The organism is Burkholderia sp. BCC0397, assembly GCF_902832865.1.
GTDB lineage: Bacteria > Pseudomonadota > Gammaproteobacteria > Burkholderiales > Burkholderiaceae > Burkholderia.
On the sequence record NZ_CADFDL010000001.1, the window covers coordinates 1 to 113356 of the forward strand.

General features: G+C 65.7%; 105 protein-coding genes and 2 pseudogenes (1 of these 107 cut by a window edge). 56 read left to right on the top strand and 51 right to left on the bottom strand.

What is annotated here, in order from left to right; all coding sequences use genetic code 11:
- Window positions 1-264: 264 nt before the first annotated feature.
- On the bottom strand, window positions 265-2094 hold the full coding sequence (gene glmS, locus HWX03_RS00005; RefSeq protein WP_175869784.1) for a glutamine--fructose-6-phosphate transaminase (isomerizing): 1830 nt from the start codon (window positions 2092-2094) through the stop codon (window positions 265-267).
- 156 nt (window positions 2095-2250) lie between these two features.
- Here glmS and HWX03_RS00010 point away from each other — a divergent pair, with 156 nt between their 5' ends.
- Window positions 2251-2742, top strand: coding sequence for an Lrp/AsnC family transcriptional regulator (locus HWX03_RS00010; RefSeq protein WP_006479823.1), 492 nt, complete (start codon window positions 2251-2253; stop codon window positions 2740-2742).
- 29 nt (window positions 2743-2771) lie between these two features.
- Here the strand turns inward: HWX03_RS00010 and panB are convergent, their stop codons facing one another.
- Window positions 2772-3626, bottom strand: coding sequence for a 3-methyl-2-oxobutanoate hydroxymethyltransferase (gene panB, locus HWX03_RS00015; protein ID WP_175869785.1), 855 nt, complete (start codon window positions 3624-3626; stop codon window positions 2772-2774).
- Window positions 3627-3704: 78 nt separating this feature from the next.
- Here panB and HWX03_RS00020 point away from each other — a divergent pair, with 78 nt between their 5' ends.
- Window positions 3705-4523 (top strand): helix-turn-helix transcriptional regulator, encoded by an 819-nt coding sequence (locus HWX03_RS00020; RefSeq protein WP_175869786.1) that lies wholly within the window; start codon window positions 3705-3707, stop codon window positions 4521-4523.
- Window positions 4524-4536: 13 nt separating this feature from the next.
- On the opposite strand, the gene HWX03_RS00025 is transcribed toward HWX03_RS00020, so the two are convergent.
- Both HWX03_RS00025 and HWX03_RS00030 read right to left on the bottom strand, forming a co-directional pair.
- Window positions 4537-5070 (bottom strand): methylated-DNA--[protein]-cysteine S-methyltransferase, encoded by a 534-nt coding sequence (locus HWX03_RS00025; RefSeq protein ID WP_175869787.1) that lies wholly within the window; start codon window positions 5068-5070, stop codon window positions 4537-4539.
- Window positions 5067-6536, bottom strand: coding sequence for a DNA-3-methyladenine glycosylase 2 family protein (locus HWX03_RS00030; protein ID WP_175869788.1), 1470 nt, complete (start codon window positions 6534-6536; stop codon window positions 5067-5069). Before HWX03_RS00030 ends, HWX03_RS00025 begins: the two co-directional genes overlap by 4 nt.
- 321 nt (window positions 6537-6857) lie before the next feature.
- Here HWX03_RS00030 and HWX03_RS00035 point away from each other — a divergent pair, with 321 nt between their 5' ends.
- A complete protein-coding gene (locus tag HWX03_RS00035) occupies window positions 6858-8150 on the top strand; it encodes an MFS transporter (RefSeq protein ID WP_175869789.1) in 1293 nt (430 codons plus the stop codon).
- Between the two features lie 80 nt (window positions 8151-8230).
- Here HWX03_RS00035 and HWX03_RS00040 read toward each other — a convergent pair whose 3' ends face one another.
- Window positions 8231-9334, bottom strand: a complete 1104-nt coding sequence (locus HWX03_RS00040; protein ID WP_174431923.1) for a LacI family DNA-binding transcriptional regulator — start codon at window positions 9332-9334, stop codon at window positions 8231-8233.
- A gap of 70 nt (window positions 9335-9404) precedes the next feature.
- Here HWX03_RS00040 and HWX03_RS00045 point away from each other — a divergent pair, with 70 nt between their 5' ends.
- Window positions 9405-10241 carry an NAD(P)-dependent oxidoreductase gene (locus HWX03_RS00045; protein WP_175869790.1) on the top strand — a complete coding sequence of 279 codons (837 nt, stop codon included), beginning with the start codon at window positions 9405-9407 and terminating at the stop codon, window positions 10239-10241.
- Window positions 10242-10269: 28 nt separating this feature from the next.
- On the opposite strand, the gene HWX03_RS00050 is transcribed toward HWX03_RS00045, so the two are convergent.
- From HWX03_RS00050 to HWX03_RS00060, 3 genes are all read right to left on the bottom strand, one after another.
- A complete protein-coding gene (locus tag HWX03_RS00050) occupies window positions 10270-10590 on the bottom strand; it encodes a DUF1330 domain-containing protein (RefSeq protein ID WP_175869791.1) in 321 nt (106 codons plus the stop codon).
- 159 nt (window positions 10591-10749) lie between these two features.
- Window positions 10750-11445, bottom strand: coding sequence for a hypothetical protein (locus tag HWX03_RS00055; protein ID WP_175869792.1), 696 nt, complete (start codon window positions 11443-11445; stop codon window positions 10750-10752).
- A gap of 129 nt (window positions 11446-11574) precedes the next feature.
- The gene (locus HWX03_RS00060; RefSeq protein ID WP_175869793.1) at window positions 11575-12033 is read right to left on the bottom strand and encodes a MerR family transcriptional regulator; all 459 of its coding nucleotides are present in this window, start codon (window positions 12031-12033) and stop codon (window positions 11575-11577) included.
- A 76-nt stretch (window positions 12034-12109) separates the two neighbouring features.
- Between HWX03_RS00060 and HWX03_RS00065 the strand changes: the two genes are divergently transcribed.
- Entirely contained in the window at window positions 12110-13342 is a 1233-nt protein-coding gene (locus HWX03_RS00065) for an NADH:flavin oxidoreductase/NADH oxidase family protein (RefSeq protein WP_175869794.1), read from the top strand.
- A gap of 94 nt (window positions 13343-13436) precedes the next feature.
- On the opposite strand, the gene HWX03_RS00070 is transcribed toward HWX03_RS00065, so the two are convergent.
- From HWX03_RS00070 to HWX03_RS00085, 4 genes are all read right to left on the bottom strand, one after another.
- Complete coding sequence (locus HWX03_RS00070) at window positions 13437-15554, bottom strand: TonB-dependent receptor (RefSeq protein WP_175869795.1); 2118 nt, start codon at window positions 15552-15554, stop codon at window positions 13437-13439.
- Between the two features lie 41 nt (window positions 15555-15595).
- Complete coding sequence (locus HWX03_RS00075; protein WP_175869796.1) at window positions 15596-17074, bottom strand: PepSY domain-containing protein; 1479 nt, start codon at window positions 17072-17074, stop codon at window positions 15596-15598.
- 242 nt (window positions 17075-17316) lie between these two features.
- Window positions 17317-17802, bottom strand: coding sequence for a hypothetical protein (locus HWX03_RS00080; protein WP_175869797.1), 486 nt, complete (start codon window positions 17800-17802; stop codon window positions 17317-17319).
- A 166-nt stretch (window positions 17803-17968) separates the two neighbouring features.
- Window positions 17969-18292 (bottom strand): DNA-binding protein, encoded by a 324-nt coding sequence (locus tag HWX03_RS00085; RefSeq protein WP_174387265.1) that lies wholly within the window; start codon window positions 18290-18292, stop codon window positions 17969-17971.
- A gap of 591 nt (window positions 18293-18883) precedes the next feature.
- On the opposite strand from HWX03_RS00085, the pseudogene HWX03_RS00090 reads away from it, so the two are divergent.
- Both HWX03_RS00090 and HWX03_RS00095 read left to right on the top strand, forming a co-directional pair.
- Window positions 18884-19514 (top strand): annotated as a pseudogene (locus tag HWX03_RS00090) (LysE family translocator).
- 235 nt (window positions 19515-19749) lie between these two features.
- Window positions 19750-20793: a T6SS immunity protein Tli4 family protein gene (locus HWX03_RS00095; protein ID WP_175869798.1), complete on the top strand. Its 1044-nt coding sequence runs from the start codon at window positions 19750-19752 to the stop codon at window positions 20791-20793.
- Between the two features lie 87 nt (window positions 20794-20880).
- On the opposite strand, the gene HWX03_RS00100 is transcribed toward HWX03_RS00095, so the two are convergent.
- The gene (locus HWX03_RS00100) at window positions 20881-22509 is read right to left on the bottom strand and encodes an NADP-dependent glyceraldehyde-3-phosphate dehydrogenase (RefSeq protein WP_175869799.1); all 1629 of its coding nucleotides are present in this window, start codon (window positions 22507-22509) and stop codon (window positions 20881-20883) included.
- Window positions 22510-23441: 932 nt separating this feature from the next.
- Here HWX03_RS00100 and HWX03_RS00105 point away from each other — a divergent pair.
- Complete coding sequence (locus HWX03_RS00105) at window positions 23442-25571, top strand: TonB-dependent siderophore receptor (protein ID WP_175869800.1); 2130 nt, start codon at window positions 23442-23444, stop codon at window positions 25569-25571.
- 211 nt (window positions 25572-25782) lie between these two features.
- Here HWX03_RS00105 and HWX03_RS00110 read toward each other — a convergent pair whose 3' ends face one another.
- Complete coding sequence (locus HWX03_RS00110) at window positions 25783-26730, bottom strand: LysR family transcriptional regulator (protein ID WP_175869801.1); 948 nt, start codon at window positions 26728-26730, stop codon at window positions 25783-25785.
- A gap of 224 nt (window positions 26731-26954) precedes the next feature.
- Between HWX03_RS00110 and HWX03_RS00115 the strand changes: the two genes are divergently transcribed.
- On the top strand, window positions 26955-27983 hold the full coding sequence (locus HWX03_RS00115) for a DUF1338 domain-containing protein (protein WP_175869802.1): 1029 nt from the start codon (window positions 26955-26957) through the stop codon (window positions 27981-27983).
- A gap of 243 nt (window positions 27984-28226) precedes the next feature.
- Here the strand turns inward: HWX03_RS00115 and HWX03_RS00120 are convergent, their stop codons facing one another.
- From HWX03_RS00120 to HWX03_RS00135, 4 genes are all read right to left on the bottom strand, one after another.
- Window positions 28227-28424 carry a CsbD family protein gene (locus tag HWX03_RS00120; protein ID WP_175869803.1) on the bottom strand — a complete coding sequence of 66 codons (198 nt, stop codon included), beginning with the start codon at window positions 28422-28424 and terminating at the stop codon, window positions 28227-28229.
- A 53-nt stretch (window positions 28425-28477) separates the two neighbouring features.
- On the bottom strand, window positions 28478-28828 hold the full coding sequence (locus HWX03_RS00125; RefSeq protein WP_174387272.1) for a BON domain-containing protein: 351 nt from the start codon (window positions 28826-28828) through the stop codon (window positions 28478-28480).
- A gap of 78 nt (window positions 28829-28906) precedes the next feature.
- Window positions 28907-29071: a hypothetical protein gene (locus HWX03_RS00130; RefSeq protein WP_175818850.1), complete on the bottom strand. Its 165-nt coding sequence runs from the start codon at window positions 29069-29071 to the stop codon at window positions 28907-28909.
- A 415-nt stretch (window positions 29072-29486) separates the two neighbouring features.
- Complete coding sequence (locus HWX03_RS00135; RefSeq protein WP_175869804.1) at window positions 29487-30539, bottom strand: RNA-guided endonuclease TnpB family protein; 1053 nt, start codon at window positions 30537-30539, stop codon at window positions 29487-29489.
- Between the two features lie 92 nt (window positions 30540-30631).
- Here HWX03_RS00135 and HWX03_RS00140 point away from each other — a divergent pair, with 92 nt between their 5' ends.
- The 5 genes from HWX03_RS00140 to HWX03_RS00160 all read left to right on the top strand — a co-directional run bounded on the left by HWX03_RS00140 (window position 30632) and on the right by HWX03_RS00160 (window position 35795).
- Window positions 30632-32164: a helix-turn-helix transcriptional regulator gene (locus HWX03_RS00140; protein WP_175869805.1), complete on the top strand. Its 1533-nt coding sequence runs from the start codon at window positions 30632-30634 to the stop codon at window positions 32162-32164.
- A gap of 140 nt (window positions 32165-32304) precedes the next feature.
- Window positions 32305-32496, top strand: a complete 192-nt coding sequence (locus HWX03_RS00145) for a CsbD family protein (RefSeq protein WP_174387275.1) — start codon at window positions 32305-32307, stop codon at window positions 32494-32496.
- Between the two features lie 421 nt (window positions 32497-32917).
- Window positions 32918-34069 carry a branched-chain amino acid ABC transporter substrate-binding protein gene (locus HWX03_RS00150; protein ID WP_175869806.1) on the top strand — a complete coding sequence of 384 codons (1152 nt, stop codon included), beginning with the start codon at window positions 32918-32920 and terminating at the stop codon, window positions 34067-34069.
- Between the two features lie 153 nt (window positions 34070-34222).
- Window positions 34223-35395, top strand: a complete 1173-nt coding sequence (locus HWX03_RS00155; protein ID WP_027809733.1) for an FAD-binding oxidoreductase — start codon at window positions 34223-34225, stop codon at window positions 35393-35395.
- Window positions 35396-35498: 103 nt separating this feature from the next.
- On the top strand, window positions 35499-35795 hold the full coding sequence (locus HWX03_RS00160; RefSeq protein WP_244132543.1) for a hypothetical protein: 297 nt from the start codon (window positions 35499-35501) through the stop codon (window positions 35793-35795).
- Between the two features lie 168 nt (window positions 35796-35963).
- Here HWX03_RS00160 and HWX03_RS00165 read toward each other — a convergent pair whose 3' ends face one another.
- Window positions 35964-37145 carry a serine hydrolase domain-containing protein gene (locus HWX03_RS00165; RefSeq protein WP_175869807.1) on the bottom strand — a complete coding sequence of 394 codons (1182 nt, stop codon included), beginning with the start codon at window positions 37143-37145 and terminating at the stop codon, window positions 35964-35966.
- A 275-nt stretch (window positions 37146-37420) separates the two neighbouring features.
- Here HWX03_RS00165 and HWX03_RS00170 point away from each other — a divergent pair, with 275 nt between their 5' ends.
- From HWX03_RS00170 to HWX03_RS00185, 4 genes are all read left to right on the top strand, one after another.
- On the top strand, window positions 37421-38548 hold the full coding sequence (locus tag HWX03_RS00170) for an aminotransferase class V-fold PLP-dependent enzyme (RefSeq protein WP_175869808.1): 1128 nt from the start codon (window positions 37421-37423) through the stop codon (window positions 38546-38548).
- A 96-nt stretch (window positions 38549-38644) separates the two neighbouring features.
- Window positions 38645-39214 (top strand): YdeI/OmpD-associated family protein, encoded by a 570-nt coding sequence (locus HWX03_RS00175; RefSeq protein ID WP_175869809.1) that lies wholly within the window; start codon window positions 38645-38647, stop codon window positions 39212-39214.
- Window positions 39215-39554: 340 nt separating this feature from the next.
- A complete protein-coding gene (locus HWX03_RS00180) occupies window positions 39555-40652 on the top strand; it encodes a NucA/NucB deoxyribonuclease domain-containing protein (protein WP_244132544.1) in 1098 nt (365 codons plus the stop codon).
- Window positions 40653-40728: 76 nt separating this feature from the next.
- Window positions 40729-42753 carry an SMI1/KNR4 family protein gene (locus HWX03_RS00185; protein WP_175869810.1) on the top strand — a complete coding sequence of 675 codons (2025 nt, stop codon included), beginning with the start codon at window positions 40729-40731 and terminating at the stop codon, window positions 42751-42753.
- Between the two features lie 112 nt (window positions 42754-42865).
- Here HWX03_RS00185 and HWX03_RS00190 read toward each other — a convergent pair whose 3' ends face one another.
- A complete protein-coding gene (locus HWX03_RS00190; RefSeq protein WP_175869811.1) occupies window positions 42866-43441 on the bottom strand; it encodes a TetR/AcrR family transcriptional regulator in 576 nt (191 codons plus the stop codon).
- Window positions 43442-43588: 147 nt separating this feature from the next.
- On the opposite strand from HWX03_RS00190, the gene HWX03_RS00195 reads away from it, so the two are divergent.
- Complete coding sequence (locus tag HWX03_RS00195; protein ID WP_175869812.1) at window positions 43589-44281, top strand: glutathione S-transferase; 693 nt, start codon at window positions 43589-43591, stop codon at window positions 44279-44281.
- Between the two features lie 57 nt (window positions 44282-44338).
- Here the strand turns inward: HWX03_RS00195 and HWX03_RS00200 are convergent, their stop codons facing one another.
- Both HWX03_RS00200 and HWX03_RS00205 read right to left on the bottom strand, forming a co-directional pair.
- A complete protein-coding gene (locus HWX03_RS00200) occupies window positions 44339-44797 on the bottom strand; it encodes a GNAT family N-acetyltransferase (protein WP_175869813.1) in 459 nt (152 codons plus the stop codon).
- A gap of 327 nt (window positions 44798-45124) precedes the next feature.
- A complete protein-coding gene (locus HWX03_RS00205; protein WP_175869814.1) occupies window positions 45125-45829 on the bottom strand; it encodes a Crp/Fnr family transcriptional regulator in 705 nt (234 codons plus the stop codon).
- A 205-nt stretch (window positions 45830-46034) separates the two neighbouring features.
- On the opposite strand from HWX03_RS00205, the gene HWX03_RS00210 reads away from it, so the two are divergent.
- The 3 genes from HWX03_RS00210 (at window position 46035) to HWX03_RS00220 (ending at window position 48211) form a co-directional block, all read left to right on the top strand.
- Window positions 46035-46925, top strand: a complete 891-nt coding sequence (locus tag HWX03_RS00210; RefSeq protein WP_175869815.1) for a hypothetical protein — start codon at window positions 46035-46037, stop codon at window positions 46923-46925.
- A 234-nt stretch (window positions 46926-47159) separates the two neighbouring features.
- Entirely contained in the window at window positions 47160-47534 is a 375-nt protein-coding gene (locus tag HWX03_RS00215; protein WP_175869816.1) for a VOC family protein, read from the top strand.
- Complete coding sequence (locus HWX03_RS00220; RefSeq protein ID WP_175869817.1) at window positions 47534-48211, top strand: hypothetical protein; 678 nt, start codon at window positions 47534-47536, stop codon at window positions 48209-48211. The genes HWX03_RS00215 and HWX03_RS00220 overlap by 1 nt, the downstream gene beginning before the upstream one ends.
- A 4-nt stretch (window positions 48212-48215) precedes the next feature.
- Here the strand turns inward: HWX03_RS00220 and HWX03_RS00225 are convergent, their stop codons facing one another.
- Window positions 48216-49187, bottom strand: coding sequence for a LysR substrate-binding domain-containing protein (locus HWX03_RS00225; protein WP_174387290.1), 972 nt, complete (start codon window positions 49185-49187; stop codon window positions 48216-48218).
- A gap of 134 nt (window positions 49188-49321) precedes the next feature.
- Between HWX03_RS00225 and HWX03_RS00230 the strand changes: the two genes are divergently transcribed.
- Complete coding sequence (locus tag HWX03_RS00230) at window positions 49322-51622, top strand: NADP-dependent malic enzyme (protein ID WP_175869818.1); 2301 nt, start codon at window positions 49322-49324, stop codon at window positions 51620-51622.
- Between the two features lie 197 nt (window positions 51623-51819).
- On the opposite strand, the gene HWX03_RS00235 is transcribed toward HWX03_RS00230, so the two are convergent.
- From HWX03_RS00235 to HWX03_RS00255, 5 genes are all read right to left on the bottom strand, one after another.
- Entirely contained in the window at window positions 51820-52944 is a 1125-nt protein-coding gene (locus HWX03_RS00235; protein WP_175869819.1) for a hypothetical protein, read from the bottom strand.
- On the bottom strand, window positions 52941-53447 hold the full coding sequence (locus HWX03_RS00240) for a DUF4365 domain-containing protein (protein WP_175869820.1): 507 nt from the start codon (window positions 53445-53447) through the stop codon (window positions 52941-52943). Before HWX03_RS00240 ends, HWX03_RS00235 begins: the two co-directional genes overlap by 4 nt.
- Before the next feature lie 350 nt (window positions 53448-53797).
- Window positions 53798-54502 carry a hypothetical protein gene (locus HWX03_RS00245; protein ID WP_175869821.1) on the bottom strand — a complete coding sequence of 235 codons (705 nt, stop codon included), beginning with the start codon at window positions 54500-54502 and terminating at the stop codon, window positions 53798-53800.
- Window positions 54503-54517: 15 nt separating this feature from the next.
- Complete coding sequence (locus HWX03_RS00250; protein WP_175869822.1) at window positions 54518-54979, bottom strand: hypothetical protein; 462 nt, start codon at window positions 54977-54979, stop codon at window positions 54518-54520.
- A complete protein-coding gene (locus HWX03_RS00255) occupies window positions 54976-55857 on the bottom strand; it encodes a ParA family protein (protein WP_175869823.1) in 882 nt (293 codons plus the stop codon). The genes HWX03_RS00250 and HWX03_RS00255 overlap by 4 nt, the downstream gene beginning before the upstream one ends.
- Window positions 55858-56978: 1121 nt before the next feature.
- On the opposite strand from HWX03_RS00255, the gene HWX03_RS00260 reads away from it, so the two are divergent.
- From HWX03_RS00260 to HWX03_RS00270, 3 genes are all read left to right on the top strand, one after another.
- A complete protein-coding gene (locus HWX03_RS00260) occupies window positions 56979-58178 on the top strand; it encodes a PLP-dependent aminotransferase family protein (RefSeq protein WP_175869824.1) in 1200 nt (399 codons plus the stop codon).
- A 12-nt stretch (window positions 58179-58190) separates the two neighbouring features.
- Window positions 58191-58382 carry a hypothetical protein gene (locus HWX03_RS00265; protein WP_175869825.1) on the top strand — a complete coding sequence of 64 codons (192 nt, stop codon included), beginning with the start codon at window positions 58191-58193 and terminating at the stop codon, window positions 58380-58382.
- A 94-nt stretch (window positions 58383-58476) separates the two neighbouring features.
- Complete coding sequence (locus HWX03_RS00270) at window positions 58477-59064, top strand: pyridoxamine 5'-phosphate oxidase family protein (protein ID WP_175869826.1); 588 nt, start codon at window positions 58477-58479, stop codon at window positions 59062-59064.
- 25 nt (window positions 59065-59089) lie between these two features.
- On the opposite strand, the gene gcvA is transcribed toward HWX03_RS00270, so the two are convergent.
- Entirely contained in the window at window positions 59090-59980 is an 891-nt protein-coding gene (gene gcvA / locus HWX03_RS00275) for a transcriptional regulator GcvA (protein ID WP_175869827.1), read from the bottom strand.
- A gap of 134 nt (window positions 59981-60114) precedes the next feature.
- Between gcvA and HWX03_RS00280 the strand changes: the two genes are divergently transcribed.
- Entirely contained in the window at window positions 60115-60819 is a 705-nt protein-coding gene (locus HWX03_RS00280; protein WP_175869828.1) for an SDR family oxidoreductase, read from the top strand.
- Window positions 60820-61022: 203 nt separating this feature from the next.
- Window positions 61023-62300 (top strand): epoxide hydrolase, encoded by a 1278-nt coding sequence (locus tag HWX03_RS00285; protein ID WP_175869829.1) that lies wholly within the window; start codon window positions 61023-61025, stop codon window positions 62298-62300.
- Window positions 62301-62416: 116 nt separating this feature from the next.
- Here the strand turns inward: HWX03_RS00285 and HWX03_RS00290 are convergent, their stop codons facing one another.
- Complete coding sequence (locus HWX03_RS00290; protein WP_175869830.1) at window positions 62417-62812, bottom strand: hypothetical protein; 396 nt, start codon at window positions 62810-62812, stop codon at window positions 62417-62419.
- A 540-nt stretch (window positions 62813-63352) separates the two neighbouring features.
- On the opposite strand from HWX03_RS00290, the gene HWX03_RS00295 reads away from it, so the two are divergent.
- From HWX03_RS00295 to HWX03_RS00340, 10 genes are all read left to right on the top strand, one after another.
- Window positions 63353-64396: an alpha/beta hydrolase gene (locus HWX03_RS00295; protein ID WP_175818880.1), complete on the top strand. Its 1044-nt coding sequence runs from the start codon at window positions 63353-63355 to the stop codon at window positions 64394-64396.
- Window positions 64396-64938: a cytochrome P460 family protein gene (locus HWX03_RS00300; protein WP_175869831.1), complete on the top strand. Its 543-nt coding sequence runs from the start codon at window positions 64396-64398 to the stop codon at window positions 64936-64938. Before HWX03_RS00295 ends, HWX03_RS00300 begins: the two co-directional genes overlap by 1 nt.
- A 278-nt stretch (window positions 64939-65216) precedes the next feature.
- Window positions 65217-65564, top strand: a complete 348-nt coding sequence (locus tag HWX03_RS00305) for a DUF4148 domain-containing protein (protein ID WP_175869832.1) — start codon at window positions 65217-65219, stop codon at window positions 65562-65564.
- Window positions 65565-65648: 84 nt separating this feature from the next.
- On the top strand, window positions 65649-66440 hold the full coding sequence (locus HWX03_RS00310) for an alpha/beta hydrolase (RefSeq protein WP_175869833.1): 792 nt from the start codon (window positions 65649-65651) through the stop codon (window positions 66438-66440).
- Between the two features lie 76 nt (window positions 66441-66516).
- Window positions 66517-67917 carry an amidase family protein gene (locus HWX03_RS00315; protein ID WP_175869834.1) on the top strand — a complete coding sequence of 467 codons (1401 nt, stop codon included), beginning with the start codon at window positions 66517-66519 and terminating at the stop codon, window positions 67915-67917.
- A gap of 373 nt (window positions 67918-68290) precedes the next feature.
- Window positions 68291-68761: a rhodanese-like domain-containing protein gene (locus tag HWX03_RS00320; protein WP_175869835.1), complete on the top strand. Its 471-nt coding sequence runs from the start codon at window positions 68291-68293 to the stop codon at window positions 68759-68761.
- A 28-nt stretch (window positions 68762-68789) separates the two neighbouring features.
- On the top strand, window positions 68790-69731 hold the full coding sequence (gene epsC, locus HWX03_RS00325) for a serine O-acetyltransferase EpsC (RefSeq protein ID WP_175869836.1): 942 nt from the start codon (window positions 68790-68792) through the stop codon (window positions 69729-69731).
- A gap of 8 nt (window positions 69732-69739) precedes the next feature.
- Window positions 69740-69961, top strand: a complete 222-nt coding sequence (locus tag HWX03_RS00330; RefSeq protein ID WP_011356215.1) for a helix-turn-helix transcriptional regulator — start codon at window positions 69740-69742, stop codon at window positions 69959-69961.
- A 136-nt stretch (window positions 69962-70097) separates the two neighbouring features.
- Entirely contained in the window at window positions 70098-71030 is a 933-nt protein-coding gene (locus tag HWX03_RS00335) for a family 2A encapsulin nanocompartment shell protein (RefSeq protein WP_006479760.1), read from the top strand.
- On the top strand, window positions 71005-73005 hold the full coding sequence (locus HWX03_RS00340) for a family 2A encapsulin nanocompartment cargo protein cysteine desulfurase (RefSeq protein WP_175869837.1): 2001 nt from the start codon (window positions 71005-71007) through the stop codon (window positions 73003-73005). The genes HWX03_RS00335 and HWX03_RS00340 overlap by 26 nt, the downstream gene beginning before the upstream one ends.
- A 74-nt stretch (window positions 73006-73079) precedes the next feature.
- On the opposite strand, the gene HWX03_RS00345 is transcribed toward HWX03_RS00340, so the two are convergent.
- From HWX03_RS00345 to HWX03_RS00375, 7 genes are all read right to left on the bottom strand, one after another.
- A complete protein-coding gene (locus tag HWX03_RS00345; RefSeq protein WP_175869838.1) occupies window positions 73080-73964 on the bottom strand; it encodes an acetylglutamate kinase in 885 nt (294 codons plus the stop codon).
- A gap of 48 nt (window positions 73965-74012) precedes the next feature.
- Complete coding sequence (locus HWX03_RS00350) at window positions 74013-74534, bottom strand: PTS sugar transporter subunit IIA (RefSeq protein ID WP_175869839.1); 522 nt, start codon at window positions 74532-74534, stop codon at window positions 74013-74015.
- Window positions 74535-74666: 132 nt separating this feature from the next.
- Window positions 74667-74888, bottom strand: a complete 222-nt coding sequence (locus tag HWX03_RS00355) for a hypothetical protein (protein WP_175869840.1) — start codon at window positions 74886-74888, stop codon at window positions 74667-74669.
- A gap of 421 nt (window positions 74889-75309) precedes the next feature.
- Window positions 75310-76539 (bottom strand): hypothetical protein, encoded by a 1230-nt coding sequence (locus HWX03_RS00360; RefSeq protein ID WP_244132545.1) that lies wholly within the window; start codon window positions 76537-76539, stop codon window positions 75310-75312.
- A 228-nt stretch (window positions 76540-76767) separates the two neighbouring features.
- The gene (gene groL, locus HWX03_RS00365; protein ID WP_175869842.1) at window positions 76768-78408 is read right to left on the bottom strand and encodes a chaperonin GroEL; all 1641 of its coding nucleotides are present in this window, start codon (window positions 78406-78408) and stop codon (window positions 76768-76770) included.
- 12 nt (window positions 78409-78420) lie between these two features.
- Window positions 78421-78711: a co-chaperone GroES gene (gene groES / locus HWX03_RS00370; protein ID WP_048248265.1), complete on the bottom strand. Its 291-nt coding sequence runs from the start codon at window positions 78709-78711 to the stop codon at window positions 78421-78423.
- A gap of 194 nt (window positions 78712-78905) precedes the next feature.
- Window positions 78906-79925 carry an NAD(P)-dependent alcohol dehydrogenase gene (locus tag HWX03_RS00375; RefSeq protein WP_175869843.1) on the bottom strand — a complete coding sequence of 340 codons (1020 nt, stop codon included), beginning with the start codon at window positions 79923-79925 and terminating at the stop codon, window positions 78906-78908.
- Window positions 79926-80051: 126 nt separating this feature from the next.
- On the opposite strand from HWX03_RS00375, the gene HWX03_RS00380 reads away from it, so the two are divergent.
- The gene (locus HWX03_RS00380; protein WP_175869844.1) at window positions 80052-80981 is read left to right on the top strand and encodes a LysR substrate-binding domain-containing protein; all 930 of its coding nucleotides are present in this window, start codon (window positions 80052-80054) and stop codon (window positions 80979-80981) included.
- Window positions 80982-81104: 123 nt separating this feature from the next.
- On the opposite strand, the gene HWX03_RS00385 is transcribed toward HWX03_RS00380, so the two are convergent.
- Together HWX03_RS00385 and HWX03_RS00390 are read right to left on the bottom strand one after the other, a co-directional pair.
- Entirely contained in the window at window positions 81105-81308 is a 204-nt protein-coding gene (locus tag HWX03_RS00385) for a hypothetical protein (RefSeq protein ID WP_174387168.1), read from the bottom strand.
- The gene (locus HWX03_RS00390; protein WP_244132546.1) at window positions 81305-81898 is read right to left on the bottom strand and encodes a hypothetical protein; all 594 of its coding nucleotides are present in this window, start codon (window positions 81896-81898) and stop codon (window positions 81305-81307) included. The genes HWX03_RS00385 and HWX03_RS00390 overlap by 4 nt, the downstream gene beginning before the upstream one ends.
- A gap of 295 nt (window positions 81899-82193) precedes the next feature.
- On the opposite strand from HWX03_RS00390, the gene HWX03_RS00395 reads away from it, so the two are divergent.
- The 6 genes from HWX03_RS00395 (at window position 82194) to HWX03_RS00420 (ending at window position 88249) form a co-directional block, all read left to right on the top strand.
- The gene (locus HWX03_RS00395; RefSeq protein WP_175869845.1) at window positions 82194-82913 is read left to right on the top strand and encodes an SDR family oxidoreductase; all 720 of its coding nucleotides are present in this window, start codon (window positions 82194-82196) and stop codon (window positions 82911-82913) included.
- A 136-nt stretch (window positions 82914-83049) separates the two neighbouring features.
- On the top strand, window positions 83050-85008 hold the full coding sequence (locus HWX03_RS00400) for an arylsulfatase (RefSeq protein WP_175869846.1): 1959 nt from the start codon (window positions 83050-83052) through the stop codon (window positions 85006-85008).
- A gap of 16 nt (window positions 85009-85024) precedes the next feature.
- On the top strand, window positions 85025-86074 hold the full coding sequence (locus tag HWX03_RS00405; RefSeq protein ID WP_175869847.1) for a formylglycine-generating enzyme family protein: 1050 nt from the start codon (window positions 85025-85027) through the stop codon (window positions 86072-86074).
- On the top strand, window positions 86071-86883 hold the full coding sequence (locus HWX03_RS00410) for a MetQ/NlpA family lipoprotein (RefSeq protein WP_175869848.1): 813 nt from the start codon (window positions 86071-86073) through the stop codon (window positions 86881-86883). The genes HWX03_RS00405 and HWX03_RS00410 overlap by 4 nt, the downstream gene beginning before the upstream one ends.
- The gene (locus HWX03_RS00415; protein WP_175869849.1) at window positions 86877-87860 is read left to right on the top strand and encodes a YkgJ family cysteine cluster protein; all 984 of its coding nucleotides are present in this window, start codon (window positions 86877-86879) and stop codon (window positions 87858-87860) included. The genes HWX03_RS00410 and HWX03_RS00415 overlap by 7 nt, the downstream gene beginning before the upstream one ends.
- Window positions 87861-87922: 62 nt before the next feature.
- Window positions 87923-88249, top strand: coding sequence for an antibiotic biosynthesis monooxygenase (locus HWX03_RS00420; RefSeq protein ID WP_174429328.1), 327 nt, complete (start codon window positions 87923-87925; stop codon window positions 88247-88249).
- 10 nt (window positions 88250-88259) lie between these two features.
- Here the strand turns inward: HWX03_RS00420 and HWX03_RS00425 are convergent, their stop codons facing one another.
- Together HWX03_RS00425 and HWX03_RS00430 are read right to left on the bottom strand one after the other, a co-directional pair.
- Window positions 88260-89150, bottom strand: coding sequence for a hypothetical protein (locus tag HWX03_RS00425; protein WP_175869850.1), 891 nt, complete (start codon window positions 89148-89150; stop codon window positions 88260-88262).
- Between the two features lie 155 nt (window positions 89151-89305).
- Window positions 89306-90238 (bottom strand): LysR family transcriptional regulator, encoded by a 933-nt coding sequence (locus tag HWX03_RS00430; RefSeq protein WP_175818918.1) that lies wholly within the window; start codon window positions 90236-90238, stop codon window positions 89306-89308.
- A 206-nt stretch (window positions 90239-90444) separates the two neighbouring features.
- Between HWX03_RS00430 and HWX03_RS00435 the strand changes: the two genes are divergently transcribed.
- The 4 genes from HWX03_RS00435 (at window position 90445) to pdeR (ending at window position 98943) form a co-directional block, all read left to right on the top strand.
- Window positions 90445-91218 carry a putative hydro-lyase gene (locus HWX03_RS00435; RefSeq protein WP_175869851.1) on the top strand — a complete coding sequence of 258 codons (774 nt, stop codon included), beginning with the start codon at window positions 90445-90447 and terminating at the stop codon, window positions 91216-91218.
- A gap of 84 nt (window positions 91219-91302) precedes the next feature.
- Window positions 91303-92601, top strand: coding sequence for an MFS transporter (locus tag HWX03_RS00440; protein ID WP_174429324.1), 1299 nt, complete (start codon window positions 91303-91305; stop codon window positions 92599-92601).
- 125 nt (window positions 92602-92726) lie between these two features.
- Complete coding sequence (locus HWX03_RS00445) at window positions 92727-96365, top strand: hydantoinase B/oxoprolinase family protein (RefSeq protein ID WP_175869852.1); 3639 nt, start codon at window positions 92727-92729, stop codon at window positions 96363-96365.
- A gap of 574 nt (window positions 96366-96939) precedes the next feature.
- Window positions 96940-98943, top strand: a complete 2004-nt coding sequence (gene pdeR / locus HWX03_RS00450) for a cyclic di-GMP phosphodiesterase (protein ID WP_174429322.1) — start codon at window positions 96940-96942, stop codon at window positions 98941-98943.
- A 48-nt stretch (window positions 98944-98991) separates the two neighbouring features.
- Here pdeR and HWX03_RS00455 read toward each other — a convergent pair whose 3' ends face one another.
- Window positions 98992-99855, bottom strand: a complete 864-nt coding sequence (locus HWX03_RS00455; RefSeq protein ID WP_175869853.1) for a crotonase/enoyl-CoA hydratase family protein — start codon at window positions 99853-99855, stop codon at window positions 98992-98994.
- A gap of 446 nt (window positions 99856-100301) precedes the next feature.
- Between HWX03_RS00455 and HWX03_RS00460 the strand changes: the two are divergent.
- Window positions 100302-101950: pseudogene (locus HWX03_RS00460) on the top strand (amino acid transporter).
- A 136-nt stretch (window positions 101951-102086) separates the two neighbouring features.
- On the opposite strand, the gene HWX03_RS00465 reads toward HWX03_RS00460, so the two are convergent.
- Together HWX03_RS00465 and HWX03_RS00470 are read right to left on the bottom strand one after the other, a co-directional pair.
- Window positions 102087-102245 carry a hypothetical protein gene (locus tag HWX03_RS00465; RefSeq protein ID WP_174429243.1) on the bottom strand — a complete coding sequence of 53 codons (159 nt, stop codon included), beginning with the start codon at window positions 102243-102245 and terminating at the stop codon, window positions 102087-102089.
- A 189-nt stretch (window positions 102246-102434) separates the two neighbouring features.
- Window positions 102435-102623 carry a hypothetical protein gene (locus HWX03_RS00470; RefSeq protein WP_069250820.1) on the bottom strand — a complete coding sequence of 63 codons (189 nt, stop codon included), beginning with the start codon at window positions 102621-102623 and terminating at the stop codon, window positions 102435-102437.
- A gap of 223 nt (window positions 102624-102846) precedes the next feature.
- On the opposite strand from HWX03_RS00470, the gene HWX03_RS00475 reads away from it, so the two are divergent.
- A complete protein-coding gene (locus HWX03_RS00475; RefSeq protein ID WP_244132547.1) occupies window positions 102847-104769 on the top strand; it encodes a DUF3857 domain-containing protein in 1923 nt (640 codons plus the stop codon).
- A 35-nt stretch (window positions 104770-104804) separates the two neighbouring features.
- The gene (locus HWX03_RS00480) at window positions 104805-105002 is read left to right on the top strand and encodes a hypothetical protein (protein ID WP_175869781.1); all 198 of its coding nucleotides are present in this window, start codon (window positions 104805-104807) and stop codon (window positions 105000-105002) included.
- A 45-nt stretch (window positions 105003-105047) separates the two neighbouring features.
- On the opposite strand, the gene HWX03_RS00485 is transcribed toward HWX03_RS00480, so the two are convergent.
- Window positions 105048-106052 carry an AraC family transcriptional regulator gene (locus HWX03_RS00485; protein ID WP_175869855.1) on the bottom strand — a complete coding sequence of 335 codons (1005 nt, stop codon included), beginning with the start codon at window positions 106050-106052 and terminating at the stop codon, window positions 105048-105050.
- Between the two features lie 117 nt (window positions 106053-106169).
- Between HWX03_RS00485 and HWX03_RS00490 the strand changes: the two genes are divergently transcribed.
- Window positions 106170-107372: an MFS transporter gene (locus HWX03_RS00490; RefSeq protein WP_175869856.1), complete on the top strand. Its 1203-nt coding sequence runs from the start codon at window positions 106170-106172 to the stop codon at window positions 107370-107372.
- Between the two features lie 49 nt (window positions 107373-107421).
- Here the strand turns inward: HWX03_RS00490 and HWX03_RS00495 are convergent, their stop codons facing one another.
- Window positions 107422-108300, bottom strand: coding sequence for an aldo/keto reductase family oxidoreductase (locus HWX03_RS00495; RefSeq protein WP_175869857.1), 879 nt, complete (start codon window positions 108298-108300; stop codon window positions 107422-107424).
- Window positions 108301-108400: 100 nt separating this feature from the next.
- Between HWX03_RS00495 and HWX03_RS00500 the strand changes: the two genes are divergently transcribed.
- Window positions 108401-109300, top strand: a complete 900-nt coding sequence (locus HWX03_RS00500; RefSeq protein WP_175869858.1) for a LysR family transcriptional regulator — start codon at window positions 108401-108403, stop codon at window positions 109298-109300.
- 7 nt (window positions 109301-109307) lie between these two features.
- On the opposite strand, the gene HWX03_RS00505 is transcribed toward HWX03_RS00500, so the two are convergent.
- From HWX03_RS00505 to HWX03_RS00515, 3 genes are all read right to left on the bottom strand, one after another.
- Window positions 109308-109826 (bottom strand): carboxymuconolactone decarboxylase family protein, encoded by a 519-nt coding sequence (locus HWX03_RS00505; protein ID WP_175869859.1) that lies wholly within the window; start codon window positions 109824-109826, stop codon window positions 109308-109310.
- A gap of 133 nt (window positions 109827-109959) precedes the next feature.
- Window positions 109960-110721: an isocitrate lyase/phosphoenolpyruvate mutase family protein gene (locus HWX03_RS00510; protein WP_175869860.1), complete on the bottom strand. Its 762-nt coding sequence runs from the start codon at window positions 110719-110721 to the stop codon at window positions 109960-109962.
- Window positions 110722-110866: 145 nt separating this feature from the next.
- On the bottom strand, window positions 110867-111334 hold the full coding sequence (locus HWX03_RS00515) for a MarR family transcriptional regulator (RefSeq protein ID WP_174388899.1): 468 nt from the start codon (window positions 111332-111334) through the stop codon (window positions 110867-110869).
- Between the two features lie 81 nt (window positions 111335-111415).
- Between HWX03_RS00515 and HWX03_RS00520 the strand changes: the two genes are divergently transcribed.
- Window positions 111416-111784, top strand: a complete 369-nt coding sequence (locus HWX03_RS00520) for a YciI family protein (RefSeq protein ID WP_174388900.1) — start codon at window positions 111416-111418, stop codon at window positions 111782-111784.
- Between the two features lie 97 nt (window positions 111785-111881).
- Window positions 111882-112499, top strand: coding sequence for a glutathione S-transferase family protein (locus HWX03_RS00525; protein ID WP_175869861.1), 618 nt, complete (start codon window positions 111882-111884; stop codon window positions 112497-112499).
- Between the two features lie 54 nt (window positions 112500-112553).
- Here the strand turns inward: HWX03_RS00525 and HWX03_RS00530 are convergent, their stop codons facing one another.
- The gene (locus HWX03_RS00530; protein WP_175869862.1) at window positions 112554-113276 is read right to left on the bottom strand and encodes an HAD-IA family hydrolase; all 723 of its coding nucleotides are present in this window, start codon (window positions 113274-113276) and stop codon (window positions 112554-112556) included.
- Window positions 113277-113300: 24 nt separating this feature from the next.
- Window positions 113301-113356 carry the final stretch of an ornithine cyclodeaminase family protein gene (locus HWX03_RS00535; protein ID WP_175869863.1) on the bottom strand. 916 nt of this gene lie beyond the right edge of the window, so only the last 56 of its 972 coding nucleotides appear in the window; the start codon falls outside the window, past its right edge; the stop codon is at window positions 113301-113303.

The following is a 113356-nucleotide window of genomic DNA, read 5'->3' on the forward strand; positions in this document are numbered from 1 at the left end:
TCGCGACGCTGCCTGCGATCAAATCGGCAGCATGATTGCCTCGGACGTTCCACTTAAAAATCTCAGAAAACTGTCCGAATGAGCGAGGCCACCTCTCAACAACCACAAATTTTCTAAGAGTTCTCGGTGGTCTGGAAGAGCGTCCCGCGCGTTACGGGGCGGGCCTGTCCGGCAAAATCGCCCCCCCCTTCGGAACGCTTCTATTTGGAGCTACGGGACGTTTTCATTTTTGGCGAACAGGTGATAAGGGGGAAATGATCCCCCTCACTCCACCGTCACCGACTTAGCCAGATTCCTAGGCTTATCAATATCCGTCCCCCTTGCCAGCGCAGCGTGATACGCCAGCAACTGCATCGGCACCGTATGCAAGATCGGCGACAACGGCCCGTAGTACTCATTCAGCCGAATCACCTCGATTCCCTCACTCGGCACCAACCCACAGTCCACATCCGCGAACACGAACAGCCGCCCATTCCGCGCACTGACCTCATGCATGTTCGACCTGAGCTTCTCGAGCAGCATGTCATTCGGCGCAACCGCGATCACCGGCATTTCATTGCTGACGAGCGCCAGCGGCCCATGCTTCAACTCCCCCGCCGGATAAGCCTCAGCATGAATATAAGAAATCTCCTTCATCTTCAGCGCGCCTTCCAGCGCGATCGGATAATGCATCCCGCGCCCGAGAAACAGCATGTTGTCGCGTCGCGCGAGCAACTCCGACCACGCCATGATCTGCGGTTCCAGCGCGAGCACCTTCGACATCGCATCGGGCAGATGCCGCAGCGCGCGCAGATGTTCCTTTTCTTCATCGTCACTCAACCGCCCGCGCACCTGCGCCAGTGACAGCGTCAACAGGAACAGCGCAACGAGCTGCGTCGTAAACGCCTTCGTCGAAGCCACGCCGATCTCGATCCCCGCGCGCGTCACGAACTGCAGCGCACATTCGCGCATCAGCGCGCTCGTCGCGACGTTGCAAATCGCCAGCGTGTGCATCATCCCGCTGCGTTTCGCGACATGCACGGCCCCGAGCACATCGGCCGTCTCGCCGCTCTGCGACACGGCAACCACCAACGTGCGCGGATTCGGCACACTGTCGCGATAACGAAACTCGCTGGCAATCTCGACGCTGGCCGGCAGCTTCGCGATGCTTTCGATCCAGTATTTCGCGGTCAGCGCCGCGTGATAGCTGCCGCCGCACGCGAGCAGCAGCACCGAATCGACGTCATTGAACACGCGCCACGCGCCGTCGCCGAACAGCTCCGGCATGATCGACGAAACGTCGAGCAGCGTATCGGCCACGGCCTGCGGCTGCTCGAAGATCTCCTTCTGCATGTAGTAGCGATACGATCCGAGATCGGCCGCGCCGCTATGCGCGGCGACGCGATGCACCGCGCGCTCGACGCGCTGGCCGTTCGCATCGACGATCCAGTAGCGATGCAGTTGAATGTCGGCGACGTCGCCGTTCTCCAGGTGGGCAATGCGATCGGTGATGCCGGACAGCGCAATCGCGTCGGACGCCAGAAAATTCTCGCCTTCGCCGACCCCGACCACGAGCGGCATCCCGTCGCGCGCGCCGACGATCCGGTGCGGCTCGTCGCGGCACATCACCGCGATCGCATAGCTGCCGCGCAGTCGCGCGACCGCTCGCCGTACCGCATCGAACAGGTCGCCGTCGTACAGATGGTCGATCAGGTGTGCGATTGCCTCGCTGTCGGTCTGGCTCGCGAACACATAGCCGTGCGCCTGCAGTTCCGCGCGCAACTGATCGCAGTTCTCGATGATCCCGTTGTGCGACAGCGCGATGCGTGCGTTGGCGTCGCTCGGCGAGAAGTGCGGATGTGCGTTGAGCGTGACGGGCGCGCCATGCGTGGCCCAGCGCGTATGCGCGATGCCCGTGTAACCGGACAACGCCTGCCCGGCGATCTCGCGCTGCAGGTTCGCGACCCGATCGACGCTGCGGGCGCGCGCCAGCGCGCGGTCGCGGTAGACCACGACGCCGCACGAGTCGTAGCCGCGGTATTCGAGCCGCTTCAGGCCGTCGACCAGGTTCGGCAGGATGTCCCGCTGGGCAACCGCCCCGACAATTCCACACATATCGCGCTCCGTAAATGTCCTGTCTGGATCAGTGAGAGCGATGGTAGAACCAGCGAAATGGAATTAAATTTCAAAAAATGACAACAAGTGAAATGAACAGTAGATCGGCTATCATGTTGAAATTAAATTTCACCTTCTAACCGGAAGGAGTGGCCGATGGCCGGCATCACCCTCGACGATCTCGACCTGCGCATCCTCGCGATCCTGCAGGACGACGCGTCGGTGTCCAACCTGCAACTGGCCGAGCGCGCGCTGTCGTCGCCGCCCACCTGCATGCGTCGCGTGCGGCGGCTGACGGAGGCCGGCGTGATCCGCCGGCAGGTCGCGGTGCTCGACCCGGTCGCGATCGGCACGGCCGTTACCGCGCTGATCGAGATCAGCCTCGACCGGCAGACGGCCGAAGACTACGACGCGTTCGAAGCGTACGTGTGCGCGGAGCCGGCCGTCACGCAGTGCTATCGCGTGTCGCCTGGGCCCGATTTCGTCGTGATCGCCGATCTGGCCGATGTCGCCGAATACGACGAATTCGCGCGGCGGCTCTTCACCGGCGCGTCGAACGTCCGCAACGTGCGGACGTTTTTCTCGACGCATCGCGCGAAATTCGAAGCGAACGCGCGGGTCGCGCATGCGATGCGCAAGCGCACGTAGCGTAAGGTGACCGCGCCGTTCGTCCGGCATCACGCAGCAGCGGCCGCGTCCGCCAGTTGCAGCGGCTTGCCGTATCCGAAGCAATGCGCGGGCTCCGGAAATACGCGCTGCCGCACGTCGTGCGCGTACTGGCGGATCGCGTCGCGCATCACCGCATTCGCATCCGCATAGCGCTTCACGAAGCGCGGCGTGTACGCATCGAACGCGCCGATCATGTCCTCGGTCACGAGCACCTGTCCGTCGCACGCGGGCGATGCGCCGATACCGATCGTCGGGATCGTCAGCGTTTCGGTCAGGTGGCGCGCGAGCGCTTCGGCAGTGCCTTCGATGACGACGCTGAATGCGCCGGCCCGCTCGGCCGCGCACGCGGCGTCGAACACTTGCGCGGCCGAATGCGGATCCATGCCCTGCGCGCGGAAGCCGCCCGTCGCGTTGGCCTGCTGCGGCATGAGGCCGACATGCGCCATCACCGGAATGCCGCGATCGCTCAGGAAGCGGATCGTGTCGGTCATCTCGCAGCCACCTTCGAGTTTCACGGCCTGCGCGCCGGTTTCGGCGAGCAGCCGCGCGGCGGAGCGATAGGCTTGCGCGGGCGATTCCTGGAACGTGGAGAACGGCAGGTCGACGACGACGCACGCCTGCGCGGCGCCGCGCACGACGGCCGCCCCGTGTGCAATCATCATGTCGAGCGTGACGCGCAGCGTGTCGGGCATCCCGTACAGCACCATGCCGACGGAGTCGCCGACGATGATCACGTCGGCCACGTCGTCGACGAGTTTCGCCATCGGTGCGGAATACGCGGTCAGCGACACGAGGCTGCCGATGCCTTTGGTCGAGCGGATCGCGGTGACGGTCTTGCGGGTGATGCGGGTATGAGCGCTCATGTGCGGAAGCCGTGTGAAAAAGGGAGCCGCCACGGTAGCATCGCGCTCGTTCGCGCAATGACCTTCGGAGGACGTTTTATGCTGCTGGCGGGACAACCCGGCGACCCTTACGCGGTGCCGCCGATGGCGCGCCTGCCGAGGCCGCTGTACGTGCGCGCATTCGGCATTCCCGGCAACGTGAGCGTCGACGCGCACAGTCATCCGTGGGCCCAGCTGATGTATGCGACGAGCGGCGTGCTCGAGGTGTCGACGCCATCGGGCCGGCACCTGTTGCCGCCGCACTACGCGATGTGGATTCCGTCGCACGTGCCGCATGCGGTATCGACGCGCGATTGCGTCGCGTTCCACAGCCTGTATCTCGATGCAGCGATCGCGCGCAGCGACGCGAACGACGACTGCACGATTCTCTGCATGACGCCGCTACTGCGCGAACTGGTGATCGCGACCGGCGAATTGCCGGTGGACTACGACGAGGCGGGGCCGGACGGTGCGCTCGTGTGCCTGCTCGCGGACCGGATCGCCCGCATGCAGCCGGCGCCGCTCACGGTGCCGCTGCCGCGCGATCCGCGCCTGCTGAAAATCGCGCGTGCGTTGCATGCCGCGCCGGGCGATCCGCGCAGTCTCGACGAATGGGGTCATCAGGTCGGCGCGACGCGGCGCACGCTGTCGCGGCTGTTCCGGCAGGACACGGGGCTGTCGTTCACCGAATGGCGGCAGGCCGTGCGGCTGCTCGCGTCGCTGCCGCTGCTCGATGCGGGCGAACCGATCGGCACGGTGGCCGCGCGACTCGGTTACGACTCGACGTCGTCCTTCATTGCGCTGTTCCAGGCGAAATTCCGCGTGACGCCCGGCGCGTATGCGAAGCGTGAAGCACGCCGGCCGGTGTTGAGCGCGTGACGCGCATCCCCCATCAGAACGCGAGGGTTTGCTGCATCGGATGACGGGCACCGCGTGAGCGTTCCGCGCCTTCGAGCGACAGCAGCGCGCGTTTGCGCTCGATGCCGCCCGCATAACCGGTCAGGCTGCCCGATGCGCCGACCACGCGATGGCACGGCACGATGATCGATACCGGATTGCGGCCGACCGCGCCGCCCACGGCGCGCGCGCCGCTCATCGGCAGTCCGACGCGTTCGGTGATGTCGCCGTACGACACGAGTTCGCCGAACGGAATCGCGAGCAGTTCCTTCCATACCCGTCGCTGAAACTCGGTGCCGCGCAAGTGGATCGGCACCGAGAACGTGTCGCGCGCGCCGGTGAAGTACTCGGCGATTTCTTCCGCGACCCGGCGTGCAACCGGCGACCTGGCGAGTGCGTCCGCGTCGTGCACGACCGCAAGCGGCGGGAAGTATTTCTGGCCGACGAAGTACAGGCCGGTCAGCACATCGTCCTCGATGCGCACGGCGATGTCGCCCAGCGGGCTCGGAATCAGGTGAGCGGGAGTCATCGCAACACATCTCCATGAAGGCGCCACACATGCAGTGCGGCATACGCGCGCCACGGCGCCCAGCGCGCCGCGTGCGGCGCAGAGGACGGCAGGCGCGCGGGTTCGGTGCGGGCGGGCAGCCACGCGTCGTCAGCGGGGAACGCATTTGGCCACGCCATCGCACGCATCGCGACGTACTGCACCGCGCGTTCGTCGAAGCCGGGCATTGCGCGCAACGCGGCGAGCGTCGCGTCGAGCGGCGCCATCGGTTCGAGCGCGAGCGTGCCGTCGTCGACGGCGCGGGCGAGGGACACGATCGCGCGTGCCGTGTCGCGATCGATGCCGATCGCCTCGAGGGCCGAAGGCGGCAGTGCAGCCAGCGTTGCGGCGCAGGGTAGCGCGTGCGTGAGGCACGGCGGCGCGCCGTCGACCGACGTGCCGAAGCGTTCCGCGAGGCGCGCGAGCAACGGCGTATCCGCCTGCGCTGCCGCAAGCTGCTCGCCCACGATTGCACGGATCGCGATCTCGAGACCGTCGAACGCGCCGGGCACGCGCAGGCCCGGCGAGCCGTTCGCGAGATCGCCGAGATGCGCATCGATCACGTCGGGGCGGCTGTCGAGATCGAACAGCCGGCGCACGCGTGCGAGCACGGCCGGCACGACCGGCGTCAGCGCGGGCGACACGGTGACGGCCAGCGCGAAGCGCTGCGGCACGTGCGCGACGGACAGCCAGCCGGCCACGCGGCCGCCGTCGTTTCGATTCGGCAGTTCGACGATGCGCGCATAACCCTGCGCGTCGATCCGCTCGACGCCGTCGATCTGCCGCTGCGCGAGAAAACGCATCAGGTCGGCCCACGCGAACGGCGGCCGGTACGGCAGCGGGAAGGTCATGTCGCCGTCGGCCGATGTGCCGGCGCCTTTGCGCAGCCGCAACGGATTGAGGCCGTAGCGCTGCCGGAACAGGTCGTTGAAGCGCCGCACGCTGCCGAACCCGGCCGTCGACGCGACGACGGCCACCGGCAGCGCGGTATCGGTCAGCAGCCGCTTGGCCATCAGCAGCCGCTGCGTCTGCGCGAACTCGACCGGCGACACGCCGAACTGCGCGCCGAAGATCCGCCGCAGATGGCGTTCGGTCACGCCGACGCGCCGTGCGAGCGCATCGACGGAATGCGCGTTCAGGAAACCGTCGTCGATCAGCGTCGCGGCCGCGTCGGCGAGATTGCCGGACAGGTCGAGCAGCCCGTGGCCGGGCGCGAGCTCGGGGCGGCAGCGCATGCAGGGCCGGAAGCCGGCTTTCTCGGCGGCCGCGGCGGTCGGGTAGTAGCTGCAGTTTTGCGCCTTCGGCGGCTTCACCGGGCAGACGGGGCGGCAGTACACGCCGGTCGTCGCGACGCCGACGAAGAACCAGCCGTCGAAGCGGCGGTTCCGCGAAAGCAGGGCGTCGTAGCAGGTGTCGGGATCGAGGCGCATGCGACGACTGTAAACCATCCTCGCGGTCGATTCTGGCTGGAATCGGACATGTGTCTCGCCGGCGGCGCGCCTGCCGCACCGCAGCGGGAAAATCGGGGAAAAACGGTTAATGCCACTCTGCGAAACAGTCGTCTCTTTTGCCGTGACTAATTTGAGATGACTCATCGAAATCCCCGACTGACACGGCACCGGCAGACGCCCTATCCTTTGAAAAACGTTTTCCAGATGGGTTGGTGAAAGGGCCAGTGCGTGAGCGCGCGGGCCGTTCGCCCCGGCGCCGGTCGCCGGTCAACGAACTTCGTGCGGCGCGACGGGCGCGACCGCGCATCGGAGACATTCATGCCCACTGCCGTCGTCGGCGCCGTGCGCGCGGCCGCCAGCCGCTACCGCTGGACCGTCTGTGCACTGCTGTTTTTCGCGACCGTCATCAACTACATGGATCGGCAGATCCTCGGCCTGCTCGCGCCGATGCTCCAGCACGACATCGGCTGGACGCAGGTGCAGTACGGCCGCATCGTGATGGCGTTTTCGGCGTTCTATGCGCTGGGCCTGCTCGGCTTCGGGCGCATCGTCGACTGGCTCGGCACGCGCGTGTCGTACGCGGTGGCGATGCTGGTGTGGAGCATCGCCGCGATGCTGCACGCGGCGGTCGGCTCGGTGATGGGCTTCGCGGCTGTGCGCGCACTGCTCGGCGTCGGCGAGGGCGGCAACTTCCCGGCCGCGATCAAGACGACGGCCGAATGGTTCCCGCGCCGCGAACGTGCGCTCGCCACCGGCATCTTCAACTCGGGCGCGAACATCGGCGCGGTGTTCGCGCCGGCGATCATCCCGGCGATCGCGGTGGCCTACGGCTGGCGCGCGGCGTTCGTGATCATCGGCGCGATCGGCATCGTGTGGCTCGCGGTGTGGCTGGTGATGTATCGCACGGCCGACACGCGCGCACTCGCCGCGGAATACGACGAGCCGCGCGACGAAGCCGAAGCGCTCGACGCGGCGAACGCGAACGCCGGCGCGCCGCGCTGGGGCGAACTGATCCGCAAGCGCGAGACGTGGGCGTTCCTGGTCGGCAAGTTCCTGACCGATCCGGTGTGGTGGTTCTACCTGTTCTGGCTGCCGAAGTGGCTCAACGAGTCGCGCGGGATGGACATGCAGCACATCGGCTTGCCGCTCGTCTGCATCTATGCGCTGACGACGGTCGGCAGCATCGGCGGCGGCTGGCTGTCGTCGATGCTGCTGCGCGCCGGCTGGAGCGTGAACCGTGCGCGCAAGACGGCGATGCTGATCTGCGCATGCTGCGTGCTGCCGATCGCGTTCGTGTCGCAGGTGCAGAGCCTGTGGATCGCAGTACTGATCGTCGGGCTCGCCGCGGCCGCGCACCAGGGCTGGTCGGCGAACCTGTTCACGACCGCGTCCGACCTGTTCCCGCGCCGCGCGGTCGCGTCGGTGGTCGGCATCGGCGGGATGGCCGGCTCGATCGGTGGCGTGCTGTTCTCGGAAGTGATCGGCCAGGTGCTGCAGCGCACCGGCCACTACTGGGTGCTGTTCGCGATCGGCGCGTCGGCCTACCTGATCGCGCTGGCCGTGATGCACGTGCTCACGCCGAAGATGAAGCCTGCGAAACTCGACGCGTGATCGCGTCCTTGCATACGAACGCGCCGCCCGAGGGCGGCGCTTCTTTTTTGTGTTCGGGGAAGTGACGCGTCGCGACTGCGTCAGCCGGCCGAGGCCGTCGACGCGCGCATGATCAGCCGCGGCTCGAACGTCGAATAGCTCGCGTCGGTGCGCCCGGCGAGCGCGTCGATCAGCTTCTGCATCGCGAGTTCGCCCATGTTCTCGCTCTGGATGTCGACGGTCGTCAGCGCGGGCGCCGCGTATGCGCCGTACGGCACGTTGTCGATGCCGGCGACGGACACGTCCTGCGGCAGCCGGAAGCCGAGCGACGCGGCTTCCTTCATGAAGCCCAGCGCGATCAGGTCGTTGTAGCAGATCACGGCCTGCGGGCGCTGCGGCCCGAGCATCACGCGCGAGCACGCGCGCTCGCCGGCTTCGGCGGTCGGCGCGTGCGCATCGTGCACGTCGAGCGTGAGCCCCGCTTCGGCGAGGCAGTCGCGCGCGCCCTGGATCCGTTCGTCGTTCACGCGCGCGGTCCCGAAGCCGAGATACGCGATGCGCGTGTGGCCGAGGTTGAGCAGGTGGCGCGCAAGCATGTAGGTCGACAGCCGGTTGTCGATGCCGACGCTCGGAATCGGCAGGCCGGGGCTGCGACGCAGCAGCACGAGCGGCTTGTTGAGGTCGAGCATCCAGCCGGCTTCCTCGTCGGGCATCCGCGTGCTGACGATCAACCCGTCGACGCGCTGCGCGAGCGCCTCGATCAGCGAGCGTTCGCGCGCCTGGCTCTCCTCGGTGTCGACGAGCAGCAGCGTGTAGTCGTGTTGCAGCGCGACGCGGTTCGCACCTTTCACCACGTTCGTGAAGTGCGGGTTGCTGATGTCGAGGATCACGAGGCCGATGGTGCGCGTGCGGCCGGTGATCATCGAACGCGCGAGCGGGTTCGAACGGTAGCCGAGCCGCTCGATGGCCTCCTTCAGCCGAGCCTCGACGGTCGGCGAGAAGCGCTGCGTGCCGTTCACGTACTTCGATACCGTCGCGACCGACACGCCGGCTTCCGCGGCCACGTCGCGGATCGTCGAGGAAACTTTTTTCATCGGAAGGGTAACGTTTTCGTTCGATAACGCCGGATTGTGGCAGAAAAAGCCGGCGCGCAGACAGCCGTCGATATCGGGAAAGTGCGGATGGCTGCGAGCAGGTTCGACCATTGACGTTCGGCGCCGCGTCCGCGTATAGTTGGAAAACGTTTTCCGATTTGGGTAGATTCAAGGAGATTCGATGAACGCCTCATCCACCGCCGCGCGCAAACCGTTCGGCCGCCTGCTGCTGACGGGCGCGGCCGGCAACCTCGGCCGCCAGTTGCGCGGCGCGCTGGCCGACTGGGCCGACGTCGTGCGCGTCAGCGACATCGCGGCGCTGGACGACGCGGCCGCGCATGAAGAAATCCGCGTGGTCGACCTGGCCGACCGGCCGGCCGTGATGCAGCTCGTCGACGGCGTGGACGCGATCGTCCACCTCGGCGGCATTTCGGTCGATGCGCCGTTCGACGATCTGGTCGGCGCGAACATCACCGGCACGTACAACCTGTACGAAGCCGCGCGCAAGCACGGCGTGAAGCGCGTCGTGTTCGCGAGCTCGAACCATGCGATCGGTTTCCATCCGGTCACCGAAGTGCTCGACGCCGATTCCCCGCTGCGCCCCGACAGCCTGTACGGCGTGACGAAGTGCTTCGGCGAATCGCTGTCGCGCTACTACTTCGACCGCTTCGGGATCGAGACGGTATGCCTGCGGATCGGCTCGTCGTTCGAGGTGCCGAAGAACCCGCGCATGCTCGTCACGTTCCTCAGCTATCGCGACTTCATCGAGCTCGTGCGCTGCTCGCTGCTGACGAACCGCGTCGGGCACGCGATCGTCTACGGCGCGTCGGACAACCCGGTGAAGTGGTGGGACAACACGAAGGCCGGCTTCCTCGGCTTCCGCCCGCGCGACAGCTCCGAGCAGTTCGCCGGGCTGTTCCCGGTGACGGCGCCGACCGCCGAGTACGACGATCCCGCGCAGCGGTTCCAGGGTGGCGGGTTCGTTGTGGGCGAGCCGATGGAGCGCAACGCGTCGTAAGCGTCGCCGGCGTCGCCTGCATCAAGCCTCAGCGCAGAATGTCGGTCGCCTTGTGCCGCTCGTCGACGCCGTCGATCAGGATCAACGGGCCGCTCGCGTGCCGTGCGCGCAGCGGCTGGATCTGCCGGTACGCAGCCGATTCGTACCACGCGCGCGCCGTGTCGAGATCGGGAAACGCGATCGCGATCAGGTCGCCGCGCCACACGCCTTCGCGCACTTCCGGCCGCGCGCCGTGAATCACGAAATGGCCGTTGTACGGCGCGAGCGTGCCGTCGATGCGTTCGAGGTATTCGACGATGTCGTCGCACATTTCGACGTCGTGCAGGTGGGCGATGGCGTAGGCGGTCATGGCGGGCTCCTTGGCGTGATGCGGTGCGTGAGTCGATGGAGCCATGATCGCGGCGCGGGCGGCGCGCGTCGATTACCTGCGACGTAAGCAAATCGGGACAATCGTGCCGTATCGCACTTCAGCGACGACCGGCGCGCACCGTCGCTGGCCGTATTGCCATCAATGCTTGCGGCAAGCCGGATCACTTTCGCGCCGTTCCGCCGAATCGCACCAGTAACCCGGTCGCCACGCTTCGAATGTGACGGGCTTGGCCGCATTGGCGCGCGTGACGCGCACCGGGTCGGCCGTCAGCGCATCGCCGTCCTGCTCATAGTTGAATCGCCAGTTCCGGAACACTTCGCGGTGGAACACCCATGTGCGATGCGCAGCCTCGTAGCGAAAGGTCACACGGTCGCGCCAGTGGTTATGGCCGGCGAATACGCCTTGCTCGATCGTGAACGTGCGAGGCTCGACCGTGAGCGCATGGTCGGCGACGCCATCGAGATACGGGTCGTCCATGCCGCCTTCGTCGGCTTTCATGATCACGGTATCGTTGCGCGCGGCCAGCCGGTAGCGCCCGTCCTTGCCCTGCAGGAAAATCATCAGCGGACGCGGCGATGCGTTGCGCATCGAGTCGTCGGGGCGGTGCGCAACGACGACATAACCGTTGCGCGTGCTGTCGGTCAACTGCCCGGACGCGGCATCCATCGCTTCGTAGCCGGCCGGAAGCTGCGCGACGATGTCGTCCGGCAGATCGGGTGTGTCCGGGCAAGCGAACGATGCAGGCGTGTCGGCGCACGTCCTGGCGAAGGCGCCCGCGATGCCGAATGTCAGCAGCGCGGCGACGAGACATCCTTTGATGCGGGGGATCGTCATGCGGATAGGGTCATGAGATTGCGCCACGGCAGCCGACGCATAGGCGTCGACCCGTCTCGCCACGGCGCGAATGGATGGATAGATGGATGGCGCAGCGCAATCCCGCCGCGCAATCCCCCAATGCATCGATCACGCACGCTTGCGCGCCGGCCGTACGACGGGCGTCGCCTCCAGCGGCTCGCTGGCCTGTTCGCACAGCCGGTCGAGCATCCGTTGCGCGGCGCCCGCGCAATCCTCGCCCGCCGGCTTGTTCTCGATCTCGTCGATCAGCGTTTCCAGATGCTGCCGGTTCTGCGCGAGACGCCGTTCGAGCAGCGCGATTTCGTCGACCTTGTGCCGCAGTGCGGCCAGCAGTTCGTCGTGCGGCCATGCGCCGAGATCCGGCGGCAGCACCGCGCGGATCTCGTCGAGCGAGAAGCCCGCGCACTGCGCGCGGTCGATGATCGCGAGCCGCGTCAACGCTTCCGGCCCGTATTCCCGATAGCCGTTCGCCTGCCGGCGGGCCGGTTCGAGCAGGCCGCTCGCTTCGTAGAAGCGGATGCGCGACGCCGCGAGGCCGCTCGCCTTCGCCAGTTCGCCGATTTTCATGATGGGCTCCAAAAGGGCTTGACCTTAAAGTTGACTTTAAAGTTATCGTTGGCCATCGTCAATCGAGGATGTCCCCATGAATCTGTTTGCGCCCCTCACACTGCCCAACGGGGCGGTGATTCCGAACCGTCTGGCCAAGGCCGCGATGGAAGAAAACATGGCCGATGCGGACCACGCGCCATCCGATGCGTTGCTGCGCCTGTATCAGGCGTGGGCCGACGGTCAGGCCGGCCTGATCCTGACCGGCAACGTGATGGTGGACGGCCGTGCGATGACGGGGCCGAACGGCGTCGTGCTCGAAAGCGACGCGCATCTCGACCGTTTCCGCCGCTGGGCGCAGATCGCCCGCTCGGGCGGCGCGCACGTGTGGATGCAGATCAATCATCCGGGGCGCCAGATGCAGGCGGCGCTCGGCCAGACGACGCTCGCGCCGTCGGCCGTGCCGCTCGCGCTCGGCGCGCTGTCGAAGCAGTTTCCGGTGCCGAAGGAGATGACGGCAGCCGATATCGCCGACGTGCAGCAGCGCTTCGTGCGCGCCGCGCAGCTCGCGGAGCAAAGCGGCTTCACCGGCGTGCAGGTGCACGCGGCGCACGGCTATCTGCTGAGCCAGTTCCTGTCGCCGCTGACGAACCGCCGGCAGGATCAATGGGGCGGCAGCATCGAGCATCGCGCGCGCCTGCTGCTCGATATCGTGAAGGCGGTGCGCGCGGCGGTGTCGTCGGCATTCGTCGTCGCGGTGAAACTGAACTCGGCCGATTTCCAGCGCGGCGGTTTCAGCGCGGACGACGCGAAGCGGGTGGTCGAACTGCTGAATCCGCTCGGCGTCGATCTCGTCGAACTGTCGGGCGGCAGCTATGAAGTGCCGGCGATGCAGGGCGAGGCGCGCGACGGCCGCACGCTCGCGCGCGAAGCGTATTTCCTCGAATTCGCGCGCGACATCACCGCCGTCGCCCGGATGCCGCTGATGGTCACGGGTGGGATCCGGCGTCGTGCGGTGGCCGAGCAGGTGGTGAACAGCGGCGTGGCGATGGTCGGCATCGCGACCGCACTGTCGATCGACCCGAACCTGCCGCGCGACTGGCGCGCCGGCAAGGACAGCGCACCGGTGCTGCAGCCGATCCGCTGGAAGAACAAGGTGCTGGGCGCGCTGGCGAACATGGCCGTCGTCAAGTTCCAGCTCACGCGGCTCAGCGAAGGGCGCCGCACGCACCCACGGGTGTCGCCGCTGCGCGCGCTGGTGGGTCAGCAACTCGCCACGCAGTGCCAGACGCGGCGCTACCGGAAATGGATGGCCGGCCCGCGTGCGTGACGGGCCGTTTCGGGTTGGCAGCGGCGCAGCCGGAGACTGACCGACCCGCCGCCGCGCACGCGACGGCGGGCCCGTGGCGTGGCGGCGCGCCGCATCAGAACCGGTAGTTCGCCAGCACCTCGAACCGCCGGTCGTTGCCGAGCAGATACTGCGTCTCGTTGTAGTACGCGGACTGCACGTAGCGGCGGTTGAATACGTTGTACGCGCGGGCGGTGATCGTCGTGTCCTTGCGCGGCTTCCACGCGAGGCCGAGGTCGACTGTCGTGTACGACGGCATCACGAGCTGGTTCGCGGTATCGGCGAACCGCTTGCCGACGTACTTGACGCCCGCGATGCCCGTCCAGTCCGGCGCGAAGCGCCAGCTCACCCACAGGTTCGCGAGCCGTTGCGGCACCGATACCGGCACGTTGCCCGCGCGCGACACGGTCGTGCCGCCGGACGACTGCTGGAAATCGTCGTATTTCGCGCGCAGGATCGACACGTTCGCATCGACGCGCCAGTCCTTCGCGATCTCCGCGCCGACCGTCGCCTCCAGCCCGCGCGACGACTGCTGGCCGACCTGGATCGACTGGTTCGGGTTCACCGGGTCGGCCGTCAGGAGGTCGCGCTTCACGATCCGGTACGCGGCGAGCGTCCATTCGGCCTTGCCGTCGAGGAACGACTGCTTCACGCCGATCTCGATCTGCCGGCCGGTCGCGAGCGTGAAGTTCGCCTTCGATGCATTCAGCGACAGCAGCGAGCTGACCGGATCGGCCGCGACCGAATACTGGCCGTACACGGCGAGACCGGGCCGCACGTCGTACACGGTGCCGATGCGCCAGCCGGTGTTCGCGAACACCTTCGTGAACGCGCCGCCGTTCACGAGATCGTCGCGGTTCACGCTCGCATGGTCGTAGCGCAGCCCGCCGATCACCGACCAGCGCGACGTGATCTCGAGCCGGTTCTCCGCGAACAGCGCGTACTGGTTCGACTGGCTGCGGTACTTCGGATACGTGCCGGCCGTATTGATGAAACTGCCCGGGTCGAAGTTGAACGGATCGACCGTCGACGTGCCCGAATACGGCGAATTGTTGTCGTGCTGGAACGTCGTGTGGTTGAACTCGAAGCCCGCTGAAAACGTGTTGCGCATCCCGAGCAGCGCGCTGCCGACGGTGGCCGTCGTCACGTTGCCGTACTGTTCCTGGTCGTGAAAGATCTCGGTGTAGCTGCTGCGCCGGACTCGCGCGCTCGACGGCAGGTACGTGTAGTACTCCGCATCCTTCCAGTGACGATTGCTCTTCATCCGGTACAGCGTGCTCGTCACGTTCAGGCTGTCGCTCGGCTGCCAGTTCGCCGATACGGTGGCCCAGCTGTCGCGGAACGCGATGTCGGCATCGCCGACGTTGTAGTTCTTCTTGTCGAGCGCGCGATCGCGCGCCCCGTTGACGAGCGGCACGCCGAAATACTGCATCGGATGCATGAAGCCCTGCGCGTACGATGCCGTGACGGACAGGTCGGGCGTCACGTCGTAGCGCAGCGCGCCGGAGACCGACAGGTTGCGCGAATCGCCGCGATCGACCCAGTTCGACGCGCGGTTGCCGCTGATGTCGAAGTGGTACGACAGCGTGTCGTTGATCGCGCCGCCGCTGCCGAACGCGGCGCGCGCCGTGCCCTCGGTGCCGCCGCCGACCTGTAGCTCGTTGCGGATCGGCGTGCGCGCCGGCTTCTTCGGGACGATGTTGACCACGCCGCCGATCGCGCCTTCGCCGTAGATCACCGAAGCGGGGCCGCGCAGCACGTCGATATGGTCGACCGACCACGTGTCGAACGGGAACGTGACGCCGATCGCGCCGTACGGGCGCACGCCGTCATAGAGCTGCGTGACCGACGACGCGCCGACGAAGCCGCGCGCGGCGAGCTCCGAGTTGCCGTTGCCGGGATGCGGCGACGCGCTGATGCCGGCGGCGCGGCTCACTGCGTCGATGATCGAACTGTCGCCGCGGGTGTCGAGTGTCGCGCGGCTGATCTGCTCGACGCTCGCGGGCGTTTCGAGCGACGACAGCCCGAGATGGCTGCCCGTGTCGAGCGGTTGCGTCAGCGCGGGCGCCTTCTGCGCGTCGACGCGAATCGGTGCGAGCGTGGCGCCGGTGCCGTCGACGCCGCTTTCCTGTGCCTGTCCGGCCGGCGAGAGCGCCGCGAGCACGGCAGCGGGCAGCATCAATCTGAACTTCATTGTTGCGGTTTCCTTCGAATGGGGGGAAGCGCTTGCGTCGATCACGCCGCGGCGCGCGCCGCGCGGCCGAACAGCAGCCGGTCGATCAACCAGACCGCGACGATGGTCAGCCCCATCAACGGGAACACGATGCCGAGCAGCACGAGCCCGGCGATCCAGCCGCGCATCGGCGGCGCGCCGCGTTCGCGCGACGGTGCGCCCAGCGTCCCGGCCGGGCGGCGCTTCCACCACATCACGGTGCCCGTGACGGCCATCGCGGCCAGCCCCAGCGACAGCACCGCGCAAATGATCTGGTTCGCGAGCCCGAAATAACGGCCCATGTGCAGCGACGTGCCGTACGACACCGCTTGCGATACCGCGCCGTAGTCGTCATAGCGGATGTCCTTCAGGACCGCGCCGCTGTACTGGTCGATGTAGATCGTGCGTTCGGCCTTCGGGTCGGCCGGGAAGTACGACGCGGTGAACACGCCGTCCGCGCCGGACGGCAGCGCGAGCGTGTAGCCGCTCGTCACGCCGAGCCCGGCGACGATCGCGATCGCGCGGGCCAGCGGCAGCGGCGCGGGCGTCGGCGTGGACTGCGCCGACGGCGAATGCGGCACGGGCACGTTGCCGACCGCCCACGGCGTTTGCGGCAACGGCAGGTCGTCCATCACCATCCCCGGCATCGATTCGCCGGAATCGTGATGATGGCCGGACGGTGCGGCGGCCGGCGCACGCGCAGTCTCGGGCGTCGCTGCGGCGCCCGGGCGCGTCGAGCGCACCGGCGCGCCGCCCCACGCGCCTTCCGGCGCGCCGAGGTTCACGGTCGCGGCGAGCGCCTTGAAGTTCTTGCCCCACGAGCCCGACCACGGCAGCCCGGTCAGGATGAACGCGACCGTGCCGGCCGCGAGCCAGATGCCGGCCGTCGCGTGAATGCTTTTCCACAGCGGCCGGCCGCGCAGCGACAGGTCGGGCCGCAGTGCGCGCCCGACGCGCGCCGTACCGCGCGGCCACCACAGCGCGATGCCGGTGCCGATCATCACGAAGGTCCAGCAGGCGGCGAGCTCCATCAGCCACTCGCCGGTCTTGCCGAGCAGCAGCTTGCGATGCAGCATCCGGTCGACCTGCATGAAGCGGTTCTCGACGCTCAGCGTGCCGAGCACGCGGCCGTCGTACGGGTTCACGTACACGCTCTCGCGGCTGCCGTCGCGCAGCCGGAAACCATACTCGGCGCTGCGGTCAGGCGCGGTGGAGACTTGCACGGAAACCGGCGTTGCGCCGGCCGGCATCGCGGTGCGGGCGCGGGCGAGCAGCGCGTCGGCATCGAGCCGCGGCGTCGCGCGCGGTTCGACGATCAGCCGGTGCGGATACAGCAGCGGCTCGATCTGCGGCTGGAAGCAGTAGAGCGTGCCCGTGATCGCGAGGATCACGAGGAACGGCATCACGAACAGGCCGGCATAGAAGTGCCAGCGCCAGAGCGTCCGGTAACCGGCGCTGGCGGAACGGGCGGGCGAGACGGCCCGATCGACGGTGGTCGACATGGTGTGAGCTCCTCAAGTTCGTCGAGCGGCGAGGCCGGCGCGGGCCGGCTGCCGTCAACGTGCGTCGCACCCGCGTGCGTGCATCGGCGAAACAGGCGGCGCGGCAGGCTGCGCAAACGGTGCGCAAGGCGGCGTCGCCCGCGCGAAGCGGGCATGCGGGTGAACGCGTGAATCAGGTCGGATGAAACGAACGGCGTGAACGCGCATGCACATCGACGTGCATGCGCCACAGGGCGGAACGTTCAGCAGAACCGAGGAGGAGCGCGGGAAGGCGGGCGATCGTCGAATATCGATCGCACGAAAGGAAGACTGTCGACGTGAACGCGGAAGCGCCGCGGCGCGGCCGCGGGAAACAGCAGCACCAGCAGCACGAACGATGCGAGCGCGGTGAACAGCGCGGCGCCGAATGCGCACAGGCTGTCGCCGTTGCCGGAGGATGCCGTCTTGTCGGCGTGCGCGTCATGCTTGAGCGCGTCGACGAGCGCGCGCGCATCGTTGGCCGGCGTGATCGGCGCGCTCGCGTCGAAGCGGGCGGCCAGTGCGGCGCCCGTGATGATCAGCGGACCTTGGCCCGAACACAGCACCACCGAGCCCGCATCCGGACCGTCCGGATCGAGCATCACGGCGCCCGACATCAGCGCGCGGGACAGCAGCGTCACGAGGAGGAACCCCCACAGCAACTGTCGCGCGACGCCTGGCCGGAGCAGGAAGCGGCGAAGTGCGTTCATGGCGCGCGATTGTACCTCCGTTTGCGCGGACGGGCAGGCAGGCCGTGCGTGTGCGGGGTGGGTCAGGTCAGGCGGAAGCGGGGGAGGTTATCCGACATTCGCGCGCATCGCGAATGACCGCCGTTGCCGCGACGGCCGTGCGCGGCCCCCGATCCGTTGCGCCGGCTCACACCGGATACGCATCGTCGACCTTCAGGTTCGCGAGCCGGAACAGCGTGCGCAGCGTCTGCGGATGAATGTCGCGGTGCGCGGCGAGCGACGTCAGCATGAAGTCGAGCACCTTCGCGTAGCGAAGCAGCACGAGGCAGCGCGCGAGATCGGGCGTGCGGCTGCGCATGTCTTCGGCGAGCGTGACCATGTGCGTCGACAGCGTGCGCGCCATCTCGAGTTCCATCTGCTGTTTTTCGGTCCAGTCGGGCAGCGGCTGTTCGAGCACCTTGGCGAGGAAGAGCTGGAACGACGAATCGGACGAGTTGGGCTGCGCATCCATGGAGAGCCTCGTTGCGTGTGCATATCGTACGGGCGGATCCGTGGAGCGCCCGAGGGTGAATTCATGTCCGCGCGGTACCGCGCGCGGCTTCTGCCCGAACCGAATGCAGATTCCGTACCAGCGCCGCCGGACGATTGTTGAGCATTGTTGAGCCGCGATCCGGCATCGGTCGGCGAGTCCCGTCGGCACTGGATCGCGCAGGCGGCCGAGGAGGGTGTCTACGGGCGGGAGGTGGGCGGCGTCGGGCGCCCGATCCGGCGCGACGACGCGAAATGCTTCACGGATGTAACGTAACGCGGGCATCCGGCGCATTGCGCGCGTGTGCCGGCGAACGGCCGGAACGGCGCGTGCGGTGTGGTTCGGCCACGCCCGCCGTGCGTTCGCCGACGGGAAACGGCTGCATGGAGCGCACGCTGCCGCGTCGCGCGAACCGGCGGCGCATGCGCCGGTTGTTTCAAAACAGAGACGGTCCGGCGAGCGACGATCGGTTGCATGGCCACGCAACTGGCCCAGCGAATTGCCGCGCAATTGTCCATGGGCAGACGGCGCGGGTTTGCCAACAATCTCCCGATCATCCCCGCGAGGTTCGACTTGAGCGTCCACGCCTTTCTCCGCCAACCTGCTGCTTGCCTACACCGCCTATTTCATCGGCACGGCCAGCCCCGGGCCGAGCAATCTCGCGATCATGTCGGTCGCCGCGAACCAGGGCCGCAAGGCGGCGCTCGCGTTCGCGCTCGGCGTGATTTCAGGGTCGATGTTCTGGGCGACGGTGGCGGCGCTCGGCGTCTCGGCTGCGCTGCTCGCGTGGTCGAAGCTGCTGGTCGCGATCAAAGTGTTCGGCGGGCTGTACCTGCTGTGGCTCGCGTTCAAGTCGGGGCGCACGGCGCTGTCGGGCCCGCCGCCGGCAGCGGCGAACGCGGCGCGCGAGCAGCGGCTGTCGCGCTTCTACGTGCGCGGCGCGACGCTGCACCTAACCAATCCGAAGGCGATTCTCGTGTGGGTGTCGATCGTCGCGTTGTCGTCGAACGGCGCGGGCGGGGCGCACGGCGCGGTCGTGCCGGGCTGCCTCGCGATCGGCTGCGTGGTGTTCGGCGGCTATGCGCTGGTGTTCTCGATGGACGGTGCGCGCCGGCTGTACGTGCGCGGCCGTCGCGCGATGGAAGCGTGCCTGGCCGTCGTGTTCGGCGTGGCGGGGATTCGGCTGCTGGTGACGAACGTGTGAGGTATCGCGCGCCGAAACTGCATTGGCTGCGAGAGGCGGTCAACCGGGCAAGGGTCGCGCCGACGACGGCATCACGCGTGGCCGTCGCGACCGTCGTGGCCGAAGTGCCGGTTGACGTGCAGGCATCGGAGCCTCGCACAGCCACACTGTTGCGCGATCCCGGGCAACGGCGAATGCCGCGTATTTCCGGATACAGTGTGGCGCAGGCCATGAAGAATGCACGAGGTGCCGGAAGATGCCGATGATTCATTTCTTGCGCTTGTTCTGGGTGCTGGCGGGACTGTTGGCCTGCTCTTCGGTGTTTTCCGCCGATCCGGCGACCGGCAATCCGCTGCTGTCCAAAGTACGTCCTTGGTGTATCGGCCGCCTGGTGTTCGATCGGCCCGTTTCGAGCGAGATCTCGAATCAGCGTTACGCGTACCGCGGGGAGACACTGCTCACGACGCACGATGTGCCGCCGGACGCCTACCGTGCCGCAGTCGCCGCTCGCGAGCAGGAGATGCGTACCAGGCCGCGCTTGAATCCGGTCGAGATGGATTGGAAGACGCGTCACGTCTGGCTGGAAAAGGCCTTTTCCCCCGTGCCGAATTCGCGTGTTTTCGTCTTCAACGAAGCGGCGGCGAAATCCGTCACATTGCCGTTCGATACTGAAGGCTATCTGTACTCGAACCGCACGCTCGTCCGCACGACGGGCAGCATCGGCGCCGATGCGCTGGATCGTGCCGAAAGCATCTATGACGACACGTTCCGGCGCGTCCGGTTTCGCGACAACTGGGTCGTTCCGACCGAACCGGGTTTCTGCTTCGACGGCGGGATCGTCACCGGATCGTCGGCCTACCCCGAGGAAGTCAGGCAATCGTTCGCGTTGATGCCGGGCCGACCGGCGCTGCTCGTGATCCAGTTGCGCAATGCCGTCGACGATGATCGGCAGCCGCCGCTCAGCCGTGCGCTGCCCGCGTTGCGGGCGACATTGGACCGCCTGCCCGGAAGCTATCGCATCCTGCGCCAGGGAAAACGGTCGATTGCCGGCATGGATGCCGAGGAAGTGCTGTTCGAGCTGCAGGACGGCGCCGTCACGGCTTATCGCTTCTACCTGCTCGCGCCGGGCAATGCCGCCACGCTCGCGCAACCGTATACCGCGATCGAGATGCTGCTGGGCGTGGCCGCGCGGAACGACCTGCCACCGGCTCAGGCGACCTCGCCGGTCGATGAGACGGGCGCGCTGCAGGCATGGGACACGCTGCTGAACGGCCTGCGCGCGCGACCGGGCGCGATCTGACCGGAGGCGGGCGACGGGGTACGCGTTCGACCGGATGCCCCGCCGCACCGACGTGCGACGGAGGCGCCGGCATCGATCAAGCCGGCTTCAGAAAATGAAGCCCGTATTGATGAACTTCGAGTGGTGATCCGACACGATCGAGTCGAGCAGCTGCTTGCTGCTGTCGGTCTGCTTCGCCGCGACCATCGAGCGGATCGAGAACGCGCGCAGCGCGTCGCTCACCGACAGCGTGCCCTCGGCCGAATCCTTGCGCCCCGCGAACGGAAACACGTCGGGCCCGCGCTGGCACTGGCAGTTGATGTTGACGCGGCACACCTGGTTCACGAGCGGATCGACGAGCGCGCCGATCTGCGCCGGATCGGAACCGAAGATGCTGACCTGCTGGCCGTGCTCCGACGTCGTCACGTAGTCGAGCGCGGTTTCCACGTCGTCGAACGGCGTGACCGGAATGATCGGCCCGAACTGTTCCTCGCGATACAGCTTCATCCCTTCGGACACCGGATATACGACGGCCGGGTAGAACAGCGTCTTGCTGAATTCGCCGCCCGAATGATTGACGACCTGCGCACCCTTCGCCTTCGCGTCGTCGATCGCATCCGTCATGTACGCGGTGCGATGCATGCCGGGCAGCGGCGTGATGCTGACGCCTTTTTCCCACGGCATGCCGATCTTCAGCTGTTCGAGCGCGGCGGTGAAGCGCTTCAGGAATTCGTCGACGATCGAGCGATGCACGAGCAGCATCTTCAGTGCGGTACAGCGCTGGCCGTTGAACGACAGCGCGCCGAGCAGGCACTCCTTCACGGTGAGGTCGAGATCGGCATCGGGCAGCACGATCGCCGCGTTCTTCGCGTCGAGGCCGAGGATCGCGCGCAGCCGGTGCGACTTCGGGTGCTGCTTCTTCAGGTGATCGGCCACCTTGCTCGAGCCGATCAGCGCGAGCACGTTGATCTTGCCCGATGCGAGCATGTGCGGCACGACCACCGCGCCCGGCGCGTAGATCGTGTTGATCACGCCTTTCGGGAATGCGTCGCGGAACGCCTCGAGCAGCGGCTCGAACAGCAGCGTGCCGTACTGCGGCGGCTTGAACACCACGGTGTTGCCCATCAGCAGCGCGGGGATCAGCGTCGCGAAGGTTTCGTTCAACGGATAGTTGTACGGGCCCATGCACAGCACGACGCCGAGCGGCGTGCGGCGGATCTGGCCGATCGTGCCTTCCGCGATCACGAAGCGCGAGTTCGCGTTGTCGAGCTCCTTCAGCGCGTCGATCGTCTGCGTCATGTACGTGACGGTGCGGTCGAACTCCTTCTGCGAATCGGCGAGGCTCTTGCCGATTTCCCACATGATCAGGTTCACGACGAGTTCGCGCTGCGCGACCATCCGCTTGATGAAGTCCTGCATGCACGCGATGCGCTGCTCGACCTTCATCGTCGGCCACTCGCCGCGGCCGGCGTCGTACGCGCGAACCGCGGCGTCGAGCGCCGCATCGCTTTCCGTTTCGCCCATCACCGGGTAGCTGCCGATCTCGACCTGCTCGACGCTGCCGTCCGCCTGCCGCACGCACACGGGCGACAGCACGGTCTTGGTCGTGCCGTCCCACGGTCGCAATTCGCCGTCGACGAGCGACACGCGCTGGTGAATCGGCGAAGCCAGCCGGAATTCGGCGGGGATGTCCTGTAAGGCGGGAAACAGATGCTGCAGGGAGGCGGAATCGGGCATGACGGTCTCGTTTGACGGGGTGTCCGGGAAGGACGGGTGATGCGAATCCTGAGCTGAATGATCCTCGATCCTGAATCGGCATCATGACGCGCACGCGGCGGCGCGTCACGCGCGAACATGGCCGATTCAACGAATGGAACCAGTTCCATTTAAAAGGAACGCCGCAATGAATGCAACATGGGTCGAATCGCGTCGTCATTACCGTAAGCATTTGGAAAGAATGTTTCCGAATCGCCGGTATAACAGCCTGGGTGCAACCGCAAACGTTTTACTTCGGCCGAATTGAGCGGATAATGGCTCGACGCGGTGAGGAAAAAAATGCAGTGAACCTGAGAGCAGACGTAGTGAAGAACAGAAGAAGATCCGCCGCGCTGCCGATACGAGGTCGGCTGCCCGGAGCGCCGGGCCGGAGTTGCCCGGTCCGGCGCGCACCGGACCGTTGAATCCGTCCCGTCTGCTTGCCCGGTCCTTCGTGATCCTCCCCAGTTCCTCCGTCGCCCTATCCCGATTCCCGCCTTTTACCGATCGTTGCCGCATCAGGCGACCGATTCAACGCTTTCGTTTCCATTACGAATCAAGCCGCTCAATGGCCTGAAACAGAAAGGTATTCGTCAGGAATACAGAGCGCCATGCGCGTTCACGTTGCGGGCAGGCGACACGTTGAAAATTAATTAAAAACACGAATCATTCTCGTTTATTATTTCGCCGCATTACGAGCCGTGACGAGGCGTCACGGCTTTTTTCGTGCCGGTTGCGCCGGCCGGCATCGATCCGCGCCGGCCGTTCGCCCGCCGGCCTGCGCGACGGGGCGATCCTCCACGCGCGTCGTCGTCTTCACGAAAAAGGGCTTCGCCGGCCGATTCGCCGCGTGACAGGCGCGCGGGCCGGCGTGCGCTCGTTCGCCGTTTTCTTCACCACCTTCTACGTTCACGATGAAACTCAACACGAGCGCGTGCCATGCGCTTCTGATCGCCACGTCGCTGGCCGGCGCCCGCACTTCGTTTGCGCAGGCGGCCGACGCCGCGGCGACCCTGCCCGCGATTTCCGTCAACGCGGCCGCCGAGCATGCGTCGTACGACGGCGGCCATTCGCGTGCGGCGACCAAGACCGACATGTCGCTGATGGACGTGCCGCAGACCGTGAACGTCGTGCCGCATGCGGTGATCGAGGATCAGAACGCGACGTCGCTGCAGGACGCGTTGCGCAACGTGCCGGGCGTCGGCTTCTCGGTCGGCGACGGCCAGCGCGACCAGATCACGATCCGCGGCTTCAACAGCATCACGGATCAATACGTCGACGGCATTCGCGACGATGCGCTGTACTACCGCGACCTGTCGAACGTCGATCGCGTGGAGGTGCTGAAGGGGCCGGCGGCCGTGCTGTACGGGCGCGGCTCGGCGGGCGGCATCGTGAATCGCGTGCTGAAGCGGCCGCAGGCGAACCCGGTGAACGACGTGGGCGTGACGCTCGGCACGCGCGGCGAGCGGCGCGGCGAATTCGACCTCGGCTGGAACGCGAACGACGCGGCGCGCTTTCGCATGACCGGCGCGGCCGAGAATTCGAACAGCTTCCGCGACCAGTTCCAGCTCAACCGGCAGGCGATCGCGCCGTCCGCGCAGTTCAAGCTCGACCGCGACACGGTGCTGAACGTCGAATTCGACTACCTGCACGACCGCCGCACGTCCGACCAGGGCCTGCCCGCGTATCGCGGCCGGCCGGTCGACGTGCCGATCAACACGTACTACGGGTCGGCCGACGGGGTGAACAGTTCGTACAACGACGTCTCCGCGAAAAGCGCGACGGTGTCGCTCGATCACCGCTTCAACGATTCGCTGTCGTTCCACGGCGCGATCCGCGCGTACGACTTCTCGCTCGAGCGGAAGAACTACGTGACGTACGAGCCGATCAAGACCGCCGCGCATCCGGTCGTCACGCTCGACCAGTCGACGCGCCAGCGCACCGATCACGGCATCGACGGGCTGTTCGAACTCACGCAGAAGACGTCGCTGTTCGGCATGCGCCACGAGCTGCTGTACGGGCTGGAGCTGTCGCAGCAGCAGAAGTTCGACACGATCTACAGCGTGTCGAAGGTCGCGACCTACGATCTCTTCAATCCGCGGCCGGTCGTCCTGCCCGGCGTGCCGGCCGGCACGCGTGCGAAGACGAACGCGTCGACCGTCGTCGGGCTCGCGGGCGTCTACGCGCAGGACCTGATTTCGCTGACCGAACACTGGAAGGTGCTCGCCGGCCTGCGCTTCGACTACCTGAACCAGATCCGCCACGACTACACGTCGTCGAACGTCAATCTCGACCGCACCGATCATGCGTGGAGCCCGCGCGTCGGCCTGATCTACGAACCGCTCGACTGGCTCACGCTGTACGGGTCGTTCAGCCAGTCGTTCTCGCCGCTGGCCGACACGCTGATCAGTTCCGGCGCGTTCTCGAACGGCGCCGCGCTCGCGCCGCAGAAGACCACCGCGTATGAAGTCGGCTCGCGCTTCGACCTCGGCGGCAAGGCGACGGCCAGCGTCGCGCTGTTCGACATGCGCCAGACCAACCAGCAGATCGGCGACCCGGCGAATCCCGGCTATGCGCTGCCGATCGGCACGCAGCACGTGCGCGGGATGGAGCTTGGCTTCACCGGCGAGATCGCGCCGAAGTGGTCGGTGTATGCCGGTTACGCGTACCTGAACGGCACGGTGGACGGTTCCGCGCAATCGACGGCGGCCGGCCTCGCGGTGTCGAGCAACACGCCGGGGCTGATGCCGCGCCACAGCGCGAACCTGTGGCTCAAGCGCGAGCTGCCGTACGGCTTCTATGCGGCGGCCGGCATGCAGTTCCAGTCGGCGCGCTACACGTCGGCGAGCGATCTCGTCACGCTGCCGTCGTTCACGGTGTTCAACCTGGGCGCAGGCTATCGCAGCAAGAAGGTCGACGTGACGCTCACGCTCGACAACCTGTTCAATCGCCGCTACTTCATCGCCGCGCACGGCAACGCGGACCTGTACAACATGCCCGGCGATCCGCGCACGCTGACCGCCACGGTGAAGTGGCACATGTGACGCACACGGTGCGCGACAATGCGGGTCTTCGTCACGATGACCCGCACCTGACTGCCCATGATTCGTCCCGCGATTGATGTATCGACCATGACCAGCCGCGCCTGCGCGCTGCTTTTATCGTTGCTGGCGTGCGGCCCGGTCGTTTCAGCCGACGTGCCGGCGCGGCACGCATGCAACGCCACCGCGCGATGACGCCGGCGCGACGGCGCCGTTACTTGACGTCTTCGTCGTCTTCCTCAGCGGCGTCGTGCGCGTCGCGCTCCGGCGCCGCATACGCGCTCGCCTGTTCGAGCAGCCAACTGCGGAACGATTCCAGCGGCTTGCTGTGGCTGAACTCGGTCGGATACACGAGGTAGTACGCCGAATCGCCGACGGTTGCCGCATCGCACGGCACGACGAGCCCGAGCTGCTGCAACTGTTCCTCGACGAAGAACTTCGGCACGAGCGCGACACCGAGCCCGGCCGCGGCCGCGCTGATCAGCATCGTATGCAGTTCGTAGCGCACGCCCTGCATCGTGCGGATGTCCTCCACGCCGTGCGTCTCGAACCACTGCGCCCACGCGCCGGGGCGCGTCGTCGAGTGCAGCAGCGGATAGGCGAGCAGATCCTCGACGCGCTCGACCGGCCCCTTGAGCAGCGCCGGCGAGCAGATCGGCACGACTTCCTCGCCGAACAGGTAATCGGACGACGTGCCGGGCCAGGTCGGCTTGCCGTAGTGGATCGCGGCTTCGAAATGCGTGTCCTCGAACGAGAACAGGTCGGTGCGGCTGCCCATGTTCACGCGCACGTCGGGCGTGCGGTCGTAGAAGCTCTTGATGCGCGGGATCAGCCAGTGCGACGCGAAGGTCGGCAGCACCGCGAGTTCCAGGTAACCGCCGCCGCTGCCGTGCGCGATGATCGACAGCGTGTCGCGGTCGAGCGTTTCCAGCGCGCGCCGCACCTGCGTGCCGTACAGCTTGCCTGCCCGCGTCAGCACGACGCGCTGCTTCACGCGCGCGAACAGTCGCACGCCGAGGCTCGCCTCCAGCGTCGCGATCTGCCGCGACACCGCGCTTTCGGTCAGGAACAGCTCCTTGGCCGCGTGCGTGAAGCTCTCGTGGCGGGCGGCGGCTTCGAAAGCCACGAGCGCGCCCATGTTGGGGATCTTGAATTTGCGCATGATGCTCGATTTTTCTGACGAATGGACCCGCACGGCGCCGGGTGAAGCGCCGGCGAAGAACGGCTGATAATTCCAAAAACTCATCACGTATCAATTTAATCTCGCTTTACGCCCCGCTGCAACCCTTTGAATAATGCTTCCCGTGCAAGGTCAGGCGCCCGCTGGGCGGCCGGCCGACGAGTGGCCGGCACGTTTGCCGGCGGGCCCCCGAAACGAGAATCCAGATGCGCAATCCGAATATCGACAGCTTGCTGACGAAGCTGCTGGGACAGGCGAAGACCGACGCCCTGTTCTCGACCCTGAACATGCCGGCCATCCTCGAAGAATGGGAAGACGGCATCGTGACGCGCGCGGAAATCGCGCAGGCGATGAACATGGCGCTGTTCGAGGGGCTGCTCGAGCGTTCGGCGAACGGCCGCGCGTACACGGCCGACGCGATCGAAAGCGGCGGCTCGGTCTATTTCGACCACGGCGCGCTGCGCACGGTGCGCTGGCCGCACACCGGCGCGCTGCCGCCGGGCGAGGCGGCGTTCACGCGCATCCTGCGTCCGCTCGGCTTCCGCCTGAACGGTCGTTACCCGCTCGACAAGCTCGGCATGACCGGCCGCGCGTATGCGCATGAAGACGCGCCGGACGAAATCGCGCAGTTCTTCGTCAGCGAACTGCATCCGGAGCGCTTCTCGAAGGAATTCCAGCAGGCCGTGACGAACGTCGTCAGCTCGTCGCGCGACCCGCTGTCGCCGGCGGCCGTCGCGCTGCTGTGGGAAGTCGAGCGCGAAGGCTGGCTGTCGCTGGAAGCCGCGCACGCGCTGTTGCCGGAAATCGTCGGCGCGTTCGCGCGCCAGCACGATCTGCCGAACGAGCTCGACTATGAAACGCTGCTGATGGAGTCGGCGGAAATGGCGTGGATCGCGACCGAGGGCAACGCGTTCAATCACGCGACCGACCGCGTCGCCGACGTGTTCAAGCTGTCCGACGACGAGAAAGCGAAGGGCCGGCCGATGAAGCCGGAAGTCGAACGTTCGCGCTCGGGCCGCGTGTTCCAGACGGCCTATCGCGCAGATACCGTCGAGCGCGAGTTTCGCACCCGCGACGGCGGCACAGTGAAGCGCAACGTGCCCGGTTCGTTCTATGAATTCATCACGCGCAAGCGCACGTTCGACCAGGCGTCGCGTCGCTGGGTGACCGACCTGCGCTTCGACGCGGGCAACGCGCAAGGCATCTTCAAGATGACGGCGAACGCGGCGAAGTAAGCGCGACGCATCGCGCGGCGCGTACAAAAGCAGATGGGCCGGCGGCTGGTTTCAGCCGCCGGCACGTTTTCGTTCGTTGACGGGGCGTTGCGTGCGTCAGGAGAGGTGCGTGACCAGATAAAACAGCACCAGCAGCCCGATCGGTACGCCGAGCAGCCATGCGATCAGATATTTGCCCATGTCGTTGTCCTCCTCGTGGCCGCGACGCAGCGCGCGTCGCGGTGGGGTGAGACGACTGGCGCGTTACAGCTCGCGGTCGAATTCCTTCAACTGTTTCTCGGCTTCGTCGCGGGCGATCCCGTAACGCTCCTGAATCTTGCCGGCCAGATAATCGCGATTGCCTTCCGCGACCGCGAGATCGTCGTCGGTCAGCTTGCCCCACTTGGCCTTCAGCTTGCCGGTGATTTGCTTCCACTGGCCCTTGATCTTGTCCTCGTTCATGGTGTGCTCCTTTGGTAAGGGGAGAAAAGTGCGGCGCTCGGCCGCGGGATAGCTCAGGCCTTCGCCTTCAAGCCGGATGCGTCGACGTGCTTCACGCCCTTGATCGAGCGTGTCACGGCGATGGCCTTCTTGACGGCGGTCTTCGTCGGCAGCACGCCCGTGAGCGTGACGACGCCGTCCACCGTCTTCACGCTGATGTCGGTGCTCTTCACGCCCTCGGTGGTCGCGAGCTCACCCTTCACCTTGGTGGTGATCCATGTGTCGGTGACAGGCTGGTTCGATTCGGTTGCCATGCCGCTGTCGGTCGACGAAGCCTGGGCGTGCGCGTTCGTGAGCGGGGCAGCGGAAAGCAGGAAGGCCGCGCTGACGGCGAGCAGCGTCGAAAGGTGCGAGGTCTTGTTCATTGATGTTCTCCTTCGATTGGCGGGGTGAATCACTCAGTGGGTGAGCACGGCTCGTTCCCGTGCGTGCATTTCCGGGCCTTAGCGGGCGATCGGCGTGTCGTAGCCGGGCTCGCGCGGCGGCATGTCCGGGCGCGGCACGTCGGGTGGCCGCGGCACCGGCGGGTCGGTGCCGGGCGCCGGTTCGGGCGGATGGTCCGGGGGCGGTTCGGGCCGCGTCGGATCGGGTGTCTGATGCAATTTCATCCGGGTGTCCTCCCTTTGCGGTATGAAAGGGCAGCGCATGAGCGCCGATGCAGTACCAGCGTACCGACGCGAACGCGAGCGGACATCGCGCAAATTCACCTGATTGGCTAGTGCGTTTGCACCGGGGACGGAACGCACGGGCGGGCACGCCACGTGCACCATGACCCGGGCAACGCGGCGCGATGGGCGCGCGGGCCGCGCTGCGCCGTTCGGCGGGGCACCGCACGAAACGCGGGCGGCGTACGAATGTACTATTTGAGATAGTGCATCCGCGCCTGTCGCGCCGTTGCGCGGCACGCGATCATCGCCGCACGCGCCGGGCGGGGCATGCCACTGCAACGGGCGCTCGGCCGGCGCTCATGTTGACCGCTCATGTTGACGACAGGGACAACGATTCGTTGACGTCCTCGTCCGCCTAAAGGCGGAGGATTCCCACACCTGGCGATGCACGTCCGCATCGGAGAATATTCAGCGCAGCGTTGGTATCACGATCATGCACGACACCACAGCCGTCGCAGGCCCACTCTCTTACTCGCAGTCCCGCGATACCTTTCGGCCGCGTCGTGCTGTCTTTCGACCCGCACGACGAACAGGACTGGGTCGAACCGCTTTCGTCGACTTCCTCGAACGTGGCCCCGTGCGCGATCGCTTTGTAGCGGAGCTTGTTCCGGAAGGACGACCAGGATGCGTCGTAGACGCTTTTCGCCATCCTGGTTCTGGCAAGTTTGACGGCAGATACGTTGCCAACCGCGATGTAATCGAAACGCCGCACCAGATCGAGCGCGAGCTTATGCTGGAAATCGGCACGGGCATTCGCCACCGTGGCATGCAGCTTCGCGATATGTCGCTTGTGCTTTCGCGCCCGCTGCGCTTTCGCCAGCTTTTCCGCCGCTCGTCGACCGAACTGGTCATTGGGCAGCTTCTCGCCGGTCGAAAGTGTGGCGAAGTCTTTCAGGCCGAGATCGATGCCAACACCGGAACGGACCGGGCGGGCCTGCACATCGGGCATCTCGATCACGATGTTGAGAAACCAGTTGCCGCGTGCATCCTGCGCGAAGTTGGTCCCGTCCTTGATCTTGCCTTCGGGAAGCGGCCGGCTGTTGAACACGCGAAAGGTGTTGCCGGCGAAACGAAACGCATCGCCCTCGCGCTTCAGGTCACGCCCCTTCAGCGGCACCCAGCCCAGCGATTTCCTGCCGCGATAGCGCAGGTAGGGTCGACGGTGCTGACTGCGCGACTTCGCATATTGCTCGCACGTCGCGTTGACCGTGCCGGAGTGAATACCGAGTTCCTTGCTGCTGCCGGTCGTCAGCACGTTCAGATCGAAACCCGTCGGCCACTTCTTGCTCCACTTGAGCGCGTGCTTCTGCGTGTCGTTGCAGAAGTTCCAGACGTAGTTCACCGCACGGCTCTGCTTGTTGAGCAGCCCGTTGAGCGACTTCACCCGGTAGCGGTAGACAAGGATCATGCAGGTGATCCTAACCCGTGGAAGAAGCTGTCTGTCAACGGCACGCCTTTCCTTCCCGCCATCAATGACGGGGTTTCTCGGAGCAAATTCTGATGAACGAACAAGTAGACGAACAGGCGCTCAAGTCGCATACCGACCGGCGTCAACTGCACCAGATCATCGCCGGGCTCACCGAGGGCGTGATCCTGATCGAACCCGACCAGCGGATCGTCTGGGCGAACGAGGCCGCGCTCGCGATGCACGGCGTGACCGAGTTGAAGGCGCTCGGCGCGGACGTCACCGAATACCGCGAGCGATTCCGGCTGCGCTACCGGAACAACCATCCGGTGCGCGACGGCCACTATCCGATGGATCGCGTGATCGCCGGCGAGGAGTTCAGCGACGTGACGGTCGAAGTCGAATCGGCCGCCGACGAGACGGTGAGCTGGGTTCACCGCATCCGCAGCCTGGTGCTGACGAACGCGGCCGGCGCACCCGACTGCCTCGCGCTCGTGCTGCACGACGCGACCGAATGGGCGAGCGCCGAGGAACGCTTCGAGCGGACCTTCAACGCGAATCCGGCGCCGGCCGTGATCTGCCGGCTCGACGACTTGCGCTACGTGAAGGTCAACCAGGGCTTTCTCGACATGACGGGCCACGCGCGCGACGACGTGCTCGGCCGCTCGGTGTACGAGATCGACGTGCTCGAACAGGCCGAGCGGCGCGAGCTGGCGATCGAGCGGCTCGGCGAAGGCGCGACGATCCCGCAGATGGAGGCCGTGCTTAAACTTGCCGACGGCAGCACCAAGGCGGTGGTCGTCGCCGGGCAGCCGATCGACATGAACGGCGAGGCGTGCATGCTGTTCACGTTCATGGATCTCGAGCCGCGCAAGCAGGCCGAGCGCGCGCTGATGCAAAGCGAGGAACGCTTCGCGACGGCCTTCCGGATGGCGCCGGTCGCGACTGCGATCGTCACGGCCGAGCGCTTCGAGCTGCTCGACGTGAACGATGCGTTTGCCGCGATGACGGGCCACGCGCAAGGCGACCTGCTCGGCAAGTCCGCCGACGAGATCGGGCTGTGGGCCGAGCGCGGCGTGTGGCCGCGCATCGAAGGCCGGCTCGCGCGCGACGGCCACGTGCGCAATGCGGACGTGCAGATCCGCACGCGCGACGGCGACGTACGCGATTGCGTCGTGTCGGCCGACCCTGTCGCGATTCACGGGCGCGACTGCCTGCTCGTCGCGCTGCTCGACATCAGCGACCGCAAGCGCACGGAGATGGAGCTCGTCTATGCGATCGAGACCGCGATGCAGGATGCGTCGTGGTTCAGCCGCACGCTGATCGAGAAGCTCGCGAACGTGCGGCGCGCGAATGCGCCGGATGCGGGCGCGCAGCTGTCCGACCTGACCGCGCGCGAGCGCGACGTGTTCGACCTGCTGTGCCACGGCCTGGCCGACAAGGAGATCGCCGGCCGCCTCGGGCTGGCGCCGAACACCGTGCGCAATCACGTCGCGACGATCTACGCGAAGCTCGACGTGCACAGCCGCGGCGAGGCGATCGTCTGGGCGCGCGAGCGCGGGATCGTCGGCGCGGCCGAAACGAACGGCGCGCGCGGCGACAAGGGCGGCGCGAAGGGCAAGGACTGACCGCGGCGGTACGAATGCACCATGCCGATTGGTGCATCCGCATCTGCCGCCCGCGGCGCCCGCTTGCGATCCTGTCCACTCGGCGGTGCCGCGCAGGCCGCTGCATTGCCGGCTTTCCTCAACCATCGCAGGAGAAGACCATGGACAGGAATCGCATCGAGGGCAAGCTCAAGCAGGTCAAGGGTTCGGTCAAGGAAGCACTCGGCAAGGTGACGGGCGACCGCGAGACCGAAGCGGAAGGCGTGGCCGAACAGCAGGCCGGCAAGCTTCAGGAGAAGGCCGGCGAGGCGGCCGATGCGGTGCGCAAGCATACGGGCACTGATCGGCACTGACCGATGACGCGGCCCCCCGTGGGCGTCGCGAAGGCCGGCCGGACGGCGTCGCAACGATGATGCGTTGCCGGCATGACCACGGCCGGCCTTTACCCAGCGGCGCGGCCGCCATTCCCCACGGAAGACCTCCATCCACGGCCCACCGTCGTACGGGCCGCGGATCGGCCATGACCACGGAACTTGATGACAAATCCTCACAACATAGTTCCGATATTTCGTTTGCTGCACGGGTATTGGCTACCCACAATCCCTTCACCTCTTTCGCGATGAAAGGTTCTTCGGAGACGGAACCGCGGTGAGCGTCCGGCCGGATCGGTGCGTTGCATGCGCCCTCCGCACGGAAAGGCATCACCGGCGCGCAGGAGGTTGCCGACGCGTGCCCATCGCGCGTTGCATCCCGATCCCCAGAAGAAGGACTGCCATGACGTTTCGCATTCGCTCGCTTTCCGGCGTTGCACTGACCGCCGCGCTTCTCGCGTTCCAGACGGGCGCGGCCCATGCGCAGGAGACGATCGTCAAGGTCGGCGTGGCCGGCCCGCTGACGGGCGGCGGCGCCGCGTACGGCAAGGACATCGAGAACGGCGTGCGCATGGCGGTCGACGAAGCGAATGCCGCGCGTACGACCGTCGGCGGCAAGCCGGTGAAATTCGTGATCGCGTCGCAGGACGACCAGAGCGATCCGCGCACCGGCGTGCAGGCCGCGCAGCAGCTCGCCGATGCGCAGGTGGCCGTTGTGATCGGCCACTTCAATTCAGGCACGACGCTGCCCGCGTCGAAGATCTACGCGAAGGCCGGCATTCCGATGATCACGCCGTCGGCGACCAATCCCGACATCACGCGCGCCGGGCTCGACACCGTATACCGCGTGATCGCGACCGACACGCAGAACGCCGGCAACGCCGGTGCGTACGCCGCGAGCGTGACGAAGGCGAAGCGCATCGCGATCATCGACGATCGCACCGCGTTCGGCCAGGGCGAAGCCGACGAATTCGAGAAGGCCGTGCAGGCGAACGGCGGCACGATCGTCGCGCGCGAATTCACGAACGACAAGGCCGTCGACTTCAGCGCGCAGCTCACGAAGATCAAGAGCACGAACGCCGATCTCGTGTTCTTCGGCGGCCTCGACGCGCAGGCCGCGATGCTCGTGAAGCGCATGCGCCAGCTCGGCATCCGCGCGCAGTTTCTCGCGGGCGGCGGCGTGATGAACGCGAACTTCATCAGGCTGGCCGGCAATGCGGCCGAAGGCGCATCGGTGTGGGAATACGGGCAGCCGCTGTCGCGTCTCGCGAAGGGCAAGCTGTTCGAAACGAAATTCAAGCAGAAGTACGGCGTCGACATGCTCGCGTATGCGCCGTTCGCGTACGACGCGACGTGGATCGCGATCAACGCGATGCAGAAGGCGAACTCGACGAAGCCGGCTGATTTCAACGGCGCGCTGAAGGGCACGCGCTACGACGGCATCACGGGCACGGTCGCGTTCACGAACACGGGCGACCTGAAGAACCCGAGCTCGACGCTGTATGAAGTGAAGAACGCCGCGTGGCAGCCCGTCACGACGAAATCGGCGGACTGAACGCAACACGCGCGGGCGGGCTTTCGCGGCGATGCCGGACGTGCTGAAATAGCCGAAGCGATCGTCGAGGAAGCCTGCCCGCGCGACGCCGCGTGCGACGCGGCACGAATCACCTACAGGCGCTGAGCCTTTTACGTGCAACCGGAGTCAGTTGTGAGTTCTCAAGTCGTCATCGTCGGCGGTGGTGTGATCGGCAGCTCGATCGCCTATTTCCTGCGTGCTACCGATCCCACGGTCGCCGTGACCGTCATCGAACGCGATCCCACCTATGCAAGATCGTCGTCGGCGCTGTCGGCCGCGTCGATTCGCCAGCAATTCTCCACGCCGCTGTCGATCGAGATGTCGCTGTTCGGCATCGACTTCCTGCGCACGATCGGCGAGCGGCTCGAAGTGGACGGCAACCGGCCGTCGATCGATCTGCACGAAGGCGGTTACCTGTTTCTCGCCACGCCGGCCGGCGACGCGACGCTGCGCGAGAACCATGCGCTGCAGACACGCCTCGGCGCCGATATCCGGCTGATGGACGGCGACGCGCTGCGCGCGAAGTTTCCGTGGCTGAACGTCGACGATCTCGTGTCGGGCGCGTACGGCGTGAGCGGCGAAGGCTGGTTCGACGGCTACGGGCTCGTGCAGGCGCTGCGCAAGAAGGCGCAGGCGCTCGGCGCGCGCTACGTGCCGGCCGACGTGAAGGACGTCGTGCGCGACGGCCGCAGGATCACGCATGTCGTGACGGGCGACGGCGAGCGCTACGCATGCGACACGCTCGTCAACGCGGCCGGTGCATGGACGCGCACGCTGTCGTCGATGATGGGCATCGACATTCCCGTGTATGCGCGGCGCCGCAGCATCTTCAACGTATCGTCGCCGGCGAAGCTTGCCGATTGCCCGCTGCTGATCGATCCGACCGGTGTGTATTTCCGGCCGGAAGGGCGCACGTATATCTGCGGCACGTCGCCGAGCCCGGATCGCGACCCGGACGACCTGCCGCTCGACGAAGTCGACCACGACCTGTTCGACGACGTGATCTGGCCGACGCTCGCGCATCGCGTGCCGGAATTCGAGGCGCTGCGCGTCGAGAATTGCTGGTCCGGTTACTACGAGTACAACGTGTTCGATCACAACGCGATCATCGGCTACCACCCCGAACTCGACAACGTCGTGTTCGCGAACGGCTACAGCGGCCACGGGCTGCAGCAAGGGCCGGCGACGGGGCGGGGCGTCAGCGAACTCATTCTGGGCGGGCGTTACGACACGCTCGACCTGTCGTCGCTCGGCTGGGCGCGCGTGCTCGAAAACCGGCCGATCGTCGAAAAGAACGTCGTGTAGTGCGGCGTGACCGCCCGCTATGGGGTGGGCGGGATTCTCCTTGTGTCTCAAACCCGTTGGCCCGACTTAGTCGGGCCTTTTTTCATTGTCGGCGTGCCGCACCGTGCTCGAAGTCGTCGATGCCGGAATGTGGCAACATCGCGGAGGTTTTTACACACGATCTCTACTTGAGCAACGGGGGCTTGCCGGGATGAGCGACATCGCTATCGATATACCGTGGCCGGTCATGATGCTGATTTTGGGCACCAGCTATTGGCCGTTGTGGCTGCTTGTCGGAGCAGGGTCGATGTATTTCGGTGTGACGCGTCTGCGCGGGATCGGGCGTGTTGTCTGTATGGTCGTTGCGGTCTTGTTCATCGTTTATACCGGCTTGGCCTTGTACGCGATCCTTGCCAGGTAGGGAAAACGTCGGCGACGGATTGCGATAACGATGCGGTCAGCCGGAAGTGGCGTTACGGCGATTCAGGGATGTCACGACACGTCATTCGCGATGCTGGACGCGAGGACGTGATCGATCTGCGCGGAACGATACTGGCCCGGCTTTGCCGGGCCTTTTCCATTCCGCGCGCTACCGCACGCCATAAATCGCGTCGCGCAGATCGAGCGTGTACTGCCCGTTCATCCCTTCGTAGAGCGTGTTCGACAGCGACACGACGGTGAGCCCGCGGGCGCGATCGACGAACCATGAATGACCGTAGACGCCGCCCCAGCGCCAGGTGCCGACGGATTCCGGCGATGCGGCCGCCTGCGGGTCGTGCAGCACCGAGAAGCCGATACCGAAGCCCGCGCCGGGCAGGTCCGGCAATTCGAAATCGCCGGTCTGTACGCGGCCCATCTCGTCGACCAGCTCGGCCGGCAGGATCGCGCCGCCACCTGCGCGCAGCGTGTCCAGCACCGTCAGCACGTCGCCGGCGGTGCCGACCATTCCGGCGCCGCCTGACGGGAACGCTTGTGCATTCAGCGCGCGCGACGGCGAGTACGTGACGCCGACGAACCCGTCGACGATGGGCACCGTCTCGTTCTCCGCGAGCCGGTGCGGCTGCGGCGTGTCGTTCACGTACGGCGTGGCGAGCCGCGCGGGATCGCGTGCGACGAAGCCCGTGTCGCGCGCACCGAGCGGGCGCAGCACGAGCGCGTCGATCGCATCGGCGAGCGGCACGTCGCAGACGGCCTCGATCAGTGCGCCGATGACGTCGATCGACAGCGAATAGTTCCAGCTGGTGCCCGGCGCGAACAGCAGCGGCACGCTCGCGATCCGGCGCAGGTTTTCGGCGAGCGTGATCGATGCACCATCGAGCCCGTCGGAGACACCCGCACGTGCATAGGGGCCGTTCGCGTCGGTTTCGTTGAAGCGATAGTCGAGGCCGGCGGTATGCACGAGCAACTGCCGCACCGTGATCGTCGGCACGCGGCCGTCGGGCAGCGCCGGACGGAACGCGGGCAGCCAGCGCGTGATGTCTTCGTCGAGCGACAGCTTGCGTTGCGCGACGAGCGCCATCGCGGCCGCCGAGACGATCGGCTTCGTCACCGATGCGAGCCGGAACAGCGTGTCCTCGCGCATCGGCGTACGGGATTCGCGGTCCGCGAACCCGGCTGCGCGGCGATAGACGAGTTCGCCGTCGCGGGCGACGAGGACGACCGCGCCGACGAGACGCTGCGTGTCGAGCTGGCGGGACAGGACCGCGTCGATGCGCTCGGCGAGCGCCGGATCGGTTGACGACTGCAGTGACGATGCGGGAGAGGAGATCATCGAAGTTTCCGTCGTGAAGGGTCTGGTCGACATGTTATGAGGCTGTTGCCGCACGCGTCGTTAACCCTTACACCGAACAGGGCGATGTGCGCGGCACGGCCGGCGTCGACGAATACCGAGCCCGGCAGCAGACAAAATATGCGCCAACCGGCCGGCGGCGTTCGCTAGAATCTGCTTTCGTCGAGGAAATGACGCATTTGCATGGTGCAGAGCAGTATCGAATCGAAGACGCTGCTTGTCCTGATTCCATCGTTCATCTTTCACCGGAGGCGAGCATGCCAGGTTTACTTCCCGATGTTGACCGCGAGGGGCTCCTCGAATATTCGGTGGTGTACACCGATCGCTCGGTCAACCATATGTCGCAGCGCTTCCAGGGCGTCATGCGCGACATCTCCGCCACGCTGAAAAAAGTCTACAACGCGAAGTCGGTCGCGATCGTCCCGGGCAGCGGGACGTTCGGCATGGAAGCCGTGGCGCGACAGTTCGCGACGAACAAGAAGTGCCTCGTGATCCGCAACGGCTGGTTCAGCTTCCGCTGGTCGCAGATTTTCGACATGGGCAGCATTCCGTCCGAAACGACGGTGCTGAAGGCGCGCCCGGTCGAAGCGGGCAGGCAGGCCGCCTACGCGCCGGCGCCGATCGACGAAGTAGTCGCCGCGATCCAGAAAAACAAGCCCGATCTCGTGTTTGCGCCGCACGTCGAAACCGCGTCCGGGATCATGCTGCCGGATGCATACCTGCGGGCGGTGGCCGATGCCGTGCATGCGGTCGGCGGTATGTTCGTGCTGGATTGCATCGCGTCCGGCACCGTGTGGGTCGACATGCAGGCGAGCGGCGTCGATATCCTGATCAGCGCGCCGCAAAAGGGCTGGAGTGCATCGCCGTGTTGCGCGATGGTCATGTTGAGCCCGCTCGCGCGCGAGCGCATCGATTCGACGACCAGCACCAGCTTCGCGTGCGATCTGCGCAAGTGGCTGCAGATCATGGAAGCGTACGAGGGCGGCGGGTTCGCGTATCACGCGACGATGCCCACCGACAGCCTCACGACGCTGCGCGACGTGATGAAGGAAACCGACGCGTACGGGTTCGACAAGGTGAAGGCGGAACAGCTCGAACTCGGCGAGCGCATTCGTGCGCTGCTGACGGAGAAGGGGTTCAGGAGCGTGGCCGCGAAGGGGTTCGAGGCGCCGGGTGTCGTGGTCAGTTATACGGACGATGACGGTATTCGCACCGGGAAGAAGTTCGCCGATGTCGGTTTGCAGATCGCGGCGGGTGTGCCGTTGCAATGCGACGAGCCGGAGGATTTCAAGACGTTCCGGCTCGGGTTGTTCGGTCTCGACAAACTGCATGATGTCGATGGCGCGGTGAAGCGGTTCGCCGATGCGTTGAACCGGATTCTTTGAGGCGGTTGTGCGGAATGGAGTGCTCCGGTGGTCGCCGCTCGTTCGTTGAGTGGCGACTTCTGAGTCGTTGAAAACGCAACCATTCGGGATCGTGACATGACCGAAGGCGCTCTAACGTTTGCCAGTCAGACTGAATGGGAGAGCTGGTTGGGGCAGAACGGCGGCACGTCGACCGGAGCATGGCTGCGGCTCGCGAAAAGAGGCGCGGGGCAGCGAACCGTCAGCTATGAAGAGGCGGTGGAAAGCGCCCTCTGCCACGGCTGGATCGATGGCCAAAAGAAGGCCGAGAGCGAGCAATACTGGTTACAACGCTTTACCCCGCGTTCGGCGAAAAGCATCTGGTCCAAACTCAACAAGGACAAGGCCGAAGCGCTGATCGCCGCAGGCAGAATGTGCCCGGCGGGCATGGGCGAAATCGAGAAGGCAAGGAAGGACGGCCGCTGGGAGGCAGCTTATACGTCGGCCAGCAACTCGACCGTGCCGGATGACCTGCAGGCGGCTCTGGACGCCAATCCAAAAGCCGCGAAGTTTTTTGCAACGCTGAACAGCCGTAATCGCTATGCGATCCTGTTTCGGATACAGAACGCGAAGAAGCCGGAAACACGGGCGCGCAAAATCGCGGAATTCATCGACATGCTGAAGCGGGGCGAGACTTTTCATCCGTAGGGCTGTGCTGCCGGCGGCATGCCGGAAGAACCGCTCGTGACCGGGAACAGCTGAACGCGGACAGCTACCGCACCCAGTGACGAAGGCGTTCAATTTTTCGGCGCGCCGAGATCAGTTGCGTCGTAGTGACGGAATTGGCTTCATTGGCACGGTGTGGCCAATTCAGGTTGTGCGATTTTATGAGTGACTTTATTTATAAAAATAAAACGATCGAGATATAGTTGATCGTTGATTTACATCTACCTGACGAAGTTGACAGTTGCATTTCATTTAAATGTTAATTTAAATTGATTTGCAGATAAATCGGTAATTTCGATTAATGAAATAATCAGGAGGGGATGTGATTCATCGAATGCTGTTTGCCGGCGCGATTGTGCTTACAACGGCGATGCCTGCCCATGCGGAAAGCGCCACGGACGTTTCTCCCATCTGCACGACAGTCCGGACCGAACCAACCCGGGACTCGCTATTGAGCCGAAGCAGTTATTGCCAGAAAACGGTCCCGCTCGAATATGTCGCGAAGGACGATCAAAACAATGAAATCGGGCGAGTGGCTATCGACGCCTACGCGTATTCCGACAATCCATCGAATCAGCTCGCATGGCCATTGAAGTTCCGATTTCGCACACGCATCATTTCCGGCAATCCGGGCGGCCTGATGATCAAGCCCGTCGTCGAATGCGGTTCGGATTGCACGGTTGCACCCAATGCCGGTGTACCGCTTGCCCTCGGTGGACTGTCCAACGAGATATCGGTGATGGTCACGCCGAACATGGGATCCAGTAACCCGCTCAGGTTCAGTCCGACCCTCGAGTATCGGGTCGCGAAGTCGGGAGACTCGTTCGAGAACGGGGCAAGCGTGAGTCCGTACGCGGGTGTGGGTTATATTCCCGACATTCGATGCGACGTCGCGCTCGTCAAGAGCAACTCGCAAGGATGCGTCTACGCGGACGCACCGGCGGTTCTCCGTACCATCGTCGCCACGAATCCCGACGTCGACGAATCGGCAATCCATATTCGCGAGGCGCAGGCGGCCGGGCGCCCCGGCAAGTTCGTGCCGAAGGGTGACGGCACGATTTTTCCTGATACCTGGGAGTCCAGGCCGCTGACACGCACGCGCGACGCAACGCTTCGGCGGGACAATCGGGATGCATCCAAGAAGCAATGCGTCGCGAAATACGGCTCGGTTAACGGCCAGTGCACGTTCACCGGTGATCCGGACGAAACGCCGACCGATTGCGATTGCGACGAGTATCCGTTTGCGTCGACCGAGCAGGGTGCATCAAGTGACCCGGAAGTATCGGTCAAACGTATCGATGCCAGCGATAATCGACGCGCGGGCGCTTTTCTCGGCAATTTCTATTTGAACCAGCGCGTGCTCGACCAAGAGAAATTCTACGTCGATGTCGGGTCTCAGCAGCCTGCGGCAAAACGTTGAGCCGCTGGGGAGGAAAACCGTACCGTTGCCGCGGTTCGTGCGTATCTTCGGACCGCGGCATGAAAACATTCACCACATGAGCGATCACCAGAACGTCCCTTCCTGGCTTAACCAGCCCTATGAACGCTGTCGCCGCGTCGTGCCGGGCGCGATGCAATCCGAGACAGTGCCGATCGAGGATGCGCTGGCGCGCGTGACAGCGGCCGATGTTTTCGCAACGGAGAATGTCCCGCCCGTTCCGCTCGCTGCGGTCGAAGGCTATGCATTGCGCGCATCCGATACCGTACATGCGACGCATCGTGCACCGGTCGAGCTCGATTTCGAGTTCAGTCGGCGCGCACTGGCTTCGCCAGCGGGCAGTCCGGCGGCTCGCGCAATCGGCGCGCAGTGTGCGGTCGATGTCCCTCCGTATTTCCCGCTGCCGGAAAACGCCGACACCGTCGTCCCGAAAGGCGATCTTGAAATTACGCATCGCGGCGCTCGGTCTTTCCTGCTGCTGCACGCGCCGGTATCCGCCGGCCAATACGTGGTCGCTTCCGGCAGCGAGTATCGACAAGGCAGCCTGCTCCTGCCCAAGGGCAGCCGGATAACGACCGAATGGCAGATCGCGCTGACAGCGGCTGGCGTCCGCGACATCGAGGTGACGAAACGGCCACGCATCGGCGTGGTGATCGTCGGGTATGAGCAGTGCGCTCCCGGCGTCGCTCGCGAGCGGTGGCAGCGGCCCGACACGAGCGGACCGTATATCCGTGCGGTGCTGCAGCGCTGGGGATACACGGTGTCGTCGGTCGAGTACATCGAGCCTCCGGACATGACACTGCCGTCGCTCGAAGTGCAACAGAACGAGTACGCATTCAAGAAGAAGCTCGCCGAGCTCGCGCAACGTTACGACCTGATCGTCGGAGCCGGATTGCCTGCCACGCCGCCCTTCCGGGACATCGGACTGAATGCGCAACGGGTCTATTCGCAAGACGACGCGACCGTCGAGATCAAACAAACGCCGGCCGATCGTTTCAACTTCGGACGCAGCGACGATCGCTCGCCGCCGAAGAAAACCACGCTTCTGTTCAGGCGGCCCGACGGTACGCAGAGCGGGATGACGGTCCTGACCAGCTACGATCAGGCCACGCTGATCAATCTGCCGGGCCACACGAGCGCAGTGGCGATGCTGATGCACGCGATCATGCCGCGTGTGCTCGATTTGCTCGAGCACGCTGCAACACCGGGGCCGCATTGGGAAACCGGGATCGTCGATCACAGTGTCGAGCGCGATGCTAGGCTGAACGCGATGCGATGGGGCAATCTGCATCGTGGCGTCGATGGCAACCTGGTCATCCGCCTGCTGCCATCCGAAGGCGACGGGTTGATCGGCGGCGTCGTTCGTGCCGATGTGCTCGTCGCGATCCCGGCTGCGGAATATCCGATGGCGGCAGGTTCGCCCGTGCTGTTCCTGCGTCTCGATCGCGACCTTTCCAGCGAGCCGCCGCGCCAGGTGGCGCCGACATCTGCCGAGGCAGCCTCACAATCGCCGCCGGCCGTCGAAACCCGCACGACAACCGTCGATATCGACGACGCACGCGCCATCGACCTTCGCGAAACATGGCAACGGCTCGACGCAGCATTCGCCGCCGATGCGTCGCGCTTGCCTGGCGGACTCAACGGACCCGCGTCCGACGACGACATCGCTGCCTTGCAGGTCGCGCTGGGTACGACGCCGCCTGACGCACTCGTCGACAGTCTGCGCATTCACGATGGACAGGCGGCGTTGGGCGATGCGTTTTCTGGAAGCGATGCGCTGCTGAGCGCCCGCGAGATCCTCGCGCAATGGCGCATCTGGAAAGGTCTCGTGGACGCCGGCGATTTTGACGGCATGACATCGGAACCGGATCCCGGCATCGCCGACGACTGGTACAACCTGAAGTGGATTCCGTTTACGCATGACGGAAGCGGTAATCACTTGTGTATCGACCTCGATCCCGCTGAAGGCGGTGTCGCAGGCCAGGTGATTCGTGTCTGGCATGACGATGCGCGGCGCGAGCGTATCGCGGGGAGTTTCCAGGCGTGGCTTGCCGGCATCGCCTCGGCGCGACGATCAAGCTGAGCACTCGTCGAGCATGCAGTGCAGTGGGTTTCTGACGGGGTGGGTCGCGCGGTTGAACATCGCGCGTTCGCGAAGGTTCGACGTCGTTTGAAGCTGCGTCACCGTTGCACTGCTACGCCGGCAAAAGCCCCGCTTTCCGATAATTGTCGATCAGCGCGTCATAGAGCGAGAGATCGGCGCGACTCCGCGCGATGAGCTGAGCGCCGGCGATGGCGGCGAAGATTGCCCGCGCCCGCTGTTTGCTCTCCCGAGCGCTGACCACCGCCGCTGCGGACAGAACCTTGCTGAGCCACGCCACGTTTACGTCGGCGAAGGCCAGGACTTCTTTCATCACGACTTCCGGCAGATCGTCGGTTTCGGCGGCCATGAAGCTGCACAGGCACAGACGGTTGCCGGTCTCGAGCGCCTTGCGGAAGGTGTCCGGATAGCGACGCAGGCAGTCCAGCGGATCGCGCGATCCGGCCAGCATGTCGTCCAGCGCCACCGCGGAATCCTCCCAATAACGCCTCGCTACCGCGGCGCCGAGATCGGCCTTGCTGTCGAAGTGGTGGTAGATGCTCGCGGCCTTGATGCCCACCTCGTTGGCGAGATCCCGATAATTCAACCCGCCGTAGCCGTGCGTCTGCGCGAGCCTCGTGGCGGCTGCCAGGATTTTCTCTCTCGAGTTCGAACTCGCGTCGTTCGTCACCGCTTCAGCCTCCGCGCGCAGGAAATGGATGTTGACACCCCGGATTGTACCTTATATGGTTAAACTAACAAACGTTAGGTAGATTCGTGCGGCGACGTATTTTTACGTCGTCCGATCCAGTGCAACCGACTACGGAGCGCCCCTGCAATGACTTCCAGTAACGCCGATTTCGACACAGCCCGACTGCCCATGATGAAGATCCACGATTTCCCGACAGGGCCCTATCCGACACGCGTGCGCATTGCGCTGGCCGAAAAGGGGCTGCAATCGCGCGTCCAGTTCGTGATGGTCGATCTTTACAAGGGCGAGCATAAAAAGCCCGAGTTCCTCGCCGGCAAGAATTACTCGGGTACGTTGCCGGTGCTGGAGCTCGATGATGGAACCTGTATCGCCGAGTGCACGGCCATTACCGAGTACCTCGACGCGCTCGATGGCGTACCTACGCTCACCGGCAGCACGCCGCGCGAAAAGGGCATCATCCACATGATGAGCAAGCGCGCCGAGCTGGAGTTGCTCGACGCGATCAGCGTTTATTTCCATCACGGCACGCCGGGGCTGGGCCCGGACGTCGAGACGTATCAAAACCCGGAGTGGGGGTTTCGTCAACGCGACAAGGCGCTGAGGGGCATGCGCTACTTCGATTCCGTTCTGCAACGGCAACCGTATGTTGCGGGCGAGACGTTCTCGATGGCCGACATCACCGTCATCGGTGGTCTGATCTTTGCGATGCTCGTGAAGCTGCCGGTGCCTGAGGAATGCGAAGCGCTTCGAGCCTGGTACGCGAGAATGCTGGAGCGTGAGAGCGTCAGGAACCAGCCGGTGTTTGCGATGCTGAGCTGAGCTGGCCCTGCGTCGGTCGATAACGGGGCGGATGGGACGAGCGAACGGATGGCTGCGCTATCGCGTCAAGCGATACAAAACATCGGGACAACCCTCCTGGTTTCTGCTTCCGTCGCTATACGCAATGGCAACGAACCCGTGCTGCTCGTAAAACGCAGCAGCATCGTGGTTCATTTGGAACGTATGGAGCTGGAGCGTACCGTCCGTTTGCGACTTCACCGACTCCAGCAGGGCAGTGCCGATCCCTCGCCGTTTGAATTCGGGGCACACGTACAACTGCTCGAGCCATGTCACGCCGTCAGTAACAGCGTGTGCGGCCATGCCGATGATGAGGCCATCGTTCACGGCAACGGTAACGTTGCCCGACGGAACAAGCATGTTGGCAACCCAATCGCGGACGGCCGCTTCGGCGTGCGCGAGTGGCGCATAGGATGCCAGCGTGTCGCGCGACCGAAGATAGACGTCGGCCACCGCCGCAGCATCGGCCATAGTCGCGCGACGCAAGATCAGGGGCATGGTTCGGCCACTCCGAAGTCATCAAGGAATGCTCGACGATAGCAGCATGGCATCGAACTTCCAAGGTCGCGCGGAATGCTGCTGAAGGGGGCTGAAATCGGCAAGTCCGCGCGATATATCGAGTTTGCAGCACGGACAATTGGCGCAACTTCCGGCCAGTTTCTGCCGCCCTCGGCCATGAAGAGACGCTCGGTATCGATCCGCAAGCGACTGGTATGAGATATCTGACGGACGCTCTGGCCGAGCAAGCCCTGGCGCGCTTTCGTCGTTCACGGTCCGCGGTAACGCACTGAGACCCGCCCAGTCCGGGCATCCGGACTGGGCGCTTCAACGACCTGGATCTTCGACACTGGCAGCATGCAGGCGATCAAAATCGAGAATAACGATCTCCCCGAATCTCAGCGCGACGATACCCTGACTCTCGAGGTTCCTGAGCAACTGGTTTGTCGTCTGCCGTGTCAGCGAAACCATTGAAGCCAAGGTGTCTTGCGAAAGCTTGATGCTACTCCGTTCGGCATCGATTCCGCCGTAGCCGCCAGCGATCAGCAATAAGCGACTTGCCAGTCGCTGAGCGGCGGGCAACAGTATCATGGCTTCGTTGTTCTCGAAGGAGATCCGGATTTTTTGCGCCATCAACACGCCAAAATTCCGCCAGTAAGCAGGGTGAGCTTCAAGCAGGCTTTCCAACGCGGGGCCCGGTACGTGAAGCACGAGAGTCTTACTGATTGCTGACGCATCGTGCGGGCGGGGCAACCCGTCGAACATCGAGATTTCGCCGATCCAGGCGGTCGGCCCAAGTACCGCGAGCAGCGCCTCTTTTCCATCCGCTCCGACTGTGCCGAGCGACAATGCACCGTCGAGAACCGCGTAAAGGCCGAACGACTGTTCGCCGCGCCGGTAAAGCTGTTGCCCCTTCTTTAATCGGAGCAGGTCAGCGTGCGCGACGAGATAGTCCTGAAGCTCGACCGGCAAGTTCTTGAACCACGGTGTTACCGCAAGTTGTGGCCTGTAGCGTTGTACATCGGGATTCATCTGGCGCCAATCTGTCGGGTAGCTGATAGATATTAGCCGGTTTTGACGACATGATTGGGGCTCATGTCTGACGGCACCGGGAGATCATCGCGGGCGTCGGCCCTGTTCGAGCGGCAAGAGTGGCACGTGGCGGCAATGGCAAAATGCCAGCGCCTGAAGCGCCATGCGAGCCGAACAAATGACTTCCTTTACAAGGTGCGCAGTCGTGGAACATAAACATATTTCCGGTCTTGTCGATGTCATCAAGGTGGATCGGCCTGCCGACATCCTTCAAATCGCACGTGACGGCACGCTTGACCGCGCGTTTGGATCCGGCAAGCCATTGCTCAACAGTCTGTTGGTCCGACGCATACTCAAGGTGCTGTCTCACAAAGGCCGTCGATTCCCGACGATGAGTGCGAGAAAGGCTCCTGGACGCGAGACTCAACAGGACGCGTTATGGCAGAAACTTAATGCTGTCGCACCGGATATCCGTGCGGCCCCCGCCGACCTGGAGCCATTGGCAGTGTGGGTCCGCGACACGAACACCGGCGTTGCAGTCGGGCCGCTCGTGCAGCAGGTCATAGGCCGTTTATTCAACCCCACCTTTGAAGCTGGCGAGGCCACGTGGGCCGCCGCGCAAGTGATTGCTGCGTCGCTTGCGCCGGGGAATGCGCTGCGTAAGCTGACCTGGCAAGTGACCGGCAAGGTGACGCGCGCCAAGGCATTACTCGCTTCGATGGTCGGTGGAGACCTTGCAGGCGTCCACGCGGTCAGCGTAGCAATACATAATGTCGTAAAAGGCCTGGATCAAATGCGTGTTCTTTACCTCGACGCCTCGATGCGGCAGACACTCACGCCCGAGATGACCAGCCGTCGCTGTCTGTTCGCCCCGGGCGTGGTCCTTCGTCAAGCGACATCGAGTGGAACGGTAGGTGGCTGCCCCTACGCTGCGGGTACGCTTCTGTTGTTGGAGCTGGAGAAGGCTCGGCAGGCAAGCGGTGACGAATCGATGATTTTTCTTGCCGACACGTGGAGTCGCTGCCCGGCCGAGCAATGGGTGCCGGCGATGCTGGAAGGCGTATGGAGGCGAGCCACAAGCGCTCACGGACAATAGGCGCCGCATCGTTTGCACCGTAGCCGGTGTGTACACGTTGAACAAGCACATCGGCAGCCGAGACATTCTCGTGGCCATCCGGCCGTTGGTCTTCGTGAAGAACAAGGTCTACGATGCGAGCGCCCGCTCAGGGTCGTTTTGAGCCGGTAACGGACCACCACCGCATGTGGCAACATTGCGGTCATCGCTACATCACATCAGCGCGCTGACTGATGCATCCTTCGGAGGGAACTCATGTTCGACCACGTCAAATTCGGCGTCAGCGACTACGCCGCCAGCAAGGCGTTTTTCCTCAAGGCACTTGAACCGCTGGGTGCCGAAATTGTCGGGGAAGGCGAGCCGTCGTACGGGATCGAGATCGGACTGCCCAGCAAGTCTTCGCTGTGTTTGTTCCCGACCGACGAGAAGCTGGCGCCTCTCCACATCGCGTTCGCGGCCGACACGCGGCAGCAAGTCGATGCGTTCCATCGTGCGGCGCTGGAGGCCGGAGCGAAAGACAATGGCGCACCGGGGCTGCGGCTGCATTATCACGCGAACTACTACGCGGCGTTCGTCATTGGGCCGGATGGACACAATATCGAGGTGGTGTGTCATCGGGCGGAGGGGTAATGCGCTGGATCGGTAAAACGCTCGCGGCGATCGCAAGCATTGCGTTCGTCGGCATCGCCTGCGTTCAAGCAGCGCCCCGCGAAACTGCATTCCCGCGCTTCACCCAGACGGAAGGCAAGCTCGACAGCGACGGGCTTCCGCTGTCCGGCGTGAAGCTCTGCGTGCTTCCCGACCGTGCGCCGTGCTTCGAGATGCCGCCGGCGCCGCTTCCCCATTCTTCGAAAGAGTGGTACCAGTTCGGTCTGAATCCACGGTCCGAGCGGTTGCCGATTGCGTCGGGTGGCTCGTGGGTGTTCTTCTCCGGGATGTTCTCGGGTGGCGGCAGCGGGATGCTGGAGCGTGTGGCCGTGCTGCGGGTCGGCGCGAACGGCAAGATCGAGAACCTGATGCCGAAAGTCACCCAGACGGAAATGGCCGACCGCGCGATGTGGAACTTGCCGGAGGTGTCGCCGTATCCGCTGTTTGTCCGGGCGGACGCTGAGTGGCAAGAGGGCGAAGTTCATTTCGACAAGCACTTCTTCGAAGTCGACGCATGGGTGTTCGATCCCGCCGCCAATCAATACGCGAAGCGCTTTGCTTACCGCACGAGCAAACGCTACGACAGAGGCGAGGGCGGGGACCACGTGCTGAGCGCCGAACGTCCGGAGATTCTGCGCCGCCTCGCCGCCGGCAAGTAGCGCCTTATCGCTGCGCGTCCCCGTAAGTCTCCTTGCACACCTCGCGTAGCGCGTCGACGAGCAGATCGCGCGCGGGCGACTGCGAATCGGCGGAGCGCGTGAACAGCGCAATCGGCGGCAACGTCCACACCAGCGAATAAGGCACGATCGCCACGCCGGCGATCCGCACCAGTTCTTCCGCGATATCGGCCGGCACGATCGACACGGCCTCGTCGCTCGACGCGATCATTTCGCCGATCAGCTTCGACGAGTAGCTTTCGACGATCGGCACGGGCGGTGCGATGCCGGCCGACAGGAACAGGTCGGTCACCTGTTCGCGCATCGGCGTATGCGGCGCGCCGAGAATCCAGTCGAGCGCGTGCAACTTGTGCCAGTCCAGCGGCGTGCGGGCGAGCTTGGCGGCAAGACGCCGGCTCGCGATCATGCGTGGCTGCTGCTGGTACAGCACTTCAAACGAAACCTGCCCCAGATCGATCGCCGACGACGCGCGCCCGATCACGATGTCGACGCTGTGATCCCGGAGTTGCAGCAGCAACTGGTCGCTGGTGCCTTCGTGAATCGTCACGGTCAGGCGCCGCTCCATGCGCGCTTGCAGCCGCTTCAGCGCGGCCGACAGCATCTGGCCGGAGATGAACGGAATCACGCCGATGTGCAGATGGGCCGCATGCCCGGCGGCGACGGCCTCCATCTCGCGGGCGAGGTGGTCCAGATCCTTGATCATCGCCTTCGCCCGTTCGAGCACGACCGCGCCGAGCGCGGTGGGCCGCATGCCGCGCGACGAGCGCTCGAACAGCGGCGTGCCGAACATGCTCTCCAGCTCGGACAGCGCGTTCGTCACGGCCGGCTGGCTGCTCGCCATGTGCTCGGCGACACGCGTCAGCGACCCGTGCTGCTGGATCTGCAGCAACAGCACCAGATGCCGGATCTTCAGACGCGCGCCGAGCCGCCTGACCACGTCGTTTGCATCGAAATTCATTGACTGGTCATGCATTAATCAGGAAAAAGTGATGGACCGATATTAAAACAGAATCATCACGTTATGGTGGATCCCTAGAATCCCCTTCATGGATCGCGCCGGGACTGGCCTGGCGCCCACGCCGGGACCCAAACATGAAACAAACAGAGACACAGCAGCAGGCCGCGTTCGACTATCACGAGTTTCCGACCCCCGGGAAAATCTCGGTCGTGGCGAGCAAGCCGCTGGTGACCCAGCGCGATCTGGCGCTGGCCTATACGCCCGGCGTGGCGAGCGTGTGCGAGTCGATCGCCGCCGATCCGCTGCAGGCGCACCGCTTCACGAGCCGCGGCAACCTCGTGGGCGTGATCACGAACGGCACCGCGGTGCTCGGCCTCGGCAACATCGGCCCGCTCGCGTCGAAGCCGGTGATGGAGGGCAAGGCCGTCCTGTTCAAGAAGTTCGCCGGGATCGACGTGTTCGATATCGAGATCAACGAGACCGACCCGGACAAGCTGGTCGACATCATTGCCGGCCTCGAACCCACGTTCGGCGGCATCAACCTCGAGGACATCAAGGCGCCGGAATGCTTCACCGTCGAGCAGAAGCTGCGCGAACGCATGAAGATTCCCGTCTTCCACGACGATCAGCACGGCACGGCCATTACCGTTTCCGCCGCGTTCATCAACGGGCTGAAGGTCGTCGGGAAGTCCATCAAGGAGGTGAAGGTCGTGACGTCGGGCGCCGGTGCGGCCGCGCTGGCGTGCCTGGACCTGCTGGTCGACCTCGGGCTGCCGGTGGAAAACGTCTGGGTGACCGATATCGAAGGCGTCGTCTATCGCGGCCGTACCACGCTGATGGACCCGGCCAAGTCGCGTTTCGCGCAGGAAACCGATGCGCGCAAGCTCGCCGAAGTGATCGGCGGCGCGGATGTGTTCCTGGGGCTGTCGGTCGGCGGCATCCTTACGGCGGAAATGCTGAAGGAAATGGCGGCGCGTCCGCTGATTCTCGCGCTGGCCAACCCGACGCCGGAAATTTTCCCGGAACTGGCGCACGAGACGCGCGACGATGTCGTGATCGCGACGGGCCGCTCGGACTACCCGAACCAGGTCAACAACGTGCTGTGCTTCCCGTACATTTTCCGGGGCGCGCTGGACGTGGGCGCGACGACGATCACGCGTGAGATGGAGATCGCCGCGGTGCACGCGATCGCGGGGCTGGCCGAGGAAGAGCAGAACGAAGTCGTCGCGGCGGCCTACGGTGCGTACGACGTGTCGTTCGGCGCGCAATACCTGATTCCGAAGCCGTTCGACCCGCGCCTGATCGTGCGGATCGCGCCGGCCGTGGCGAAGGCGGCGATGGAAGGCGGCGTGGCGACGCGCCCGCTCGCGAATCTCGATGCGTACGTCGAGCAGTTGCAGCAATTCGTCTATCACTCGGGCGCATTCATGAAGCCGCTGTTCGCAACCGCGCGCCAGCTCGTGCGTGACGGCGGCAAGGCGCGGATCGTGTTCACCGAAGGCGAGGACGAGCGTGTGCTGCGTGCGGTGCAGGTGATCGTCGACGAGAAGCTTGCGCGGCCGATTCTGGTCGGGCGTCCGGAGGTGCTGCTTGCGCGCATCGAGCGGTTCGGCCTGCGTTTGCGACTTGGTCAGGACGTCGAAGTGACCAATCCGGAATATGACGAGCGTTTCCCGCAGTACTGGACGAAGTATTGGGAACTGCGCTGCCGCGACGGTATTTCGAAGGAAATGGCGCGCGTGGAAATGCGCCGCCGCCTGACGCTGATCGGCGCGATGATGGTACAGCTCGGCGACGCGGACGGGATGATTTGCGGGACGGTGGGCGAGTATCACAATCACCTGCGGTTCGTGGACGAAGTGATCGGCAAGAAGCCCGGTGCGTCGACCTACGCGGCGATGAACATCCTGTTGCTCGATCAGCGGACGGTCGCGCTGGTGGATACGCACGTGAACGACAACCCGGATGCGGAGCAGATCGCGGAATTCACGATCGCGGCGGCACGGCAGATGGAATGGCTCAACTTGACGCCGAAAGTCGCGCTGCTGTCGCGGTCGAATTTCGGGTCGGGGAGTGCGGCTTCAGGCGTGAAGATGCGCCGGGCGCTGGAGATCGTGCGGGAACAGGCGCCGGATATCGAGGCGGACGGCGAGATGCATGGCGACTGTGCGCTCGATGAAGGGCTGCGGGCGAAGCTGCTGCCGATGTCGCCGTTGAAGGGGGCGGCGAATTTGCTGGTTTGTCCGAATGTCGACGCCGGTAACATCGCGTACAACCTGCTCAAGACCGAGGCGGGGAGTAACGTGGCGGTGGGGCCTTTCCTGTTGGGCGTGAATGCTCCCGTGAACATTCTTACTTCCAGCGCGACCGTGCGGCGGATCGTGAATATGGCTGCTTTGACTGTGATTGAAGCGAATCGGGGTGTGGCAGGCTGATTGATTGGTTGTTGCGGGGCGGCCGAGGCCGCCTCTCGTTCGTCGGCACCGGGTCAGAAAGTGATCGTTCGTTTCATATGGAGTATTTTCGGATTGAATACCGGGATCCAAATCGCGCGGTATTCCGGTATGAACACTCAATGGCGGAAAAGCAGGTGCTGAATGAGGTTCACAGGTGCACGCATATTGGTGCTGACCTAGAGAAGGTCCCAGATTTCGATGACGCCAAAGTTCTTCGGGTTCAACAACTGAGCAGATTTGCTCTTGATGTGTACGTCACCATCAACGCGAACCATCTTTGAGTTATCGTGAGCCACGACGGCCTGATGATAATCGTCGCCCGCTAGTTCTACTTGCACCTTTCGTTCGACGTCACCAACGGTTGAGTCGATAGTGACCGTGCCCGACGTTTCGTCCTTCGGTCTGCTCAGCTTTGTGATATATCCAGTCAGTCTGCGATTGGAAAGGACGTAGTCGCCCTTGTAGTAGCTCGTTGCTTTTTCCAACACTTCAACGTGCTTGTCATCGAAAACAAACTTTGCCGGCCTAGATTCGAACAGTGGGCTTGGCGCCGCCGTCACTGTGACCTCAAAAGTCCGGTTGCGCTTTTCACCGCTAAAGCCGAGCAGCGCGTCGCACATGTTGGAACTTACACCTGCGAGAATAGCCGCATCAAATGAGCCCAGATCACCATTCTCTTCGTAGGTGACAGTCGCATTTTCTAGAGCGCTGAGGCTGGTGACGAGGTTCGATGTGATTGCTTGTGCGAGTGGCATCGTTGCAGTCATCTCTGGTCCAACGGCACCCGCCTCTACTGGAGCGATAACGTTGACGACGTAGCTGCCAACCTCAGTTTGTCCAAGCAACAGTGTCTCAAGGTATTCCTTTGCCTCTTTTGGAGCACCTCGGGTGAATTGCTTTCGCTTCGCATATAGTGACTGTGCTGCCGCAGACAAAAGGTCCTTAGCCTTGGCGATCAGGAGGACGCCGTCGTTGATCGGGATTGTTCCATCGTTTGTATCGTCATGTACTACGCGAATAGTGATGACGTTTGCGAGCAGGCGTCTGACTTCGCTTAAGACGTCAGAAATCGCGCGTCCCTCAAAGGACGCTATCGATGCGAGGGCGTCGCCCATTCGCTGCCAATAGTCCTTGATGTACGCGAGCGGCAGGATGACCTCGGCGTCTTCATTGTCCTGTCGGTGCCAGATTGTTGCTACGTTGCGAATTTTCCCGTCTTCGAACCACTGCTTGTGTTCCAGGTATGCCCTCAGCTGATCAGTGGACACCTGAAGGTCGCGGCGGCGATCAGAGTTAGTCATAGCCACTCCCCATCGCTAGCACGGTCCATCATCGCCTTTAGAGTGCCAGTCGTCAGCCGCTGATGCAACGGGATTGAGACAGTCACCGTGTTCGTATTGTCGGTTGGCTCGTAGTCACGCAGCGATAGCCAGTAGCAGTTTTTGTGAAGCTCGATATGTTCATCGTTGTGCCCGATCCAGTGTTCAACGTCTTCGGGTACAAGGAGCACCGCAAGATAGCGTGGGGAGGCGAAGTCTGCGCCTCGGAGGTCGTCGTAATTCTTGCGAGGGAGCGGGAACCTGATCACTTCGCCGTCTAGATCCACAAGGTTCTGAGAAGTGCACTTGAGCTGAAACTCGATTTGAGGACTGCGGACGAGGTGTCCATGGTATCCCTTGCTTTTGAAAGCAACATCAATACTGTCGTCGTCAACGGATGAAGAGGTGCGATTCAGCCCTGCGTGTGCGGCGAGAGCGCACACATAGGCATAGTTGAACTCCTCTTTCTGCTTCTGCGGGTCCATACGTCCGCTGCCACTCCCCTTGGTCGCGTCGTGCTACACATCGGAATCGTGTGCATTAGTCTTTCGAAGAAACATACGGTACCACGGTTGCCGCACTATGTGAGGACGTATGTGCCCTGAGAGTGCTCGCTGGCGGGCGTGGGTGATCTAATTGCGGGAGGACTTATGAAAGTCTTGACCTTTATCTCGCGACTCGACACGTGCTTTTAAGAGTTTCGGGTCGTGGATAGGAATGCCGTGTAGTTCGTTAGGGCCACCGTGTCGATAGGGAGGTATTTGGTGCGTCAATCAGATTGCTTGATTTGGATGACTTGTGTTTTGTGATCGAGGGGTTTTGAAATGAAAAAGGATCAGTGCCTATCTAATTTCATCATCGTCTTATGTTCTCCGGACATACCAGTCACGAGTAGCTTTTTTGCTGTGGGGGAGAAGTCATCCCAATGTTCCGTCCCGATAGTTAGCAGAAAAAGGTCATGTACTATTTTCTCTGCATCGCAAAATTTTTCTAAAAATGACTTTAATGTCGCTGGGCTTGGCTTCGTCTCAGCAAGGGTCGCGTGTTCGATCCAAATGCCGGGGACCTGACCATGAACAATTGCTGATATTGAGCTGTACCATTTTTCGATGCGAGTTAATAATCCAAATTTTTCTTGCAAATCCCGAAAGCTCGGAGTGTGAATCTTATGATATGCCAAAATCTCTGATTTTGAAATGTGGTAGCTGTCTTCGCGTATCAGGGATGAGAGCTCTGCGTGGTGTGATCGAAAATACGTATAGTAAAGGGCATTTTCGACAATGCTACGTATGGAACTTGCGGCTGCCTTGTAGATTGCTAGGCTGGCCGTCGCGACAGCATGATGTGCAGATATTTGCATTGCTCGCACAAAGGTAAGTGCTGGATTTCCGCGGTCGACATTCTCAAGTTGCTTTGACCAAATTGCTAAGCGATAGCAGGCATTATCTATTTGCTTGATGGTGGCGTCGTTTGTCAAGAATGCGGATACGTTTCCATTCCAGTCAACCGATTTTAGCGCGTCTGAGAGCTCCTTGGTCAATTTTCATATCTCCATTTATCGTTGTTCGATGCCTTTTAGATACATGTCGGGTTCTATCTTTTCGCTTAGGTTATTTAATAGTGAGCTGATTTTTGCGCTGCTAGAATTCTCGAATGCGCGGAGTAGAATTTCTTTTGCCGAGAGGCGATTTAGTGTTGCGGCCGAAGCGTTAAGAGGCGTTTGCTTCTGAATTATTGAGATGAGCTCCTTTTTTGAGAGTCCGCGCCGATTTACTGCTTCCAGGGCTGATATAAGCCAGCTGGGATCTTTCGGCGCCGTCGCCGATGTTTTATGTGGAGAGGTCGTTCCAATAATATCTAGGTGATCTTTTAGTAGGCGGCCGAGATCATATGAAAAATCCTGATCTCTGGTGATATTTTCGGAGATCAAATACAGATCTCGAGAGGATAATCCGGATGCAAGTAATGCGCCAATCATGCGTCTCATGATTTCTTGGCGATTGGCTTCATTTTTCATTTTATTACCTCAACTCGAGACAGGAATTCTTTTGTTACGCTGTAGAGATTGTGCCATGCTTGTGAGCTGTATGGTTTCTTGTTACTCCAGACGAATCCATTTCCGCCATCTAGTTCATTGAATGCTCCGTAGCGTTTTGGTGTATTATTCAGGCAGTATTCAGAATATTTTTTGTCTGACCTTATTTGCTGCTCTTCGTTTGAAATCCCTGTTCTGCCTGTTAAATTGAAGAGGATGTGAGGTTTTGGTCCGTTTGCTCCTTGCTTTTTGGCTTCGATAAAAGTCATCATTAATCCGATCCCGCGAACTGCGTAACGTTGCGGTACCACTGGAATCAAGACGTGGTCTGAGTTTCTGAGTGATGTTTTTGTGAAAACCGATCCGGCTGGATGGCAATCTATAATTATAAGATCATACTCTTTTCGGCACTCTGATATAAATTTTGAGAATCGTTCTTCTATGGGTTTGATGCTGCTATTGGCTTGACCTAATGCAACATACATTAGGTCAAGGGTTGATGGAACTAGGTCCAGCTTTGACCCATTCTGAAATGTGAGAACTCTGGTTCTTACATCTTCAAGTTTTGGTGGGGTTTCGTTCCCTGGTACCTGTAAATGATACGGGTTTAGGTTGATGTCATCGTCAACAAGGACTGATAGGATTGTTTTATTTTTCTGCTCTAATTCGAAGTAGGTTTTTGGGAAAAGCAGGGCTTGGGATAAATTGAATTGAGGATCGTAGTCTATCAGTAATACTTTGCGCGGCTTTGTTTCGGGATTGCCAAAACGCACAGCTGCGGCTGTTGCCCCGAGATGCATTGAGGCGGTCGTCTTGCCTACGCCACCTTTCATGTTCATTACTGTCACGACTACACCCATGTCTTCCCCCGGTTTTCGTAATTTTTTACTGATCTAGCGACAGATGCATCGTATACGGCCCGAGCAAGAAGTGTCTAGTTTGATGTATTTGGCGACGATGGAGCGCCGCCTTTGCGATATTCCTATACCCTTCGGCCGCCGGCCCCGTAAATTTCCATTTCTGAGATGCGGTGCGACTACACTCGTCATGAAGCCACGCTTCTCACCGTCGGTAGTTGAACCCAGGCCCCTCCGCACCGATGGCCGAAAAGCTTCTTGCCCAACAAGACACTGCGAAAGGGAGAAGGAAGGGGAAACCCGAGGCAACAAAGAAGCGCGGACCGCATGGGCGGCAACCCATACGGCCTCTGACCACCACCAACTCATACGAGGAGTTGAGAATGGCTGAGGCCAATAGTAAGTCACGTCGCAGGAAGAACAAACCGGTCAACATGAAAGAGACGTTTGAGCTGGTCCTGCGCAACTACCTGGATCCTCCCAAGCGTGGCTGGCCGTAACTGCCCTGGATCAAGACAATCGATATCAATTTCAAGATCTTCGGATTCAAGCCGGGCGAGCGCGTGTACTTCAGAGTCAGCCACGTCGACCGCTCGATCACGATCACGCCGGGCTATAGGCAGTTGGCGTTGCGGGAGCAGCCGTACCACTCGATCTTGACCGGGGACCGTCGCCGCTATAACGCCTGCTAGGGCTGTTTGATACGGCTCTAGTGAGTGGAATGCAGGCGTTTACAGAAAGTGGCTGACCGCTAGGGCGATACCTCCCCGGCCGTTGGCCGAATGCCGCGACTCAGACCTATAGCGACCTTCAACAACTGTCACTGCCGCAAGGCCCGTGAGGCCGAGCCTCATCCGGCGAAACAACCACCCGAACAAACGCCCGAACAAACGCCCGTTCGACAAACCGCCCCCGAACCCCGCATCCCCCACGCACCGCCAACACCCGCCCCAACCGCAACGTAATGACCAAACCGCAAGACCTAGTGCATAGATATCGTTTGCCGAGCTCTTAATGACTATCGACAATCGTGGCTCGAATTCACCGCCGCGGCGCCAGAAGCGCCTTGGCGGCCGGCACTCGACGGCTATCCCGGCCGTCCGCGCCCACCCGCTCACGACGACATGTACGCGTTCACGCCCTCATTCCAAAATCCTGCCGGCTCGCCGATCCGCGAGTTGTTCAAGTACCTGTCCGAACCGGGCATGATTTCCTTCGCGGGTGGTTATCCGGCCAGCGACCTGTTCGACGTCGACGGCCTGAATGCGGCCGCCGAACGCGCGTACGCGCAGCCCGTCCGCTGCCTGCAATACGGCCCGACCGACGGCCTCGCCGAACTGAAGCAGCAACTGATCGCGCTGATGGCGCGTCGCGGCGTCGCGTGCACGCCGGCCGAACTGCTCGTCACGACCGGTTCGCAGCAAGGTCTCGACCTGCTGCTGCGCGTGATGGTGTCGCCCGGCGACGTCGTGCTGACCGAACAACCGGCGTACCCGGCCACGCTGCAGGCGATGCGTTTGCAACAGGCGCGCATCGTGACGATCCCCGTCGATGGCGAAGGGCTCGACGTCGATCGTCTCGGCGAACAACTCGCGTCCGGCGCGATCGCGCAGCCGAAGCTGCTCTACACGGTCCCGACTTTCGCGAACCCGACGGGCGCGACGCTCACGCGTGAACGCCGGCTGAAGCTGCTGCGTCTCGCGGTGCAATACCGTTTCCTGATCGTCGAGGACGATCCGTACGGCGACCTGCGTTTCGCGGGCGAAGCCGTGCCGTCGATACTCGCGCTGGCCGGCGAAGTGGACGGTGCACGCGACTGGCTCGTGCATTTCGCGAGCCTGTCGAAGATCGTCGCGCCGGGGTTGCGCGTGGGCTGGACGATCGCGCCGGCCGAAATCGCGCGGCGCTGCGTGATCGCGAAGCAGACGGTCGATCTGTGCAGCGCGCCGTGGACGCAGGCCACCGCTGCCGAATATCTGGCGGACGGTGCGCTCGAACGCCATCTGCCGCGCATCACGGCCGCGTACCGGCGCAAATGCGACGCGATGTGCGACGCACTGCGCGACGGGTTCGGCGATGCAATCGAATTCCATCGTCCCGAAGGCGGGATGTTCGTGTGGGCGCGAATCGGCGCGGTGCCGTCGGACGTGCTGCTGCAACAGGCGATCGCCAACAAGATCGTGTTCGTGCCCGGCAAGGCGTTCTTCGCGGACAACGTCGACGCAGCGTCGCTGCGCCTGTCGTTCGCCGCGCCGGACGTCGATGCGATCCGGGAAGGCGTCGCGCGCCTCGTGCGCGCGTATGGGGCGGCGCGGGCCGCGTGAGGAGACATCGACATGACGATCACCGTCAACGAAATGGCATCGATGGGCGCAGCGTCGAGCGCCGGCGACAAGCGGCCGGCGAAGCATCGCTCGTCGCAGATCAGCGCCGGGCCGCAGTATGTGGCCGACGTGCTCGGTCGCTTCGGCGCGGAGCCGGCGACCGATGCCGACGATGCGGCGCCGGTCGTGCTCGGCTACAACTGAGCGGCGCACGGGCGGCGGCGCATCGCATGCGAGCCGTCGCCGACACAAACGGTTAAGCTTGCTCGATCGAAACACCGACGATCGCCGCCGCCTCATGTCCGACTCGACCTCCGAATCGCTCGCGCAAACCTACGACCGCCTGTGGTCCGGCCTCGAATCCGGCGTCAGCGTGCAGCGCTCGCCGTTCACGATGTTGCAGGCGGCGACGCTCGGCCTCGATGGCGCGCCGAAGGTTCGGACGATCGTGTTGCGCCAGGTGAATCGCACCGAGCGCGTGCTGTCGTTTCATACCGATGCACGTTCGGCGAAGGTTGCGGAGTTGCGTCGCGATCCGCGTATCTCGATCGTCGCCAACGATCTCGACGCGCTCGTGCAGATTCGCGCGGAAGGCGTTGCGTCGATCTGCGAAGACGAAGCGCAACGGCGGGCGATCTGGGCATCGAGCCGTCCGCATACGCTGCTGCTGTATCGCGCGCCGTTGCCGCCCGGCACGCCGGTCGCGTCGCCTGAAGCCGCGCATATCGACAGCGCTGCACCCCCCGCCGACGGCTACGAAAACTTCTGCCTGATCCGCATGACGGTCGCGCGCATCGACTGGCTCGAACTCGCGCGCGCCGGCCATCGTCGAGCGGTATTCGATCTGACCGAAAGCGGCTACGAAGCCCGCTGGATCGCGCCCTGACGCTGGCCAAGCGCGCTCACGCCATTCAAGGTCGCCCGTCCGACGCGGCCCGGATCATCCACTCGCGCATCACCACGATCGCATCGTCGTCGCGGCGCTCGGCCGGATACACGAGATAAAACCCCATCGACAGCGGAAACGCGAAGTCGAACGGCTTGCACAGCCGTCCGGCGGCGATGTCGCGCTCGACGAGCGGCTCGGTCGCGAGCGCGATGCCCTGGCCGGCGACGGCCGCATCGATCGCGAGCGACGTCTGGTTGAAGCGCAGCCCCTTGTGCGGATCGATGTCGACCGGTTCGGGCATCGCAGCGAGGAACTCGGGCCACAGGTCGTGCGCGTCGTGCAGCAGCACCTGGCCAGCGAGCGCACGCGGCGAAGCCGGCGCGGTCAGCACCGAAGGGCTGCACACCGCATACACGTCGAGCGGGAACAGCGCGTGGGTGGCGAGATGCTTGCCGAACGGCGGCTTGCCGTAGCGGATCGCGAGATCGACGCCGTCGTGGCGGAACGTCGCGATGTGCGGGTCGGCGATCACGCGCACGTCGTAGTCGGGGTGCGCATCGGTGAACTGCGCGAGCCGCGGGATCAGCCACTTCGATGCGAACGACGGCGTCGTGCTGATCGTCAGCGCCGCGCGCCGTTTCACGAGCTTGTCGGTCGCGTCGGCGATCGCGTGCAGTGCGCGCTGCACGTCGGAGAAATACGCGGCGCCGTCGTGCGTGAGCGCGAGGCCGCGCGGCAGGCGCTCGAACAGCTTCAGGCCGAGCACGTCTTCGAGGTGGCGCACCTGCTGCGCGACGGCGCCCTGCGTGACGCCGATCTCGTCGGCGGCGGCGCGGAAATTGAGGTGCCGCGCGGATACTTCGAACGCACGAAGCGCATTCAGCGGCGGCAGGCGGGAAGGGCGTGGCGGCATCGTCAGGCTGTAGAAAAACTATCGGCTGGCGGCAGAAATACTGGTTCGACAGTCGGAATCGATGCGCCTACATTACCACCATGGCGCGCCGAATGGCGGCTGCGCGGCGGCAGAATCGGAGCGAGGAGCGGATCGTGACTGTAGAAAAAGTGGTGTTGATCACGGCGGCGGGCAAGGGCATGGGCGCGGCGATCGCGCGCGAACTGGCGGCGACGGGCTATCGCGTCGCGCTGATGTCGCCGTCGGGCAGCGCGGTGGCGCTCGGCGAGGAATTGGGCGGCTTCGGCATCAAGGGCTCGGTGACGGAAGAAGCCGATATCGACAAGCTCGTGCAGGAAACAGTCGCGCGCTACGGCCGGATCGACGCGGTCGTGAACAATACCGGCCATCCGCCGAAGGGCGAGCTGCTGGCGATCACCGACGACAACTGGCACGCGGGGCTCGACCTGATCCTGCTGAACGTGGTGCGCGTGATGCGCCGCGTGACGCCGATCTTCCAGAAGCAGGGCGGCGGCACGGTAGTGAACATCTCGAGCTTCGCGGCGGACGCGCCCGAGCAGCCGATGCCCGTGTCGTCGGCGTTGCGCGCGGCGCTGAGCGCATGGACACGCCTGTACGCGGAACGCTATGCGGCCGAGAACATCCGGATGAACGCGGTGCTGCCGGGCTTCATCGACAGCTGGCCGGAAACGCCGGAGATCGTCGCACGCATTCCGGCCGGCCGCTTCGGCAAGACCGGCGAGATCGCGAAGACGGTCGCGTTCCTGCTGTCGGACGGCGCGGGCTACATCACCGGGCAGAACATTCGCGTCGATGGCGCGATCGTGAAGGCGCTCTGAGCGTCACACGGGCGAGCGGCCGCGCAAGCGTGTTCGCTCGCCGCGCAGCAGCTACAAACGCGTACAAATCAGACAAATTCGCGATACATCAGACCTTTCAAATGGGCGACGCCGCGTGACGAGGGCGCGCCGGATTGAAAGCCTGGGCGCGATCCCGCGTGCGGCATGTTCACTTTCCACTTCACGAAAGGAGATGCCGAACGATGTCTTCCACACCGTTTTCCCCAATGCGTCGCCACCTACTGGCCACTTCCGTGGCCGCCGGGGTCTCGGCGATGCTGCCCACCGGGCTGCATGCCGCCACCGGCGCGAGCGGCATACGCCCGTTCACCGCGCATATTCCCGATGAAGCCGTGGCCGACCTGCGCCGCCGCATTGCCGCGACGCGCTGGCCGGGCCGCGAGACCGTCGCCGACGAATCGCAGGGCGTGCGGCTCGCGCGCATGCAGGCGCTGCTGGGCTACTGGGGCACCGACTACGACTGGCGCAAGGGCGAGGCGCGCCTGAACGGTTTCCCGATGTTCATCACCGAAATCGACGGGCTCGACATTCATTTCATTCACGTGCGGTCGCGGCACGAGAACGCAATGCCGATGATCATGACGCACGGCTGGCCCGGTTCGATCTTCGAGCTGCTGAAGGCGATCGGCCCGCTGACCGATCCGACCGCGCACGGCGCGAGCGCGGACGATGCATTCCACGTCGTCGTGCCGTCGCTGCCGGGCTTCGGTTTCTCGGGCCGGCCGACGAAGACCGGCTGGGGTTCCGACCACATCGCGCGAGCGTGGGGCGAACTGATGGCGCGGCTCGGCTATACGCGCTTCGTGTCGCAGGGCGGCGACTGCGGCTCGGTGATCTCGCATCGAATGGCGATGCAGCGCGTGCAGGGCCTGGCCGGGATTCACGTGAACATGCCGGCGACGGTGCCGCCGGATATCGCGACGCTGCTCGCGACCGATGCGCCCGCGCCGGCTTCGCTGTCGCCGAAGGAGAAGGCCGCGTACGAGAAGCTCGCGACGTTCTATCGCGACAACTGCGGCTACTCGGCGATGATGGTCACGCGGCCGCAGACGGTCGGCTATGCGCTTGCGGATTCGCCGTCCGGGCAGGCTGCGTGGATGTACGACAAAATCTCGCAGTGGACGTACAGCGGCGGCGTGCCCGAGCGCTCGATTCCGCGCGACGAGATCCTCGACGACATTTCGTTGTACTGGCTGACGAACACAGCGACGTCGGCCGCGCAGATCTACTGGGAGGATCACTCGAACAACTTCAACGCAGTGGATATCTCGCTGCCGGCGGCGATTACCGTGTTTCCGGGCGAGATCTACCAGGCGCCGCGCAGTTGGGCCGAGCGCAGTTATCACAACCTGATCTACTTCAACGAAGTCGACAAGGGCGGACACTTCGCGGCATGGGAGGAGCCGGAACTGTTTGCGCGTGAAGTGCGGGCGGGGTTCCGGCCGTTGCGGCGCGTGTAAGCGGGGTTGCACGACGAACACGGGCCAGCGGTTGTGCGGCCCGCGTTTTTGAAATGCCGGGTTTTCGACGTGGATCGATATTTATCGTCGGCAGTCGAGTGACGATAGATCTGCCGTCAAAAGAGACGGCAATCGCCTTGTGCATGTATCAACCAGGCGACGGTGGCCGCAATGAAATATACGCTGGCCAGCGTGACCAGGAATCCTCTCCACGTTACTTTGAATCTTCGAAGAAGCCAGGCAACCAGCGCGACGGCGGCACATGCCGCAAGTACGGTCCACAGATTGAGCGCATAGGGCACGAAGTCGTGCATGACGATGGCGGCTGACCAAAGCAACGCCCAGAACAATGCGCCACCGAGTGAACCGCAATACGGTGTAAAGAAGCCCAAAGTGCCCACGAACGCGAGTGTCGGGAGCCCGAGCAATGCCCAGAGTATTCCGACCCAGAGTGGCCGCAGGCTTTGGGCTGGCTTCAACGGCGGGATAGTTTGTTCATGTATATCTGTCAATTGAATCACCTGACGTCGAGTGGATAGCGGTGTGCAACAACCGCTTCTGCTTTTCTCCCGGCAGACATGCCGGCTACGCAACCGCTTGCAACGCCTGCGCGAGTCGCTTGTCGCGCAAGATGCGCGACATTGAACCGGCAGTACTTCGACGGACGATCGGCTTGCGGCGAAGACACCTCACCGGGTGCGGGAATCATCCCACGCTCGAGCCTCGCCTGTGCGAGCTGCATCGAATCGGGCCAGCCGGGCAGCGCGGCCCACAGATACAGGTTCTGTTCTGACGGACCGGCGCATGGGGACCGCGTGTGCCGCGCGATCGCCCGAAAGTGTCGTTTCTCGCGCGATTTTTGAATCGCCGTGTGTCGTGTTCGCAGACAGATACGTTGGGATACAAAGCCTCCGGATGGTTCGGATATAAAACCGGTGAAGCGATTCACACGGCGGCGCGGTGCCATGCGCTGCCGCTGCGAATGGCGACACCCGATTGCCCGCACGTGCCGCGGGCCCCTTCCTTAGCGATCGACAATGGAGAAACGAGTCATGCCTGATACCGTGAACACCCGCCGCCGCCTGATCCTGGGCACCACGCTGGCAAGCCTGAGCCTGGCCGACCTCGGCTTTAGCGCGCTGGCGCATGCGCAGTCGGCGCCCGATGCATCGACGGCGAAGCGCCCGGCCGGCGCCGCGTCGCTGGGCACGATCCACCAGATCGACGCGGGCGTGCTCAACGTCGGTTATGCGGATCTCGGGCCGAAGCAGGGCCCGGTCGTGTTCCTGCTGCACGGCTGGCCGTACGACATCTACAGCTACGCAGAAGTCGCGCCGCTGCTCGTCGCGGCCGGCTATCGCGTGATCGTGCCGTACCTGCGCGGCTACGGCTCGACGACGTTCCGCTCGGCCGACACGGTGCGCAACGGCCAGCAGGCGGTGACGGCCGTCGATATCGTCGCGCTGATGGACGCGCTGAAGATCGATCGCGCGGTGTTCGGCGGCTACGACTGGGGCGCGCGCACGGCCGACGTCATCGCGGCGCTGTGGCCGCAGCGCGTGAAGGCGCTGGTGTCGGTGAGCGGCTACCTGATCGGCAGCCAGGCGGCGAACGCCAAGCCGCTGCCGCCGCAGGCCGAATTCCAGTGGTGGTATCAGTTCTACTTCACGACCGAGCGCGGCGAACTCGGCTACGCACAGAACCGCGATGCGTTCAACAAGCTGATCTGGCAACTCGCGTCGCCGAAGTGGCAGTTCTCCGACGAGACCTATGCGCGGTCGGCAGCATCGTTCCGGAATCCCGACCACGTGGCCGTCGTGATCCACAACTATCGCTGGCGTCTCGGGCTCGCGAAGGGCGAAGCGCAATACGACGACATCGAGCGGCGTCTCGCGGCCGGGCCCGCGATCACCGTGCCGACGATCACGATGGAAGGCGACGCGAACGGCGCGCCGCATCCGGAGCCGGCCGCGTACGCGAAGAAGTTCACCGGCAAGTACCAGCATCGGACGATCACCGGCGGCATCGGCCACAACCTGCCGCAGGAAGCGCCGCAGGCATTCGCCGATGCAATCCTGCAAGTGGAGCATCTGTGATGCGGGCCCGCGTAAGGGTGTGGCGGCGCGGTGCGCGCCGTGGGCTCGTCGCGGGTGTGCTGCTGGTCGGCGCGTGGTCGGCAAGCGGCCCGGCCGCGTTCGCGGAACAGCCGAAGCCGGCCGCGGCCGCGTCGCCGATCTATGGCGTGACGATTCCGCCCGGCTACCGGAAGTGGGAAATGGTCGCGCCGGCCGAAGAGGCCGCACCGCTCGACGAACTGCGCGTGGTGCTCGGCAACCCGGTCGCGATCCGCGCGCTCGAACAGGCGACGCTGCCGTTCCCGGACGGCACGATCCTCGTGAAGCTCGCGTACAAGCGCAAGCAGTCCGACGAGTTCGCGCCCGCGACGGTGCCCGGGCAGGCGACGACCGTGCAGGTGATGGTGAAGGACTCGCGCCGCTATGCCGCGACGGGCGGCTGGGGGTTCGGGCGCTTCATCAACGGCGTGCCGGCCGATATCGGCCAGCATCAGACATGCTTTGCGTGCCATCAGGCGCGGGTGAAGAACCACGACTATGTGTTCACGCGGCTCGCGCCGTGACGTGATATGACGGTGTGAAGGTGACGGAAAGGCGTGCCCTGCGAGGCACGCTTTTTTTCGTGGTGCGCAGGGAACGGTGGAGCGCATCGGCAAGCGGGTTTGTATCGCACTGTATCTGCGGCCGTTCCTGAAAAACTGGCATGCAGAAAGCCCGGTTTCGGAAACATGCCGGATACGTGCGCGGGTTCTACTGTCGACATGCAGCAAACGTTCGGTGCAAGACGTTCACACCGGATGCCCAGTGATCGACACGTCAACTTTGTTCCAGGAGAACCTTCATGAAAGCCGCTCGAATCCTCGCCGTTGCCGTACTCGCCGTCGCCCCCGCGCTGTCGTTCGCCGATACCGGCCACAGCCTCACGCGTGCTGAAGTGCGCGCCGACCTCATCCGTCTCGAGAAGGCCGGCTACAACCCGGCCGGCAGCGAAGCGCACTACCCGGACGACATCGCCGCCGCACAGAACGCCGTCGCGGCTGCCGAGCAGGTCGCGCGTTCCGACCAGAACGGCCCGTCGAAGTCGCAAGACGACAACGTGGCCGACGCGTCGGCGCCGGCCGGCCATCGCGAAGCCGCGCAGTCGCGCGCCGCACGTAACGCCGCCGACGACCTGTACGCCCATTCGTGATCCGGCGCCGCGCCTGACGCATGCAGGCGCGGCCGCTACGACAGTATTTCACTTCAACGACACAATAAAGCAAGGAGCATGACGATGGCCGGTTTGATGAAACGCGTTCTGGTATCTGCCGCGATGATCGGCGGACTGTTCGGTGCGGTCGCGGCGCAGGCCGCGCCGAAGGAAGACCTGAAGGGCACCAACGTCGTGCTCGTGCACGGCGCGTTCGCCGACGGGTCGAGCTGGAACCGCGTGATTCCGCTGCTCGAGGCGCGCGGGCTGCACGTGGTGTCGGTGCAGAATCCGCTGAGCTCGCTCGCCGACGACGCGGCCGCGACGAAGCGCACGATCGACGAACAGAAAGGGCCGGTCGTGCTGGTCGGCCATTCGTGGGCCGGCGTCGTGATCAGCGACGCGGGCAACGACGACAAGGTGAAGTCGCTCGTGTACGTCGCGGCGTTCGCACCCGACAACGGCCAGTCGATCGCCGACGTCACGCAGGGCCTGCCGGCGCCGTCATGGGCCGGCGAACTGCGCAAGGACGCCGGCGGTTTCGCACGGCTGTCGGACAAGGCGATCGCGCAGGATTTCGCGCCCGATTTGCCGCCCGCGCAGCAGCGCATCGTTGCCGCGACCCAGGGGCCGTGGTATAGCGGGTGCATCTCGGAGAAGGTCACGCAGGCAGCCTGGCATGCGAAGCCGTCGACGTTCGTCGTCGCGGCGCAGGACCGGATGATCGATCCGACGCTACAGGAAGCGATGGCGAAACGGATCGGCGCGACGGTCGCGCGCGTGAACGCCAGCCACGTCGCGATGCTGAGCCAGCCGAAGGCCGTGGCCGACGCGATCATCGCTGCCGCCGAGCGCGCGAAGCAGGATACGCAGTGAGCGAATGCGGCGCCGCGCTTTCGTGAGGAGGCGCGCGCCGTGAGTGATTGTGATGTCTTTCCCCCGAGGAGAAGTCATGACGCAACTCTGGCAACTGTCGGCAACCGAACTCGCGAAACGCGTGCGGCAGCGCGACGTGTCTGCGCGCGAAGTGGCGGACGCCGTGCTCGATCGTCTCGATGCAGTGAATCCGGCGATCAACGCGGTGGTCGAACACCGCCCCGACGACGTGCGGCGGCAGGCCGACGAAGTCGATCGCGCAATCGCGCGCGGCGACGATCCGGGGCCGCTCGCGGGCGTGCCCGTCACCGTGAAGATCAACATCGATCAGGCCGGCTTTGCGACGACCAACGGCACGCGCCTGCAGGAAAACCTGATCGCGCATGCCGACAGCCCGGTGGTCGCCAACATTCGCAAGGCGGGCGGGGTGCTGCTCGGCCGCACCAATTCGCCGACGTTCGCGTTGCGCTGGTTCACGTCGAATCTCGTGCATGGCCGCACGCGCAATCCGCGCAACCCGTCGCTGACGCCGGGCGGATCGAGCGGCGGCGCGGCGGCGGCCGTGGCCGCCGGGATCGGCCCGCTCGCGGTCGGCACCGACATCGGCGGCTCGGTGCGCTACCCGGCTTATGCGTGCGGCGTACACGGCATCCGGCCGTCGCTCGGTCGCGTGCCGGCATTCAATGCATCGTCGCCCGAGCGGGCGATCGGCGCGCAACTGATGTCGACGGCCGGGCCGATCGCGCGCACGATCGACGATCTCTCGCTCGCGCTGCGGGCGTTCTCCGCGCCGGATCCGCGCGATCCGTGGCACGTCGCGGTGCCGTTCGACGGGCGCGAGGTGCCGAAGCACGCGGCGCTGTGCGTGCGTCCGCGCGGCCTGGAGGTCGTGCCCGAAGTCGAGGCCGCGTTGCGCGATGCTGCGCGCAGGCTGGTCGATGCCGGCTGGACCGTCGACGAGATCGACGATACGCCGCCGATGCGCGAGGCTGCGTTGTTGCAGGAGCAGCTGTGGCTCGGCGACGGGTTCGGCGCGCTGGCGAACGCGGTCGAGCAAGATGGCGATCCGGGCGCGGCTGCGGTGATCGCCGCCGTGCGCGGCAAGGTGCGCGATCTGCCGGCCGATGTGATCAGCCGCGCGCTGGTCCGGCGCACGACGCTGACGCGAGAGTGGCGGCTGTTTCTCGATGAATATGCGGTGTTGCTGCTGCCTGTTTCGTCGGAACTGCCGTTTCCCGACGATCTCGATCGGCAGGGGCCGGACGGCTTCGAACGCGTGTGGGAAGCGCAGCTCACGTTGCGCGCGCTGCCCGCGATGGGGCTGCCGGGGCTGGCCGTCACGACGTCGCTCGCGAATGGCGTGCCGGTGGGCGTGCAGGTGGTGGCCTCGCATCATCGCGAGGATCTGTGTCTGCTCGCGGGGCGCGATATCGAGGCGCGTGGCGTGCCGGTTGCGGTGGTTGATCCGGTGGTGTGATGTACTGAGGGCATGTGCATCGGCGAGGCTCGGTGGCTTCGTCGGTGCATGGCGTGATCCGCGCCATTTCGGATTCCATGACGATGCGCCGAATGTTGCGCTGATCGTCCTCATCCTTCCTTTCAAGTCCCTTCGATGCGCGACATCGAACGGCCCTCGTCTTCCCCTTCCAGCCCGCCAGCGACCGCGCATCGATAGCGCTCCTCTGCTATTGCATTCCCCGCGGCGCTGATTAGGAAATGAATTTTTATTGGTTCTGCTTCCCCGACCGCACTCGCATAGTGGCGCTGACGGCTATAGACAGCACGCAAGCTGCAACGGCCGCATTCCCGGTGTTTTTGTTCATACGAATCTGCGAAAACGAGGAAGTGTCATGACGGTTGAACTGCAAGAACGAACCGCTGCGCAGCAGGCGCTCGAAGACGCGCGCGCGGCAGCCGTGGCGGCCGGCACGCCCTATGCGGGCGGCGTCGCGCCGGCAGCCGCGTGGGCGCTGTTCTCGGCGGGCGACGCATTGCTGGTGGACGTGCGCACGGCCGAGGAACGTAAATTCGTCGGTTACGTGCCGGAGTCGCTGCACGTGCCGTGGGCGACCGGCACGAGCCTGACGCGCAACCCGCGCTTCGTGCGCGAACTGGAAGCGAAGACCGGCAAGGACGCGGTCGTGCTGCTGTTGTGCCGCAGCGGCAACCGCTCGGCGCAGGCGGCGGAGGCCGCGGCGAAGGGTGGTTTCAAGCAGGTATTCAATGTGCTCGAAGGCTTCGAGGGCGACCTCGACGAGCGGCAGCATCGCGGCGGCCAGAACGGCTGGCGCTTTCGCGGCCTGCCGTGGGCGCAGGATTGATTCACGGCCGTTACGGGGAGAAAGCAGCATGGCCGCATTCGATATCGACGACATCGTTCAATCGCTGCAGACGGTGCGCCGCGCATGGCGCGAAAAGCAGCGGCGCTCGCTCGAACCGGGCGGGCGCGATTTGCCGGCGCGCGAAGCGCTCGCGCAGATCGTCGGCGCGCTGAAGGGCGTGCTGTTCCCGATGCGGCTCGGGCCGCCCGACCTGCGGCAGGAAAGCGAAAACTTCCACGTGGCCCACGCGCTCGACGCGGCGCTGAATGCGCTGCTCGCACAGGTGACGCTCGAATTGCGCTACGCGGCACGTCAGCGCAATGCCGACGGGCCGCCGCTCGATCGCATCGATGAAGTCGCGTCGACGGCCGTGCAGGCATTCGCCGCGCGCTTGCCGGAGATTCGCCGGCTGCTCGACAGCGACGTGCTGGCGGCATTCCACGGCGATCCGGCGGCCGGCAGCGTCGACGAAGTGCTGCTGTGCTATCCGGGCATCCTCGCGATGATCCACCACCGGCTCGCGCACGAGCTGTACGGGCTCGGCCTGCCGCTGCTCGCGCGGATCATCGCCGAGCAGGCGCATGCGGAAACGGGCATCGACATTCATCCGGGCGCGCGCATCGGCGCGGGCTTCTTCATCGACCATGGCACGGGCGTCGTGATCGGCGAGACGGCGATCATCGGCGAGCGCGTGCGCGTGTACCAGGCCGTCACGCTCGGCGCGAAGCGCTTTCCGCGCGATGCGGCCGGCCATCTGGAGAAAGGGCTCGCGCGCCATCCGATCGTCGAGGACGACGTCGTGATCTATGCGGGCGCAACGATCCTCGGCCGCGTGACGATCGGGCGCGGCGCGGTGATTGGCGGCAACGTATGGCTCACGCAGGACGTGCCGGCCGGTGAAAACGTCACGCAGGCCGTGCTCCGCAGCGAAGCGAACGCCGTGCCGCGCACGGCGGCGCACGTCGCCTAGGAGGCGCGATGAGCGACCTCATCCATCACTTCGGCGCCAACGTGCGCAAGCTGCGCGAAGCGCGCACGTGGTCGCAGGAGCAGTTGGCCGAGCATGCGGGGCTGAACCGCTCGTACGTCGGCGAGATCGAGCGCGGCGAGGCGATCGCGTCGATCGTCACGGCCGACAAGATCGCACGCGCGTTCGACGTGTCGATCTCGACGCTGCTGCCGGGCGCGTACGTCACCTGAGGTCGCCCCGCATCGTTTCCCCTTCGGTTGCATGACCTGACGGCTATAGCATGTTGAGCCGGCAGGGGCGTGCTTCCGATAATCACCGAGCGTCATAAGCAATCCCGTTTTTCATCTTAAGAACCCGGAGCCACACATGTCGACCGTTGCAAGCGGCACGGCCGCGCTGAGCGATCACGCCGCCCGCCAACTAGCGAACGCTACCAAGACCGTCCCGCAGCTTTCCACGATCACGCCGCGCTGGCTGACCCATCTGCTGCAATGGGTGCCGGTCGAGGCCGGCATCTATCGCCTGAACCAGGTGAAGAACCCGGAAGCGGTGCGCGCCGCGTGCACGCAGCTCGAGGATGAAAGCGTGCTGCCGCAGACCTTCGTGCCGTACGAGGAACAGCCGCGCGAGTACTTCCTCAACGCGGTGAGCACGGTGCTCGACGTGCATACGCGGATCTCCGATCTCTACAGCAGTCCTCATGACCAGATCAAGGAACAGCTGCGCCTGACGATCGAGACGATCAAGGAGCTGCAGGAAAGCCAGCTGATCAACAACCCCGATTACGGGCTGCTCGCGAACGTGACCGACGAACAGCGGATCTTCCCGCTGACGGGCGCGCCGACGCCGGACGATCTCGACGAGTTGCTGACGAAGGTGTGGAAGGAGCCGGCATTCTTCCTCACGCACCCGCTCGCGATCGCCGCGTTCGGCCGCGAATGCACGCGGCGCGGCGTGCCGCCGCCGACGGTCAGCCTGTTCGGCTCGCAGTTCCTGACGTGGCGCGGCATTCCGCTGATTCCGTCGGACAAGGTACCGGTCGCGGACGGCAAGACCAAGATCCTGCTGCTGCGCGTCGGCGACAAGCGCCAGGGCGTCGTCGGCCTGTATCAGCCGGGCGTCGCGGGCGAGCAGGGGCCGGGCCTGTCGGTGCGCTTCATGGGGATCAACAACCAGGCGATCGCGTCGTACCTGATCTCGCTGTATTGCTCGCTCGCGGTCCATTCGCCGGATGCGCTAGCTGTCCTCGATGACGTCGAAATCGCCAAGTTCCATGACTATCCCGACACCTACCGTTAATCCCGGCCTGGCCGGCGGCGACGCGCACGCGTTGCCGCATGCGCCGCTGCCGGCCGGCTTGCCCGACCCGGCGACGCTCGCGCGGCTCGCGTCCGAGTTCTTCGCGACGCCGCCCGGGCAGGCCACCGCGCCCGGGCTGTCGGCGGGCAGCGGCGCGGTCGGCGGCGTGCCGTCGGCATTGCCGGCGGCGGCGCCGATCCTCGCGTCCGTCAGCAATCCGGTGCCGGGCGGTTCGCCGCTCGCGGGCCCGGGCGGGGCGGGCACCGGCGTGCCGGGTCTTGCGTTGCCGCAAGGCAAGGTACCGGGCGCGAACCTCGCGCCGTCCGCGCCGACGCACGTGCTGTCGCTCGGCAACCGCGCACCCGCGCTCGCGCCGCATGCGGCTGCACAGAACGGGCTGCCCGACAACGCCGTGTCGATCGCGCCCGCGCTCGAACCGCGTGTCGGCGGCGCGGCGCTCGGCGTGCCGCAGGTGAACGCGGCCGCACCGGAAGGCGCGACGAAGGCGTCGCCGTACTACTTCACCGACGGTTCGCTGCAGGGCTGGCAGGCGACGCCGCAGGACATCGTCGTGCCGTCGAACGGCCTCGCGTCGCCGGAAGCGTTCGGGCTGCCGGGCGACGACGCGCTGCGCGCGCTGCTCGCCGTGCATCGCGACGTGCCGGTGTCGCGCGCGTCGGGTGCCGACGTGCCGTGCTACTTCATCGACGATGCGCAGGCAGCCGAGCCGCAAGGCCAACTGCATCGCGGCGCCCATCCGCCGTTCGACGTGAATGCGATCCGCCGCGATTTCCCGATCCTTCAGGAGCGCGTGAACGGCAAGCAGCTCGTCTGGTTCGACAACGCGGCGACGACGCACAAGCCGCAGGCCGTGATCGACCGCCTCGCATACTTCTACACACACGAGAACTCGAACATCCACCGCGCGGCGCACGCACTGGCCGGCCGCGCGACGGATGCGTACGAGCATGCACGGGAAACGGTGCAGCGCTTCATCGGCGCATCGTCGCCCGACGAAATCGTGTTCGTGCGCGGCACGACCGAGGCGATCAACCTGATCGCGAAGACGTGGGGCGTGCAGCACGTCGGCGAAGGCGACGAGATCGTCGTGTCGCATCTCGAGCATCACGCGAACATCGTGCCGTGGCAGCAGCTTGCCGCGCAGAAGGGCGCGAAGCTGCGCGTGATTCCGGTCGACGATTCGGGGCAGGTGCTGCTCGACGAATACCGGAAGCTGCTCAACGATCGCACGAAGATCGTGTCCGTCACGCAGGTGTCGAACGCGCTCGGCACGGTCGTGCCGGTGAAGGAGATCGTCGAGCTCGCGCATCGCGCGGGCGCGAAGGCGCTGGTCGACGGTGCGCAGTCGATCTCGCACATGCGTGTGGACGTGCAGGCGATCGCTGCGGATTTCTTCGTGTTCTCCGGGCACAAGATCTACGGGCCGACCGGGATCGGCGTCGTGTACGGCAAGCGCGCGATCCTCGACGACATGCCGCCGTGGCAGGGGGGCGGCAACATGATCGCGGACGTGACGTTCGAGCGCACGGTGTTCCAGCCGCCGCCGAACCGCTTCGAAGCCGGCACCGGCAACATCGCGGATGCGGTGGGGCTCGGCGCGGCGCTCGACTACGTGAACCGCGTCGGCATCGAGAACATCGCGCGCTACGAGCACGATTTGCTTGCGTACGCAACGAGTGTGCTCGCGCCGGTGCCGGGCGTGCGGCTCGTCGGTACCGCGCGCGACAAGGCGAGCGTGCTGTCGTTCGTGCTGAAGGGCTATGAAACCGAGGAAGTCGGGCAGGCGCTGAACGAAGAGGGCATCGCGGTGCGCTCGGGGCATCACTGTGCGCAACCGATCCTGCGGCGCTTCGGGCTCGAAGCCACGGTGCGGCCGTCGCTCGCGTTCTACAACACGTGCGATGAAGTCGATGCGCTGGTGCGAGTCGTGAGGAGACTGGCGGCGCGACGCTGACGTCGTTGCGATGTCGATGCTTGCCCGCTTGCGGCGGCCTTCGCGGGCCGCCGCAAGCGTTTTCATGCTACCGATCAGAAGCGCACGACCGGCTTCTGCTCGACACTGAACCCGTCGCGCAGCACGCACGCCGAATCGGCGAAGTAGCGGCGGATTTCCGACAACAGATCGGTGTTGCCGCGCCGGCAGAACACCACGCCCGATCCTTCCTCCGTCAACAGTTCATCGATCAGCGATTCGGGTTGTCCGAGATCGGCGAGATGGACGTTCTGCACGCCGTGCGCGAGCGCATCGAGCGCGTCCCGTACGCAAGGCGCTGCCTCGGCGGCCGGATGCTCGGCGAGCCATTGCTCGAGCTCCGTGATGCCGTACAGACCGGCAAGCTCGCCGAGTTCGCGCAGCAATGCGCTGCCGACCATCATCACCAGCGTGACGGCGCCCGTGCGTTGCGCGAACAGGCTGCCGAGCCGTTCCGGGCGCAGCAGGCGATCATGGCCCGCATCGTCCGGTGCGACCGGCATCACGACAGGCACCAGTCCGTTGTCGAGAAACGCATTCAACGCGGCGCCGTCGAACCGCGCGACCGCGCTCGTGTTCGCGCAGTCGGGTTCAGCGCTGGCGATCAGCAGGCCGCCGTCGTGACCGTCGATGCCGATCGCCCGGGCGCCGTGGCTGCCGATCAGGCGTACCAGTTCATGATTGACGCCGGCCATGGCGGCGTGCACGGTATGGACCGATTGCGTGGCGGACGCGGTCGGAATGCTTTGGATCACGATCGGGCGGATACCGGTGAGCGCGAGCAGCGCGACATCCTGCGCGAAGGCGGTGCGCCTGCGGGCGTCGCTCGCGGCGCCGCCGTCGACGATGACGACGGTCTGCCCATGCAGCGCCTGCATGAACGGCAGCGAGCGGGTCAGGCTGGCCACGCGTCGGGCGGGAGTTTCAGGGTCTGGGAACATGGGAATCCAAAATGATGAAGGGGATACCTGTCGTCGCACGATGTTGGGTCAAACAGTGCATTGCAGGAGCCGGTGAATCTCATCGGGCGTCTGCGCGTTGCGCGACGCCTGTCGCGTCGCGCGTTCGCTGAACCATCGCGCGGCATCGGCGAGCAGTTCGAGGTGCGCGCGGTCATCCGCTTGCGGCAGCACCAGCACGATGAACTCGCGCACGGGCTTGCAGTCCGGCGCGTTGAACGCGAATGGGTACCGAGCGCGAACGAACAGCGCGGCGGCCGAGCCGAGCCCGGCGACGCGTGCATGCGGAATCGCGACGCCTTGCCCAAGGCCGGTCGAGCCGAGTTGTTCGCGCTTGATCAGTTCGGCCTGGATCCGTTCCGCGGATACGACGTTGCTGCGCGCGACATGGCGTGCGACGAGGTCGAACAACTGGATCGCGCTTTCCACCGGCACGTCGAGCAGGATGTGGTCCGGCGGACAGGCGTCGGCGAGCCGAGCCGCGAACGACGTGCTACTGCGTCGGTGAGGGAGGTCGGATTGGCCGCCGACGGCGGCCTGCTGCGTTTGCATGCGGATCTCTCCGTGTCGGGATGACAGGGAAATCCTAGACAAACACGCGTAAAGACGGTGTCAGATACGCGGGGGCCGGGCATTAAAATTTCGTATCGAGCGCCGATGGAACTGCATCCGATACGGATGGCCTCAGGTGCCCGACAGCACGAACGGCAGCGTCGTCAGCAGAAACACCGAAATGCCGACGACCGGCGCACCGAACGCGATTGCCGCGAACGCCACCGCCGCGCTCGCCAGCACGAGCGTTCTCGACATCCGGCGATGCCGGTCGTGCGCCGTCGTTCGGTCCTCGCGGATGGCATGGGTCCGCGCGCCGATCACGTGTTTCCAGAACGTCAAGCCAAGCATCATTTCACTGCTCCTATATGAAAGACGATCGAGGCGGGGCGTGCGATGCTCCGCTATCGAAATTTCCGTGAATGAAATCAGTAATGCAAAGTAACTGGATCGTCTCGGTAGATCGATGACGTGTCGTTACACGGAATGTGTCGCATGCACGTGCTCGAACGCGCGCATGGCGATGCATGACCACCGCATCGACACCGTGTTCAAGCGTGCACGGGAAGGACTACGGCGCGCACCGTCCGCGTGGCGGCAGGACGGTGGCTCGGGAAGGAGACGCAGGCGTCCGGCCTGTCAGGCGGAAAAGCAACTCGGAGGGCGAGGACTTCGAATGCGCATGGCGCGTGCTCGGAGGTGGATGGCGAACCCATTCTAGTGAACGGATGCGCGGGCGCAAGTAAAAAGGTCGTAAAGGCGTGTGAATCGCCGGTTACGTGCACTGCCATAGATGCGCGCTAGTGCGGCAGGGCGCGCACCAGAACGTGTAGTTCGCGCCGCCGCTGCCCCACAGCCATGCGCTGCCATCGACCTGCGGAAGATGTGAATCGAGCTGCATCGCGAAGTACATCGTGCGGCCGCAATCGGGGCAAGCGGGATACCACGCAGACTGCACCCACGACGGCGGACCGCCTATACGGCTCAGGTTTTGCCGGTCGTTCGACTCGCCCCAGTCCTGCCAGGCCCAGCGCGCGGGGGCGGCAAAGAGCGTGACGTCGGATTCCACAAACGTGGCGGCCGGGTAGTCGGGCTGGATCGCGGTGTCGCGCTGCTGCGATGGATGAGCGGTCGGATGGCCCCACTCGTCGTGCCGGTAGAACAGCGGGCCGTCGCTCTCCCAGCCGAGACACGACAGGCAGGTGTCGAACGACACAGGTGTTGCGCTGTCGATGCCGGCTTCGGTCGGTTGCGGCAGCGTCACCAGGCGGTGCAGCGGCTGATGGCACAGGCCGCATCGATGCGTCGACACGCCGCCGAAGTGCGCCATCCATCGATGTGATTCGCCTGCGTGCCAGGTTGCATGATTCGCCTGAATTTCGCGTTTCCACTTCGGCATCTCGCGAAGCGCCGGCGCCCGCAACGTTCGTCCGAAGTCGATATGCAGCGGCGACGCGCCGTGCAATGTGCGCAACGTGCCGTGCTCAAGCGTGTAGCCGGTGGACATGAGCCAGTTAGCGGCTTGCTGTGGATTGTCCGGAAAAAGCCGGGCCGCCGCGTCGAGTACGGCTGCAGGCTGTCGCGAATGGAGCAGTGCGACAGCGCGTGTGCGCGCCGCATCGTCAAGGGCAGGGGTTTCCGCAAGCCGTTGGCGCCACGCGTCGATCGTCGCAGGATCGAGCGCCCGCCACGCGTGCTCCGCGAGATACAGGCTCGGCGACCGCGGGCCGAGGACTACGTCGAGCAGAGTGTTCCAGTGACCGGCAAACACCTGCGGCAACCGTAGCGCCACGCTCGACAGGACATTCGCGAGCCGCTCGTTCCATGCACCTTCAAGCACCCGTCGCCACGCTTCGGCGGCAACTTTCTCGAACGAGGTGTCGTCCATCAGATCGAGTGCAGCGTCGATGAACGTCGCATGCGGCAACGTGCGCTCAAACGACGCGATGACGAGATCGACGAGCGCGGCTGGTTCATCGCGCCGCAGTGCGAGCATCTGCGCCATCGGGTCGTTGCCGGTCCAGCCGAGGCGTTCGTAATCGTCCAGAATGGTTTGTGCGGTAGGCATGGGAGCTGAACGGTGGTCGTTCGCTTCATCTTACCCGAGCACGGTAACGGCTCCGCAGATGGTCGATCCCAAAGAAAAACGCGTGACGACTTTCGTCGCCACGCGTTTCCTTTTTCTGCATAACTGCGTGTACGCCGGCGAACCGGCGCGCACGTTGCCGCGTCGTCAGAAATCGAACCCCGGCCCGCCCGCGCCCGGGCCGCCCGGCGCGGCGGCGGGCGCCGCATCCTTCGGCGCTTCGAACACGGTTGCATCGGTCGTCAGCAGCAGCCCGGCCACCGATGCCGCGTTCTGCAGCGCGGTGCGCGTGACCTTGGTCGGATCGAGCACGCCCGATTCGACGAGGTCGCCGTACTCGCCCGTCTGCGCGTTGTACCCGAAGTTGCCCGTGCCTTCCGCGACCTTCGCGACGACGACGCTCGCTTCCTCGCCCGCATTCGCGACGATCTGGCGCAGCGGTTCTTCCAGCGCGCGCAGCACGATCTTGATGCCTGCGTCCTGATCGGCGTTCACGCCCTTCAGTTCGCGGATCGCCTGCCGCACACGGATCAGCGCGACGCCGCCGCCCGGCACGATGCCTTCCTCGACGGCCGCACGCGTGGCGTGCAGTGCGTCGTCGACGCGATCCTTCTTCTCCTTCACTTCGATTTCAGTCGCGCCGCCGACCTTGATCACCGCCACGCCGCCCGCGAGCTTCGCGACGCGTTCCTGCAGTTTTTCACGGTCGTAGTCGGACGTCGCTTCGTCGATCTGCACGCGGATCTGCTTCACGCGCGCTTCGATGTTCTTCGCATCGCCCGCACCGTCGATCACGGTCGTGTTTTCCTTGCCGACCTCGATGCGCTTCGCCTGGCCGAGCTCGGCGAGCGTGGCCTTCTCGAGCGTCAGGCCCGTTTCCTCGGCGATCACCTGGCCGCCGGTGAGGATCGCGATGTCCTCGAGCAGCGCCTTGCGGCGATCGCCGAAGCCCGGCGCCTTGACCGCGACCGTCTTCAGGATGCCGCGGATGTTGTTCACGACGAGCGTCGCGAGCGCTTCGCCTTCGACGTCTTCCGCGATGATCAGCAGCGGCCGGCCCGACTTGGCGACCTGTTCGAGCACCGGCAGCAGGTCGCGGATGTTCGAGATCTTCTTGTCATGCAGCAGGATGTACGGGCTTTCGATCTCGGCGATCTGCTTGTCCGGATTGTTGATGAAATACGGCGACAGGTAGCCGCGATCGAATTGCAGCCCTTCGACGACGTCGAGCTCGTCGGCGAGCGACTTGCCGTCCTCGACGGTGATCACGCCTTCCTTGCCGACGCGGTCGATCGCCTCGGCGATGCGCTGGCCGATCGATTCCTCGCCGTTCGCGGAGATCGTCGCGACCTGCGCGATTTCCTTGCTCGTGGTGGTCGGCCGGCTGATCTTCTTCAATTCGTCGACGGCCGCTGCGACGGCCTTGTCGATGCCGCGCTTCAGGTCGAGCGGGTTGAGTCCGGCCGCGACGTATTTCTGGCCTTCGCGGACGATCGCCTGCGCGAGCACGGTGGCCGTCGTCGTGCCGTCGCCGGCCGCGTCGCTGGTGCGCGACGCGACTTCCTTCACGAGCTGCGCGCCGATGTTCTGGAGCTTGTCCGCGAGTTCGATTTCCTTCGCGACCGACACGCCGTCCTTCGTGACGACGGGCGCGCCGAAGCTGCGTTCGAGCACGACGTTGCGGCCTTTCGGCCCGAGCGTGACCTTCACCGCGTTCGCGAGGATGTTCACGCCTTCGGTCAGCTTCGACCGTGCGACGTCGCTGAAAATGATTTCCTTGGCTGCCATGATTGCGCTCCGTTATTGATTGACGACCGCGACGATGTCTTCCTCGCGCAGCACGAGAAACTCGTTGCCGTCCACCTTGACGGCTTGCCCTGCGTACTTGCCGAACAGCACGCGTTCACCGACCTGCAGGTCGAGCACGATGCGCTGGCCGTCCGCGTCCTTGCGGCCGGGGCCGACGGCGATCACTTCGCCCTGGTCGGGTTTTTCGGCGGCGCTGTCGGGAATCACGATGCCCGATGCGGTGGTGGTTTCCTGGTCGAGTCGCTTCACGATCACGCGGTCGTGCAAGGGGCGTAGGCTCATCTTTTCGTCCTGTGCTGTTCTGTCGAAATGGGCTGGCACTCTTTAACAGAGAGTGCTGACGAGTATAAAAATGCGCGGCCGCGCGATCCAATAACGGATTCCGAAAAGCATTTGCGCGAATGCGCTTTGGGCGGGAGAGTGGGGAAGGGGGAGGGGAGATGGCGGATGAAGGCGACTTGCGCCGCCTTCGTTCGTTACTGTGCGACGCGAATCACCACCTTGCCGAAGTGCTGCCCCGATTGCAGGTACGCATACGCTTGCGGCGCCTCGTCGAAGCCGAACACGCGATCGACCACCGGCTTGATCCGTTTCGCGTCGACGAGCCGCACGACGTCGTCGAGCATCGCGCGGCTGCCGACCATGAGGCCGTGCAGTTGCTTGATGCCGCCAATCAGCGACAGCAGCCCCAGCTCCGGTCCGTCGAAGCTGCTGACCCCGCCGATCACCGACACGATGCCGCCGATTTTCGTCGCGGCGACCGAGCGCGGCAGCGTGTCGCGTCCGCCGACTTCGACGACGAGATCCGCGCCCGCACCGCCGGTGAGCCGCAATACTTCATGTTGCCATTCGGGCGTCGCGCGATAGTTGATCGTTGCGTCCGCACCGAGTGCGCGGGCGCGTTCGAGCTTCGCGTCGCTCGACGACGTGATGATCGTGCGCAACCCGGCGGCCTGCGCAAGCTGCAGCGCGATGATCGACACGCCGCCCGTGCCTAGCAGCACGACGGTCGCGCCCGGCCCCAGTCCGCCGTCGACGAACAGCGCGTTCCAGGCGGTGACGCCCGCGCACGACAGCGTCGCCGCCTCGTCGTAGTCGAGATGCGCGGGAATCGCGACCAGCGCGGCTTCGTCGGACACGAAGCGTTCGGCGAGCACGCCGTCGAATTGCGCGCCGGGCGAACCCGACACTTTGTGCGGCGTCGGCGGCCCGTCGATCCAGCGCGGGAAGTAGGTGTTGATCACGCGGTCGCCCGGCTTGAAGCGCGTGACGTCGCGGCCGGTCTCGACGACTTCGCCGGCGCCGTCGGCGACCGGGATCAGCGCATCGGGGCCGATGCCGAGATAGTCGCCGCGCGCGAACATCAGGTCGCGATAGTTCAGCGCGGCCGAGTGGATCTTGACGACCACGTCGGTCGGCCCGACCGTGCGCAGCGTCGCGTCGATGCGCCGGAGCCCGGCAATGCCGTCGCCCGGTTTGATTTGCCATGCATGCATGTCGACTCCTTTTCGAGATAGTCGGGACTATCATAGTGTTGCGCAGGCGGACGCATTGGCGAGAATTCGGCCAACGATTGTCGCCGGCACGGACACAACCCTGTCATCCCATCGGAGCGGAACGGCATGGACGAACGGCTGAGAGGCGTCGCGGAATTTGTCGACGTGGTGGAATCGGGCAGCTTCGCGGCGGCGGCGCTGCGCCTCGGCATGACGCGCTCGGCCGTCGCGAAGATCGTCGCGCGGCTCGAACTCCGTCTCGGCGCGCGGCTGCTGCAGCGCACGACGCGTCAGCTCGGCCTGACCGATGAAGGGCTCGTCTATTACGAGCAATGCCGGCGGCTGCTGGCCGAACTCGGCGAGACCGAGGCCGCGCTCGACGCGGGCCGCCGCGAGCCGGCGGGGCGCGTGCGCATCAGCGTGCCCGTGCTGTTCGGGCGGCAGTGCGTGGCGCCCGTCGTGCGGCGTCTCGTCGAGCGCCATCCGCGGCTCGAAATCGACGTGTCGTTCAGCGATCGCGTGGCCGACCTCGTCAACGACGGTTTCGACCTGGCGGTGCGCATCGGCGAGCTGGCCGATACGAACGCGCTGGTCGGCCGCAAGCTCGGCGTGCAACGCATGGGCATCTGCGCATCGCCCGCGTATCTCGCGCGTCATGGCCGGCCGTCGGGGCTCGATGCACTCGCGTCGCACGTCGGCATCGCGTATTCGCGCGGCGGACAGCCGACGCCGTGGCGGGTCATCGGCGCGGACGGCGCGGTGCACGACCATCGCGCGGCCGGCCGGCTGCGGTTCGACGACCTGCAGGCGATCGCCGACGCGGCTGCGGCCGGCGCGGGCCTCGCATGGCTGCCGTGCTGGCTGATGGCGCCGTACGTGCGCGACGGCCGCCTCGCGCTCGTGATGGACAGCGACAGCGTGTCGGGCGCCGAGGTGTTCGCGGTGCGGCCGGCGTCGCGTCACGTGCCGTCGAAGGTGCGTGTGGTCGTCGACGCGCTGGTCGACGAGATTCCGCACATGCTGGCGTCCGATGACGCGAGCGGCGAACGCGGATGACGGCGACCGATTCTCCGGCGACGACGCGACAATCTGGTTGGATGCGCATCGCGCTCGCGCGCGTCTCGCATAGTCAGCCTGAACCGAGGGAGGAAAAGCCGGCAAGTCGCTTTTTTCGGGCGACTAGCGCTTGCGTCGTCGCGGATCGATACCGTGTTGTTCGAGCAGCTTGCGCAGCCGCGAGTTTTCGATCCACAGTGAAGCGAACGCGGTCACCGTCATCAGGATCGGAAACCATTCGCCTGTCGCGCTGATGATCGCCCAGCCTACGGCCGTGACAATCAGTGCCGTGACGATGAGAAGCAATCGGTCTGCAAGCCACTTCATTGCGTACCCCGGATCGCAGTGTTCGCCTTCAGGCCGAGATAGCTGTGCGAGCCCGGTGCAAGCACTTCGGGATGGCGCAGAATTTGAGCCATGACCAAAGGGTGAACCGCGAGTCCGTAACGTGTACCCCATCGAGCGACCGCCAAAGACATATTGATTCCTCGCTTGCCGACTCCGCATGCCAATGACGCATCGGTTGCGACCATCAAGCTGCCAATGACTGCGCCCAGATAGATGCTGGCAAGAATAGAACTGCCGATGGTGACGCCTTCCAACTTCGTCGTGGCGCCAATCAGTTCACCGAACGTTGCATCTGCACCTAATGTTTTCAAGACATCCATCATCGCGGCAACGCTGACGATGGACGTTTGTAGTGTTGCGAAAAGCGTTGTTGGAACGGGCATGTGCAACGCGGTCATGTTTGCATGGAAGGCTGTGGAAAAACTCGGACATTTCGACATCTGGATTTTCTCGGGATAAGTCGTGAAATTCTTACATATCCCTTTCTCCAGATTGACCGGCAACTCTAGCAGGTTGTCGAGCAGACCGATCGAGTTTAGATCGGATGATGGCGCCGGTGATATCCCCACCAATCGTGCCGGGTGGCGTTGATGCTGACATGCCGACCGATCGCGCCAGCCTCCGCGATTGTCGCGATCGGCGTAGTTTTGTCGCTCGCCTTGACCGTCTTGAGACCTTTTCTAACGTTTTAACACCAAGCACGGCGACGGTATGGCGAACGTTGTAGCGACCGCTCGACGCAACGCTGCCGACGACCGTACGCGTTTCTCACCACTGCGGCACAATCGGCCGGCGCACGCGCACACCGTGTGAACACCGGCGCGTCGCGCCGTTTCCTCCGGATTCCTCGTCAAGGGCACGCCCATGTCATCCCGCACTTATCTCGTCACCGGCGCGTCGCGCGGCATCGGCCTCGCGATCAGCACGACGCTCGCCCGACGTGGCCATCACGTCGTCGGTCTCGCGCGGCAGGCGCAGGGCATCGACTTTCCCGGCGAATTGCTCGCGTGCGATCTCGCCGATATCGAGCAGACCGCCGCGACGCTCGCGCAGATCGGCGAGCGCCACGACGTCGACGGCATCGTCAACAACGCGGGCATCGTGTTGCCGCAACCGCTCGGGAAGATCGATTTCCAGTCGCTGCAGACCGTGTTCGATCTCAACGTGCGGGCCGCGATCCAGGTCACGCAGCACTTTGCCGACGCGATGAAGGCGCGCGGCTACGGGCGCATCGTCAACATCTGCAGCCGCGCGATCTTCGGCAGCCTCGACCGCACCGCGTATTCCGCCGCGAAGAACGCGCTGGTCGGCTGCACGCGCACGTGGGCGCTCGAGCTCGCCGAACACGGCGTGACCGTCAACGCGGTGGCGCCCGGCCCGATCGAGACGGAACTGTTCCGCCAGACGCGGCCGGTCGGCAGCGAAGCCGAGCGCAAGGTGCTCGCGACGATTCCCGCGCGCCGGCTCGGCACGGCCGACGACGTCGCGGCCGCGACCGCGTTCTTCCTGTCCGACGAAGCCGGTTTCGTTACCGGGCAGGTGCTGTCGGTGGACGGCGGCGGCAGCCTCGGCGGGCGCAGCTGACGCACGGCGGTTCGGTGCGCGGCGGACGGCGCGCAGCGCATATTCCCCCGCCCCGTTAGCATGTGACGAATCCGACTTTGGGCGTTGCGCGCGCGACGCTAAGATCGCCGCTCCCGTAGATCGAGCGTCAACAAGAATGAAAAAGTCCGCGTCGCCGTTGCATGCTTTTCGTTTCCGTGTCGTCTGCGCCGCGATTGCCGGCGCGGTGTCGCTCGCGTCGTGCGGCGGCGTCGACAGCGATCCGCCGCCTCCGCAGGCCGGCACGACACCGCCGCAGGCCGCGAAACGCCCGAACATCCTGTACATCATGGCCGACGATCTTGGCTATTCCGACATCCATGCGTTCGGCGGCGAAATCAACACGCCGAACCTCGACGCGCTCGTCGCGTCGGGCCGCATCCTGTCGAACCACCACACGGGCACCGTCTGCGCGATCACGCGCGCGATGCTGGTATCGGGCACCGATCACCATCTCGTCGGCGAAGGTACGATGGGCGTACCGACCGACGAGCGGCGCGGGCTGCCCGGCTACGAGGGCTACCTGAACGATCGCGCGCTGTCGTTCGCGCAACTGCTGAAGGACGCCGGTTATCACACGTATATCGCGGGCAAGTGGCACATCGGCTCGGGCATCGTCGGCAGTACGACGGGCGGCGGGCAGACGCCCGACCAGTGGGGCTTCGAGCGCAGCTACGTGCTGCTCGGCGGCGCGGCGACGAACCACTTCGCGCACGAGCCGGCCGGCTCGTCGAACTACACGGAAGACGGCCGTTACGTGCAGCCGGGCCAGCCCGGGCAGCCGGGCGGCGCGGGCGGCAGCCCGGCCGTGTTCTATTCGACCGATTTCTATACGCAGAAGCTGATCTCGTACATCGATGCGAGCAAGCAGGACGGCAAACCGTTCTTCGCGTACGCGGCCTACACGTCGCCGCACTGGCCGCTGCAGGTTCCCGATCCGTGGCTGCACAAGTACGCGGGCGTATACGACGCCGGCTACGATGCGATCCGCAATGCGCGGATCGCCCGACAGAAGGCGCTCGGCCTGATTCCGGCCGATTTCAAACCGTTCGACGGACTGCCCGAGACGACGGCCGCATCGCCCGCGACCGCGAACAACGGCACGGCCAGCGCGAAGTACATCAACGCGGTGCATTCGGCCGCGGACGGCTACAGCGACTACGGCCCCGGCAAGGTCGACAAGCTGTGGTCGAGCCTGTCGCCGGCCGAGCGCCGTGCGCAGGCGCGCTACATGGAGATCTACGCGGGGATGGTCGAGAACCTCGACTACAACATCGGACTCCTGATCCAGCATCTGAAGGACATCGGCGAATACGACAACACGTTCATCATGTTCCAGTCGGACAACGGCGCGGAAGGCTGGCCGATCGATGCCGGCGCGGACCCGACGGCGACCGATACCGCGAACGGACAGGACCCGATCTACTCGACGCTCGGCACCGACAACGGCAAGCAGAACGCGCAGCGCCTGCAGTACGGGCTGCGCTGGGCCGAAGTGAGCGCGGCGCCGTTCCGGCTCACGAAGGGCTATTCGGGCGAAGGCGGCGTATCGACGCCGACGATCGTGCACCTGCCGGGCCAGTCGCAGCCGTTGCCGACGCTGCGCGCGTTCACGCACGTGACCGACAACACGGCGACGTTCCTCGCGGTCGCGGGCGTCACGCCGCCGTCGCAGCCGGCGCCGCCGCTCGTCAACACGCTGACGGGCGTCGACCAGAACAAGGGCAAGGTGGTCTACAACAACCGCTACGTGTATCCGGTCTCCGGCCAGTCGCTGCTGCCGGTGCTCACCGGCTCCGCGACGGGCGAAGTGCATACGACGCCGTTCGGCGACGAAGCGTATGGCCGCGCGTACCTGCGCAGCGCCGACGGCCGCTGGAAGGCGTTGTGGACCGAGCCGCCGCTCGGGCCGCTCGACGGTCACTGGCAGCTCTACGATCTGGCGGCGGATCGCGGCGAGACGACCGACGTGTCCGCGCAGAATCCGTCGGTGATCAGCACGCTGGTCGACCAGTGGAAGACTTACATGGGCAACGTCGGCGGCGTCGAGCCGCTGCGTCCGCGCGGCTACTACTGAGCGCGGGGGCGACACGATGCGGTTGCGCTTCTGGACGATCGGCGCGGCGCTTGCCGCCACGCTGTTCGCCGCCGCGTTCGCGGCGGGCTATGCGAATCCGGCGGCGCCGGCAGGCGGCGCGTTCGACGACCTGAATCGCGGCCGCGCGCTCGCGCCGCTCGGTTCGGAGCGCCAGTGCGAACGCTATGCGGGGCTGCCGTCGAAGTGGCGCGACGATCCGCAGGCGGGGATGGTGCACTTGCGCGGCGGCGCGTTCGTGTTCGGCAGCACGCGCGGCTATGCGGACGAGCGTCCGGTCGGCGACGGCAAGACGCGCGTCGGCGGCTTCTGGATCGACCAGACCGACGTGACGATCGCGCAGTTCGCCGCGTTCGTGCAGGCGACCGGTTACGTGACCGAGGCCGAGCAGCAGGGCGGCGCGGCGGTGTTCCATGTGCCGACGCGCGACGAGATGAATGCGCGTGACCTCGCATGGTGGTCGTGGGTAAAGGGCGCGTCGTGGCGGCATCCGCGCGGGCCTAGCAGCGGTATCGATGGACTCGGCAACCTGCCGGTGACGCTCGTCACGCAGCGCGATGCGCTCGCGTATGCGCACTGGCTCGGCCGCGACCTGCCGACCGAGGCCGAATGGGAATACGCGGGCAAGGCCGGCCGCGACGACGCGTCGCTCGATGCGGCGCCGCGCGACGCACAGGGCAAGCCGGCCGCGAACTACTGGCAGGGCGCGTTTCCGGTGCTCGACTCGGCCGAGGACGGCCACGCGGGGCTGGCGCCAGTCGGCTGCTATGCGGCGAACGGCTTTCGTCTTTACGACATGATCGGCAACGCATGGGAATGGACGAAGGACGCGTACACGGGCCCGCATCAGTCGCACACGAACGGCGACACGGCGGCCGTTGCACCGCCGACGCGCCGGCACGATACGCCGATGGTGATCAAGGGCGGCTCGTTCCTGTGCTCGCGCGATTACTGCGTGCGCTATCGCGCATCGTCGCGCGAACAGCAGGAAGCCGATCTCGGTGCGTCGCATATCGGGTTTCGCACGATCCTGAGGGACGCGTCATGACGGCGGGCATCGGGCGTCTCGCTGCGGCATGGCTGTTGATTGTGTGCGCGGCGATGCATCAGGGATCGGCGATGGCTGCCGAAGCGGCGGCACCGGCCGTGCGCGTCGGCGTCACGCGCGGCGTGCATGCGCAGATTCTCGACGAAGTGAAGCGGGTGGCCGCCGCGCGAGGGTTCGGCATCGACGTCGTCGAATTCGACGATGCGTCGCGCATCGACACGGCGCTGGCCGGCGGGCGGATCGACGCGGCCAGCTTCGAGGATGCGCAACAGCTTGCCGCGACCCGCGCGCAGAAGCGCTACGCGCTGACCGAAGTCGCGCCGACCGTCACGCTGCCGATGGCGTTCTATTCGCGCAAGCTGAAGAGCCTGAACGAACTGCAACCCGGCGCGACGGTCGCGCTTCCCGCCGATCCGCGCGGGATGGCGCGTGCGCTCGTGCTGCTGCAGAACGACACGCTGGTGACGCTGCGCGAGAGGGCCGGCCTGCATCCGACGTTGCGCGACGTGACGGGCAACCGGCTCGGGCTGAAGTTCGTCGCGCTGCGCCGCGACCGGCTTTACGCGGCCCTCGATACGGCCGCGTTCGTCGCGATCGACAGCGACGACGCGGCCCGCGCCGGGCTGCAACCCGCGCGCGACAGCATCAGCCTCGAGGACGCGCGCTCGCCGTATGCGAACGTGCTCACGGTGCGCGATACCGATCGTGCGAAGCCGTGGGTCGCGCAGCTCGTCGCCGCGTATCACTCGGACGACGTCGCGCGCTTCATCCTCACGCGCTACCAGGATTCGGTGCGGCGGCCGTGGTAGACACCTACCTGCTCGCGTGCAACGCGTGCGGACGCTGCTGCAACAGCGCGCCGACGCTGTCGTTGCGCGAACTGTTCCGGCATCGGCACCGCTTCGTCGGCGCATTGACGATCCGCCGCGTGCCGACGCGGCGGATCGGCGAACGCTGGCAGGCCGGCGGGCGCGAGCATGCGCTCGATGCGGACGACGTCGCGGCGGCCGATGCGCTGGCGGCCCGGCTGTTCCATCGCGGCGGCGTGCAGGGCGAATGGCTCGCGCTGACGCTGCAAGGCTACGACTATCCGTCGCTGGGCCGTTGCGCGGCGCTGGCCGACGACGGCCGCTGCGGCGTGCACGCGAACAAGCCGTCGATCTGCCGCGCGGTGCCGCTCGATCCGATGCTGCCCGACCGGTTGCAGGCCGGCGTGCTCGCGGCACGGCGCGACGATGCGGCATGGCTGGGCGCGAACTGCATCGTCGAGGCAGGGAGCGTGCAGTCTGCCGACGAATCGGCGTTCCCGATTCCGCTGGTGACGGCCGGGCAGGTCGCGGATCGTGCGGCGCTCGATGCGCATCGCGATGCGCTCGTGTTCGAGCGCGCGGTGTGGCGCGACGCCGTGTTCGCGTCGCTGGCCGACGGCGGGCCGGGCGTGAGCCATACGCTGTCGCGGCTTGCGCCCGGCGGCTACCTGACCGTGTCGATCGTGCCGGTCCTGCTGGCCGTCGCTCAGGTTTCCGCGCATTGCCGCGCGCTGTGCATCGACTTCATCGATACCCAACTGGCGTTGATCGGCACGAACATCGAAGCAGCGCTCGTGCGCCGGCATGCCGACGACCGGCCCGCGACGCACGAATTGCGCGGTTTCGCGCAGGCGCTGGAGCGGGCGCGACGGGCGCTCGCGGCAACGCCGGCACCCGCCGCTGTCACGCGTGACGACGCGTCGCGCATCGAAGCCTGGCTCGACGATCGCGTCGACGCCGCTCCGCTCGCCGCGTGACGATCGCGGCACACCGCGTGTGCCTTACACTTGGCGCTCTTTCAATCGTTCGGATGGAGCGCATGTACGCGTCGACCTTCATTTTCCGTGCCGGGCAGTACGACGACGAATTCCATCGGCTCGACCGGCAGATCGCCGACATGGCGCGTGCGACGCCCGGCTATCTCGGCGAGGAAACGTGGGAGAACGCGGAAGCCGGCCTGATCCAGAACGTCTACTACTGGGAATCCGAGGCGGCGCTGCGGCAGTTGATGCAGCATCCCGCGCATCTCGAGGCCAAGGCGAAGCAGGCGCGCTGGCTGGACGGGTATCGCGTCGTGATTTCGCAGGTGCTTCGCGAGTATGGCGACGGCAAGCTGACGCCGCCGCATCCGGGGCCATCCGCGTAAGGGTTGCCGGTCAGGCAGCCGCCCCGGCTTCTCCGGCGGCGGCCGGCTTGCCCGCCGCGCGCTCCCAGATCGGGAACGTCGCGTTCTCGACCGACGTCTGCGCGTCGATGACCTTGCGGTGATCGATGCCGGGCAGGTCGAGCAGCCGGTCGACCGCCGCCTTCGCGCCGTGTGCGTCCTGCGGGAATCCGCACGCGAACTGCTTGTTCGTATCGAACAGCACCCACCAGACATCCGACACGAATGGCCCGTGGTCGCTGGTTTCGATCAGGATCGCGCCGAGGTCGGACAGCGCGATGCCGCGCGTCGTCCCGGTCTGGTCGGTCGACGCGATGCGCGTATCGGTTGCCGTCACGGTCCAGCCGCTCTGCCGGGTAAACGGTCGGGCCGATGCCGGCGCGGCATTTGGCCGGGCCGGGCTGCCGGCGCCTGTGCCCGCGCCGGTCGGTACGACCCCATCCACGGCACCGACGGCAAGGCTCGGCGCCACGCCGTCCTGCCGCCCGCGCCCGTCGATCCACGGCAGCGCGGCGGCACCCACCATCGCCGCGATCCATAAGTAGTATCCGGCCCCGAACGTGCGGATCGTTTCATAGTTCGCGTCGGTCGGGATCGTATGCCACCCGAGCGCAAAGACCACGACCACGGCGAGCAGCGCCGACGCGGTACGGCTCGGCCTGAGCAGCGCGACGACGAACAGCGGGTTGCCGAGCCACGCGAATTGCAGGTCGAGGATCGCGAGCCCGCCGAGCGCGAGCACCGTGTAGCCGTGCCACCAGCTCACCGCGCCGGCCGCATTCGGCGGTTCGGCCGCAACGGGCAGCAGCAGCGACGCGGCATACAGCGCGATGATCACGACGCGCGCGAGGTTCAGGCGGGGCGAAGCGGAGCGAATCTGCATGTTGCCTTCCTGTCGTGCACGGTCATGCGAAGCGACGAATGCCGGACGGCCCGGCCTTCATTCACGAAGCGCGGCGCCGACGTGGCGATGCGCCGAACGCGATTGTGGGCGATTCGCGCGGCGATGTCGAACGCACGTGGTTCACCGCTGCGAAGTCAAAGCGCTTCGACCAGCAACCGCGTGCTCTTCTCGCAATACTCGTGACACGCCGCCCGCGCCGCGATCGACGCGCCATGCACGAACCGCGGCGCGTCGGCCCGCCGCGACATCGACACGACGATCGACGGCGGCGACGGCTGCAGCGGCAACTCGACGACTTCGCCGCTTTCGATCAGCGCGTCGACGAACAGCACCGGAATCGCGGCGACGCCGAAGCCGTCGCGCACCAGTTGCACGATCACCGAGATCGACGGCGACCCGGTGATGCGCGTTTCCGACAGCGGCACGCCGTGCGCGTGCGCGAGCGTGCGGACGATGTCCTCCAGCGCGCGGTGGGGCGCGGTGCCGCGCCCGTAGGTGAGGATTGGCTGGCGCAGCACCTGCCGCGCGAGGCCGGTGCGCGTGTTCGGCAGCAGCCCCGCGCGCGCGACCCAGCGCACCGGGTAGTTCGCGAGCGCGTCGCACACGACCGACGCCTCGTCGCTGCCTTCCACGCGGATGATCAGGTCGAGCTCGCCGGCCATCAGCCGACGCTGCAGCACGACGCTGACGTCGACGGTCAGGTCGATTTCCAATTGCGGATAGTCGGCCGCGAGCCGCCGCATATAGTGCGGCAGCCAGCTGTGCACGACCGTCTCGATCACGCCGAGCCGCAGCTTGCCGCGTAGCGCACGCTCGCCGGATGCGGCGGCCTGCAGTTCCTGCGTCGCCTCGACCACGGCTTTCGCATAGCCGAGCAGGTATTCGCCGTTCGGCGTGAGCCGGAACCCGCGGCTGTCGCGATCGACGAGGACAGTGTGCAGTTCGTCCTCGAGCGCCTTCAGGCGCTGCGAGATCGCGGCAGGCGTCGCATGCAGCGCCGCCGCGGTCGTGCGGAAGTTGCGCAGCTTCGCGAGCGTGACGAAGGTTTCGAGAAAACGCGTGTTCATGGCGGTCGGGCGAGCAGTGGATGCGCAGCTTGCCGGCGACGAAAAATGAACGGGACCGGGGAAAACCCGCGGATCCGTTAAGAAATTCTATACAACAGACGCAAAAAAACTCGTTGGCGACAAAATTTTTTCCTTTCTATGCTTCGCCGTATCCGATGACACACCACCGTCATCGCCACGCCATCCCGATTCTCTGACCGACCATCATGACGCCTTCCGAATTCCGCCAGTCCGTGCGCCGCGGCGCGTTCCGCGGCCCGACCGCCGGCCATTGCGGCCCGTTTGCCCAGGCGAACCTGGCGATCCTGCCCGACGCGTACGCGCACGATTTCCTGCGCTTCTGCCAGGCCAACCCGAAGGCCTGCCCGCTGCTGGGCGTCGGCGAACCGGGCGCGTTCCGGATCGACGCGCTCGGCGAGGATCTCGACATCCGCACCGACGTGCCGAGCTACAACGTATATAGGGACGGCCGCCTGACCGAGCGCGTCGAGTCGCTCGAAGCGCTGTGGCGCGACGATTTCGTCGTATTTGCGATCGGCTGCTCGTTCTCGTTCGAGGACATGCTCGCCCGCGAAGGGATCGGGCTGCGCCACGTCGAAGAGGGGCGCAACGTGCCGATGTACCGTACGTCGATCGCGAACCGCCGCGCGGGCGTCTTCGGCGGCCAGCTGGTCGTGTCGATGCGGCCGCTGCGCGGCGCCGACGCGATCCGCGCGGTGCAGATCACGAGCCGGTTCCCGGGCGTGCACGGCGCGCCGGTCCATATCGGCCACCCGCGGGAACTGGGCATCGAGGATCTGAACGCGCCCGAATTCGGCGACGCGGTGACGATCCGCGACGGCGAGCTGCCGGTGTTCTGGGCGTGCGGCGTGACGCCGCAAACCGCGCTGATGGACGCGAAGCTGCCGATCGCGATCGCGCATACGCCCGGCCACATGCTGATGACCGACATCACGAACGCGTCGCTGGCCGTGTTCTGACCGGCCGACCGCCCCGTACGCGACACACCTGCGACACACCGCACCCCACGCCATTTGACGACGCATCACGACAGGAGCACCACCATGGAAAGCAAGACCCTCGCGGCGAGCGCCGCCGAGCCCGCGAGCCGCGAGCGCAGCGGCCTGTTCTCGTGGTACGCGGATGCGCAGCCGCGCGAGCGCCGCGCATTCTGGAGCTGCAAGGTCGGCTACATGCTCGACGGAATGGACACGCAGATGCTGTCGTTCGTGATCCCGACGCTCGTCGCGACCTGGGGCATCTCGCTCGCCGACGCAGGCTTCATCGGCACGGTCACGCTGCTCGCGTCGGCGCTCGGCGGCTGGCTCGCCGGCATCCTGTCCGACCGGATCGGCCGCGTGCGCACGCTGCAGCTCACGGTGCTGTGGTTCGCGGTGTTCACCGCGCTGTGCGGGCTCGCGCAGAACTACCATCAACTGGTCGCGGCGCGTGCGCTGATGGGCTTCGGCTTCGGCGGCGAATGGACGGCCGGCGCGGTGCTGATCGGCGAAGTGATTCGCGCGCGCGACCGCGGCAGGGCGGTCGGCCTCGTGCAGTCGGGCTGGGCGATCGGCTGGGGGCTGTGCGCGCTGCTGTATGCGCTGCTGTTCTCGGTGCTGCCGGCCGAGCAGGCGTGGCGCGCGCTGTTCCTCGTCGGGCTCGCGCCCGCGCTGCTGGTCGTCGCGATCCGCCGCTACGTGAAGGAGCCGGACGTCTACGAGAAGGAGAAGGCCGCGCAGGCGAAAGTGGCCGATGCGCCGCGCCTCACCGAGATCTTCGCGCCGAAGCTGATCACGACGACGCTGCGCGCGGCGCTCCTGACGACCGGCGCGCAGGGCGGCTACTACGCGATCACGACGTGGCTGCCGACCTTCCTGAAGACCGAACGGCACCTGACGGTGATGGGCACCGGCGGCTATCTCGCGATGATCATCTTCGGCTCGTGGGTCGGCTACCTGACGAGCGCGTACCTGACCGATCGCCTCGGCCGCAAGCCGAACTTCATCCTGTTCGCGGTCGGCTCGATGGTGATCGCGTTCGCGTACACGTCGCTGAACCTGACCAACGCGTCGATGCTGTGGCTCGGCTTCCCGCTCGGCTTCTTCGCATCGGGCATTTTCTCGGGGATGGGCGCGTTTCTCACCGAGCTGTTCCCGACCCGCGTGCGCGGTTCCGGCCAGGGCTTCTGCTACAACGTGGGCCGCGCGATCGGCGCGCTGTTCCCGTTCCTGATCGGCGCGCTGTCCAAGCAGTACGGGCTCGGCACGAGCATCGGCATCTTCGCGGTCGCCGCGTACGGCGTGGTGATCGTCGCCGCGCTGACGCTGCCCGAGACCCGCGGCCGCGAACTCGACGCCGCCTGACCGACGGCAGCGGCCGGCCGGCCCTGCGTTTTTCTTCCCCTTTCATCGACACCGTGACACGGCGCGCGACGCGCGCCGTGCGGCGGCGCTCGTCCCTCGAATCAACGACGCATCGACCCGACATCATGACTGACCGACACCTTTCCCCCGTTCCCTCCGACGCCGCGCGCTGGCAATTCTGGATCGACCGCGGCGGCACCTTCACCGACATCGTCGCGCGGCGGCCCGACGGCACGCTCGTCACGCACAAGCTGCTGTCGGAGAACCCCGAGCAGTACCGCGACGCGGCCGTGGCCGGCATCCGCCACCTGCTCGGCCTCGCGGCAGGCGAGCCGATCACGCCTGCACGCGTCGACATGGTGAAGATGGGCACCACGGTCGCGACCAACGCGCTGCTCGAACGCAAGGGCGAACGCACCGCGCTCGCGACGACGCGCGGCTTTCGCGACGTGCTGCGCATCGCGTACCAGAACCGGCCGCGCCTGTTCGATCTCGACATCGTGCTGCCCGACGCGCTGTACGAAACGGTCGTCGAGATCGACGAGCGCGTCGGCGCGCATGGCGACGTGGTCGTGCCGCTCGATGTTCGGGGTGCCGAAGCATCGTTGCGCCGCGTGTTCGACAGCGGCGTGCGTGCGCTCGCGATCGTGCTGATCCACGGCTACCGCCATACCGCGCACGAACGCGCGCTGGCCGAACTCGCGCGCCGCATCGGCTTCACGCAGGTGTCGGTGTCGCACGAGGTGTCGCCGCTGATGAAGATGGTGTCCCGCGGCGATACGACCGTGGTCGACGCATACCTGTCGCCGATCCTGCGCCGCTATGTCGAGCAGGTCGCGCACGAGATGCCGGGCGTGAACCTGCAGTTCATGCAGAGCAGCGGCGGCCTCACGCGCGCCGATGCGTTCCAGGGCAAGGACGCGATCCTGTCGGGCCCGGCCGGCGGCATCGTCGGGATGGTGCGCGCGGCGCGCGCGGCCGGCTTCGGTCAGGTGATCGGCTTCGACATGGGCGGCACGTCGACCGACGTGTCGCACTACAACGGTGAATTCGAGCGCGCATTCGAGACGCAGGTGGCCGGCGTGCGGATGCGCGCGCCGATGATGAGCATCCACACGGTCGCGGCCGGCGGCGGCTCGGTGCTCGGCTTCGACGGCGCGCGGCTGCGCGTGGGGCCCGAATCGGCCGGCGCGAACCCGGGGCCGGCCGCGTATCGGCGCGGCGGCCCGCTGACGGTGACCGACTGCAACGTGATGCTCGGCAAGATCCAGCCCGATCATTTCCCGCGCGTGTTCGGTCCGCATGCGGACCAGCCGCTCGACCGCGACGGCGTGGTCGCGAAGTTCGCGGCGCTCGCCGATGAAATTCACGCGGCGACCGGGCGGCGCGAGACGCCCGAGGCGCTCGCCGAAGGGTTCCTGGAGATCGCGATCGGCAGCATGGCGAACGCGATCAAGAAGATTTCCGTGCAGCGCGGCCACGACGTGTCGCGCTACGTGCTGACGACGTTCGGCGGCGCGGGCGGCCAGCACGCGTGCGGCGTGGCCGATGCGCTCGGGATGACGCAGGTGTTCGCGCATCCGCTCGCGGGCGTGCTGTCCGCGTACGGGATGGGCCTCGCCGACCAGACCGCGATGCGCGAGCGCGCGGTCGAGGCCGTGCTGACCGACGCGTCGCTGCCGGCGCTGAACGCGGCGCTCGACCGGCTGGCCGACGAGGCCATCGGCGCGCTGCTCGAACAGGGCGTGCCGCCGCAGCGGATCGCGACCGAGCGGCGCGTGCACCTGCGCTACCAGGGCACCGATTCGGCGCTCGACGTGCCGGCCGGCAGCGTCGCCGCGATGCAGCAGGCGTTCGAGGCCGCGTACCGGCAGCGCTACGCGTTCCTGATGCCCGGCACGCCGCTCGTCGCCGAGCTGGCGTCGGTCGAGGCGATCGGCCGCTCGGACGCGCCGGTCGACCTCGCGCCGCTCGCGCCGCGCGGGGAAGGCGCGGCGCCGCAAGCGCACACGGCCGTGCGCTTTTATTCCGGCGGCCAGTGGCACGACGCGGCGCTGTACGTGCGCGACACGCTGCGCGCCGGCGACGCGATCGACGGCCCGGCGATCGTCGCGGAGCAGAACGGCACGACCGTCGTCGAGCCCGGCTGGCGCGCCGCGATGACCGCCCAGGGCAACCTCGTGCTGACGCGCACGACGCCGCTGCCGACGCGCCGTTCGCTCGGCACCGACGCCGATCCGGTGCGGCTCGAGATCTTCAACAACCTGTTCATGTCGATCGCCGAGCAGATGGGGCTGCGGCTGCAGAACACCGCGTATTCGGTGAACATCAAGGAGCGGCTCGACTTCTCGTGCGCGATCTTCGACGGCGACGGCAACCTGATCGCGAACGCGCCGCACATGCCCGTGCACCTCGGCTCGATGGGCGAAAGCATCCGCACGGTGATCGAGCGCAACCGCGGCCGCATGCGCGACGGCGACGTGTTCATGCTGAACGACCCGTATCACGGCGGCACGCACCTGCCGGACGTGACGGTCATCACGCCGGTGTTCGCGGACGGCTCCGACGCGCCGCTGTTCTACGTCGGCTCGCGCGGCCACCACGCGGATATCGGCGGCACGACGCCGGGCTCGATGCCGCCGGATTCGACCCATATCGACGAGGAAGGCGTGCTGATCGACAACTGGCAGCTCGTGTCGGCCGGCGTGCTGCGCGATGCCGACACGCGCGCGCTGCTGGCATCCGGCCGCTACCCGGCGCGCAACGTCGAGCAGAACATGGCCGACCTGCGCGCGCAGGTCGCCGCGAACCAGAAGGGCGTCGACGAGTTGCGCCGGATGGTCGCGCAGTTCGGCCGCGACGTCGTGCTCGCGTTCATGGGGCACGTGCAGGACAACGCGGAAGAAGCCGTGCGGCGCGTGATCGGCGCGCTGCAGGACGGCGCGTACCGCTACCCGCTCGACAACGGCGCGGAGATTCGCGTTGCGATCCGCGTCGACCGCGCGGCGCGGTGCGCGGAGATCGATTTCACCGGCACGTCCGCGCAGCTCGACAACAACTTCAACGCGCCGAAGGCCGTCTGCATGGCCGCGGTGCTGTACGTGTTCCGCACGCTGGTCGGCGACGACATTCCGCTGAACGCCGGCTGCCTGAAGCCGCTGACCGTGATCGTGCCGGCCCGTTCGATGCTGAACCCCGAGTATCCGGCGGCCGTCGTGTCGGGCAACGTCGAGACGTCGTCGGCGATCACCAACGCGCTGTACGGCGCGCTCGGCTGCGTCGCGTCGAGCCAGGGGACGATGAACAACTTCACATTCGGTAACGATCAATACCAGTACTACGAGACGATCGCGGGCGGCAGTGGCGCGGGCGACGGCTTCGCGGGCGTCGGCGCGGTGCAGACGCACATGACGAACTCGCGGCTCACCGATCCGGAGGTGCTCGAATGGCGCTACCCGGTGCGGCTCGATTCGCACCGGATCCGCGCCGGCTCGGGCGGCGGCGGCCGCTGGCGCGGCGGCGACGGCGCGGTGCGGCGGATCCGCTTCCTCGAGCCGATGACCGCGTCGATCCTGTCGAACAACCGGATCCACGCGCCGTTCGGCGCGGCGGGCGGCGAAGCCGGCGCGCTCGGCCGCAACACGATCGAGCGGGCGGACGGCACCGTCGAGGCGCTCGACCACATCGGCCGCGCGCAGATGGCGCCGGGCGACGTGTTCGTCGTCGAGACGCCGGGCGGCGGCGGCTACGGCGCGGCAGGCTGAGCCGTGCACCCGGCGCGGACGCCCCGCGCCGGGTGCCGGGGGTGCGGGTGGAGGATATTGCAACGAACTGTGGAATAAAGCCGCGCATTCACGCACGAACAGAATCAAAAATGGCGGGAAACCGGATCGCGGCATGCGATTCGACCCTGCCGCCACGGTCTCGCCGAAGATCGGGCCCCCATATCCATGGATCGGCCTCGAACGCCCGCCCGGCGGGGCTCCCGGCCCGGCACGCCGCCCCCGATGCGCACCGCGTCATCCACCCATTCGCAAGCGGCCAATCATGAAAAATCCCGCTTGCCAATCGAGTCCCGATTCCTTGACACTCTTCTCTAAATGTGAGTCCCAATCTTCATTGTCATTTGATAAGATGGCTCTCATCATTCGTAAGGCAGAACCTGCGCGCATCACGCGCGAACGCCGGCCGCATCAGCTGCAAACGAGTACGGGGCGAGGCTCGCTGTCACGGCATCACGGCCGCCCTGCCGGGCACGCGCACTGCGCGGCCCGGGAAGGCGGTGGGCCTGCTCGCCTCCGTCTACACTGTGCGTTTTTTTTGGATCGGGGCGTGTCCATGGATGACGAAAACGATAGCGCGGTGCTCGAGGCGCATGTCGGTACGCGCAGCCCCTGCTGGCGTCTCGGCAGCGACAGCAACGCGCTCGAACTGGCCGCGGTCCGCGGCCTGACCAACGTCGCGATCGCGCTGACGGTCGAGCAGGCCGCGCGCATCCGCGCGCTGACCGGCGTCACGTCGCACGTCGTGCTCGAGATCGTGCTGTTCGGCAACCCGGTCAGCCTCCATCTCGTCGGCAGGAAGGTCAATACGGTCGACTGGGCCGGCACGGCGTCCGCCTATTCCGATACCGAGTCCGTCGCCGGCGACCTGTCGCACGGGCTCGCGTTCGCCGAGCAGGTCGTGTCCGAAGTGAATTCGCTCGTCGTGATCCTCGATCGTAACGGGATGGTGCAGCGCTTCAACCGCCTGTGCGAGGAAGTGACGGGCAAGCGTGAGGTCGACGTGATCGGCCGCAGCGCGTTCGAGCTGTTCATGAGCCCCGAGCAGGGCGCGCAGTCGCGCAGCAACATCACGGGCTTCTTCGCGAGCAACCACTCGTTCGCGGTCGAGCGCTACATCAACACGGTCAACGGGCCGCGCCTGTTCCAGTTCCGCAACAAGTTCGTGCAGAGCGGCAGCGGCGTCGAAGAGCAGTTCCTGATCTGCTCGGGCATCGACATCACCGAGGAGCGCCACGCGCAGCAGCGGCTCACCGAGCTCGCGAACACCGACGTGCTCACCGGCTTGCCGAACCGCCACGCGATCAGCGAGCGCATCCATACGGCGATCGCCCAGGAGAGCGAGCAGGCGCGCGGCCAGGTCGGCATCCTGTTCCTCGATCTCGACAACTTCAAGCGCGTCAACGATCACTACGGGCACATCACCGGCGACCGCCTGTTGCAGGACGTGTCGGCGATCATCAGCGGCTGCCTGCCGTCCGGCGCGACGCTCTCGCGGCTCGGCGGCGACGAATTCCTCGTGCTGTTCGAACACAGCACGCGGCCGTTGCTCGAAGCGACCGCGCAGATCATCCTCGAACGGCTGCGCACGCCGATCCATCTCGGGCTGATGGAGGTCTACACGAGCTGTTCGATCGGCATCGCGATGTATCCGCTGCACGGCGATTCGCTCGAGACGCTGATCCGCAGCGCCGACACCGCGATGTACGTCGCGAAGGAAGAGGGCAAGCATACGTATCGCGTGTTCTCGCTGGAGATGAACCAGAAGGTCGCGAAGTACATGTGGCTCGACACGAACCTGCGCAAGGCGCTCGAGGAGGAGCAGTTCGTGCTGCACTATCAGCCGGTCGTCGATATCGCGACGGGCGACGTGCACGGCGTCGAGGCGCTGATCCGCTGGCAGTCGCCCGATCGCGGGCTCGTCGCGCCGATCGAGTTCATCCGCTTCGCGGAAGAGTCGGGGCTGATTGCGCCGCTCGGGCGCTGGGTGATGCGCACCGCGGCCGCGCAGGCCGCCGCATGGAAGGCGAAGGGGCTCGGCATCCGGATCGCGGTGAACGTGTCCGCGCGGCAGTTGCAGGACATGAACATCGTGCACCAGTTCGCGTCGATTCTCGACGGCGCGGGGCTGAAGCCCGGCCTGCTCGACATCGAGCTGACCGAGAGCTGCTTCATCGAGGACGAGGAGGCGGCCATCGGGCTGATGCGGCAGTTCCGCCAGCTCGGCGCGGAGATCCATCTCGACGATTTCGGCACCGGCTATTCGTCGCTGTCGCAGTTGTCGCGCCTGCCGCTCGACGCGATCAAGCTCGATCGCACCTTCATCACGGCCATCGACCGCAATCCGCGCTCGCAGGCGCTGGTGCGCTCGGTCGTGTCGCTCGCGAAGGCGCTGAATTTCGCGGTGGTCGCCGAAGGCGTCGAAACGCATGCGGAAGCCGAATTCCTCAAGCAGCTCGACGTCGATTACGCGCAGGGCTACTACTACGCGCGGCCGATGCCGGTGCAGGCGTTCGAGGCGTGGCTCGCGGAGACGAGAAAGCTCAGGCTGATCGCCTGAGCTCGTTCCGGAACAAGGCGCCGCCGGCCGTCGGCGGCGCCCGTCGCATTACACCGTGCGCAGTTTCGACACGCGCCGGTTCTGCAGCATCACCAGGCGTTCCATGTATGCGAGGTCCTTCGGCTCGATCGTGAACGCCGCATGCACCCACGCTTCCGTGATGTCCATCAGCTCCGAGCGCGACAGCTGGAACACGCGATCGCGGGCGCGCAGCATCGCACGGATGCCGTTCAGCTTGGGCTTCACCACGTCGATGAAGGTGCGCGTCGCCAGATACGCATCACCGGCGTCGAACGTCTCGTCGATCAGCCCCTGGTCTTCGTACCACTCGGCCGCATGCGCTTCGCCGGTCGCGATCAGCGATTCCGCGAGGCCGCGGTTCGTCTTGCGCGCGACCAGCGAATAGCCGCCCATGCCCGGGAACAGGTTGAACGCGATCTCGGGGAACCCGAGTTTCACGCCCTTCTGCGCGAGCACGTAGTGATGCGCGAGCGCGGCCTCGAAGCCGCCGCCGAGCGCGCTGCCCTCGACCATCGCGATCGAGATCGCGCCGGTGCCGAAGCCCGTGTAGATCTCGTACACGCCGTCGATGCACGAGCGCGCGTAGGCCATCAGCTGGTCGCGCCGGCCGCTGCGGATCGCGTCGACGAAGAAGCTCAGGTCGCCGCCGACGTTGAACAGCTCGGGGACGAGCGAGCCCGTCACCCAGAAGTCGAACGTGAGGCCCGAGTCGCGTGCGACGCGCGCGAGATGGATGATGTCGGTGACGAGTTGTTGGTTGAAGCACGGCCGCGGCTCCGATCGCAGCATCATCCACATGACATTACGGCCTTCTTCGTAGAAGGCGGTCAGTTGCGAGAGTTCGCCGGCTTCGTAAAACGGGCGGCATGCCGGATGAGATTGGAGTTGCATGGTATGTCCTCGTGAGATGTGATTTTTAAAGCGCGCCGCGCCAGGCGCCATGCGGGAATCGGGTTGCCTGCATGGCGCCTGGCGCGAGGCATCGCCATTGTTGCGCGCGCACAAAAGTCGAAATGCGGGGAACAACGCACGACGGGGACGTGGGCGAGGGCTGCGTTCGGCGGACGTGGTGCGCGGCGACGGGCGACGAAGCGGCGCGAGTGGGGCGGCGGCCGGTTTGCCGGATCACGACGGGCGGGGCAGGGATACGGTCGCGGGCACACGTCGGTGCGGGCAGCCGGTCCGGCGTACGATCGCCGGCGCCGTTCGCTTACGCGCTGAAAGCGGCGTCGGCCTGCCGGGCGCGGCCTATGGAATGTGCGGACTGGCGCTGCACCGGCGCATCGATTAGCTTTGCAGGGTCACGCTGCGCGCACCCGGCGCCTCGGGAGCAGACCATGACCACCTTCCAGAAGGTGTGGCAGTTGCTGGTCGGAAAACCGCTGGATCCGCTGGATCCGCGCACGCGGCATGCGATCGCAGTGACGCCGCTGCTGCCGGTCGGCGCGCAGGCGTTCAAGCTCACGACCGAGATCGTGCTGATCCTGTTGATGACGGGGCTCAACTTCCGCGGGATGCGCGAATCGATCATGGTGATGCTGCCGATCTTCGTCGTTATCCTCCACTTCGGGCTGATCGTGTATGGCGTCGCCGTGCACGGCAGCAGCCTCGCGATGGTCGTGCCCGACGCGGCGCACGAGGCGCACGGGATGTCGCAGTCGCTCGGCCTGTTCGTGATGCTCAGCGTTGCTGATGCGCGCGTTCTCGCTCGGCGGCGGCACTTATACGGGCCTCGAAGCCGTGTCGAACAACGTGAACATGCTCGCCGATCCGCGCGTGCCGAACGGCAAGGTCACGATGTGGTACATGTCGACGTCGCTCGCGTTCACGGCCGGCGGCATCATCCTGCTGTACATGCTGTGGCACGCGCGGCCCGTCGACGGCCAGACGCTCAACGCGGTCGTGTTCGACAGCGTGATCGACCATCTCGGGCTCGGCTCGGCGTTCGCGCGTCATGCATTGCTGGCAGCCGTGCTCGCGTTCGAAGCCGGGCTGCTGCTGGTCGGCGCGCAGACGGGTTTCCTCGACGGCCCGACGGTGCTGTCGAACATGGCGTCGGATTCGTGGGTGCCACGCCATCCGCGACCTGTCGACGCGCCTCGTGCGGCAGAACGGCATCGTCGTCGTCGGGCTGTCGAGCCTGCTGATCCTGTTGTGGACGCACGGTAGCGTCGACGTGCTCGTCGTGCTCTACAGCATCAACGTGTTCCTCACCTTCAGCCTGTCGCTGCTGGGGCTGTGCGCGTACTGATTGCGTCATCGCCGCGAGCCGGGCTGGTTCAAGCACTTCTTCCTGTCCGTGCTCGGGCTGAGCGTGACGGCGACGGTGCTCGTCATCACGCTGATCGAGAAGTTCACCGCGGGCGGCTGGCTCACGGTGCCCGTGACGAGCGCGGTGATCGCGCTGTGTTTCGTGATCAACCGCCACTACGCGGATACGCGCGCCCGGCTCGCGAAGGAGGACGAACTGTTCTCCGGCAAGCCGTCCGTCGTGGACGAGGCCACCGCGCCGGGCAAGCCCGATCCGTCGCAGCCGACGGCCGTGCTGCTGGTCGGCAAGCACCGCGGTGCGAGCATGCACGCATTGCTGTGGGTCAACCGGCTGTTCCCCGGGCATTTCCGCAACGTGATCTTTCTCGCCGTCGGCGAGGTCGATGCAAAGGCATACGACGGGCACGAACATCTCGAACGGCTGCGTCACACGATCACCGAATCGCTCGATTACTATGTTGCGCACTGCCGCCGCAACGGCATCGCCGCCGACTACCGGATCGCCTTCGGCACGAACCCCGTCGTCGAGTTCATGAATCTCGCGTCGGCGACGCTCGACGAGTATCCGAACGCGGTGTGCTTCGCGAGCAAGCTGATCTTCCGGCGAGTGAACTTCCTGACCGCTTGGCTGCACAACCAAACGCCGGTCGAGTTGCAGGCGCGCCTGCATGTCGAGGGCAAGCAGATGGTGCTGCTGCCGATGAATGTCGGGTAGCGATCCGCGGCGGGATCGCACGCGGTTTTTTGTCGCGCCCGCTGCGGGTCGAACCTCCGCCGGCGGTCTCGCGTCGTACGCTCGAACGACGCGCGCATGACGGCCGGCCTTCCGTGCGGCGCACTGCGTCGGCGCGTTACGGATGACGATGCGTATGCGAGCGCGGCCGCCGTGCGGACTTGCGCTGCAACTGGCCGCGAATCCGGTTGCGGCTGCGCCCTTCCGCGAAGAACAGCACGGCTAGCATGAGCACCGCAAGCAGCACGAGGATCGAGACGAGGTCGTGTTCCACCATGTCGCCTCCGATTGGAAGGAGATTGCGCTCCGGGTGAGCGCCGCGGTTGCGGTCAGCCTGCGGGGATGAAGCCGCCGGCGCGCGGGCGTTGGTGTCCGACCTCACGGATCGGATGAGCGGGCCTGCGCGGCATTTGATCGGATGAATGAAGGCCGCGCCGCGCATCCCGCCGTGCGCGGCGGATCACCGTCACGTCAGCATCGGCACGGCTTCGACCAGCAGGATACCGATGAGCGCGCCGATCGCGGCGCCGATCAGTTTCGGATGCCACCGCCCGAGATGCAGCTTCGTCAGCAGCGCGCCGAACAGGATCACGCCCAGCAGCGTGAACAGCACCACGAGGAAGCCGGTTTCGAAATCGCTGTTGATCACGGCCATGATGCCTCCTTGCCCATGTCGGGCACGCCGCGTTCGTCGAGACGGCGCTTGTCCTGGCGAGATCGCGCACGCAATGTGACCTGATTTGATTATAGGTTGCGCCAGCGGTCAATCGCGCGTCGCTTGACGCTCGCCGATGCGTCACCCACACTGGGCTGCAAGGCGGCGCGCGACAGGCGCGCGTGAGCGCGGCGCGGATCGTCCGTGCCGGTGTGTTGCCGCCATGTTCCGAAACGAGCGTGACGTGGTGCGTTTTCTTTCCCGACCGACCGGTTTTGCGTTTGCGTGCGCCGTCGCATTCGGCGTCGTCGCGGCCGTGCGGTCGGCCGCAGCCGATACGGTCGATGCCGGCGATGCAGCGCCCGTGACCCTCGTCAGCGACGTCCACGAATTCGTGATCCAGCACGACGGTTCGCTCGACGAGCACGACGATTCGACGCTGCGCGCGAACGACGCGAACGGCATCGACGCGGTCGCGCAACGCTACGTGTGGTTCGACAAGAATCTCGAGAAAGTGGAGTTGCTCGCGGCCGAGACGATCGACCGCGACGGCGTCGCGCATCCGGTCGGCGCGGACGGCATCCGCGACGTGCAGGAGCCGCGCTCGGCCGGCGCGCCGACGTTCCAGGACGGGCTGCTGCGCACCGTCGTGTTCCCCGGCGTCGAAGCCGGGTCGAGCACCCGCGTCGCGTTCCGCAAGACCCGCACGAAGCCGGTCAATCGCGGCTATTTCGGCTACACCGTCGAGCCGTCGCGCGAGCCGGTCGACAGCCAGCGGCTGATCTTCGACGTGCCGGCCGACCTGCCGCTGTATGCGGATGCGCGCGGCTACGTCGCGCTGCCGCCCGTCACGGCGAACGGCCGCACGCGCTACGAATTCGACTACCGGCATGGCGCATACGATCGCATCGAGAGCGGCGCGGTCGGCTACCCGACCTACGGCGACCGGCTCGTCGTGTCGACGCTGCCCGACTACGCGGCGTTCGCCGCGCGCTACCGCAACGCAGCCGTCGACCCGAGCGCGAACGATTCTGCGGTCGTGCAACTGGCGCGTGCGCTCACGGCGAATGCCGCCGATCCGCGCGACAAGGCGCGCATCCTGTACGACTGGGTGCAGGCGAACGTGCGCTACGTCGGGCTGTTTCTCGGCGAAACGGCTGCCGCGCCGCATCGCGTGACCGACATCCTGCGCAACCGCTACGGCGACTGCAAGGATCATGTCGCGCTGTTCGGCGCGTTGCTCGCGGCGGTCGGCATTCGCAGCGAACCGGTGCTGATCAATCTCGGCGCCGTGTACACGCTGCCGTCGGTGCCCGGCTACGGCGGCGGCGCGATCAATCATGCGATCACGTGGCTGCCCGATCTCGCGCTCTATGCGGATACGACGACGGCCGGCATCGCGTTCGGCTACCTGCCGCCGATCGTGATGGATCGCCCCGCGCTGCTGGTCGATAGCGGCGTGCTGTCACGCACGCCGGCCACGCAGCCGCGCGTCCGCACCGCGCGCATCGCGATCGATGCCGCGCAGCCCGGCGCCGCGCGTGTTCACGCTTATGTCGAGGACGACGGCTGGACCGCCGAACTCGAACGCAACCTGTTTCGCCGCGCGTCGCGGGACCGCATCGCGCAACTGGCGAACGAGCGCCTGCGGCAAAGCGGCCTGCGCGGCCGCGCGCAACTGTCGACCAGCGACCGGCGCGTGACCGACGGGCCGTTCGACGTGACCGTGACCGGCACGCTCGATCATGTCGTTTGGCCGGACGGCACGACTGCATTGCCCGCGCTGTCGAGCCTCACCGGGGGCATCGCGACGCAGGTCGAGACCTGGCTGGCCGAGCCCGTGCGCACGCAGCCGTGGGGCTGCGTCGGCGGCGCGTTCGACGAGACCGGCCAGATCGCGCTGCCGGCGGGCGTCGCCGTGACCGACCTGCCGGCCGATGCGGCGGTGCACGACCGTTTCGTCGACTTCACGTCGCATTACGTGTTCGATGCGGCCGCGCGGGTCGTGCAGGTCACGCGGCGGATGAAGGCGGATTTCGGCCGGCAGGTGTGCACGCCGGACGAGTTTGTCGCGCTGCGCACGTCGCTCGAGCGCATCGAGCGCGACACGCAGGCGCAGATCGTCGTGCGGGCGAAGCCACGTTGAGCGGCGCGGGCACGGCATTCGCTCCGAACGGGTGAATGACCGCAATTGCCGACGCGCAGGAGGACATCATGACCGAGCGGGATCACGAGATCGCCGAACTCTCGAAGGAATTGCTGGGCCGGATCGTGCAGGGCACGATTGCGACCGGCGCGGCAGTCGATGTGGAGCAGTGCGCGGCGCTCGCCGTGCAGTGCGCGACGGCGCTGGTCGACAGGCTCGACACGTTGAAGTGATGCCGCGCGGGGCGGCGCCGGCGGCGCGCGTTGGCGCGTCGGGCGTTACGCTTCGGCGTGCACGTCGCCGTCCGCGCGCACGGCGCCCGGCGGCTTGCCGACCACGCGCTTGAACGCGCGGCTGAACGCGGCGAGCGAACCGTAGCCGAGCCGGTACGCGACCGCTTCGATCGCTTCGCGGTCGCGCGCGATCCACTGCGCGGCGAGCCGCATCCGCAGCTCGGTCAGGTAGCGCACGGGCGTCATCCCGGTCGCCGCGAGGAAGCGTTCGGCGAACACCGAGCGCGACACGCCCGCTTCGGTCGCGAGCTCCGCGACGCTCCAGTTGCGGCCCGGGTCGCGATGCAGCGCGACGATCGCGCGGCCGAGCTTCGGCTCGCGCAGCGCCTGCACCCAGCCGGTCGCATCGCCGCATCCGCATTCGACCCAGCCGCGCACGATGAACGCCGCGACCACGTCCGCGAGCCGCGCGAGGATGCCCGCGAAGCCTGCGCGCGCCGTGCACGCTTCGCGCTCCATCGCGTCGAGCATCGGGCGGATTTCCGGGTAGCGCGCGAGCAGCGTGCCCACGTGCATGAACTTCGGCATCGTGCCGACCAGCGGCTGCATGCCGCCGAGATCGAGTTCCATGCACGCGCTGAAGATCAGCGCGTCGCCGGCGCCGGGCTCCGTCGTCGCGCAGGTCGCGGGCGAGACGCCGGCCGACGCCACCGACGCGACCGTATCGCAGATCTTCGCGACCTCGAAGCCGTTGATCTCGCGGCACGGCACATCCGGATCGGACACCAGCGCGTGCATGCCGCCGTGCGGCAGCAGGATCGCGTCGCCGGCCTCGAGCCGCATCGTCTCGCCCGACGCGTCGCGCAGCAGCACGGGCCCGCGCACGACGAAATGGAACTGCGCGCGGCCCGGCGCATGGCCGAAATTCAGCCCGAACGGCCGCGCGACCTGGATGCGGCGGTACTGGACGCCGCTCAGGCGCATCCCCAGCAGCAGCTCGCTGACGAGGTCGTGCACGTCGGGAATCGGGGGCAGAAGGGGTTCGGACATATATCGAGATGCGGACGTTCGATCAACAAGAGCGGATTGTATGTCATAGACCGTCCTGTCGCTGTTCCCTACGATATGCCCTCATCAGTACTTTCCCTAACCGACACGGAACCCCGCATGAATCCCGGAATCTCCTCGGCCGCCTCGACGGCGGCCCCCCGCGAACCGGCCTGGGGCGCGGTATTCGCGATGGCGCTCGGCGTGTTCGGGCTCGTCACGGCCGAATTCCTGCCGGCGAGCCTGCTGACGCCGATGGCCGACAGCCTTGGCGTGACCGAAGGCGTGGCCGGACAGGCCGTCACGGCCACCGCGACGGTCGCGCTCGTCACGAGCCTGCTGATCTCGGCGCTCACGCGCACGATCGACCGGCGGCGCGTGCTGCTGGTGTTCTCGGTGCTGCTCGTCGCATCGAACCTCGCCGTCGCGTTCGCGCCGAACTTGGGCGTACTGCTGATCGGCCGCGTCGTGCTCGGCATCGCGCTCGGCGGCTTCTGGACGATGGCGACCGCCACCGCGATGCGGCTCGTGCCGACGGCGATGGTGCCGCGCGCGCTGTCGATCATCTTCAGCGGCGTGGCGGTCGCGACCATCGCGTCCGCGCCGATGGGCAGCTACTTCGGTCACCTGATCGGCTGGCGCAACGTGTTCCTGATCGCGGCCGTGCTCGGCGCCATCGCGTTCGTGTCGCAGATCCTCACGCTGCCGTCGATGCCGCCGAGCGGCACGACGCGGCTGCGCACGCTGATCGACGTGCTGCGCCGGCCGACCGTCGGCCTCGGGATGTTCGCGACGATCCTCGTGTTCACCGGGCATTTCGCGTTCTTCACGTATCTGCGGCCGTTCCTCGAACAGGTGGCGGGCGTCGGCGTGAACGGGCTGTCGGCGATCCTGCTCGGCTACGGCATCGCGAACTTCGTCGGCACGTCGCTCGCGGGCCGCGTGCTCGAACACCGGCTGCGGCCGATGCTGATCGGCATGCCCGCGTTGATGGTCGTGCTCGGCATCGCGCTCGTCGTGCTCGGCCGCGCGCCGATGATCGACGCGGTGCTGGTCGCGTTGTGGGGGATGGCGTTCGGCGGCGTGCCGGTCGCATGGTCGACGTGGGTCACGCGCACCGTGCCCGACGAGGCCGAGAGCGCGGGCGGGTTGATCGTCGCGGCGATCCAGCTCGCGATCGCGACGGGCGCGGCAGTCGGCGGCGTCGTGTTCGATGCGAACGGCGCGGCCGGCGTGTTCGTCGGCGCGGCGGTCGTGCTGGCGGTGGCGGTCGCGACGATCGTGACCGGCGTGCCGAAGCGCGTCGGCGTGGTCGCGTCCTGACCCGCCTGGCGGCCCGCGTGGCACGGGCGGCCAGGCGATCGTCCGCGCGTCAGGCGGCGCCGGCGCCCGCGATGCGGTCGAGTTCCGCGAGCGCGTCGGCCGGCAGATCGAGGTCGGCTGCCGCGAGATTCTCGCGCAGATGCGCGACCGACGACGTGCCGGGAATCAGCAGGAGATTCGGCGCGCGGCGCAGCAGCCACGCCAGCGCGACCTGCATCGGCGTCGCGCCGGTACGGGCCGCGACGCCGGACAGCGTCGACGACTGCAGCGGCGAGAAGCCGCCGAGCGGAAAGTACGGCACGTACGCGATGCCGTCGCGGGCAAGCGTGTCGATCAGCGCATCGTCGCCGCGATGCGCGATGTTGTAGTGGTTCTGCACGCAGACGATGTCGCAGATCCGCCGGCCTTCGGCGACCTGCGCGGGCGTGACGTTGCTCAGGCCGACGTGCCGTACGAGCCCGCGCCGCTGCAGCTCGGCGAGCGTGGCCAGCGGCGCTTCGATCGATCCTTCGGCCGGCCCGTGCGTGTCGAACATGATGCGCAGGTTGACGACGTCGAGCACATCGAGCCCCAGGTTGCGCAGGTTGTCGTGCACGGCCCGTTCGAGTTCGTCGGGCGCGAAGGCGGGCAGCCACGATGCGTCGTCGCCGCGTCGCGCGCCGATCTTGGTGACGATCACGAGATCGTCGCGATACGGATGCAACGCGTCGCGAATCAGCCGGTTCGTCACGTGCGGGCCGTAGAAGTCGCTGGTGTCGAGATGGTCGACGCCGGATTCGACGGCTTCGCGCAACACGTTCAATGCGGCTTCGCGATCTTTCGGCGGGCCGAATACGCCGGGGCCCGCGAGCTGCATCGCACCGTAGCCGATCCGTTTGACGTGGCGGTCGCCGAGCCTGAAGGTGGCGGTGTGGCGAATGTCGGGCATGCCGTGCTCCTGTCGATGAGATGAATGCGTTCAGCATAGGGATGAGTCATCTGCGCGATAAGCCGGCATAATTCGCACGGGTTGTACGAAAAGGCGAACGATGCAAACCGATCTGGGCGATCTGAACGCGTTCATGGCCGTGGCGCGCGCCGGCGGATTCCGCGACGCCGCACGCAAGACGGGCCTCAGCGCGTCGGGGCTGAGCGAGGCCGTGCGCCGGCTGGAAGCGCAGCTCGGCGTGCGGCTGCTGCACCGCACGACGCGCAGCGTCGTGCCCACCGAAGCCGGCGAGCGCCTGCTCGCGCGGCTCGGGCCCGCACTGACCGAAGTGGCGGCGGCGCTCGACGGTATCGATGAATTCCGGGACCGACCGGCCGGCACGCTGAAGCTCAACGTGCCGGTCAGCGCCTCGCGGCTCGTGTTGCCGGCGATCGTGCCGCGCTTTCTCGATGCGTATCCGGATATCCGGCTGGAAGTGATCGCCGACGAAAATTTCGTCGACGTGCTGGCGGCCGGATGCGACGCGGGCATCCGCTACGACGAACGGCTCGAACAGGACATGATCGCGGTGCCGATCGGCCCGCGCATCCAGCGGTTCGCGACCGCGGCGGCGCCCGGCTATCTCGAGCGGCACGGCCGGCCGCGGCATCCGCGCGACCTGCTCGACCATCGGTGCCTGCGCGGGCGCTTCGCCAGCGGCGCGATGCCGCCGTGGGAGTTCGAGCGCGACGGCGAGGTCGTGCGGGTCGAGCCGGCCGCCGGCCCGCTGCTGGTGCAGATCGGCGGGGCGACGGACCTGCTGGTCGATGTGGCGATCGCCGGTACGGGCATCGTGCATCTGTTCGAAGACTGGCTGCGCCCGCATTTCGACAGCGGCGCACTCGAACCTGTGCTCGAGCCGTGGTGGCGGCCGTTCTCGGGACCCTTTCTGTACTATCCGGGGCGGCGTCTCGTGCCGCCGGCGCTACGCGCGTTCATCGATTTCATCAGGGCGTCCTGAGCGTTGCTCAGCGCACCAGCGCGTGCGCGACGCTGCCGACGTAGTTCGTGATCGTCGACGCGGCCACCACGGCGATGACTTCCAGCAACTGCTCGGCGGTGAAGCCGGCATCGACGAACGCCTGGCGGTCGGTATCGGCGAGGCGGCCGCGGGTGTCGATCAGCGTGCGCGCCGCGGCCGACAGCGCGGCCAGTTTCGCGTCGGCGGGCAACTCGCCGCGCCGGATCGCGTCGACGTCGGCGGGCAGCACACCCTGTTTCAGCGCGAGCGCGGTGTGGAACGCGACCGGCCACTCGCTCGCGTTCGTGACCGCGTTGGTGAGCAGCAGCGTCTGGATCTGCGGTTCGGTGAGGCTGCTCGCGTGCACGCGCTCGAACAGGCCGATGAAGCCGTTGATCAGTACCGGCGACGCGGCCATCGCCGCCGCGATGTTCGGGACCACGCCGAACGCTTGCTGGAGTTGCTGGAGGACGGGCTTCGATTCCGCGGGTGCGGAATCGATCGTATGAAGCGGGTAGGCGGACATGATGTCTCCGGGCGATGGGCGCCGCCGGAAGGGCGGCGCGACACCCGAAGCGTAGGAGCGGCCGTGCCGCGTGCCAATTACATGCGATGTAATCGGTTGACGCGCGGTGGACGCCCACCGCCCGGTGAATCCGTTAGCCGCCTTGCTTGACCAGCGCCGCCAGCGTCTTCATCGCCTCCAGATACGGATACGGCCCGTGGCTGATGCGCGCCACGCCGTAATCGGCGAGGTCGGCGAGCGTCGGTGTTTCCGACACGCGCATCACGTTCACCGGCAGCGGCGACGCGGCCGTCAGTGCGCGAATCAGCGCCGGCGAGCGCAGGCCCGGCACGAACAGGCCGTCGGCGCCGGCTGCCGCATACGCGCGGGCGCGTGCCAGCGTCGCATCGAGCAAGCGTTCGTCGTGCGTATCGGCTGCTGCCTGGAAGAACACGTCGGTGCGCGCGTTGATGAAGTAGTCGGCGCCCGCGCGATCGGCCGCCTGCCGGGCGGCCGCGAGACGGGCCGCCGCTTCGTCGACGTCGCGCAGTTCGCCCGTGGCCGGAAAACTGTCTTCGAGATTGCAGCCGATCGCGCCGGCCTGGATGCTCATCGCGATCGTCTCGGCGACATCCTCCGGCCGCTCGCCGTAGCCGCTTTCGAGATCGACCGTGACGGGCAACGCCGTCGCGCGCACGATCCGCGCCAGCACCTCCATCATCAGCGCGCGCGGCATCTGCTCGCCGTCGACGAAACCGTTGGCCGCCGCGACCGACCAGCTGCCGGTCGCCAGTGCGACGGCGCCCGCGTCGGCCGCCGTGCGCGCACTGCCGGCGTCCCACACGTTGAACAGCGCCAGCGGCTGGCCCGCGCGGTGAAGCGATCGGAAAATCGCGCCTTTCTCGTTGTTGCCCATGCTCGTCTCCTCGTGGATACCGGATTGGTTGTCGTGCCGAGCGATATTGCCACCGAATCGGGCGGCGCGACGGGGGCCGGCAATGTCTGCTGACAGCGCGTGGCAGGAAGTGCGCGTGACCGCGCGGGGCGATCCGCGCGCCGGCTCAGTCGCGCGAACCCGGCTCGACCGACAGCGTGCGCAACTGGCCGCGCAACTGATCGACTTCGCCCGGCGCGAACGGCCGCTCGATCTCGGCATGCGCCTGCTGCCACAGCGGAAACGCTTCGGCCAGCAGGTCGTGCCCGGCCGGCGTCAGTGCGAGCAGGCGGCTGCGTTTGTCGTCCGGATCCTGCACGATCGTGACGAGACCGCGCCGCTCGAGCGGCTTGAGCGCCGCGGTGAGCGTGGTGCGGTCCATCGCGAGCAGCGACGCGACCGATTTCATCGGGGCCGGTTGCGGCCGGTTCAACGACATCAGCAGCGAAAACTGGCCGTTGGTGAGGTCGAGCGGGCGCAGCACATCGTCGAAGATGCGCGCAAGATTGCGCGCCGCGCGCTGCATGTGCAGGCACAGGCAGCAATCGCGCACCATCAGCGTCGTTTCGAAGGGAAGCTTTTCTTTTCGTGCCATGTTGCAATTGTGTTGATATCAACCTATCTTGTCAAGGTCGAGGCGCGGCAACCCGCCGCGTCCGTCATCGGAGGAGAAGGCATGAGTGCGCAACAACAGTTGTATCTCGCCGTATTTCTCGGAACCCCGGATAGCCCGGCGATGCAGGCATGGCTTGCGCTGCCGGACGACGAGCGGCGCACGCGCGAGCGCGACGGCATCGCCGCATGGCATGCGTGGGTCGACCGGCATCGCGACGCGATCGTCGAGCTGGGCGGGCCGCTCGGCAAGACCAAGACCATCGATGCAGACGGCATCCACGACACGGCCAATGCGCTGAGCGGCTTTACCGTCGTGCGGGCGGCGTCGCACGACGCGGCCGCCGCGCTGTTCGAAGGTCATCCGCATTTCACGCTGTTCCCGGGCGTGTCGATCGACGTGATGCCGGTGCTGGCGATTCCGGGCGCATGAGCGACGCGTGATGCCGGGCGACGCGTGTCGCTTCGTTCGAGGCGCGGTGGCCCGCATGCGGCAGACATTTTCCCGACATTCTCGATGGAGACTGGCGATGAAGCTTTACGGATTTGCCGGCACCCGCTCGCAACGGGCGCTGTGGGGGCTGAAGGAACTGGATGCGGATTTCGAATTCGTGTCGGTCAACCTGCTCGAGGGCGAGCACAAGCGGCCCGAATTCCTGCACCTCAATCCGGCCGGCAAGGTGCCCGTGCTGGTGGACGGCGACCTGGTGATTCCCGAATCGGCCGCGATCGTGCTGTATCTCGCGGACAAGTACCCGGAGAAGGCGTTGCTGCCCGTCGATCCGGCGCTGCGGGCGGAGGCCTATCGGTGGGTCATGTTCGCGGTGACGGAGCTCGAGCAGCCGCTGTGGCGGATCACGCGGCACACGTTCCTCTATCCGCCGGAGAAGCGCTCGCCGGCCGATATCGAACTGGCGCGCGAGGATTTCGCGACGATGGCCGTCATTCTCGACAAGCATCTCGAAGGGCGCGAGTTCATCGTCGGCGATGCGCTGACGGTGGCCGATTGCGTGACGGCCTACCTGATCGACTGGGCGAGCGAGTGCCACCTGATCGAACCGTTCCCGCAATTGCGCGCGTATCTCGAACGGCTGTATGCACGGCCGAAGGCGCCGCAGCGGATCGCGGAGGCGAGGAAGGCGGCGTGAAACGGGTGGGGGGTCATGCGCCGCATCGGCACGACCCGCCGCGTCCGCCTGCGATCACGAAACCGTATCGGGCGCACCCAGCGCACGGCACAGCATCGCCAGGTCGCGCAACGTGAGATGCGGCGTCGCCGGATGCAGCGAAGCCTGTTCCCCTTCCGCCCGAGGTTCGCGCACGACCCACGCGGCCTGAAGCCCCGCATTCAACGCACCGACGATATCGAGGTGGAAGTCGTCGCCCACATGCAGCAATTCGGCCGGACGCACGTCGAGTGCGTCCGCCGCCGCATGGAAGATCTCGGGTTCCGGCTTGGCGAAGCCGAAGGCACGCGCGCTGAGTGTCGTGCGGAAGAATTCGCCGCCGCCGGTCAGCCGGAGATCCGCGTTGCCGTTGGTGACCGCGATCAACGGAAAGCGCGCGCTCAACCACGCCAGCGCCGGCAGCGCGTCTTCGTAGAACTCGACGCGGTTGCGCGCCGCATAGAAGACGTCGTAAGCGCGATCGGTCAGCGAGACATCTTCGTTCGCGCGCTCCAGCGCAAGCCGGATCGATCCGATTCGCATCGCGCGATAGTCGCTGGCGAGATCCGGGCACAACCGTTCGTATTCCTCACGTAACGCACTGAGTGCCTGTTGCGTGGGCAGCACGCTCTCGGTATTCGGCGCGTGCTCGATCAGCCATGCGCGAAGCGTCGCCTCGGCCCGGACGACGGACGGCCCGAATGGCCACAGGGTGTCGTCGAGGTCGAACGAGAGGGCGGAAACTTTGGCGAGACGCATGGCGGTTGAAAGCAGGAAGTCGTTTTACCAGGGCCACGGAACGGAGGTTCCGGTGCCGTTGTCGAGGGCATGCCGATACA

Coding starts and splice junctions, on each gene's coding strand:
- HWX03_RS00405 (WP_175869847.1), top strand. CDS start 85,025: ATGCGGTTGCGCTTCTGGACGATCGGCGCGGCGCTTGCCGCCACGCTG.
- HWX03_RS00030 (WP_175869788.1), bottom strand. CDS start 6,536: ATGGTTTACAGTCGTCGCATGCGCCTCGATCCCGACACCTGCTACGAC.
- HWX03_RS00230 (WP_175869818.1), top strand. CDS start 49,322: ATGAAACAAACAGAGACACAGCAGCAGGCCGCGTTCGACTATCACGAG.
- HWX03_RS00375 (WP_175869843.1), bottom strand. CDS start 79,925: ATGCATGCATGGCAAATCAAACCGGGCGACGGCATTGCCGGGCTCCGG.
- HWX03_RS00045 (WP_175869790.1), top strand. CDS start 9,405: ATGAACGCCTCATCCACCGCCGCGCGCAAACCGTTCGGCCGCCTGCTG.
- HWX03_RS00420 (WP_174429328.1), top strand. CDS start 87,923: ATGTACGCGTCGACCTTCATTTTCCGTGCCGGGCAGTACGACGACGAA.
- panB (WP_175869785.1), bottom strand. CDS start 3,626: ATGAGCGCTCATACCCGCATCACCCGCAAGACCGTCACCGCGATCCGC.
- HWX03_RS00265 (WP_175869825.1), top strand. CDS start 58,191: ATGACGATCACCGTCAACGAAATGGCATCGATGGGCGCAGCGTCGAGC.
- HWX03_RS00165 (WP_175869807.1), bottom strand. CDS start 37,145: ATGATCTCCTCTCCCGCATCGTCACTGCAGTCGTCAACCGATCCGGCG.
- HWX03_RS00320 (WP_175869835.1), top strand. CDS start 68,291: ATGACGGTTGAACTGCAAGAACGAACCGCTGCGCAGCAGGCGCTCGAA.
- HWX03_RS00305 (WP_175869832.1), top strand. CDS start 65,217: ATGAAAGCCGCTCGAATCCTCGCCGTTGCCGTACTCGCCGTCGCCCCC.
- HWX03_RS00465 (WP_174429243.1), bottom strand. CDS start 102,245: ATGGTGGAACACGACCTCGTCTCGATCCTCGTGCTGCTTGCGGTGCTC.
- HWX03_RS00225 (WP_174387290.1), bottom strand. CDS start 49,187: ATGAATTTCGATGCAAACGACGTGGTCAGGCGGCTCGGCGCGCGTCTG.
- HWX03_RS00425 (WP_175869850.1), bottom strand. CDS start 89,150: ATGCAGATTCGCTCCGCTTCGCCCCGCCTGAACCTCGCGCGCGTCGTG.
- HWX03_RS00105 (WP_175869800.1), top strand. CDS start 23,442: ATGAAACTCAACACGAGCGCGTGCCATGCGCTTCTGATCGCCACGTCG.
- HWX03_RS00025 (WP_175869787.1), bottom strand. CDS start 5,070: ATGACTCCCGCTCACCTGATTCCGAGCCCGCTGGGCGACATCGCCGTG.
- HWX03_RS00385 (WP_174387168.1), bottom strand. CDS start 81,308: ATGAAGTGGCTTGCAGACCGATTGCTTCTCATCGTCACGGCACTGATT.
- HWX03_RS00430 (WP_175818918.1), bottom strand. CDS start 90,238: ATGAACACGCGTTTTCTCGAAACCTTCGTCACGCTCGCGAAGCTGCGC.
- HWX03_RS00300 (WP_175869831.1), top strand. CDS start 64,396: ATGCGGGCCCGCGTAAGGGTGTGGCGGCGCGGTGCGCGCCGTGGGCTC.
- HWX03_RS00010 (WP_006479823.1), top strand. CDS start 2,251: ATGGCCGGCATCACCCTCGACGATCTCGACCTGCGCATCCTCGCGATC.
- HWX03_RS00060 (WP_175869793.1), bottom strand. CDS start 12,033: ATGAAAATCGGCGAACTGGCGAAGGCGAGCGGCCTCGCGGCGTCGCGC.
- HWX03_RS00115 (WP_175869802.1), top strand. CDS start 26,955: ATGCGCAATCCGAATATCGACAGCTTGCTGACGAAGCTGCTGGGACAG.
- HWX03_RS00175 (WP_175869809.1), top strand. CDS start 38,645: ATGACCGAAGGCGCTCTAACGTTTGCCAGTCAGACTGAATGGGAGAGC.
- HWX03_RS00260 (WP_175869824.1), top strand. CDS start 56,979: ATGTACGCGTTCACGCCCTCATTCCAAAATCCTGCCGGCTCGCCGATC.
- HWX03_RS00400 (WP_175869846.1), top strand. CDS start 83,050: ATGAAAAAGTCCGCGTCGCCGTTGCATGCTTTTCGTTTCCGTGTCGTC.
- HWX03_RS00520 (WP_174388900.1), top strand. CDS start 111,416: ATGAGTGCGCAACAACAGTTGTATCTCGCCGTATTTCTCGGAACCCCG.
- HWX03_RS00020 (WP_175869786.1), top strand. CDS start 3,705: ATGCTGCTGGCGGGACAACCCGGCGACCCTTACGCGGTGCCGCCGATG.
- HWX03_RS00380 (WP_175869844.1), top strand. CDS start 80,052: ATGGACGAACGGCTGAGAGGCGTCGCGGAATTTGTCGACGTGGTGGAA.
- HWX03_RS00345 (WP_175869838.1), bottom strand. CDS start 73,964: ATGTTCCCAGACCCTGAAACTCCCGCCCGACGCGTGGCCAGCCTGACC.
- HWX03_RS00440 (WP_174429324.1), top strand. CDS start 91,303: ATGGAAAGCAAGACCCTCGCGGCGAGCGCCGCCGAGCCCGCGAGCCGC.
- HWX03_RS00250 (WP_175869822.1), bottom strand. CDS start 54,979: ATGAAAAATGAAGCCAATCGCCAAGAAATCATGAGACGCATGATTGGC.
- HWX03_RS00035 (WP_175869789.1), top strand. CDS start 6,858: ATGCCCACTGCCGTCGTCGGCGCCGTGCGCGCGGCCGCCAGCCGCTAC.
- HWX03_RS00145 (WP_174387275.1), top strand. CDS start 32,305: ATGGACAGGAATCGCATCGAGGGCAAGCTCAAGCAGGTCAAGGGTTCG.
- HWX03_RS00285 (WP_175869829.1), top strand. CDS start 61,023: ATGTCTTCCACACCGTTTTCCCCAATGCGTCGCCACCTACTGGCCACT.
- HWX03_RS00510 (WP_175869860.1), bottom strand. CDS start 110,721: ATGGGCAACAACGAGAAAGGCGCGATTTTCCGATCGCTTCACCGCGCG.
- HWX03_RS00295 (WP_175818880.1), top strand. CDS start 63,353: ATGCCTGATACCGTGAACACCCGCCGCCGCCTGATCCTGGGCACCACG.
- HWX03_RS00080 (WP_175869797.1), bottom strand. CDS start 17,802: ATGAACGCACTTCGCCGCTTCCTGCTCCGGCCAGGCGTCGCGCGACAG.
- HWX03_RS00055 (WP_175869792.1), bottom strand. CDS start 11,445: ATGACGATCCCCCGCATCAAAGGATGTCTCGTCGCCGCGCTGCTGACA.
- HWX03_RS00205 (WP_175869814.1), bottom strand. CDS start 45,829: ATGAATCCCGATGTACAACGCTACAGGCCACAACTTGCGGTAACACCG.
- HWX03_RS00095 (WP_175869798.1), top strand. CDS start 19,750: ATGCCGATGATTCATTTCTTGCGCTTGTTCTGGGTGCTGGCGGGACTG.
- HWX03_RS00050 (WP_175869791.1), bottom strand. CDS start 10,590: ATGACCGCCTACGCCATCGCCCACCTGCACGACGTCGAAATGTGCGAC.
- HWX03_RS00220 (WP_175869817.1), top strand. CDS start 47,534: ATGCGCTGGATCGGTAAAACGCTCGCGGCGATCGCAAGCATTGCGTTC.
- HWX03_RS00360 (WP_244132545.1), bottom strand. CDS start 76,539: ATGGCGCAGATGCTCGCACTGCGGCGCGATGAACCAGCCGCGCTCGTC.
- HWX03_RS00410 (WP_175869848.1), top strand. CDS start 86,071: ATGACGGCGGGCATCGGGCGTCTCGCTGCGGCATGGCTGTTGATTGTG.
- HWX03_RS00515 (WP_174388899.1), bottom strand. CDS start 111,334: ATGGCACGAAAAGAAAAGCTTCCCTTCGAAACGACGCTGATGGTGCGC.
- HWX03_RS00170 (WP_175869808.1), top strand. CDS start 37,421: ATGCCAGGTTTACTTCCCGATGTTGACCGCGAGGGGCTCCTCGAATAT.
- HWX03_RS00490 (WP_175869856.1), top strand. CDS start 106,170: ATGAATCCCGGAATCTCCTCGGCCGCCTCGACGGCGGCCCCCCGCGAA.
- gcvA (WP_175869827.1), bottom strand. CDS start 59,980: ATGCCGCCACGCCCTTCCCGCCTGCCGCCGCTGAATGCGCTTCGTGCG.
- HWX03_RS00445 (WP_175869852.1), top strand. CDS start 92,727: ATGACTGACCGACACCTTTCCCCCGTTCCCTCCGACGCCGCGCGCTGG.
- HWX03_RS00200 (WP_175869813.1), bottom strand. CDS start 44,797: ATGCCCCTGATCTTGCGTCGCGCGACTATGGCCGATGCTGCGGCGGTG.
- HWX03_RS00505 (WP_175869859.1), bottom strand. CDS start 109,826: ATGTCCGCCTACCCGCTTCATACGATCGATTCCGCACCCGCGGAATCG.
- HWX03_RS00315 (WP_175869834.1), top strand. CDS start 66,517: ATGACGCAACTCTGGCAACTGTCGGCAACCGAACTCGCGAAACGCGTG.
- HWX03_RS00100 (WP_175869799.1), bottom strand. CDS start 22,509: ATGCCCGATTCCGCCTCCCTGCAGCATCTGTTTCCCGCCTTACAGGAC.
- HWX03_RS00470 (WP_069250820.1), bottom strand. CDS start 102,623: ATGGCCGTGATCAACAGCGATTTCGAAACCGGCTTCCTCGTGGTGCTG.
- HWX03_RS00065 (WP_175869794.1), top strand. CDS start 12,110: ATGAATCTGTTTGCGCCCCTCACACTGCCCAACGGGGCGGTGATTCCG.
- HWX03_RS00195 (WP_175869812.1), top strand. CDS start 43,589: ATGACTTCCAGTAACGCCGATTTCGACACAGCCCGACTGCCCATGATG.
- HWX03_RS00135 (WP_175869804.1), bottom strand. CDS start 30,539: ATGATCCTTGTCTACCGCTACCGGGTGAAGTCGCTCAACGGGCTGCTC.
- HWX03_RS00335 (WP_006479760.1), top strand. CDS start 70,098: ATGTCGACCGTTGCAAGCGGCACGGCCGCGCTGAGCGATCACGCCGCC.
- HWX03_RS00070 (WP_175869795.1), bottom strand. CDS start 15,554: ATGAAGTTCAGATTGATGCTGCCCGCTGCCGTGCTCGCGGCGCTCTCG.
- HWX03_RS00495 (WP_175869857.1), bottom strand. CDS start 108,300: ATGCCCGACATTCGCCACACCGCCACCTTCAGGCTCGGCGACCGCCAC.
- HWX03_RS00485 (WP_175869855.1), bottom strand. CDS start 106,052: ATGTCCGAACCCCTTCTGCCCCCGATTCCCGACGTGCACGACCTCGTC.
- HWX03_RS00435 (WP_175869851.1), top strand. CDS start 90,445: ATGACGCCTTCCGAATTCCGCCAGTCCGTGCGCCGCGGCGCGTTCCGC.
- HWX03_RS00240 (WP_175869820.1), bottom strand. CDS start 53,447: ATGGACCCGCAGAAGCAGAAAGAGGAGTTCAACTATGCCTATGTGTGC.
- HWX03_RS00500 (WP_175869858.1), top strand. CDS start 108,401: ATGCAAACCGATCTGGGCGATCTGAACGCGTTCATGGCCGTGGCGCGC.
- HWX03_RS00085 (WP_174387265.1), bottom strand. CDS start 18,292: ATGGATGCGCAGCCCAACTCGTCCGATTCGTCGTTCCAGCTCTTCCTC.
- HWX03_RS00525 (WP_175869861.1), top strand. CDS start 111,882: ATGAAGCTTTACGGATTTGCCGGCACCCGCTCGCAACGGGCGCTGTGG.
- HWX03_RS00355 (WP_175869840.1), bottom strand. CDS start 74,888: ATGATGCTTGGCTTGACGTTCTGGAAACACGTGATCGGCGCGCGGACC.
- groL (WP_175869842.1), bottom strand. CDS start 78,408: ATGGCAGCCAAGGAAATCATTTTCAGCGACGTCGCACGGTCGAAGCTG.
- HWX03_RS00075 (WP_175869796.1), bottom strand. CDS start 17,074: ATGTCGACCACCGTCGATCGGGCCGTCTCGCCCGCCCGTTCCGCCAGC.
- HWX03_RS00395 (WP_175869845.1), top strand. CDS start 82,194: ATGTCATCCCGCACTTATCTCGTCACCGGCGCGTCGCGCGGCATCGGC.
- HWX03_RS00255 (WP_175869823.1), bottom strand. CDS start 55,857: ATGGGTGTAGTCGTGACAGTAATGAACATGAAAGGTGGCGTAGGCAAG.
- HWX03_RS00040 (WP_174431923.1), bottom strand. CDS start 9,334: ATGGTCGAACCTGCTCGCAGCCATCCGCACTTTCCCGATATCGACGGC.
- HWX03_RS00530 (WP_175869862.1), bottom strand. CDS start 113,276: ATGCGTCTCGCCAAAGTTTCCGCCCTCTCGTTCGACCTCGACGACACC.
- HWX03_RS00340 (WP_175869837.1), top strand. CDS start 71,005: ATGACTATCCCGACACCTACCGTTAATCCCGGCCTGGCCGGCGGCGAC.
- HWX03_RS00150 (WP_175869806.1), top strand. CDS start 32,918: ATGACGTTTCGCATTCGCTCGCTTTCCGGCGTTGCACTGACCGCCGCG.
- HWX03_RS00480 (WP_175869781.1), top strand. CDS start 104,805: ATGACCGCAATTGCCGACGCGCAGGAGGACATCATGACCGAGCGGGAT.
- HWX03_RS00455 (WP_175869853.1), bottom strand. CDS start 99,855: ATGCAACTCCAATCTCATCCGGCATGCCGCCCGTTTTACGAAGCCGGC.
- HWX03_RS00270 (WP_175869826.1), top strand. CDS start 58,477: ATGTCCGACTCGACCTCCGAATCGCTCGCGCAAACCTACGACCGCCTG.
- HWX03_RS00110 (WP_175869801.1), bottom strand. CDS start 26,730: ATGCGCAAATTCAAGATCCCCAACATGGGCGCGCTCGTGGCTTTCGAA.
- HWX03_RS00215 (WP_175869816.1), top strand. CDS start 47,160: ATGTTCGACCACGTCAAATTCGGCGTCAGCGACTACGCCGCCAGCAAG.
- HWX03_RS00310 (WP_175869833.1), top strand. CDS start 65,649: ATGGCCGGTTTGATGAAACGCGTTCTGGTATCTGCCGCGATGATCGGC.
- HWX03_RS00125 (WP_174387272.1), bottom strand. CDS start 28,828: ATGAACAAGACCTCGCACCTTTCGACGCTGCTCGCCGTCAGCGCGGCC.
- HWX03_RS00350 (WP_175869839.1), bottom strand. CDS start 74,534: ATGCAAACGCAGCAGGCCGCCGTCGGCGGCCAATCCGACCTCCCTCAC.
- HWX03_RS00235 (WP_175869819.1), bottom strand. CDS start 52,944: ATGACTAACTCTGATCGCCGCCGCGACCTTCAGGTGTCCACTGATCAG.
- HWX03_RS00140 (WP_175869805.1), top strand. CDS start 30,632: ATGAACGAACAAGTAGACGAACAGGCGCTCAAGTCGCATACCGACCGG.
- glmS (WP_175869784.1), bottom strand. CDS start 2,094: ATGTGTGGAATTGTCGGGGCGGTTGCCCAGCGGGACATCCTGCCGAAC.
- HWX03_RS00185 (WP_175869810.1), top strand. CDS start 40,729: ATGAGCGATCACCAGAACGTCCCTTCCTGGCTTAACCAGCCCTATGAA.
- groES (WP_048248265.1), bottom strand. CDS start 78,711: ATGAGCCTACGCCCCTTGCACGACCGCGTGATCGTGAAGCGACTCGAC.
- epsC (WP_175869836.1), top strand. CDS start 68,790: ATGGCCGCATTCGATATCGACGACATCGTTCAATCGCTGCAGACGGTG.
- HWX03_RS00130 (WP_175818850.1), bottom strand. CDS start 29,071: ATGAAATTGCATCAGACACCCGATCCGACGCGGCCCGAACCGCCCCCG.
- HWX03_RS00330 (WP_011356215.1), top strand. CDS start 69,740: ATGAGCGACCTCATCCATCACTTCGGCGCCAACGTGCGCAAGCTGCGC.
- HWX03_RS00120 (WP_175869803.1), bottom strand. CDS start 28,424: ATGAACGAGGACAAGATCAAGGGCCAGTGGAAGCAAATCACCGGCAAG.
- HWX03_RS00475 (WP_244132547.1), top strand. CDS start 102,847: ATGTTCCGAAACGAGCGTGACGTGGTGCGTTTTCTTTCCCGACCGACC.
- pdeR (WP_174429322.1), top strand. CDS start 96,940: ATGGATGACGAAAACGATAGCGCGGTGCTCGAGGCGCATGTCGGTACG.